General features: G+C 59.6%; 104 protein-coding genes (1 of these 104 running past the window's edge). 71 read left to right on the plus strand and 33 right to left on the minus strand.

What is annotated here, in order from left to right; translation table 11 throughout:
* Positions 1-174: 174 nt before the first annotated feature.
* The 14 genes from KGA85_RS25405 (at position 175) to KGA85_RS25470 (ending at position 15,652) form a co-directional block, all read left to right on the plus strand.
* Positions 175-1,797 carry a methyl-accepting chemotaxis protein gene (locus KGA85_RS25405; protein ID WP_223532487.1) on the plus strand — a complete coding sequence of 541 codons (1,623 nt, stop codon included), beginning with the start codon at positions 175-177 and terminating at the stop codon, positions 1,795-1,797.
* Positions 1,797-2,333, plus strand: a complete 537-nt coding sequence (locus tag KGA85_RS25410; protein WP_223532489.1) for a chemotaxis protein CheW — start codon at positions 1,797-1,799, stop codon at positions 2,331-2,333. Before KGA85_RS25405 ends, KGA85_RS25410 begins: the two co-directional genes overlap by 1 nt.
* A complete protein-coding gene (locus KGA85_RS25415; protein ID WP_223532491.1) occupies positions 2,330-3,601 on the plus strand; it encodes a CheR family methyltransferase in 1,272 nt (423 codons plus the stop codon). Before KGA85_RS25410 ends, KGA85_RS25415 begins: the two co-directional genes overlap by 4 nt.
* Positions 3,598-4,278, plus strand: a complete 681-nt coding sequence (locus KGA85_RS25420) for a chemotaxis protein CheW (protein WP_223543469.1) — start codon at positions 3,598-3,600, stop codon at positions 4,276-4,278. The genes KGA85_RS25415 and KGA85_RS25420 overlap by 4 nt, the downstream gene beginning before the upstream one ends.
* Complete coding sequence (locus KGA85_RS25425; RefSeq protein WP_223458765.1) at positions 4,275-6,554, plus strand: hybrid sensor histidine kinase/response regulator; 2,280 nt, start codon at positions 4,275-4,277, stop codon at positions 6,552-6,554. Before KGA85_RS25420 ends, KGA85_RS25425 begins: the two co-directional genes overlap by 4 nt.
* Complete coding sequence (locus tag KGA85_RS25430) at positions 6,551-7,561, plus strand: chemotaxis response regulator protein-glutamate methylesterase (RefSeq protein ID WP_223458767.1); 1,011 nt, start codon at positions 6,551-6,553, stop codon at positions 7,559-7,561. The genes KGA85_RS25425 and KGA85_RS25430 overlap by 4 nt, the downstream gene beginning before the upstream one ends.
* A 48-nt stretch (positions 7,562-7,609) precedes the next feature.
* Positions 7,610-8,611, plus strand: coding sequence for a PleD family two-component system response regulator (locus KGA85_RS25435; RefSeq protein WP_223458768.1), 1,002 nt, complete (start codon positions 7,610-7,612; stop codon positions 8,609-8,611).
* A gap of 174 nt (positions 8,612-8,785) precedes the next feature.
* Positions 8,786-9,881, plus strand: a protein-coding gene (prfB, locus tag KGA85_RS25440; RefSeq protein ID WP_223458770.1) for a peptide chain release factor 2 whose coding sequence is annotated in 2 segments (ribosomal slippage) — positions 8,786-8,857 and positions 8,859-9,881 — 1,095 coding nt in all. Because the reading frame shifts where the segments join, the coding sequence is not laid out codon by codon here.
* Between the two features lie 110 nt (positions 9,882-9,991).
* Positions 9,992-11,494 carry a lysine--tRNA ligase gene (gene lysS / locus KGA85_RS25445; protein WP_223458772.1) on the plus strand — a complete coding sequence of 501 codons (1,503 nt, stop codon included), beginning with the start codon at positions 9,992-9,994 and terminating at the stop codon, positions 11,492-11,494.
* A 98-nt stretch (positions 11,495-11,592) separates the two neighbouring features.
* Positions 11,593-12,309 carry a TetR/AcrR family transcriptional regulator gene (locus KGA85_RS25450; RefSeq protein WP_223532495.1) on the plus strand — a complete coding sequence of 239 codons (717 nt, stop codon included), beginning with the start codon at positions 11,593-11,595 and terminating at the stop codon, positions 12,307-12,309.
* Between the two features lie 156 nt (positions 12,310-12,465).
* Positions 12,466-13,020, plus strand: coding sequence for a hypothetical protein (locus KGA85_RS25455; RefSeq protein ID WP_223532497.1), 555 nt, complete (start codon positions 12,466-12,468; stop codon positions 13,018-13,020).
* 32 nt (positions 13,021-13,052) lie between these two features.
* Entirely contained in the window at positions 13,053-14,330 is a 1,278-nt protein-coding gene (locus tag KGA85_RS25460) for a flavohemoglobin expression-modulating QEGLA motif protein (protein ID WP_116265086.1), read from the plus strand.
* A gap of 81 nt (positions 14,331-14,411) precedes the next feature.
* On the plus strand, positions 14,412-15,326 hold the full coding sequence (locus KGA85_RS25465; RefSeq protein WP_223458778.1) for an alpha/beta hydrolase: 915 nt from the start codon (positions 14,412-14,414) through the stop codon (positions 15,324-15,326).
* A complete protein-coding gene (locus KGA85_RS25470) occupies positions 15,323-15,652 on the plus strand; it encodes a hypothetical protein (RefSeq protein WP_046041078.1) in 330 nt (109 codons plus the stop codon). The genes KGA85_RS25465 and KGA85_RS25470 overlap by 4 nt, the downstream gene beginning before the upstream one ends.
* Before the next feature lie 67 nt (positions 15,653-15,719).
* Here the strand turns inward: KGA85_RS25470 and KGA85_RS25475 are convergent, their stop codons facing one another.
* The gene (locus KGA85_RS25475) at positions 15,720-16,064 is read right to left on the minus strand and encodes a hypothetical protein (RefSeq protein ID WP_008051389.1); all 345 of its coding nucleotides are present in this window, start codon (positions 16,062-16,064) and stop codon (positions 15,720-15,722) included.
* 202 nt (positions 16,065-16,266) lie between these two features.
* Here KGA85_RS25475 and ppc point away from each other — a divergent pair, with 202 nt between their 5' ends.
* The 7 genes from ppc to KGA85_RS25510 all read left to right on the plus strand — a co-directional run bounded on the left by ppc (position 16,267) and on the right by KGA85_RS25510 (position 24,414).
* Positions 16,267-18,897, plus strand: coding sequence for a phosphoenolpyruvate carboxylase (ppc, locus tag KGA85_RS25480; protein ID WP_223458780.1), 2,631 nt, complete (start codon positions 16,267-16,269; stop codon positions 18,895-18,897).
* A gap of 288 nt (positions 18,898-19,185) precedes the next feature.
* Positions 19,186-19,833, plus strand: coding sequence for an adenylate kinase (gene adk, locus KGA85_RS25485; RefSeq protein WP_223458782.1), 648 nt, complete (start codon positions 19,186-19,188; stop codon positions 19,831-19,833).
* 94 nt (positions 19,834-19,927) lie between these two features.
* Positions 19,928-20,608, plus strand: coding sequence for a tRNA (adenosine(37)-N6)-threonylcarbamoyltransferase complex dimerization subunit type 1 TsaB (tsaB, locus tag KGA85_RS25490; RefSeq protein WP_223543470.1), 681 nt, complete (start codon positions 19,928-19,930; stop codon positions 20,606-20,608).
* A gap of 350 nt (positions 20,609-20,958) precedes the next feature.
* Complete coding sequence (locus KGA85_RS25495; RefSeq protein WP_223458785.1) at positions 20,959-22,164, plus strand: hypothetical protein; 1,206 nt, start codon at positions 20,959-20,961, stop codon at positions 22,162-22,164.
* 228 nt (positions 22,165-22,392) lie between these two features.
* Positions 22,393-22,698, plus strand: coding sequence for a hypothetical protein (locus tag KGA85_RS25500; protein WP_057716196.1), 306 nt, complete (start codon positions 22,393-22,395; stop codon positions 22,696-22,698).
* A complete protein-coding gene (locus tag KGA85_RS25505; RefSeq protein ID WP_223458787.1) occupies positions 22,698-23,558 on the plus strand; it encodes a DUF72 domain-containing protein in 861 nt (286 codons plus the stop codon). Before KGA85_RS25500 ends, KGA85_RS25505 begins: the two co-directional genes overlap by 1 nt.
* 34 nt (positions 23,559-23,592) lie before the next feature.
* A complete protein-coding gene (locus KGA85_RS25510; RefSeq protein ID WP_223458788.1) occupies positions 23,593-24,414 on the plus strand; it encodes an isocitrate lyase/phosphoenolpyruvate mutase family protein in 822 nt (273 codons plus the stop codon).
* Positions 24,415-24,436: 22 nt separating this feature from the next.
* Here the strand turns inward: KGA85_RS25510 and KGA85_RS25515 are convergent, their stop codons facing one another.
* Positions 24,437-25,057 carry an energy transducer TonB gene (locus KGA85_RS25515; protein WP_223458790.1) on the minus strand — a complete coding sequence of 207 codons (621 nt, stop codon included), beginning with the start codon at positions 25,055-25,057 and terminating at the stop codon, positions 24,437-24,439.
* Between the two features lie 93 nt (positions 25,058-25,150).
* On the opposite strand from KGA85_RS25515, the gene KGA85_RS25520 reads away from it, so the two are divergent.
* The gene (locus KGA85_RS25520) at positions 25,151-25,933 is read left to right on the plus strand and encodes a class I SAM-dependent methyltransferase (RefSeq protein ID WP_263289182.1); all 783 of its coding nucleotides are present in this window, start codon (positions 25,151-25,153) and stop codon (positions 25,931-25,933) included.
* A gap of 131 nt (positions 25,934-26,064) precedes the next feature.
* Here the strand turns inward: KGA85_RS25520 and KGA85_RS25525 are convergent, their stop codons facing one another.
* The gene (locus KGA85_RS25525; protein ID WP_223458792.1) at positions 26,065-26,703 is read right to left on the minus strand and encodes a TetR/AcrR family transcriptional regulator; all 639 of its coding nucleotides are present in this window, start codon (positions 26,701-26,703) and stop codon (positions 26,065-26,067) included.
* A gap of 93 nt (positions 26,704-26,796) precedes the next feature.
* Between KGA85_RS25525 and KGA85_RS25530 the strand changes: the two genes are divergently transcribed.
* The 4 genes from KGA85_RS25530 to KGA85_RS25545 all read left to right on the plus strand — a co-directional run bounded on the left by KGA85_RS25530 (position 26,797) and on the right by KGA85_RS25545 (position 33,470).
* Positions 26,797-27,897, plus strand: coding sequence for an efflux RND transporter periplasmic adaptor subunit (locus tag KGA85_RS25530; protein ID WP_223543471.1), 1,101 nt, complete (start codon positions 26,797-26,799; stop codon positions 27,895-27,897).
* 6 nt (positions 27,898-27,903) lie between these two features.
* Positions 27,904-30,969 carry an efflux RND transporter permease subunit gene (locus KGA85_RS25535; protein ID WP_223458796.1) on the plus strand — a complete coding sequence of 1,022 codons (3,066 nt, stop codon included), beginning with the start codon at positions 27,904-27,906 and terminating at the stop codon, positions 30,967-30,969.
* A gap of 729 nt (positions 30,970-31,698) precedes the next feature.
* A complete protein-coding gene (locus KGA85_RS25540) occupies positions 31,699-31,980 on the plus strand; it encodes a DUF6124 family protein (RefSeq protein WP_223458798.1) in 282 nt (93 codons plus the stop codon).
* A gap of 143 nt (positions 31,981-32,123) precedes the next feature.
* Positions 32,124-33,470: a Fic family protein gene (locus tag KGA85_RS25545; protein ID WP_223532501.1), complete on the plus strand. Its 1,347-nt coding sequence runs from the start codon at positions 32,124-32,126 to the stop codon at positions 33,468-33,470.
* Positions 33,471-33,515: 45 nt separating this feature from the next.
* Here the strand turns inward: KGA85_RS25545 and KGA85_RS25550 are convergent, their stop codons facing one another.
* The 4 genes from KGA85_RS25550 to plsB form a co-directional block, all read right to left on the minus strand.
* Positions 33,516-34,205, minus strand: a complete 690-nt coding sequence (locus KGA85_RS25550; protein ID WP_223532503.1) for a DUF4197 domain-containing protein — start codon at positions 34,203-34,205, stop codon at positions 33,516-33,518.
* 27 nt (positions 34,206-34,232) lie between these two features.
* Complete coding sequence (locus KGA85_RS25555) at positions 34,233-34,634, minus strand: YbaY family lipoprotein (protein WP_223458804.1); 402 nt, start codon at positions 34,632-34,634, stop codon at positions 34,233-34,235.
* 99 nt (positions 34,635-34,733) lie between these two features.
* Positions 34,734-35,126, minus strand: a complete 393-nt coding sequence (locus KGA85_RS25560; RefSeq protein WP_223458806.1) for a hypothetical protein — start codon at positions 35,124-35,126, stop codon at positions 34,734-34,736.
* Between the two features lie 175 nt (positions 35,127-35,301).
* Positions 35,302-37,785: a glycerol-3-phosphate 1-O-acyltransferase PlsB gene (plsB, locus tag KGA85_RS25565; RefSeq protein WP_223532505.1), complete on the minus strand. Its 2,484-nt coding sequence runs from the start codon at positions 37,783-37,785 to the stop codon at positions 35,302-35,304.
* Positions 37,786-38,021: 236 nt separating this feature from the next.
* Here plsB and KGA85_RS25570 point away from each other — a divergent pair, with 236 nt between their 5' ends.
* Positions 38,022-38,231 (plus strand): cold shock domain-containing protein, encoded by a 210-nt coding sequence (locus KGA85_RS25570; RefSeq protein WP_007954750.1) that lies wholly within the window; start codon positions 38,022-38,024, stop codon positions 38,229-38,231.
* A 147-nt stretch (positions 38,232-38,378) separates the two neighbouring features.
* On the opposite strand, the gene KGA85_RS25575 is transcribed toward KGA85_RS25570, so the two are convergent.
* From KGA85_RS25575 to KGA85_RS25590, 4 genes are all read right to left on the minus strand, one after another.
* Complete coding sequence (locus KGA85_RS25575; RefSeq protein ID WP_046041100.1) at positions 38,379-38,756, minus strand: hypothetical protein; 378 nt, start codon at positions 38,754-38,756, stop codon at positions 38,379-38,381.
* A 96-nt stretch (positions 38,757-38,852) separates the two neighbouring features.
* Positions 38,853-39,662 carry a putative RNA methyltransferase gene (locus tag KGA85_RS25580; protein ID WP_223458810.1) on the minus strand — a complete coding sequence of 270 codons (810 nt, stop codon included), beginning with the start codon at positions 39,660-39,662 and terminating at the stop codon, positions 38,853-38,855.
* Positions 39,662-40,813 (minus strand): succinyl-diaminopimelate desuccinylase, encoded by a 1,152-nt coding sequence (gene dapE, locus KGA85_RS25585; protein ID WP_223458812.1) that lies wholly within the window; start codon positions 40,811-40,813, stop codon positions 39,662-39,664. The genes KGA85_RS25580 and dapE overlap by 1 nt, the downstream gene beginning before the upstream one ends.
* 251 nt (positions 40,814-41,064) lie before the next feature.
* On the minus strand, positions 41,065-43,656 hold the full coding sequence (locus tag KGA85_RS25590) for a glycosyltransferase (protein ID WP_223458814.1): 2,592 nt from the start codon (positions 43,654-43,656) through the stop codon (positions 41,065-41,067).
* A 370-nt stretch (positions 43,657-44,026) separates the two neighbouring features.
* Here KGA85_RS25590 and tcdA point away from each other — a divergent pair, with 370 nt between their 5' ends.
* Positions 44,027-44,845: a tRNA cyclic N6-threonylcarbamoyladenosine(37) synthase TcdA gene (tcdA, locus tag KGA85_RS25595; RefSeq protein ID WP_223458816.1), complete on the plus strand. Its 819-nt coding sequence runs from the start codon at positions 44,027-44,029 to the stop codon at positions 44,843-44,845.
* A gap of 116 nt (positions 44,846-44,961) precedes the next feature.
* Here tcdA and KGA85_RS25600 read toward each other — a convergent pair whose 3' ends face one another.
* The 4 genes from KGA85_RS25600 to KGA85_RS25615 all read right to left on the minus strand — a co-directional run bounded on the left by KGA85_RS25600 (position 44,962) and on the right by KGA85_RS25615 (position 48,163).
* On the minus strand, positions 44,962-45,366 hold the full coding sequence (locus tag KGA85_RS25600) for a SufE family protein (protein ID WP_223458818.1): 405 nt from the start codon (positions 45,364-45,366) through the stop codon (positions 44,962-44,964).
* Positions 45,363-46,568 carry an aminotransferase class V-fold PLP-dependent enzyme gene (locus tag KGA85_RS25605; RefSeq protein WP_223532507.1) on the minus strand — a complete coding sequence of 402 codons (1,206 nt, stop codon included), beginning with the start codon at positions 46,566-46,568 and terminating at the stop codon, positions 45,363-45,365. Before KGA85_RS25605 ends, KGA85_RS25600 begins: the two co-directional genes overlap by 4 nt.
* Before the next feature lie 165 nt (positions 46,569-46,733).
* Positions 46,734-47,768, minus strand: a complete 1,035-nt coding sequence (gene dapD, locus KGA85_RS25610; RefSeq protein WP_223458821.1) for a 2,3,4,5-tetrahydropyridine-2,6-dicarboxylate N-succinyltransferase — start codon at positions 47,766-47,768, stop codon at positions 46,734-46,736.
* Positions 47,769-47,800: 32 nt separating this feature from the next.
* Positions 47,801-48,163, minus strand: a complete 363-nt coding sequence (locus tag KGA85_RS25615; protein WP_223458823.1) for an ArsC family reductase — start codon at positions 48,161-48,163, stop codon at positions 47,801-47,803.
* Between the two features lie 305 nt (positions 48,164-48,468).
* Between KGA85_RS25615 and KGA85_RS25620 the strand changes: the two genes are divergently transcribed.
* Positions 48,469-50,100, plus strand: coding sequence for a Na+/H+ antiporter (locus tag KGA85_RS25620; protein ID WP_223458825.1), 1,632 nt, complete (start codon positions 48,469-48,471; stop codon positions 50,098-50,100).
* 103 nt (positions 50,101-50,203) lie between these two features.
* On the opposite strand, the gene KGA85_RS25625 is transcribed toward KGA85_RS25620, so the two are convergent.
* From KGA85_RS25625 to map, 4 genes are all read right to left on the minus strand, one after another.
* Positions 50,204-51,244, minus strand: a complete 1,041-nt coding sequence (locus KGA85_RS25625) for a hypothetical protein (protein WP_223458827.1) — start codon at positions 51,242-51,244, stop codon at positions 50,204-50,206.
* A 120-nt stretch (positions 51,245-51,364) separates the two neighbouring features.
* Complete coding sequence (gene dapC / locus KGA85_RS25630) at positions 51,365-52,564, minus strand: succinyldiaminopimelate transaminase (protein ID WP_223458829.1); 1,200 nt, start codon at positions 52,562-52,564, stop codon at positions 51,365-51,367.
* 214 nt (positions 52,565-52,778) lie between these two features.
* Entirely contained in the window at positions 52,779-55,481 is a 2,703-nt protein-coding gene (locus tag KGA85_RS25635) for a [protein-PII] uridylyltransferase (RefSeq protein ID WP_223458831.1), read from the minus strand.
* A 41-nt stretch (positions 55,482-55,522) separates the two neighbouring features.
* Positions 55,523-56,305, minus strand: a complete 783-nt coding sequence (gene map, locus KGA85_RS25640; RefSeq protein WP_223458833.1) for a type I methionyl aminopeptidase — start codon at positions 56,303-56,305, stop codon at positions 55,523-55,525.
* A 371-nt stretch (positions 56,306-56,676) separates the two neighbouring features.
* On the opposite strand from map, the gene rpsB reads away from it, so the two are divergent.
* The 23 genes from rpsB to ispD all read left to right on the plus strand — a co-directional run bounded on the left by rpsB (position 56,677) and on the right by ispD (position 82,835).
* Entirely contained in the window at positions 56,677-57,414 is a 738-nt protein-coding gene (gene rpsB / locus KGA85_RS25645) for a 30S ribosomal protein S2 (protein ID WP_008052780.1), read from the plus strand.
* 189 nt (positions 57,415-57,603) lie between these two features.
* Positions 57,604-58,467 (plus strand): translation elongation factor Ts, encoded by an 864-nt coding sequence (gene tsf, locus KGA85_RS25650; RefSeq protein ID WP_223458835.1) that lies wholly within the window; start codon positions 57,604-57,606, stop codon positions 58,465-58,467.
* Positions 58,468-58,676: 209 nt separating this feature from the next.
* A complete protein-coding gene (gene pyrH, locus KGA85_RS25655) occupies positions 58,677-59,420 on the plus strand; it encodes a UMP kinase (RefSeq protein ID WP_003222124.1) in 744 nt (247 codons plus the stop codon).
* Positions 59,417-59,974 (plus strand): ribosome recycling factor, encoded by a 558-nt coding sequence (gene frr / locus KGA85_RS25660; protein ID WP_008000041.1) that lies wholly within the window; start codon positions 59,417-59,419, stop codon positions 59,972-59,974. Before pyrH ends, frr begins: the two co-directional genes overlap by 4 nt.
* 13 nt (positions 59,975-59,987) lie before the next feature.
* The gene (uppS, locus tag KGA85_RS25665) at positions 59,988-60,743 is read left to right on the plus strand and encodes a polyprenyl diphosphate synthase (RefSeq protein ID WP_223458837.1); all 756 of its coding nucleotides are present in this window, start codon (positions 59,988-59,990) and stop codon (positions 60,741-60,743) included.
* Positions 60,743-61,555, plus strand: a complete 813-nt coding sequence (locus KGA85_RS25670; RefSeq protein WP_223543472.1) for a phosphatidate cytidylyltransferase — start codon at positions 60,743-60,745, stop codon at positions 61,553-61,555. Before uppS ends, KGA85_RS25670 begins: the two co-directional genes overlap by 1 nt.
* Positions 61,552-62,742 (plus strand): 1-deoxy-D-xylulose-5-phosphate reductoisomerase, encoded by a 1,191-nt coding sequence (gene ispC / locus KGA85_RS25675; protein WP_223458841.1) that lies wholly within the window; start codon positions 61,552-61,554, stop codon positions 62,740-62,742. Before KGA85_RS25670 ends, ispC begins: the two co-directional genes overlap by 4 nt.
* A 53-nt stretch (positions 62,743-62,795) precedes the next feature.
* Positions 62,796-64,148, plus strand: a complete 1,353-nt coding sequence (rseP, locus tag KGA85_RS25680; RefSeq protein ID WP_223532511.1) for a sigma E protease regulator RseP — start codon at positions 62,796-62,798, stop codon at positions 64,146-64,148.
* Between the two features lie 74 nt (positions 64,149-64,222).
* On the plus strand, positions 64,223-66,613 hold the full coding sequence (bamA, locus tag KGA85_RS25685; RefSeq protein ID WP_223458845.1) for an outer membrane protein assembly factor BamA: 2,391 nt from the start codon (positions 64,223-64,225) through the stop codon (positions 66,611-66,613).
* A 45-nt stretch (positions 66,614-66,658) separates the two neighbouring features.
* Positions 66,659-67,162 carry an OmpH family outer membrane protein gene (locus tag KGA85_RS25690; protein ID WP_046041136.1) on the plus strand — a complete coding sequence of 168 codons (504 nt, stop codon included), beginning with the start codon at positions 66,659-66,661 and terminating at the stop codon, positions 67,160-67,162.
* A 3-nt stretch (positions 67,163-67,165) separates the two neighbouring features.
* Positions 67,166-68,221 carry a UDP-3-O-(3-hydroxymyristoyl)glucosamine N-acyltransferase gene (lpxD, locus tag KGA85_RS25695; RefSeq protein ID WP_223458846.1) on the plus strand — a complete coding sequence of 352 codons (1,056 nt, stop codon included), beginning with the start codon at positions 67,166-67,168 and terminating at the stop codon, positions 68,219-68,221.
* 108 nt (positions 68,222-68,329) lie between these two features.
* The gene (fabZ, locus tag KGA85_RS25700) at positions 68,330-68,770 is read left to right on the plus strand and encodes a 3-hydroxyacyl-ACP dehydratase FabZ (RefSeq protein WP_007978374.1); all 441 of its coding nucleotides are present in this window, start codon (positions 68,330-68,332) and stop codon (positions 68,768-68,770) included.
* A complete protein-coding gene (lpxA, locus tag KGA85_RS25705) occupies positions 68,767-69,543 on the plus strand; it encodes an acyl-ACP--UDP-N-acetylglucosamine O-acyltransferase (RefSeq protein WP_046041139.1) in 777 nt (258 codons plus the stop codon). Before fabZ ends, lpxA begins: the two co-directional genes overlap by 4 nt.
* 2 nt (positions 69,544-69,545) lie before the next feature.
* Positions 69,546-70,676: a lipid-A-disaccharide synthase gene (lpxB, locus tag KGA85_RS25710; RefSeq protein ID WP_223532513.1), complete on the plus strand. Its 1,131-nt coding sequence runs from the start codon at positions 69,546-69,548 to the stop codon at positions 70,674-70,676.
* Between the two features lie 11 nt (positions 70,677-70,687).
* Positions 70,688-71,314 (plus strand): ribonuclease HII, encoded by a 627-nt coding sequence (gene rnhB / locus KGA85_RS25715; protein ID WP_223458963.1) that lies wholly within the window; start codon positions 70,688-70,690, stop codon positions 71,312-71,314.
* Positions 71,315-71,391: 77 nt separating this feature from the next.
* Complete coding sequence (gene dnaE / locus KGA85_RS25720) at positions 71,392-74,913, plus strand: DNA polymerase III subunit alpha (protein WP_223458851.1); 3,522 nt, start codon at positions 71,392-71,394, stop codon at positions 74,911-74,913.
* A 139-nt stretch (positions 74,914-75,052) separates the two neighbouring features.
* A complete protein-coding gene (locus tag KGA85_RS25725; RefSeq protein ID WP_223458853.1) occupies positions 75,053-76,000 on the plus strand; it encodes an acetyl-CoA carboxylase carboxyltransferase subunit alpha in 948 nt (315 codons plus the stop codon).
* Positions 76,001-76,150: 150 nt separating this feature from the next.
* Positions 76,151-77,479, plus strand: coding sequence for a tRNA lysidine(34) synthetase TilS (gene tilS / locus KGA85_RS25730; protein WP_223458855.1), 1,329 nt, complete (start codon positions 76,151-76,153; stop codon positions 77,477-77,479).
* Between the two features lie 274 nt (positions 77,480-77,753).
* On the plus strand, positions 77,754-79,385 hold the full coding sequence (locus KGA85_RS25735; RefSeq protein WP_223458857.1) for a CTP synthase: 1,632 nt from the start codon (positions 77,754-77,756) through the stop codon (positions 79,383-79,385).
* A 5-nt stretch (positions 79,386-79,390) separates the two neighbouring features.
* Entirely contained in the window at positions 79,391-80,236 is an 846-nt protein-coding gene (kdsA, locus tag KGA85_RS25740) for a 3-deoxy-8-phosphooctulonate synthase (RefSeq protein ID WP_007949350.1), read from the plus strand.
* A 156-nt stretch (positions 80,237-80,392) separates the two neighbouring features.
* Positions 80,393-81,682 carry a phosphopyruvate hydratase gene (gene eno, locus KGA85_RS25745; protein ID WP_223458859.1) on the plus strand — a complete coding sequence of 430 codons (1,290 nt, stop codon included), beginning with the start codon at positions 80,393-80,395 and terminating at the stop codon, positions 81,680-81,682.
* A gap of 170 nt (positions 81,683-81,852) precedes the next feature.
* Positions 81,853-82,131, plus strand: coding sequence for a cell division protein FtsB (ftsB, locus tag KGA85_RS25750; RefSeq protein WP_007996937.1), 279 nt, complete (start codon positions 81,853-81,855; stop codon positions 82,129-82,131).
* Positions 82,128-82,835 (plus strand): 2-C-methyl-D-erythritol 4-phosphate cytidylyltransferase, encoded by a 708-nt coding sequence (ispD, locus tag KGA85_RS25755; RefSeq protein WP_223458861.1) that lies wholly within the window; start codon positions 82,128-82,130, stop codon positions 82,833-82,835. Before ftsB ends, ispD begins: the two co-directional genes overlap by 4 nt.
* 6 nt (positions 82,836-82,841) lie before the next feature.
* Here ispD and KGA85_RS25760 read toward each other — a convergent pair whose 3' ends face one another.
* Positions 82,842-83,738, minus strand: coding sequence for a LysR substrate-binding domain-containing protein (locus KGA85_RS25760; protein WP_223532515.1), 897 nt, complete (start codon positions 83,736-83,738; stop codon positions 82,842-82,844).
* Between the two features lie 107 nt (positions 83,739-83,845).
* On the opposite strand from KGA85_RS25760, the gene KGA85_RS25765 reads away from it, so the two are divergent.
* From KGA85_RS25765 to rpoS, 8 genes are all read left to right on the plus strand, one after another.
* A complete protein-coding gene (locus KGA85_RS25765) occupies positions 83,846-84,958 on the plus strand; it encodes an S-(hydroxymethyl)glutathione dehydrogenase/class III alcohol dehydrogenase (protein WP_008054058.1) in 1,113 nt (370 codons plus the stop codon).
* Positions 84,959-85,046: 88 nt separating this feature from the next.
* Complete coding sequence (gene fghA / locus KGA85_RS25770) at positions 85,047-85,892, plus strand: S-formylglutathione hydrolase (RefSeq protein ID WP_223458865.1); 846 nt, start codon at positions 85,047-85,049, stop codon at positions 85,890-85,892.
* A gap of 43 nt (positions 85,893-85,935) precedes the next feature.
* Entirely contained in the window at positions 85,936-86,409 is a 474-nt protein-coding gene (gene ispF / locus KGA85_RS25775) for a 2-C-methyl-D-erythritol 2,4-cyclodiphosphate synthase (RefSeq protein WP_223458867.1), read from the plus strand.
* Positions 86,406-87,464 carry a tRNA pseudouridine(13) synthase TruD gene (gene truD / locus KGA85_RS25780; protein ID WP_223458869.1) on the plus strand — a complete coding sequence of 353 codons (1,059 nt, stop codon included), beginning with the start codon at positions 86,406-86,408 and terminating at the stop codon, positions 87,462-87,464. Before ispF ends, truD begins: the two co-directional genes overlap by 4 nt.
* Positions 87,452-88,201 carry a 5'/3'-nucleotidase SurE gene (gene surE / locus KGA85_RS25785; RefSeq protein ID WP_150727669.1) on the plus strand — a complete coding sequence of 250 codons (750 nt, stop codon included), beginning with the start codon at positions 87,452-87,454 and terminating at the stop codon, positions 88,199-88,201. The genes truD and surE overlap by 13 nt, the downstream gene beginning before the upstream one ends.
* A gap of 41 nt (positions 88,202-88,242) precedes the next feature.
* Positions 88,243-88,878, plus strand: coding sequence for a protein-L-isoaspartate(D-aspartate) O-methyltransferase (locus KGA85_RS25790; protein WP_172435346.1), 636 nt, complete (start codon positions 88,243-88,245; stop codon positions 88,876-88,878).
* A gap of 212 nt (positions 88,879-89,090) precedes the next feature.
* Positions 89,091-89,948, plus strand: coding sequence for a peptidoglycan DD-metalloendopeptidase family protein (locus tag KGA85_RS25795; RefSeq protein ID WP_223458870.1), 858 nt, complete (start codon positions 89,091-89,093; stop codon positions 89,946-89,948).
* Positions 89,949-90,053: 105 nt separating this feature from the next.
* Complete coding sequence (rpoS, locus tag KGA85_RS25800; RefSeq protein ID WP_007990225.1) at positions 90,054-91,061, plus strand: RNA polymerase sigma factor RpoS; 1,008 nt, start codon at positions 90,054-90,056, stop codon at positions 91,059-91,061.
* A gap of 471 nt (positions 91,062-91,532) precedes the next feature.
* On the opposite strand, the gene fdxA is transcribed toward rpoS, so the two are convergent.
* Both fdxA and mutS read right to left on the minus strand, forming a co-directional pair.
* Positions 91,533-91,856, minus strand: a complete 324-nt coding sequence (gene fdxA, locus KGA85_RS25805; protein WP_007990223.1) for a ferredoxin FdxA — start codon at positions 91,854-91,856, stop codon at positions 91,533-91,535.
* Positions 91,857-91,998: 142 nt separating this feature from the next.
* Positions 91,999-94,578, minus strand: coding sequence for a DNA mismatch repair protein MutS (mutS, locus tag KGA85_RS25810; RefSeq protein WP_223458872.1), 2,580 nt, complete (start codon positions 94,576-94,578; stop codon positions 91,999-92,001).
* 208 nt (positions 94,579-94,786) lie between these two features.
* On the opposite strand from mutS, the gene KGA85_RS25815 reads away from it, so the two are divergent.
* The 5 genes from KGA85_RS25815 (at position 94,787) to recX (ending at position 98,273) form a co-directional block, all read left to right on the plus strand.
* Positions 94,787-95,521, plus strand: coding sequence for an XRE family transcriptional regulator (locus KGA85_RS25815; RefSeq protein WP_150757397.1), 735 nt, complete (start codon positions 94,787-94,789; stop codon positions 95,519-95,521).
* A 173-nt stretch (positions 95,522-95,694) separates the two neighbouring features.
* A complete protein-coding gene (locus tag KGA85_RS25820; protein WP_223458874.1) occupies positions 95,695-96,036 on the plus strand; it encodes a phage holin family protein in 342 nt (113 codons plus the stop codon).
* 118 nt (positions 96,037-96,154) lie between these two features.
* Positions 96,155-96,655: a CinA family protein gene (locus tag KGA85_RS25825; protein WP_223458875.1), complete on the plus strand. Its 501-nt coding sequence runs from the start codon at positions 96,155-96,157 to the stop codon at positions 96,653-96,655.
* Between the two features lie 83 nt (positions 96,656-96,738).
* The gene (gene recA / locus KGA85_RS25830) at positions 96,739-97,797 is read left to right on the plus strand and encodes a recombinase RecA (protein ID WP_223458877.1); all 1,059 of its coding nucleotides are present in this window, start codon (positions 96,739-96,741) and stop codon (positions 97,795-97,797) included.
* A gap of 8 nt (positions 97,798-97,805) precedes the next feature.
* The gene (gene recX / locus KGA85_RS25835) at positions 97,806-98,273 is read left to right on the plus strand and encodes a recombination regulator RecX (RefSeq protein ID WP_223458880.1); all 468 of its coding nucleotides are present in this window, start codon (positions 97,806-97,808) and stop codon (positions 98,271-98,273) included.
* Between the two features lie 44 nt (positions 98,274-98,317).
* On the opposite strand, the gene KGA85_RS25840 is transcribed toward recX, so the two are convergent.
* Positions 98,318-99,436 (minus strand): TIGR00730 family Rossman fold protein, encoded by a 1,119-nt coding sequence (locus KGA85_RS25840; protein ID WP_223458882.1) that lies wholly within the window; start codon positions 99,434-99,436, stop codon positions 98,318-98,320.
* 481 nt (positions 99,437-99,917) lie between these two features.
* Between KGA85_RS25840 and KGA85_RS25845 the strand changes: the two genes are divergently transcribed.
* Complete coding sequence (locus KGA85_RS25845; protein ID WP_057716151.1) at positions 99,918-100,112, plus strand: hypothetical protein; 195 nt, start codon at positions 99,918-99,920, stop codon at positions 100,110-100,112.
* On the opposite strand, the gene KGA85_RS25850 is transcribed toward KGA85_RS25845, so the two are convergent.
* A complete protein-coding gene (locus KGA85_RS25850) occupies positions 100,113-100,535 on the minus strand; it encodes a quorum-sensing-regulated virulence factor family protein (RefSeq protein WP_007990204.1) in 423 nt (140 codons plus the stop codon).
* A 188-nt stretch (positions 100,536-100,723) separates the two neighbouring features.
* Between KGA85_RS25850 and KGA85_RS25855 the strand changes: the two genes are divergently transcribed.
* The 3 genes from KGA85_RS25855 (at position 100,724) to KGA85_RS25865 (ending at position 102,790) form a co-directional block, all read left to right on the plus strand.
* On the plus strand, positions 100,724-101,482 hold the full coding sequence (locus KGA85_RS25855) for a tRNA-uridine aminocarboxypropyltransferase (RefSeq protein ID WP_223442813.1): 759 nt from the start codon (positions 100,724-100,726) through the stop codon (positions 101,480-101,482).
* Positions 101,483-101,700: 218 nt separating this feature from the next.
* Positions 101,701-102,351, plus strand: a complete 651-nt coding sequence (erdR, locus tag KGA85_RS25860; RefSeq protein WP_223458884.1) for a response regulator transcription factor ErdR — start codon at positions 101,701-101,703, stop codon at positions 102,349-102,351.
* Positions 102,352-102,427: 76 nt separating this feature from the next.
* A complete protein-coding gene (locus tag KGA85_RS25865) occupies positions 102,428-102,790 on the plus strand; it encodes a diacylglycerol kinase (protein ID WP_057716147.1) in 363 nt (120 codons plus the stop codon).
* Here KGA85_RS25865 and KGA85_RS25870 read toward each other — a convergent pair.
* Positions 102,787-103,713 (minus strand): LysR family transcriptional regulator, encoded by a 927-nt coding sequence (locus tag KGA85_RS25870; RefSeq protein ID WP_046041182.1) that lies wholly within the window; start codon positions 103,711-103,713, stop codon positions 102,787-102,789. The genes KGA85_RS25865 and KGA85_RS25870 overlap by 4 nt on opposite strands.
* 122 nt (positions 103,714-103,835) lie before the next feature.
* Between KGA85_RS25870 and fpr the strand changes: the two genes are divergently transcribed.
* Positions 103,836-104,615, plus strand: coding sequence for a ferredoxin-NADP reductase (gene fpr, locus KGA85_RS25875; protein ID WP_008054100.1), 780 nt, complete (start codon positions 103,836-103,838; stop codon positions 104,613-104,615).
* A gap of 181 nt (positions 104,616-104,796) precedes the next feature.
* On the opposite strand, the gene tsaA is transcribed toward fpr, so the two are convergent.
* The 6 genes from tsaA to rimO form a co-directional block, all read right to left on the minus strand.
* Positions 104,797-105,495 (minus strand): tRNA (N6-threonylcarbamoyladenosine(37)-N6)-methyltransferase TrmO, encoded by a 699-nt coding sequence (gene tsaA, locus KGA85_RS25880; protein WP_223458886.1) that lies wholly within the window; start codon positions 105,493-105,495, stop codon positions 104,797-104,799.
* Positions 105,496-105,660: 165 nt separating this feature from the next.
* Positions 105,661-106,431 carry an SDR family oxidoreductase gene (locus tag KGA85_RS25885; protein ID WP_223458887.1) on the minus strand — a complete coding sequence of 257 codons (771 nt, stop codon included), beginning with the start codon at positions 106,429-106,431 and terminating at the stop codon, positions 105,661-105,663.
* 135 nt (positions 106,432-106,566) lie between these two features.
* A complete protein-coding gene (locus KGA85_RS25890; RefSeq protein ID WP_046816549.1) occupies positions 106,567-107,037 on the minus strand; it encodes a DUF1456 family protein in 471 nt (156 codons plus the stop codon).
* 75 nt (positions 107,038-107,112) lie between these two features.
* The gene (locus KGA85_RS25895) at positions 107,113-107,823 is read right to left on the minus strand and encodes an rRNA pseudouridine synthase (protein WP_223458889.1); all 711 of its coding nucleotides are present in this window, start codon (positions 107,821-107,823) and stop codon (positions 107,113-107,115) included.
* A gap of 98 nt (positions 107,824-107,921) precedes the next feature.
* Positions 107,922-108,395 (minus strand): GNAT family N-acetyltransferase, encoded by a 474-nt coding sequence (locus tag KGA85_RS25900; protein ID WP_102702689.1) that lies wholly within the window; start codon positions 108,393-108,395, stop codon positions 107,922-107,924.
* Positions 108,396-108,506: 111 nt separating this feature from the next.
* Positions 108,507-109,844 (minus strand): 30S ribosomal protein S12 methylthiotransferase RimO, encoded by a 1,338-nt coding sequence (gene rimO / locus KGA85_RS25905; RefSeq protein WP_223458891.1) that lies wholly within the window; start codon positions 109,842-109,844, stop codon positions 108,507-108,509.
* A 291-nt stretch (positions 109,845-110,135) separates the two neighbouring features.
* Between rimO and KGA85_RS25910 the strand changes: the two genes are divergently transcribed.
* Positions 110,136-112,037, plus strand: a complete 1,902-nt coding sequence (locus KGA85_RS25910) for a potassium transporter Kup (protein WP_223458893.1) — start codon at positions 110,136-110,138, stop codon at positions 112,035-112,037.
* 255 nt (positions 112,038-112,292) lie between these two features.
* Here KGA85_RS25910 and KGA85_RS25915 read toward each other — a convergent pair whose 3' ends face one another.
* On the minus strand, positions 112,293-113,594 hold the full coding sequence (locus tag KGA85_RS25915) for a virulence factor family protein (protein ID WP_223458895.1): 1,302 nt from the start codon (positions 113,592-113,594) through the stop codon (positions 112,293-112,295).
* Positions 113,594-114,326 carry the 3' portion of a bifunctional lysylphosphatidylglycerol flippase/synthetase MprF gene (mprF, locus tag KGA85_RS25920; protein ID WP_223458897.1) on the minus strand. It continues 1,910 nt past the right edge of the window, so 733 of the gene's 2,643 nt are visible here — the last part of the coding sequence; the start codon falls outside the window, past its right edge; it ends in the stop codon at positions 113,594-113,596. The genes KGA85_RS25915 and mprF overlap by 1 nt, the downstream gene beginning before the upstream one ends.

Below are 114,326 nucleotides of genomic sequence, written 5' to 3' on the forward strand. Positions count from 1 at the left end.
CCTTTCTACCCAATCACCCCTGGCACCCATCCCCTTCATTAGCGGACAGTCCCCACCCAGAGCCCATCCCGCCTTTTTTCAACGGGATGAGAAGCGGTGCGCAACCGTCTTATAAATGAAACACCGCCCTCGGCTATACTCCCCGCATTTCGAATCAGGCCCCGAGGATTGACTGTGAAGAACTGGACGTTACGCCAACGCATTTTGGCGAGCTTTGCGGTAATTATCGCCATCATGTTGCTGATGGTGGTCGTGTCGTATTCCCGTTTACTGTCGATTGAGTCCAGTGAGAGCGTTGTGCGCTCGGACAGTGTTCCCGGGATTCACTACAGCTCCCTGATTCGCGGTGCCTGGGTCGATGATTACGTGCTGACCCAGCAACTGATCGGGCTGGGGGGCGGTCGAGGCATGACCCAGGCTGACAAGGATATGTACCAGGGTATTGAGGAACGGCTGCAACGCGCGATGGCCAGCTACCGGGGTACCATCTTCGAGAAAGATGATCGGGCAAGGTTCGAGGAGTTTGAAAAGCTGCACGATCAATATGACAAGCTGCTCGAAGAGGTGCTCGATGCCTACCAGCAAAAGGACTTCGAACAGGCCCGTCGCATCCTCGCCGAACAGATGACCCCGGCATGGGCTACCGGCCGCAAACAGCTGGATGAACTCATTGAGTTCAACAGGGAGGCGGCTGAGGCGGCCACTGACTCGATCATTTCATCGGTAGTGGTGGCGAAGCTGATCATGGGCATTTCGTTGCTGGTCGCAGTCATTAGTGCCGGGTTGTGTGGTCTTTTGTTGATGCGCGCGATCATGGCGCCGATGAACCGCATTGTGCAGATCCTCGAAATAATGCGTACCGGCGATCTCAGCAGTCGTCTGAACCTTGCGCGCAAGGACGAATTCGGCGCCGTGGAAACCGGCTTCAACGACATGATGACCGAGCTGACGTCCCTGGTGTCCCAGGCCCAGCGTTCCTCGGTGCAGGTCACCACCTCGGTGACCGAGATTGCTGCCACCTCCAAGCAACAGCAAGCGACCGCCACCGAAACCGCCGCCACCACCACCGAAATCGGCGCGACGTCCCGTGAAATTGCGGCCACTTCGCGGGATCTGGTGCGCACGATGATCGAAGTCTCCACCGCCGCCGATCAGGCCTCGGTACTTGCCGGATCCGGGCAGCAAGGGCTGGCGCGGATGGAAGAGACCATGCACTCGGTGATGGGCGCGGCTGATCTGGTCAACGCCAAACTGGCGATCCTCAATGAGAAGGCCGGCAACATCAATCAGGTGGTGGTGACCATCGTCAAGGTCGCCGACCAGACCAATCTCCTGTCCCTCAACGCCGCCATCGAGGCCGAAAAGGCCGGTGAGTACGGCCGCGGTTTTGCCGTGGTCGCCACCGAAGTGCGGCGCCTGGCGGATCAGACGGCCGTGGCCACCTACGACATCGAACAGATGGTGCGCGAGATCCAGTCGGCGGTGTCGGCCGGGGTCATGGGCATGGACAAGTTCTCCGAAGAAGTGCGCCGCGGCATGTCCGAGGTGCAGCAAATCGGCGAGCAGTTGTCGCAGATCATCCATCAGGTTCAGGCGTTGGCGCCGCGGGTACTGATGGTCAATGAGGGCATGCAGGCCCAGGCCACCGGTGCCGAGCAGATCAACCACGCACTGGTGCAGTTGGGCGATGCCAGCAGCCAGACCGTCGAGTCCTTGCGCCAGGCCAGTTTCGCCATCGATGAGCTGAGCCAGGTGGCCGTCGGGCTGCGCAGCGGCGTTTCGCGATTCAAAGTCTGATGAGCGAAATCACGGCCAAACGCTCTGCCGTGAAGCAGGCGCTGCATGCCTTGTTTCTGGTGTTTCGCATCGGCAACGAGCGCTATGCCTTGAAGGCTATCGAAGTGGCTGAAGTGCTGCCGCGCCTGCCCTTGAAGCCTATTCCCCATGCCCCCGCCTGGGTCGCCGGGGTGTTCGCCTATCGGGGAGCCGTGGTGCCGGTGATCGACTTGAGCGCGCTGACCTTTGGTACGCCTGCACAGGCCCGTACCAGCACACGACTGGTGCTGCTCAACTATCGCCCGGATGAAACCGCCGAGTCGCAGCTGCTCGGTCTGATTCTGGAACAGGCGACTGACACCTTGCGCTGCGATCCGGCGGATTTTCAGCCCTACGGCCTGGACAATCGCCAGACGCCTTACCTCGGGTCGGTCCGCAAGGACGAGCAGGGCTTGCTGCAATGGGTACGGGTCTGCGATCTGCTGGACGATCAGGTGCGTGCATTGTTGTTTCCCGCGCCGCCAATGGATCCGGCGCTGCTGCAGGAGCGGCCATGAACAGCGACCAGCGTTTTTTCGACTTCCTCAAGGAACGCATCGGGCTCGACGTGACCTCTGTAGGGCCTGCGATCATCGAGCGAGCGGTGCGCCAGCGCAGCATCGCTGCGCAAGCACCTTCGGCCGATGAGTATTGGCGCACCCTGCAGGGCTCGCGGGACGAGCAGCAGGCGTTGATCGAAGCGGTGATCGTTCCGGAAACCTGGTTCTTCCGCTATCCGGAATCCTTCGTCACCCTGGCGAAACTGGCGAGCAAGCGTCTGGCCGAGATCAACCACCTGCGCGCACTGCGGATTCTCAGCCTGCCGTGCTCCACCGGCGAAGAACCGTACTCGATCGCCATGGCGCTGCTCGATGCCGGGCTCAAACCGCACCAGTTCAAGGTCGACGGCCTGGACGTCAGCCCGTTGTCAGTGGAAAAAGCCCGGCGGGCGTTGTTCGGCAAAAATTCCTTTCGGGGTGACGACATTGCGTTTCGCGACCGTCATTTCATTGCCGAAGGCGAGAGCTATCGCCTCGATCAGCGCGTGCTTGAGCAAGTGCGCCTGCAGGTCGGTAATCTGCTGGATCCGGCCTTGCTGGCCGGTGAGCCGCCATTCGATTTCGTGTTTTGTCGCAACCTGCTGATCTATTTCGACCAGCCGACCCAGAAGCAAGTTTTCGAAGTACTCAAGTGCCTGACCCACGTTGACGGCGTGCTGTTTATCGGTCCGGCCGAAGGCAGTCTGCTGGGGCGTTTGGGGATGCGCTCGATCGGTATCGCACAGTCCTTCGCGTTCAGTCGGCAAGGGATGCCGGACCCTGAACCCTTGCCGGCATTCGTTCCAGCGCCATTGCCAGTGTCGCAACCGCTGCGCAATCCACCGCCTGCGCCAGTGCGCAGCCGTCCGTTTGCCCGGGTTGCGCCGCTGCAGGCTGCGCCTGCAATCTCAGGTGCCGATACTGCCGCGCTGCTGGCCAATATCGCCGTGCTGGCCGATGAAGGCAAAAGCGCCGATGCGCGAGCGGCGTGTGAAAGCTACTTGCGCAGCCATGAGCCGGTGGCCCAGGTCTTTTATTGGTTGGGACTGCTCAGCGATGTGGCCGGCAATACCCTTGAAGCCCAGGGTTTTTACCGCAAGGCGTTGTACCTCGAACCGCAACATCCTGATGCGTTGATGCACCTGGCCGGATTGCTGCAGGCCCAGGGCGACGTGATGGGAGCCAGACGATTGCAGGAGCGTGCCGCCCGCAGCGCACGCGCCGCCGACAGTGAGCGTAAACGATGATCGCCTCCGACACCTTTAGCGTCACCCGGGATGCCCAGGCCATCGACGACTGCTGGAACCGCATTGGTATTCACGGCGACAAGTCCTGCCCGCTGCTCAGCGAGCACATTCATTGCCGCAATTGTGCGGTGTATTCCGCGGCCGCCACACGCTTGCTGGATCGCTATGCGTTGCAGCAGGAAGATCGCGGGCCCGTGTCCGCCTCGGTCGAGAGCGAGGTGAAAACCCGCTCGCTGTTGATGTTCCGTCTGGGTGAAGAGTGGCTGGGGCTTGCGACCCGTAGCCTGGTAGAGGTGGCGCCGCTGCAAGCGATTCACTCTTTGCCGCATCAACGTTCCCGGAACTTGCTCGGTGTGGCGAATGTGCGCGGTGCGCTGGTCGCCTGCCTGTCGCTGGTGGAGCTGCTCGACCTCGACGGCACCAGCAACGTGGCACCCGGCGCGCGGGTCATGCCACGCATGTTGATCATCGTCGCCGATGGCGGGCCGGTGGTGGTGCCGGTGGACGAGGTCGACGGGATTCACGCCATCGATGAGCACATCCTCGATGCCGCGTCGCGCTCGGGTGCTCAGGCCAGCGCCAAATACACCCGTGGCGTGTTGCAATTCAAAGGTCGCAGCCTGCGTTGGCTGGATGAAGAACAGCTGCTGTCCGCCGTGACCCGGAGCCTCACATGACCCCCGAGCAAATGCGCGACGCCTCTCTGCTGGAACTGTTCAGCCTGGAGGCCGAGGCCCAGACCCTGGTCTTGAGCGCCGGCCTGCTGGCGCTTGAGCGCGATCCGACTCAGGCCGATCAACTTGAATCGTGCATGCGTGCGGCGCACTCGCTCAAGGGGGCGGCGCGAATCGTTGGCGTCGATGCCGGGGTCAGCGTTGCCCATGTGATGGAAGATTGCCTGGTCAGTGCCCAGGAAGGCCGCCTGTTGCTGCGCCCCGAGCACATCGATGCTTTGCTGCAAGGCACCGATTTGCTGATGCGCATCGCCACACCGAGCAACAACCCGGAGGCCGCGGACATCGAGGCCTACGTGGTATTGATGGCGCGGTTGCTGGACCCGGCGGCCTTCCTGGTTGCGGCTGCTGCACCGGTGATGGCCGAGCTACAACTCGAGGCACCCGTGCCCAAGGTCGAGCCGCCGGCGCCGGCCGTCGAACCGCCACCGGCGCCAGCCCCGAGCAAGACCAAACGCACCACCGAAAACGGCGAACGTGTGCTGCGCGTCACGGCCGAGCGCCTGAACAGCCTGCTCGATCTGTCGAGCAAATCCCTGGTGGAAACCCTGCGGCTCAAACCGCACCTGGCGACCATGCAGCGACTCAAACGCATGCAGAGCAATAGCCTGCGCGCACTGGAGAATCTCAACGTGCATCTCAAGGATCACGCCTTGAGCCTGGAGGCTCAGGAAACCCTTGAGGATGCGCGCCGCTTGCTCGCGCAATCCCAGCAACTGCTCATGGAAAAGAACGCCGAACTCGATGAGTTCGCCTGGCATGCCAGCCAGCGGGCGCAGGTGTTGTACGACACGGCGCTGGCCTGTCGCATGCGGCCGTTTGCCGATGTGCTGACCGGGCAGGTGCGGATGGTCCGGGATCTGGGGCGCGATCTGGGCAAACAGGTGCGGCTGGAAATTGAAGGCGAAAAAACCCAGGTCGATCGCGACGTACTGGAAAAGCTCGAAGCACCGCTGACTCACCTGTTGCGCAACGCGGTCGACCACGGCATCGAAACCCCGGAGCAGCGCCTGCTGGCGGGCAAGCCGGCTGAAGGTTTGATTCGCCTGCGCGCTTCGCATCAGGCCGGTTTGCTGGTGCTCGAATTGAGCGATGACGGCAACGGCGTGGACCTGGAAAAGGTCCGTCGCAGCATCGTTGAACGAAGTTTGTCGCCCGTGCAAACCGCCGCTCAGTTGAGCGAAGAGGAGTTGCTGACGTTCCTGTTCCTGCCCGGTTTCAGTCTGCGCGACACGGTCACCGAGGTGTCCGGTCGCGGCGTCGGCCTGGATGCGGTGCAGCACATGGTCCGGCAGTTGCGCGGCGCGGTGGTGCTGGAGCAGACGGCGGGCAAGGGCAGTCGTTTCCACCTTGAGGTACCGCTGACCCTGTCGGTGGTGCGTAGCCTCGTGGTGGACGTCGGCGACGAAGCCTATGCCTTCCCGCTGGCGCATATCGAGCGCATGTGCGACCTGGAGCTGGCGGATATCGTGCAGGTCGAAGGCCGCCAGCATTTCTGGCACGAAGGCCGGCATGTCGGCCTGGTGGCAGCCAGTCAGTTGCTGCAACGTCCGGCCAGCCAGAACAGCGGGCAAACCCTGAAAGTCGTGGTGATTCGCGAGCGCGATGCGATCTACGGGGTGGCGGTGGAACGGTTTATCGGTGAGCGGACATTGGTGGTGCTGCCGCTGGATGAACGTCTGGGCAAGGTGCAGGACATTTCCGCCGGGGCCCTGCTCGACGACGGTTCGGTGGTGCTGATCGTCGATGTCGAAGACATGCTGCGCTCGGTGGAGAAGCTGCTCAACACCGGGCGTCTGGAGCGCATTGCCCGTCACAGCAATCAGGTGGTCGAGGCGGCCCGCAAGCGAATTCTGGTGGTGGATGATTCCCTGACCGTGCGAGAGTTGCAGCGCAAGCTGTTGCTTAATCGCGGCTACGACGTGGCGGTTGCGGTAGACGGCATGGACGGCTGGAACGCGCTACGTTCGGAGGATTTCGATCTGCTGATCACCGACATTGATATGCCGCGCATGGATGGCATCGAACTGGTCACGCTGCTGCGCCGGGACAATCGCCTGCAATCGCTGCCGGTGATGGTGGTGTCCTACAAGGATCGTGAAGAGGACCGGCGCCGTGGACTGGATGCCGGGGCCGACTATTATCTAGCCAAGGCCAGTTTTCATGACGATGCCTTGCTCGATGCGGTGGTCGAGCTCATTGGGGGAGCGCGGGCATGAGGATCGCAATCGTCAACGACATGCCCATGGCAGTGGAGGCCCTGCGCCGCGCCCTGGCATTCGAGCCGGCCCACGAGGTGGTCTGGGTCGCCGGCAATGGCGCCGAAGCGGTGCGCCAGTGCGCGCTGGACACGCCGGACCTGATTCTGATGGACCTGATCATGCCGGTGATGGACGGCGTCGAGGCCACGCGGCGGATCATGGCCGAGACCCCGTGTGCCATCGTCATCGTCACCGTGGATCGCCAGCAGAATGTGCACCGGGTGTTTGAGGCCATGGGCCACGGTGCGCTGGACGTGGTCGACACCCCGGCCCTTGGCGCCGGCAATGCCCAGGAAGCGGCCGCGCCGTTGTTGCGCAAGATCTTGAACATCGTCTGGCTGATCGGCGACAAGGGCAACCGCCCGCGCCCGACGCCGGCACCGTTGCGCAGTTCGGGCTCACGCCAGAGCTTGATCGCCATTGGCTCATCCGCCGGTGGACCGGCAGCGCTGGAAGTCTTGCTCAAGGGACTGCCAAGTGATTTCTCTCCGGCCATCGTGCTGGTGCAGCACGTTGACCAGGTGTTTGCCGCCGGCATGGCCGAATGGCTCGGCAGCGCCAGCGGCCTCGACGTGCGCCTGGCCGAGGAAGGCGAACCGCCGCAAAGCGGCACGGTATTGCTGGCCGGCACCAATCACCATATTCGCTTGCTGAAAAACGGCACGCTGGCCTACACCGCCGAACCGGTCAACGAGATCTACCGGCCCTCCATCGATGTATTCTTCGAGAGCGTGGCCAGTTACTGGAACGGCGACGCCGTGGGGATTTTGCTCACCGGCATGGGGCGTGATGGCGCCCAGGGGCTTAAACTCATGCGCAAACAGGGCTACCTGACCATCGCACAAGACCAAAGCAGCAGTGCGGTGTACGGCATGCCGAAGGCGGCCGCGGCCATCGATGCTGCCGTGGAGATTCGCCCGCTGGACAAGATAGCACCACGATTGCTGGAGATTTTCGCCAAATGAGCACCTTTTCCCTCATTCCTGGCTCAGGTAGTACTCAGGTGACCGAACATGACTGAATTACAGCTCGACGACTTCAAGACCGACGAAAACGCCGCCATGGTGTTGCTGGTGGACGATCAGGCCATGATCGGCGAAGCCGTGCGCCGCGGCCTGTCGAACGAAGAGAATATCGATTTCCACTTCTGCGCCGACCCGCACCAGGCCATCGCCCACGCGGTACGCATCAAGCCGACAGTGATCCTGCAGGATCTGGTCATGCCCGGCCTTGACGGCCTGAGCCTGGTGCGTGAATACCGCAATCACCCGGCGACCAAGGACATTCCGATCATCGTCCTGTCGACCAAGGAAGACCCGTTGATCAAGAGCGCGGCCTTTGCGGCCGGGGCCAACGATTATCTGGTCAAGCTGCCGGACAACATCGAACTGGTCGCGCGCATCCGCTATCACTCGCGCTCCTACATGACCCTGCTGCAACGGGACGCGGCGTACCGCGCGTTGCGGGTCAGCCAGCAGCAACTGCTCGACACCAACCTGGTGCTGCAACGCCTGATGAACTCCGATGGCTTGACGGGGTTGTCGAACCGTCGGCACTTCGACGAATACATGGAACTGGAGTGGCGTCGTTCGTTGCGTGAGCAAAGCCAGTTGTCGTTGCTGATGATCGACGTCGACTACTTCAAGGCCTACAACGACAGTTTCGGCCACCTGGAAGGCGATGAAGCCCTGCGCAAGGTCGCCACGGCGATCAAGGACGCCAGTGCCCGGCCTTCGGACCTGCCGGCCCGCTACGGCGGCGAAGAGTTCGCGTTGGTGCTGCCCAACACCTCCCAGGGCGGGGCACGGCTGGTGGCCGAGAAGCTGCGCCAGACCGTGGCAGCCCTGAAGATCCCGCATAACTCGCCAACCGAAGGTTCGAGCCTGACCATCAGCATCGGCCTGTCGACCATCACGCCGAAAGCGGGCAGCAACTGCCGCGACCTGATCCTGGCGGCGGACAAGGGGCTGTATTCGGCGAAGAACAATGGGCGCAATCAGGTGGGCGTCGAGTAACGCTCGACCTGATGGTGATGAACCTATGGTGGGTGGTGACTGCTTGATTTGCAGTTGGCAGGTGGCCGCTGACTGAAACCATTCGCCGGTAAACCCGCCATGCGGGCTGCCGGGGCCGCTTGATTACGGTATACTCGCCGGCTTTCAAAAGTTCGCCAACGAGTGCTGCCCGTCATGGAAATCAACCCGATCCTGAACACCATCAAGGACCTGTCCGAGCGCTCCGAAACTATTCGGGGGTATCTTTGACTACGATCAAAAGCATGAGCGTCTGACCGAAGTCAATCGCGAGCTTGAAGATCCGAGTGTCTGGAACAAACCTGAATACGCCCAGGAGCTGGGCCGCGAGCGCGCTGCGCTGGCGCAGATCGTCGATACCCTGGACGAATTGAACACTGGTCTGGCCGATTGCCGCGACCTGCTGGACATGGCCGTTGAAGAGAACGACGAAGGCGCAGTGGGCGATGTCGTCGCCGAGCTGGCCCGTCTTGAGGAAAGTCTGGCCAAGCTGGAATTCCGGCGCATGTTCAGCCATGAAATGGACCCGAACAACGCCTACCTGGACATCCAGGCCGGTTCCGGCGGCACCGAAGCCCAGGACTGGGCCAACATTCTGCTGCGCATGTACCTGCGCTGGGCCGACAAACGCGGTTTCGACGCGACCATCATGGAGCTGTCGGCCGGTGAAGTCGCCGGGATCAAGGGCGCCACCGTGCACATCAAGGGCGAATACGCCTTTGGCTGGCTGCGTACCGAGATCGGCGTGCACCGTCTGGTGCGCAAGAGCCCGTTCGACTCCGGCAACCGTCGCCACACCTCGTTCTCCGCGGTGTTCGTCTCGCCAGAGATCGATGACAAGGTGGAAATCGAAATCAACCCGGCAGACTTGCGGATCGATACCTATCGCTCCTCGGGTGCCGGTGGTCAGCACGTAAACACCACCGACTCGGCCGTACGTATCACCCACGTACCGACCAACACCGTGGTCAGCTGCCAGAACGAACGTTCCCAGCACGCGAACAAAGACACCGCCATGAAAATGCTGCGGGCCAAGTTGTACGAGCAGGAAATACAGAAGCGCAACGCGGCGTCCCAGGCGCTGGAAGACACCAAGTCCGATATCGGCTGGGGTCATCAGATCCGTTCGTACGTGCTTGATGCCTCGCGGATCAAGGATCTGCGCACCAACATCGAACGCAGCGACTGTGACAAGGTGCTCGATGGCGACATCGACGAATACCTGGAAGCGAGCCTGAAGTCCGGGCTGTAAGCAATGCAATACAGGATCGGCTGACTCAGCGCGATCCTTGTAGGAGCGGGCTTGCCCGCGATCCCCAGCCGCAGGCTGGGGACAACGAACCTGATGGAATTTTTAAAGACATGAGCGACCTAGAACTCGACCCGCAAGCCCTGCAACAGGAAGAAAACTCCCTGATCGCCCTGCGCAAGGAAAAGCTTGCTGCCGAGCGCGCCAAGGGCAATGCCTTCCCGAACGACTTCCGCCGCGAAAACTACTGCGAACAACTGCAGAAACAGTACGCGGACAAGACCAAGGAAGAGCTGGCAGAGGCTGCGATCCCGGTCAAGGTTGCCGGTCGCATCATGCTCAACCGTGGCTCGTTCATGGTGATCCAGGACATGACCGGTCGCATCCAGGTCTACGTCAACCGCAAGACCCTGTCCGAAGAAACCCTGGCCGCGGTGAAAACCTGGGACATGGGCGACATCATTGCCGCCGAAGGCACCCTGGCCCGTTCCGGCAAGGGCGACCTGTACGTTGAAATGACCAACGTGCGCCTGCTGACCAAATCCCTGCGCCCGCTGCCGGACAAGCACCACGGCCTGACCGACACCGAACAGCGCTACCGCCAGCGCTACGTTGACCTGATCGTCAACGAAGACGTGCGCCAGACTTTCCGCGTGCGTTCGCAAGTCATCGCGCACATCCGCAGCTTCCTGATGAAGCGTGACTTCCTGGAAGTGGAAACGCCGATGCTGCAGACCATTCCTGGCGGCGCGGCAGCCAAGCCGTTCGAAACCCACCACAATGCGCTGGACATGGGCATGTTCCTGCGTATCGCGCCGGAGCTGTACCTCAAGCGCCTTGTTGTTGGCGGCTTCGAGAAAGTGTTCGAGATCAACCGCAACTTCCGTAACGAAGGCGTTTCGACTCGTCACAACCCTGAATTCACCATGTTGGAGTTCTACCAGGCCTACGCCGACTACGAAGACAACATGGACCTGACCGAAGAGCTGTTCCGCGAACTGGCGCAGCTGGTTCTGGGCAGCACCGACGTGCCATACGGCGACAAGGTGTTCCACTTCGGCGAGCCGTTCGTGCGTCTGTCGGTGTTCGACTCGATCCTCAAGTACAACCCTGAGCTGACCGCTGATGACCTGAGCGACATCGACAAGGCTCGTGCCATCGCGAAGAAGGCCGGCGCCAAGGTGCTGGGCTTCGAAGGCCTGGGCAAGCTGCAGGTGATGATTTTCGAAGAGCTGGTCGAGCACAAGCTGGAGCAGCCGCACTTCATTACCCAGTACCCGTTCGAAGTGTCGCCGCTGGCCCGTCGTAATGACGACAACCCGAATGTCACCGACCGTTTCGAGCTGTTCATCGGTGGTCGTGAAATCGCCAACGCCTACTCCGAGTTGAACGACGCGGAAGACCAGGCCGAGCGCTTCATGGCCCAGGTGGCCGACAAGGACGCCGGCGACGACGAAGCCATGCACTACGACGCCGACTTCGTTCGTGCGCTGGAGTACGGCATGCCGCCAACGGCGGGTGAAGGCATCGGTATCGACCGTCTGGTGATGCTGCTGACCAACTCTCCGTCGATCCGCGACGTGATCCTGTTCCCGCACATGCGGCCGCAAGCGTAAGTGTTTCAAATAAAAAGCCGCCTTTGAGGCGGCTTTTTATTGCCTGTCTGGTACAAACGTATCAACTTGTTACTTTCATCTGAGAGGAAATACCAGTCGTGATTCGTGCAATAGCTCAAGAAGGTGCAGCGGGTATCGCCACTGCGGTCGCTGAAAGTGTTCAGTACCAGGGCCGCAAGGCCAGCCGACAGGGCAGCGAACAGCGACGACAGGAAATCCTGGATGCCGCCATGCGCATTGTCGTGCGTGACGGTGTACGGGCCGTACGGCACCGTGCGGTGGCCGCCGAGGCACAAGTGCCGTTGTCGGCGACCACTTACTATTTCAAGGATATCGATGACCTGCTCACCGATACCTTCGCCCAATACGTGGAACGCAGTGCGGCGTACATGGGCAAACTGTGGGTGAACAACGAGGGCCTGCTGCGCGACATGATCGACAGGGGCGATGGCAGCCCGCAGGCGCGCTCGAAGCTGGCGGACGATATTGCGCGGCTGATGACCGACTACGTTCACCGGCAACTGGTCAATCGTCGTGAGCATCTGATGGCCGAGCAGGCGTTCCGTCAGGAGGCATTGCTCAACCCGCGCCTGGCCGAACTGGTGCGCTCGCATCAGCAAATCCTGTTGCAGGGCTCTTGCCAGCTGTTCCAGGTGTTGGGCTCGCGCGAGCCGCATCAGGATGCCAAGGTGTTGACGGCGATTATCGGCCGGATGGAATATCAGGGCCTGCTCAACGTAGACGAGCCTGCCGCCGAAGAGGAAATGCTCGGCATCCTGACGCGCTACATGCACCTGGTGCTGGCGTCGGTGTAGCTCGGTTGGTGCATTACCTGTGGGAGCGGGCTTGCTCGCGAAAGCGGTGTATCAGTCGACTTGAATGCTGAATGTTGAACCGCCTTCGTCGGAACGCCGCCCGGAGCAAGCCCGCTCCCACAGGGTGAAGCCGTGTGATCTTCAAGGGAGTGTTGAATGAAAGCCTGGCGTGTCGTTGTGATCGCCTTGTCGTTCCTGCTGCTCAGTGGCTGTCTGGTGACCTTCCAGGAACCGCTGCCTGCAAGCGAACCCGCGCCCAAGGGATTGCTCGGCAAATGGACCAGCACCAATGCCTGGGGCGAGCCGCTCAACCTCGAACTGACCCGCATCGGCGACAATCGCTATCAGGCCGTCAGCTATTACCGGGCCAGGCCCAAGGCGCGGGAGACCTATCCCTTCACGGTGTCGCGCCATGGCAACCGCTGGTATCTGTCGGCGAAGGTGCCGGCGCAGTTCGGCGGGCATTTCACCTTGGCCGGTTTTGAACTGACCGACAAACATGAGTTGGTGGTCTACAACCTCGATCTCGAACAGATCAATCAAGCCATCAAGCAGAAAGCCCTGAGCGGTGAAAGCTTCCAGACCCACGACGGCGATGGCGTATTGATCGACAGCCAGATGGATCAGGTCGCTGCCTACCTCGACGACCCGGCCAATTCCGATGTGTTCGTCGAAGCCGTACGCTACCAGCGTCAGGCCAAAGCCAAATAAGCAGCACAAACAGGTTTCTACAGGAGTTTCGGGTGGACGATTACCAACAGTCGATACGCATTTTGTCCGATCGCATCGTGCTGGCGCAGACGCCGATCCGCGTCCTCGATGCGGTCAAGTGGGACGACAACATTCGTAAGGGTTTCCTCAAAGCCAAGGGCAAGGAAATGCCGGCGGTGGACCGCGACTACTACCTCAACCGGCCGCTGGCCTTCGACTCCAGCAAAGTGAAGCTGGAGTTCCAGAACATCGAGCGCGACATCACCCGCCAGCTCGGCCAGTTCAACCCGGTCGGCCAGATCATGCGCCGCATGTGCAAGGAATACCGCATGGTGGTGCGCATGCTCGAAGCGCGCGGCACCGAGGATTTCGGCCTGATTTCCCAGGAGTTGTACGGCGCCGCGTCCGACGCGTTCCACGCTGGCGACCCGACGCTGTCCGACCTGGGCATGATGTTGTCCGAATACCTGAACAACATCGACGGTCGTGGCGACCTCAAGGATGAGCCGAAGACATTGACCGCCAAGGATGCCGTCAACCTGCTGCAACACCGCTTGAACAAGGTGTTCGGCGAGGCCGAGGAAACCATCCGGGTGTTCGAGTCCGACGGCATCGTCGCCGATGCGGCGGCCGGCGCCGATTACATCAAGATCCGCGCCGACGCGATGTTCAACGACCGCGACGTGCGGGCACTGGAAGTTCATGAAGGGCTGGTGCATGTCGGCACCACCCTCAACGGCCTGAACCAGCCGATCTGCACCTTCCTCTCCAAGGGGCCGCCCTCGTCGACGGTGACCCAGGAAGGCCTGGCGATCCTGATGGAAATCATCACCTTCGCCTCGTACCCGAGCCGCCTGCGCAAACTCACCAACCGCACCCGCGCCATTCACATGGTGGAGGAGGGCGCCGACTTCCTGCAGGTGTTCGAGTTTTTCCGTGAGCAAGGCTTCGAAATGCCCGAGAGCTACAGCAACGCCAGTCGCGTTTTCCGCGGCTCGGTGCCGACAGGTCTGCCATTTACCAAAGACTTGTCCTACCTCAAGGGCTTCATCATGATTTACAACTACATTCAACTGGCCGTGCGTAAAGGCAAGCTGGAGCAGATACCGCTGTTGTTCTGCGGCAAAACTACCCTGGAAGACATGCGTACCTTGCGCCAGTTGGTGGACGAAGGCCTGGTGGTGCCGCCCAAGTACCTGCCGGAACAGTTCCGCGACATGAACGCGCTGTCGGCGTGGATGTGCTTCTCCAACTTCCTCAACCACCTGAGCCTGGACCGGATCGAGGCGGATTACTCCAACATCCTTTAAGGCTGGTGAGATCCAAATGTGGGAGCGGGCTTGCTCCCACATTGAACCGTGTTCCACCCCTTTTCTGCGAGGTTTCAACGGATGAGAATCCTCGGCATCCTCTGCCTTCTCCTGGCCTTGAACGGTTGCAGTTCGCTGTTGTTCTACCCTGAACCCGGCCAGTTGTTCACCCCTGAAAAAGCCGGGCTCGAATACCGTACCGTCACCCTGATCACCGCCGATGGCCTCAAGCTGAATGCATGGTGGCTGCCGGCGAAGAAGGGTGTGGAGGTCAAAGGCACGGTGCTGCACCTGCACGGCAACGGCGGAAACCTGCCCATGCACCTCGGCGGGAGCTTTTGGTTGCCGAAAAATGGTTACCAGGTGTTGCTTGTGGACTATCGCGGTTATGGCTTGTCCGAAGGCGAGCCGAGCCTGCCGGCGATCTACCAGGACATCGATGCGGCGTTCGCCTGGCTGGACAAGGCGCCGGAGGTTCAGGGCAAGCCGCTGATCCTGCTCGGCCAGAGCCTCGGTGGTTCGATGGCCGTGCATTACCTGGTGCAGCACCCGGAACGCCAGAAACAACTCAAGGCCATCGTGCTCGATGGCGTCCCCGCCAGTTACCGCAGCGTCGGCCAGTTTGCCCTCAGCAACTCCTGGCTGACCTGGCCGTTCCAGGTGCCGTTGTCGTGGCTGGTGCCGGACGGCGACAGCGCGATCAACGCCATCGCACAACTCAAGGACGTGCCGAAACTGATCTACCACAGCATCGACGATCCGATCGTGCCTCTTTCCAACGGCATCCGACTGTATCAAGCTGCGCCGCCGCCGCGGGTGCTGCAACTGACCCGTGGCGGTCATGTGCAGACGTTCGCCGACCCGGTCTGGCGCAAGGTCATGCTGCGTTATCTCGATGATCCACAACATTTCAACGGCCTGCGCCGGTTGGGTGAGATTCCCAATTACCCGGCGCCCCCGAATTCAGAAGATGAACCACCAGAGAGTCCGCAATGAGTGAAGAACGTAACGCCATCCCGCTGATCATCACCGGTATCTGCAGCATCCTCGGCACCGTCGGTGCCCTGTGGTGGTACGGCTACCTGCACTTCGCCAAGCCCGAGGATGCGTTGCTGCTCAACGAATTCACCATGCTCAAGACCGTGCCGGGTGAAGACTACAAAGTCTCACTGGAACCGGCAGCCCAAGTGGCGCAGTGCATCGATGGCGTGCTGGTGCTGTTCGACATGGAACAGAAAGGCCTGACCGGCGTGTTGGTCGACAGCAAGAAAAAAGCCGTGCGCTGCATGGGGCAGGAGACGCCGCAGAAGCTGGAGCAGTAACCCGGTTCTAACTAACAACACAGATCCAATGTGGGAGCAAGCCCGCTCCCACAGGTTCTGTGGAAAATCAGTGTTTCTGTTTGTCGTCAGGCACCGACAAATCGTGCAAATGCCGACGGGACAGCGCCAGAAAGCGCGGGGTCGGCCCGATGTCTTCGTACAGCGGATCGCCTTCTTCATCGGTGGCGACCACGGTCGTGCCTTTGACGTACGGGAAGCTTCTTTCCAGCTCTTCCAGTGCGGCGCCGATCAGATCGCCGAGCAGTTCTTCGGGATGCCGCTTGGGGTACATCTCGACGAGCGCGGCCAGCCGTGCGGCAGACTCCACGTCCAGATGAATCGAGTAGCCGGTGTCGGTCAGGCGACCCTTGGCGTTTTCTTCCCAGTGGTGGGCAAGCTCGCGGATTTTCATATTGACCTCAATGCGCTCCCGCTCGTGGCAGGCAGAGTGAGTGTCCGGCACTGGCCGGTGACAACCGTTGTACGGCTTACCGTTCAGACTAGCCTCAACAGGCAGGGTTTACAGTCCCTTCGTCGTCTTGCTTGTAAGAACCTGTCTGGGGCGGCACTCTCTAGGTTCTTAGCCGCCCGGATTTTTTGCTGGAGACCTGCTGATGACCGATATTGATGCACGCTTGCGCGAGGACGTTCACCTGTTGGGTGAGCTGTTGGGCAACACCATTCGTGAGCAATATGGCGACGGTTTTCTCGACAAGATCGAGCAGATCCGCAAGGGCGCCAAGGCTGACCGGCGTGGCTCCATGGACGCCGAACTCAGTGCCAGCCTCAACCAGTTGAGCGAAGACGAGTTGCTGCCGGTGGCGCGGGCGTTCAACCAGTTTCTCAACTTGGCCAACATCGCCGAGCAGTACCAGTTGATTCACCGCCGCGAGGAATCCCAAGAGGCGCCGTTCGAAGCCCGGGTACTGCCGGAGTTGCTCGCGCGCCTGCGCGCCGAAGGGCATGGCGCCGAAGCGCTGGCCCGGCAACTGGGCCGGCTGGAGATCGAGCTGGTATTGACCGCGCACCCGACCGAAGTTGCACGCCGCACACTGATCCAGAAGTACGACGCCATCGCCGCGCAACTGGCGGCTCAGGATCACCGCGACTTGACCAGTGCCGAGCGCGAGCAGATCAAGACCACCTTGCAGCGCCTGATCGCCGAAGCCTGGCATACCGAAGAAATTCGCCGCACGCGTCCGACACCGGTGGACGAAGCCAAGTGGGGTTTCGCGGTGATCGAGCATTCGCTGTGGCAGGCCATTCCCAATTATCTGCGCAAGGCCGATCAGGCCCTGCACGCCGCCACTGGCCTGCGCTTGCCACTGGAGGCGGCTCCGATTCGCTTTGCCTCGTGGATGGGCGGCGACCGGGACGGCAATCCGAACGTGACGGCGGCGGTTACCCGAGAGGTTTTACTGTTGGCGCGCTGGATGGCGGCCGATTTGTACCTGCGCGATGTCGATCGCCTGGCCGCTGAACTGTCGATGCAGCAGGCCAGCAATGAGTTGAAGGCCAAGGCAGGAGACAGTGCCGAACCTTACAGGGCAGTGCTCAAACAGCTGCGCGAACGCCTGCGGGCAACGCGTAACTGGGCACACGCCGCCTTGTCGACGCCAACGCCGGCTCCGACCGATGTGCTGCAAGACAACCGCGAACTGCTCGATCCACTGGAGCTTTGCTACCGCTCCTTGCACGAGTGCGGCATGGGCGTGATCGCCGACGGGCCGTTGCTCGATTGCCTGCGTCGGGCAGTGACTTTCGGTCTGTTCCTGGTTCGTCTGGATGTACGCCAGGACTCGTCGCGGCACACTGCGGCGATGACCGAAATCACCGACTACCTCGGCCTGGGTCGCTACGAGGACTGGAGCGAGGAAGAGCGCATCGCCTTCCTGATGCGCGAATTGAGCAACCGTCGCCCCTTGTTGCCGACGTACTTCAAGCCTTCCGCCGACACCGCCGAGGTGCTGGCGACCTGCCGGGAAATCGCCGCTGCGCCGTCGGCATCCCTCGGTTCCTATGTGATTTCCATGGCCGGAGCGGCTTCCGATGTGCTGGCCGTGCAATTGCTGCTCAAAGAGTCCGGCGTGTTGCGGCCGATGCGCGTGGTGCCGCTGTTCGAAACCCTGGCCGACCTCGACAACGCGGGTCCGGTGATCGAGAAGCTGCTGCTGTTGCCGGGCTATCGCGCGCGCCTGCAAGGGCCGCAGGAAGTGATGATCGGCTACTCCGACTCGGCCAAGGACGCCGGCACCACCGCAGCGGCCTGGGCGCAGTACCGGGCGCAAGAGCGACTGGTGGATATCTGTCGCGAGCAACAAGTCGAGTTGCTGTTGTTCCACGGTCGCGGCGGCACCGTGGGGCGCGGCGGCGGCCCGGCCCATGCGGCGATCCTGTCGCAGCCACCGGGTTCGGTGGCGGGGCGTTTCCGCACCACCGAACAGGGCGAAATGATTCGATTCAAGTTCGGCCTGCCGGACATCGCCGAGCAAAACCTCAATCTGTACCTGGCCGCCGTGCTGGAGGCGACCTTGCTGCCTCCGCCGCCACCTACGCCCGAGTGGCGCCATTTGATGGACGAACTGGCCGCAGACGGTGTCAGTGCCTACCGTGCCGTGGTTCGAGAGAATCCGCAGTTCGTGGAGTATTTCCGCCAGTCGACGCCGGAGCAGGAACTCGGTCGTTTGCCGCTGGGCAGTCGTCCGGCCAAGCGCCGGGCCGGGGGGATCGAAAGCCTGCGGGCGATTCCGTGGATCTTCGGCTGGACCCAGACGCGCCTGATGCTGCCGGCCTGGCTGGGTTGGGAAGCGGCCCTGAGCAAGGCTCTGGAGCGCGGCGAAGGCGAACTGCTGGGGCAAATGCGCGAGCAGTGGCCGTTCTTCCGCACCCGCATCGACATGCTGGAAATGGTCCTGGCCAAGGCCGATGCCGACATTGCACAGTCCTACGATGAGCGTCTGGTGGAGCCGAATCTGTTGCCATTGGGTGCGCACTTACGCGACCTATTGTCGCAGGCGTGCGCCATCGTTCTCGGCCTGACCGGGCAGTCGCAGCTGCTGGCACATAGCCCAGCGACCCTTGAGTTCATCCGCTTGCGCAACACCTACCTCGACCCGCTTCATCTATTGCAGGCCGAGTTGCTGGCCCGTTCAAGAGTGCAGGACGTGGCGCAGGGCAGCCCGGTAGAACAGGCCTTGCTGGTGTCTGTGGCGGGGATTGCCGCCGGTTTGCGTAACACCGGCTAAGGTTTTTGCCGTGGGGTCAGGCATCCGGCAGGTGAGCCGGATGCCGCCGTTTGACGGGTGCAAAAGTGCTGTCAGGCGACAGTTAATGATGGGGTTGCGACTTGGGAAACTGTGCGCAATGGTCGCAAGAGGCAGCGGTTTCTCCGACTTTCGGCGTCTTGTGTGGGCGCAGCCTGCTGTGTATCTTGAGCAGCCTTTGACCGTTTGGGCGGTCACGACCCTATTTTTGAGATTGGCCCCACGAGGCGAATCTGACGTTATCCATATAAAAAATTGAGGAGCACATCGATGCGCGTCATTCTGCTGGGAGCTCCCGGGGCCGGTAAAGGTACTCAGGCTAAGTTCATCACCGAAAAATTCGGCATTCCGCAAATCTCCACCGGCGACATGTTGCGTGCAGCGGTCAAGGCCGGCACCGAGCTGGGCATCAAGGCCAAGAGCATCATGGATGCCGGCGGCCTGGTGTCCGATGACCTGATCATCGCACTGGTCAAGGACCGCATCGCCCAGTCCGACTGCGCCAACGGTTTCCTGTTCGACGGCTTCCCGCGCACCATTCCCCAGGCTGAAGCCCTGGTGACTGCCGGCGTCGAGCTGGATGCAGTGGTTGAAATCGCCGTTGAAGACGAAGAAATCGTCCAGCGTATCGCCGGTCGCCGTGTTCACGAGGCCAGCGGCCGCGTGTACCACATCGTCTACAACCCGCCGAAAATCGCTGGCAAAGACGACGTCACCGGTGAAGAGCTGGTGCAGCGCAAGGACGACACCGAAGAAACCGTGCGTCATCGCCTGTCGGTCTACCACTCCCAGACCAAGCCGCTGGTGGACTTCTACCAGAAGCTGTCGGCTGCCAATGGCAAGCCACAGTACAGCCACATCGAAGGCGTCGGTTCGGTTGAAGCGATCACCTCCAAGGTGCTTGCAGCCCTGAGCTGAAAAACCTGACCCGCTGTATCATCCACGGCCCGCTTGCGGGCCGTAGTTGTTTATACTGACGCACTTTTTTCTGATCTCTCTTGTGGATACATCGATGAGCACCTTGCTGGCCCTGGACACCGCGACTGAAGCTTGCTCCGTTGCCTTGCTGCATGACGGCAAGGTCACGAGTCATTACGAGGTGATCCCGCGCCTGCACGCGCAAAAGCTGTTGCCGATGATCAAGCAATTGCTGGCCGATGCAGGCACCACGCTGCAAGCGGTCGATGCCATCGCGTTCGGCCGTGGCCCGGGCGCCTTCACCGGTGTGCGCATTGCCATCGGCGTGGTGCAAGGCCTGGCGTTTGCCCTGGATCGCCCGGTGCTGCCGGTGTCGAACCTGGCCGTGCTGGCGCAACGTGCGCTGCGCGAACACGGTACCACTCAGGTCGCCGCGGCCATCGACGCACGGATGGACGAAGTGTATTGGGGTTGCTACCGCGAAACGGCCGGGGAGATGCGCCTGGTGGGGGCCGAAGCGGTACTGCCGCCGGAGTCCGCTGCATTGCCGGCCGATGCCGGCGGCGAATGGTTCGGCGCAGGCACCGGTTGGGGTTATGCCGAGCGTATCGCCGTCAGCCTGAGCGGGCAGGACGCGGGCATGTTGCCCCACGCGCAAGACTTGCTGACTTTGGCGCGGTTTGCCTGGGAACGCGGCGAGGGGATCGTGGCCGATGAGGCGCAGCCGGTTTATCTGCGCGATAAAGTGGCGACTCCCAAGGCACCGAAAACATGATCGAGATATTTTGAATCTTAAAATTCTCGCTTGGTATTTGTTCATGGCTCGATATGTATTCATGCCGGTAGCTGCGCCGGCATAGGCTATTGCGACGTTATCAAACGTTGTCTCCAGTGGTTAGTAATCTTAATCGGTTTACTCTTCCGCTCCCCGCACACATGGGAATTTTCATTTTTGCAACTGTCATGTTTGACAGTTTCATATGGTTAGTTTAATCGCGCTTAATTCAGGTTCATCAGCCTTGAGTGGCTTCATTCCTGGATGAATGAGTTACGCTTCATTCCTTTGAAATGAAATCGCTGTGGATACCAATCGTATTCGTCTGGGCTGTAATCAGGAGCGAATAAATGAAAACTGAAAAAACTCTAGCCGAACAGCGTGTGGGATTGCCACTGGACCGAAGCTTCGGCGAAGCAGGGCAGATCAGACCGAATCTTTTGAGAGGTGATGCCCGAGCAGCGCAATTGTCAGCGGATGGCTCGCTCTACTTCGCGACTTGGCAAAATGAAAACTCTTTGTTTCGAGCAACACCTGAGGGGGCTTTAGACCCGTCCTTTGGAAATGGAACGGGTCGCGTCAAGTGGCATTTTGTCCACGGTGAAGAGTCCAGACCTTCCTGCCTTTTGGTGCAAGCGGATCACAAAATACTTGTGATCGGTGATACGAGAAGGACTGACAGCACAGCCCGTGCCGCGCTGACCCGCTTCCATAGCTCAGGCAGTCCTGATCTTGTGTTTGGTACAGTTTTGGTCCCTGTATTCGAGGGGCGCTATGTAGTGATGGAGTTGGTGAGTGGTTGTTTGCAAGCGGACGGTAAAATACTGATTGCGTTCGGGTACGGAACGGCTGAAGGTTTTGGTTCTCTGTTAATACGTTTGAAGGCGGAGAATGGGGAGCTAGATGACAGCTTTGGCAATGGTGGTTATGTAGACGTCAAAAGTAACGGTCCCGCTATCGAACTTAGAAGTGTTCTGGTCCGGGATGACGGGAAAATAATTGTCGGGGGGACGGCTGACGATCAACTGGTAATTGGTTGTTATACCTCTGATGGAGAGATTGACAGCAGTTTTGCCCACGAAGGGTTTGCCTACTACAAGAGCCCCGAAGGGGCGCTGAAAATGAGGCAGCTAGTCGCTCAACCCGACGGGAAACTTGTATGTGCAGGCCAAGTCATCTTGAACAGCGGCGGCTCTAAAGGCATGGTAATGCGGTTCGAATCCAACGGAAATTCTGACTCTGGTTTCAACGAAGGGCTACCTGTTTTCACCGATGCAGGTCGCAACACCATTTGGTATTCATTGGCCGTTCAATCGGACGGTAAAATCGTGATGACGGGAAATAACTTGGTATCGGGGCCATTGGTTGTAATAGGCAGGCTTTTACCCAATGGTTCATCTGATCCCGGTTTCGGTGAGAATGGCTGGGGCTCGGTTGGTGTTGGTGGGCTTTCTTGGGATGTAAGGATTCAAGCCGACAAACGAGTTATTGTTGCCGGGGAAAATCTTAATGACTCTGGATACCGTACACCGTCGATTTATGCACTTTCGGTGTAAAAGACATGGCGCCCTGAATGCCCCTTGAACAAAGCAGTTGGTCGATTGATCGACTGCTCGGGTAGCCCCCTGTAGGAGCTGAATGTCCGTCGTAGAATTCACCAATCGTCGTTTACTAACCGCAGCTTTTAAACCTTTTGCCTTTTATGTGTTCTTGTTATCACTCGGCGGTTTGCGAAGTGGAAAGTGCGCCACTAAACTGCCATCACTGATTCTGAGTATGCACCTATGCGTATAGACGGCGTTTCCTCTCAGTCCTATCCCATCAAGCGCAAACCTCGCAAAGGCCGCGTGGTGGAAGACGACGCCATTGATATCGAAGGCGAGCTGGAATTCCCGACTGAAGAGCAACTGGCTGCCCGCGCTGCCAAAGCCTCTGCGCAAAAACTGAGCAATCTCCCCGCCCGTCAGCAAGACATGATTTACCACCGTGCCATGAGCAAAAGCGTGGCGACAGCCTTGGCCAGCTACCTGAGCACCGCCGGTTTCGTCGATTGGGAAGCCGATGTGCTGGGTCTTGACCTGTACATCTGATGTTGCTGCCTTATTACCTCGGTTGTCCGTCCTGGAGCGAAAACGCCTGGCGTGACTACCTGTATCCGCCGGACGCCAGGCCCGCCGACTTTCTTGATCTCTATTCCCAGGTTTTCAATGCCGTGGAAGGCAACACGACCTTCTATGCGAGCCCGGCTGCCAGCACCGTGCAGCGTTGGGCCGAGACCATGCCCGAACACTTTCGCTTCACCGCCAAGTTTCCCGGCGAGATCAGCCACGGTGGTGACCTGCGCGAGCAACTGACCGCCGCCGAGACCTTCACTCAGTTACTCAGTCCTCTGGGTGAGCGGGTGTCACCATTGTGGTTACAGTTGTCGAAAAGCTTCACGCCCCAACGTTTGCCCGAGTTGGCCGGGTTTATCGATGCCCTGCAGCGGCCGCTGGCCGTGGAAGTGCGGCACGACGAGTTTTTCGCCAAGGGTGACAGCGAGCGAATGCTCAACCGTCTGCTGCTGGATCGCGGTGTCGAACGCATCTGTCTCGATCCCCGTGCGCTGTTCAGTTGCACCTCGACCGAGCCCTCGGTGCTCCACGCCCAATCGAAGAAACCCCGTGTGCCACCGCGTCCCGCGGCATTCACGCAATTCCCGCAGGTGCGTTTTATCGGCCACCCGACGCTTGAGGCCAACGATACGTTCCTGGAGCCGTGGGTCGAGAAAATCGCGTTATGGATCGAAGAAGGTCGCACGCCGTACATCTTCCTGCACACGGCCGACAACCTGCTGGCCGCGAAACTGGCGCAGCGTTTTCACGCCCGGCTAATGCAGCGTTTGCCTGGCTTGCCGGCGCTGCCTGAGCTATACAGAGAACCCGTCGCCGAGCAACTTGGCCTGCTCTGAGGCGGATTCTTTCCCCTCTTCAGGAGCCAGCCCAATGGATACGCAAACCCTTCGAGCCCAGGCGTTCACAGCCCTTCACGAACGCCCCGGGGCTTTTGTGATTCCCAATCCGTGGGATGCAGGTTCAGCGAAAATGCTCGCCAGCCTCGGCTTCGAGGCACTGGCGACCACCAGTGCCGGTTATGCCTTTTCCCAGGGCCGTGCCGATGGCGGATTGACCCTCGACGACACCCTGTTGAACGTTAAGGCGATTGTCGCCGCCACCGACCTGCCGGTTGCCGTGGACCTGGAAAACGGCTTTGCCGACAACCCGGCCGACTGCGCCAAAAGTATCTTGCGCGCAGCAGAGGCCGGAGCTGTCGGTGGTTCGATCGAAGATGCCACCGGCCGCGAAGAAGGCCCGATCTATTGTTTCGAACACGCCGTGGCGCGCATAGAAGCTGCTGTGGCTGCCGCTCGCAGTCTGCCGTTCCACTTTACGTTGACTGCCCGGGCGGAAAACTTCCTGCACGGCAATCCCGATCTGGCCGACACCATCCGCCGCTTGCAGGCATTCGCCGAGGCCGGTGCCGACGTGCTCTACGCACCGGGCTTGCGCAGCGCCGAGGATGTGCTGGCGGTGGTGCGCGCCGTGGCGCCCAAACCGGTAAATGTGTTGATGTCGGGCGGCTTGAAGCTGACAGTCGCGCAGTTGGGTGAGATGGGCGTCAAACGCATCAGCGTCGGCTCGGCGCTGGCATTGGCGGCCTATGGTGAATTCTTTCGCGCCGCCGAAGAAATCCAGACGTCAGGCACGTTCGGTTTCACTTCCCGGTCGATGCCGTACCAGAAGGCCAATCAGTTTTTCAAAGGCTGAGGGAAGAGGGCGCGGCTGAGGATCAGGCGGCGATGCGCAGGTTCTGCAAGATGATCGGGCGCGCCCAGCCATTGTCGAAATCGAGTTGTTTCTGCTGTTCCACCCGTTCTTCCGGCGAGAACGGCGGGAACGGCTTGTCGAGCAGGTCGAGTTCGAATTCGGCGATGGGCAGGTGCAGCGGACGCGGTTGCGAGGCAGGGCCTGCTTCGTATACCGGCTGACCGGCCTTCAGCACGATCGGGCGAACCCAGCCGCTTTCGAAGTCCTGCTGTTTTTGCTGGGCGACGATTTCATCCGCCGGGAATGGTGGGCGTGGTTTGTCGGCCAGGTCCATTTCGAATTCGGCAATCGGCAGGAACAGTGGCTCGGGCGGGCGGATTACATTGTCTTTCACCTCGCATGCGCGCTGGGACACGATGTGCTCCAGCAGCTCGCTGCCGACGGTCGGTTCGACCGGACTTTCGAGATCGACCGGTGGGAAATTCAGCGATTGCGGTAGCACTTCCCCTGACTGTTCGGCCAGCGCTCGGGCAAAGAAATCCTGCCAGATGTGGCTGACGCCGCTCAGTGCCTGGGTGTTTCGCAGGTTGTAGTCGCCGTAGGGCGAGATAAAACCTGTGATTGTGGGTTGAATGTCTGACATTTCTCTCGGTCGACGCTCAGCTCTGGCAAAATGCTCGATAGTTTTGTTATCGGCAGTTTTTGCCGATCATTAATTTTTTGAGCGTGTTTTCCGATGATTGATCAACCTGCGGCCTGCCGCATCCATGTCCAGGCCCTCGACGCGGCTTTCGAGCCACAAGCCGAGCAATGGGCCGAGCGCCTGGGCTTGCCAATGCAAGTGGCGAACGGCGAGTTTGCCTTGCAGGTGGGTGACCAGGGCTTGCAGCTGCAACAGCTGGGGCCGGATGCGCCGGGGCCGGTGCGGGTGGACTTCGTCGAAGGCGGTGCGGCCCATCGCCGGTTGTACGGCGGTGGCAGCGGGCAGATGATCGCCAAGGCTGTTGGCGTCGCCCAAGGCGTACGCCCGCGGGTGCTGGATGCCACGGCGGGGCTGGGCAAGGACGCGTTCGTGCTGGCCAGCCTCGGTTGCGAGATGAGCCTGATCGAGCGTCAGCCGCTGATTGGTGCCTTGCTGGAAGATGGCCTGGCCCGAGGCGCGGAAGATTTCGACGTGGCGCCGATCGTGGCGCGCATGCGCTTGCTCAAGGGCAATTCGATCGAGGTCATGCGCAACTGGGAAGGCGAGCCGCCGCAGGTGATCTACCTTGACCCGATGTTCCCGCACCGCGAGAAAACCGCGCTGGTGAAGAAAGAGATGCGCCTGTTCCGGCCGCTGGTGGGCGATGACCCGGATGCGCCGGCACTGCTCGAAGCCGCCTTGGCCCTGGCCAGCCACCGGGTGGTGGTCAAGCGTCCGCGCAAGGCGCCGTGCATCGAAGGGCCGAAGCCGAGTCATGCGCTGGATGGCAAGTCCAGTCGGTATGACATTTATCCGAAGAAGGCGCTCAAGCATTAAGACCGGGTCGCCTGCTTCGCGAGCAAGCCCGCTCCCACATTTGACCGCGTACTGTCTGACGGAACCGGGTCACCTGTGGGAGCGGGCTTGCTCGCGAATACGCCCGCCCAATCGCCACAAACTCATCTGCCTCACTCCGGCCGATAAGCCCGCATAAACAACCCCACCACTTCCCGCACATGGCTCTCCGCCGCCTCGCCCACCGGCGGCTCGCCGCAGCCATACAGCAAGCGAAAGTTCCCCGCGCCCTTGAGCAGGCAGAAGAAGTGTTCGGCCGCGTTGTGCGGCTTGTCGATGCGCAGCACACCACTTTCATCGATCTTGCTCAGCAAGCGCTCCATGCCATGCAGCATGCGCTCCGGCCCGGCTTCGAAGAATATCTGCGACAGCTTAGGGTCCTGGCTGCCCAAGGTCATCATCAAGCGGTGCAGGTTCACCGATTCATCACTGTTGATCAGCTGATGAAAACCGCGTGCAATGTTCAGCAGCACGGTTTCCACGGCCACACCTTCCGGCAACTCGAAGAACAGTGGTGGCAACTGCTCCTCGCACTTGGCCATCACCGCAGAGGAGAACAGCGTCTCCTTGTCGTTGAAGTGGCTGTAGACCGTCAGCTTCGACACACCGGCCTCGGCCGCGACGGCATCCATGCTGGTATTGGCATAACCCTTACTCAGAAACAGCGCTTTGGCCGCATCGAGAATCGCCTGACGCTTGACCAGGTCCTTGGGTCTGCCTGGGCCATTGGGTGCTGAAAGATTGTTTGGCATATTCGTTTTTATTACTGGACTGGTGAGTTTGCTATTAATAACATACTGCTCAGTATAATTATTCAAAGCACCATTAGCGAAAGGTCCTTCACCATGTTCCGCTATGCCTTGCCCCTCGCGTTGCCAGTCACCCTGGCTTTTTTATTGTCTGCGTGTGGTCACGAAGAGGCACCGCAGGTCAGTGTGCGCCCGGCCATGGTGGTCCAGCCAGAGCCTTCGGCGCAGGCCATGGAAAGCTATCCCGGTGAAGTTCGCGCGCGGTATGAGCCGGATCTGGCGTTCCGTATCGGCGGCAAAGTCAGCCGACGACTGGTCGAGGAGGGGCAGCGGGTCAAGGCCGATCAACCCTTGGCGGAGCTCGACCCCCAGGACATGCGCCTGCAACTGGAGGCCACCCGGGCCCAGGTCGCAGCCGCTGAAGCCAATCTGAACTTGGTGCGTTCCGAGCGTGATCGCTACAAGATCCTGATGGAGCGTCAACTGGTCAGTCGTTCGCAATACGACAACGCCGAAAATCTCTACCGCTCCGGTGAGGCGCGCCTCAAGCAAATCAAAGCCGAATTCAACGTTTCCAATAACCAGGCCAGCTACGCCGTGTTGCGTGCGCCGCAGGACGGCGTCGTGGCCAAGCGTCTGGTGGAAGTCGGGCAAGTCGTGGCCGCCGGGCAAACGGTGTTCACACTGGCAACCGATGGCGAGCGTGAAGTCTTGATCAGCCTGCCGGAGCAGAACTTCGGCCGCTTCAAGGTCGGTGAGCCGGTGTCGGTGGAACTCTGGACCCAGCCCGACCAGCGTCTCGCCGGGCGCATCCGGGAATTGTCGCCAGCAGCGGATCCCAAGTCGCGCACCTTCGCGGCGCGTATCGCTTTCAACGCCGGCAACGTTCCTGCCGAGCTGGGCCAGAGCGCCCGAGTGTTCGTGCAGGCCGCCGACGTGGTCCCTCTATCCGTTCCGCTGTCTGCGCTGACTGCAGAAAACGGCGTGACCTATGTCTGGGTCGTCAGCGCCAACAACACCTTGAAGAGAACTCCGGTGCGAATCGGTGCCTTTGGCGAAAAAACCGTACCGGTACTTGAAGGGCTTAACGCCAGCGACTGGGTGGTGGCCGCCGGTGTCCATGTGCTTCTCGAAGGGCAGCAGGTGCGCCCGGTGGATCGCTCCAATCGCGTGGTCAATCTGGCGGACAAGGAGTAAGCCCCGATGCGCTTCAACGTTTCCGAATGGGCGCTGCGTAATCGCCAGATCGTCCTGTTCCTGATGCTGTTGCTGGCCATCGTCGGCGCACTTTCCTACACCAAGCTCGGTCAGAGCGAGGACCCGCCGTTCACCTTCAAGGCCATGGTGATTCGCACCAACTGGCCGGGAGCGACCGCCGAGGAAGTCTCGCGCCAAGTCACCGAACGCATCGAAAAGAAACTGATGGAAACCGGCGAGTACGAGCGCATCGTGTCGTTCTCTCGCCCTGGCGAATCCCAGGTGACCTTCATCGCCCGCGACTCCATGCACTCGGTAGAGATCCCGGAGCTCTGGTATCAGGTGCGCAAGAAGATCAGCGACATCCGTCATACCTTACCGCCGGGGATTCAGGGGCCGTTCTTCAACGATGAATTCGGCACCACTTTCGGCAATATCTACGCCCTGACCGGCAAGGGTTTCGATTACGCCGTGCTCAAGGATTACGCCGACCGCATCCAGATCCAGCTGCAACGGGTCAAGGATGTGGGCAAGGTCGAGCTGCTGGGGTTGCAGGACGAGAAAATCTGGATCGAACTCTCCAACGTCAAGCTCGCCACCCTCGGCTTGCCGCTGGCGGCCGTCCAGCAAGCCCTTGAAGAACAGAACGCAGTGTCCACGGCGGGTTTCTTCGAAACCAGCAGTGAACGATTGCAGCTACGGGTGACGGGGAATTTCCAGACGGTCGACGAGATCAAGAGTTTCCCGATCCGCGTCGGTGATCGCACCTTCCGCATCTCCGACGTGGCCGACGTGCGCCGTGGTTTCAACGATCCACCGGCGCCGCGCATGCGCTTCATGGCGCAGGACGCCATCGGCCTGGCGGTGGCAATGAAGGACGGCGGTGACATTCTGGTACTGGGCAAGGCGCTGGAAATCGAGTTCGCCCGCATCCAGAAAAACCTCCCGGCCGGCATGGAGCTGCGCAAAGTTTCCGACCAACCGGCGGCGGTGAAAACCGGTGTTGGCGAGTTCGTGCAAGTGTTGGTCGAGGCGCTGGCCATTGTGTTGCTGGTGAGCTTCTTCTCCCTCGGCGTGCGCACCGGCATGGTGGTGGCCCTGGCGATTCCGCTGGTGCTGGCGATGACGTTCGCCTGCATGTATTACCTCGGCATCGGCCTGCACAAGATCTCCCTCGGCGCGCTGGTACTGGCCCTGGGTTTGCTGGTGGATGACGCAATCATCGCCGTGGAAATGATGGCGATCAAAATGGAGCAGGGCTTCGACCGGGTCAAAGCGGCGAGTTATGCCTGGACCAGTACCGCGTTCCCGATGCTCACCGGTACGCTGATCACCGCGGCCGGCTTCCTGCCGATTGCCACGGCGCAATCGGGCACGGGTGAATACACCCGTTCGATCTTCGAGGTGGTCACCATCGCGCTGTTGGCGTCGTGGGTGGCCGCGGTGGTCTTCGTGCCGTACCTCGGGGAAAAGCTCCTGCCGGACCTGGCGAAGATTCATGCAGCCAAACACGGTGCCGGCCAACCCGATCCGTATGGCACGCCGTTCTATCAGCGCGTCCGGCGTCTGGTGGAGTGGTGCGTGCGCTGGCGCAAAACCGTGATCCTGGCGACCGTGCTGTTGTTCATTGCCTCCATCGTGCTGTTCCGTTTTGTGCCGCAGCAGTTCTTCCCGGCATCGGGTCGCCTGGAATTGATGGTCGACCTGAAACTGGCCGAAGGCGCTTCGCTGAGCAACACCGCCGACGAGGTCAAGCGCCTCGAAGCGCTGCTCAAAGACAAGGCCGGAATCGACAATTACGTGGCCTACGTCGGCACCGGTTCACCGCGTTTCTACCTGCCGCTCGATCAGCAACTGCCGGCGGCGAGCTTCGCCCAATTTGTCGTCCTGGCGAAAACCATCGAAGAACGGGAAACCCTGCGCATCTGGTTGATCTCAACCCTCAACGAGCAATTCCCGGCTCTGCGCTCTCGGGTCACGCGTTTGGAAAACGGCCCGCCAGTTGGCTATCCGGTGCAGTTCCGCGTGACAGGGGAGAACATCGAGGAAGTGCGGGCGCTGGCGCGTAAAGTCGCGGCCAAGGTTCGCGAGAACCCGCATGTGGTCAACGTCCACCTGGATTGGGAAGAGCCGAGCAAGGTGGTGTACCTGAACATCGATCAGGACCGTGCGCGGGCGCTGGGTGTGAGCACGGCGAACCTGTCGAGGTTCCTGCAAAGCTCCCTGACCGGTTCCAGTGTCAGCCAGTACCGTGAAGACAACGAGTTGATCGAGATCCTGTTGCGCGGCACCTTGCATGAGCGCACCGAGCTGTCATTGCTGCCGAGCCTGGCGGTACCGACCGATAACGGTCGCAGTGTCGCGCTGTCGCAGATCGCGACCCTGGAGTACGGCTTCGAGGAGGGCATCATCTGGCACCGCAACCGCCTGCCCAACGTGACGGTTCGCGCCGACATCTATGGCAAAGAGCAACCGGCGACGCTGGTGCAGCAAATCATGCCGACCCTCGATCCGATTCGCGCCGAACTGCCCGACGGCTACTTGCTGGATGTCGGCGGCACGGTGGAAGACTCGGCGCGCGGACAGAACTCGGTGAAGGCCGGCGTGCCCTTGTTCATTGTGGTGGTGTTGACCTTGCTGATGCTGCAGCTGCGAAGTTTTTCGCGCACGGCGATGGTGTTCCTGACGGCGCCGCTGGGGTTGATCGGGGTGACGCTGTTTCTGTTGGTGTTCCGTCAGCCGTTCGGTTTTGTGGCCATGCTGGGGACCATCGCCTTGTCCGGGATGATCATGCGTAACTCGGTGATTCTGGTGGATCAGATCGAGCAGGATATTGCGGCGGGGCTCAAGCCCTGGCAGGCGATCATCGAGGCGACGGTGCGGCGGTTCCGGCCGATTGTGCTGACGGCGCTGGCGGCGGTGTTGGCGATGATTCCGTTGTCGCGCAGTGTGTTTTTCGGGCCGATGGCGGTGGCGATCATGGGGGGGTTGATTGTGGCTACGGCGTTGACGCTGCTGTTTTTGCCGGCGTTGTATGCGGCTTGGTTCCGGGTCAAGAAGGAGACCGTTTGACCGAGTGCATATCCATTTCTTCGGTAACGGCGGCTGGCGGTTTCGCCCTTACGGCGACTCACTTTTTTACAAGCGCCTAAAAAAGTAAGCAAAAAACGCTCGCCCCTTACGTACGGCCCCTCGCCTGGGCTCGGGGTTCCTTCGCTCCGGCATTCATCCGGGGGCATCGCCTCCGGTCGGCTTCGCTCGACCTCCTCTCGATGTGTTCGGCTGCGCCGAACAGCGCTGCGCGCCTACCCCCCGGATGAACGCCTCCACTCAGCCTCCCGAGGGGGCGGGTGGATCAAGATCAAAAGCTGCAGGCGAGCTAACGCTCGGCCTGATGAGTGGTGAAAAGCAGTGGGTGTACGCCGATCTGCTTTTGCTCTTCTGTGGGAGCGGGCTTGCTCGCGAAGGCGGCCTGTCAGCCGACCCATTTCTACCGAATGTACTCGGTCAAATTGTGGGAGCTGCGGTGCGGCGATCCGACTTGCCTGCGATGGCGGCCTGCCAGCCAACCAATCCCTCACAGATGTACTCGACTCAATTGTGGGAGCGAGCTTGCTCGCGATGGCTGCCCAACAGTCAACAATGTTTTTCGCCCAAGCCAACCATTCAGACCATTCCCACAAGACTTTCAGCTTGCCCGTCGGAAGCACGATCTCTAGCCTTTACCCGTCGCTGCCAATTCAGCAACCGGGACTGCAAGCCCGCGAATAGTCGTTAGGCGCCTACTTTGGGAGCTTCGCAATGATCAATGACAGTCCTGATTACTCTGCCTCCGAATCCGAAAAGCAAACGAGAACTTCATACCGCCCCTGCCCAATTTTCACCATCCGCCCAGGCGTCAATTCCGAAACCCTCCTTGTCCATGCCTATGAAACCCTTGCTTCAGCGAATGTGATGGCAACTGAATTGTCGTCCATCTTGAGCGGGCCAACCTGCAATCTGGCACTCGGCATTCAGCAGATGATTGTTCTGGCGCAGCTATCAGTGAATCGCGTCCTCGATCAGCTGGATCCGCAGCAATAGCAAAAGGAAAAAGCCCGCTGAACCTGTACCAACCAGCGGGCCTTCATTGTTCCTGCATTGATCTCGGACCCGTCTGATATTGAGGCTAAAAAGCTCAGGTGTTGTACTCAGAGCCCGGTTTCACGCATGTTTGAGACAGCGCCATGAAAAATCCACCCACATTGAGGGGGCGGTCCGATCCGGTGTTTGATCGGCTGTTGCGATCGCCCCACAAGGAGCGCCTTTCACAATACCTCGCCTTGCTCAAGCCCCTGGACGATCAGGGGCGTTACCTGCCGTTCGATTCATTGCGCTACCGCTGGGCGCCAGGGCTGGATTCGAACCTGTGCTGGGCCTTGGTCAAGAAAGCGCGGACTGCACAGTACTCGAGCCTTTTGCCATTGGGTAAACCGGCGTGCTGGCTGAAATTCATGCTGACGCCGCAGGCGCAAAAAGCCATTTCCGTAGTGGATCGTCAGGCGACAACCGCAGTGCTGGAATACATGACCGGCCAGATTGGCGAGCGTGCTCATTTTAGCTATTTGCTCAATGATCTGATCGAAGACGAGGCCATCAGCAGCAGCCAGCTCGAAGGTGCGGCCACCACGACGCGGGTGGCCAAGGACATGCTTAAGCGCCATCGCTCGCCGCGCACGCCGGATGAGCGAATGGTCATCGGTAACTTCAAGATGATGAACTTCGCCTGGGAGCAGCGTTACGAGCCACTGAGCGTTGAGCTGATTGCAGCCATGCATCGAGTTGGCGTCGAGGGGATCGACGATTCGCAGTACTCGCCTGGAGCGTTCAGGATCAACGATGACGTCGTCGTCCAGGATGGCGAGGGCAACACCGTGCATTTGCCACCGCCTGCAACAGGGCTCGTGTCACGTTTGCAGGTGCTGACGAAGTGGATCAACCAACCCCACAACAACCCTCATCAAGCGGACTACCTTCATCCATTGATCAAAGCCATCGCGCTGCATTTTGTCCTGGGTTACGAGCATCCTTTTCGCGACGGCAACGGTCGGGTAGTGCGCGCGTTGTTTTACTGGTTCATGTTCAAAAATGACTACTCGGCGTTTCGCTACATCGCAATCAGTGTTTTGTTGCGCAATGCGCCGTTGAAGTACGGGCGGTCGTATTTGAATACCGAGGCGGATGACCTGGATCTGACGTATTTCATCGATTTCCAGTGTTCGGTGGTGTTGCGGGCTGTAGCCAGTTTTACCGGGACGTATCGGAAAAGTCTGGACGATGCGCAGCAATTTGATTGCTGGTTGCGTGAAAGTGGTTTTCTCGACCAGCTCACCGAGAAACAGCGGGCGTTGTTTCAAGTGGCCAGGAGCGGAATGGCCAAGGAGTTCACGGCGGTCAATGTGAAGGAGAATCTGGGTTGTTCTTACAACACAGCGTCAGCCACGCTAAATGGGCTGGTCGCGTTGAAGCTGTTCGAGAAACGCAAGATGGGACGGGAGTGGGTGTTCTTTCTAAGACCCGTATCAGCGGCCTGAACCTTTGTGGGAGCAAGCCTGCTCCCACAGGTTTTGTGTTGCGGCTCAGAGCGTACCAAACACCTTCTTCGCCAAACTGGTCGCCGCAGCCGCCGGGTTCTGACGGATGGTTTCTTCCTGTTTGCCGATCATTTCGAACAAGCCATTCAACGCCTGCTCGGTGACGTAGTTTTCGACGTTGGCATTTTTCGCATCCACTACGCCCATTGTCGCGGCTTGCCCGGCGAACGAGTTGTACTGCTGGGCCAGGCCAACCTTGTCGGTGGCTTGCTTGACGATGGGCAGGAACTTGGCGCGGATCTGTTCGCGGCTGGTCTTGCTCAGGTATTGGGTGGCCGAGTCGTTGCCGCCGCTGAGGATGCCCTTGGCATCTTCCACGGTCATTTTCTTCACGGCATCGACGAGGATGGGCTGGGCCTGGGTCACGGCGTTTTCCGCCGCTTTGTTCATGCTGGCTTCCAGCTCATCGACCTGGTCACCCATGCCGAACTGTTTCATCTTGCTCGCGACCTTGCCCAGCTTGCCCGGTAATTCGATTTTCACGTCGGGGTTGTTGCTGAAGCCACCCGGGGTGCCGAGTTGTTTGACGGCTAGTTGCGCGCCTTGGGTCAGCGCGTCCTTGAGCCCGCCAGTGGCGTCTTTCTGCGACAGGTCGCTGAGGGACAGCGCCAGGGCGTTGGCACAGATCATCAAGCCTGCGCACAGGCCTGCGAAGCGAAGGGTAGGACGGAACATGGCAACTTCCTTTTTCGAAAAAGACACTTAGTAGCGGGCTGGGTCGACGCGGACCTTGAGCGGTTGTGGATCGGTGCCGTCCAGGCGCACGGCATGATTCTCGGTGGTGATGAACATCAGTTTGCCGTCGACTTCAATGCGCGCGCTCACCGAGTAACGGTGGTTGGGCTCTACCTTCAGCGGGTCGTAGCTGAGATGAAAGGCCAGGGGCACCTGGCCTTTGACCTGGCCGCGCTGTTCGTCGATGACCTTCGCCGGGGCATCGGCGAGTGAGATGTCCTGCAGGCTGACGCTCAGGATTGCTGTCGGCGGCAGGGCTATGCGTTGCAGGTAGAAGACTTCTCCGTCGAGGCTGGCCTTGGAGCCGGGGGGCGTCGCCTGGCAGGCGCTCAAGAGTGTGGCTACAGCCAGCAGAGTCAGTTTTTTCATCAAAAATCTCCGTGTCGAACGCGCCAGAAGTAGACTGGCGCGATGTGCAATTTAACGGAATTCCATACCTGAGTCTTTTGAGATTCAGCCGACTGCGGTTTATACGATAAAGAAGGGTACTGGAAAGATAACTTCCTGATGTGTTTCGTTGTTACTCAGGTCAACAGAGAAGATATGGTTAGTATTGATCATCAGTATTGCGTCAGGATCATTTTTGCTGTTCCAGAACCCTCCGTCCTCTGGCTGATTTGGTCCAGGCCTCCAGACTCGCATCACTACACGATAAGCTCTTTCAGCGTCGCCGGCTTCTTGGTTGATATGGAAAACACTACCCAAGTCACTGTCGTCAATGCGCTCAAGGATAACGGTGGAAATCAGTTTTTCTTCCGAATTGCTAAGGATTTCATACGTGTATTCTTCCACTGCGAAATCCCGCATGGATGTGTAAGGAATATATTTAAGATTGTATTGAATATCGATTGTTTTGGTCATCGTAACTTCCTTGTTTGATGAGATAAGTGTGGTCGAGATTAACAGTGTTTGCTTTGTTGCGTAGTGTTCAAGTTGTATTTTGATGTTTTTTAGGGGGGGCGTTTGCGCTGTGTTAGATACTCATTAGCAGTAAGGAAGAACATCCATGTTCTTTCCATTATAGGTCAGATAAGTATCAAGCCAGTTCCGCCGCATCTTCACTGCGATGCAACGCCACCTGCCGAATCGACAAACGAATCTCCGCCGGCAACACCCGTTTGGCCGCGCCTTCGGCCAGTTCACCGAGCAGTTCGTGATAGCTCAGCTTGCCCGCTTCATCGCGCTTGAGCACGTCAAGGTCGAGCATCGTCTGGATGAAGTGGCGGAACAGGCTCTTGTCGAAGAATTCCGGGGCGTTCAGGCCATGCAGGATCGACAGGCGCTGGGCCATGACCGTGCACAGGTCTTCCAGCTCTTCGGCGCTGATGCTGTTCTGGCCGCTGTTGAGCAGCAGGGACACGGTCATGTAGAAGCGCTGCAAGGTCTGGGCGATGCTTTTCGACAGCAAGGTCAGCAGCACGAAATGCCGCGAGCTTGGCGCCGGACGCAGGTACACGTCGTTCTCGAAGCGCAGCAGGCCTTGCTCGACGAAGGCTTCCAGCCATTGATCGATCACCGCATCCAGTTCGTCCAGCGACCAGCGAATGAACAGCTCCGCTTGCAGGTAGGGATACAACGCGCGGGTGTAGCGCAGGATCTGTTCGCGGCTCATGCGCGAGGCGCTCTGGAAGAAGCTCGCCAGCAACGCCGGCAGTGCGAAGATGTGCAGCACGTTGTTGCGGTAGTAAGTCATCAGGACCGCATTCTGCTCGTCCAGATACAGGATCTTGCCCAACGCATCGCTCTGCTCCGAGAGCAGGTCCATGTCCTTCACGTGCTCGATCAACGCCCGGCCATCGCCTTCCGGCAAGGTAGTGTGCGGCGAATAGGGGACCTTGCGCAGCAGTGCCAGGTACAGATCCAGCACCCGCGCCATGGCCCGGTCATCCAGCGCCAGTCGGGTGGTCGACAGCAGCGCCAGTGCCACCAGGTTGACCGGGTTGATCGCCGCCGCTTCGTTCAGATGCCGGGCGACTTTTTCGCCGAGGCGGTTGGTGGTTTCGTTGAGCCAGGCGGGTCTGAACTGCGGGCCGAGTTCCTGTTGGCGCCAGTCCGGCTGTTCGCCGTCGAGGAACTCCGCCAGCTTGATTGGCTCGCCGAAGTTCACCGCCACCTGGCCGAAGCGCTGTTTGAGCGCGCCGATGACTTTGAAAATATCGAAAATCGACTCTTTCTTCTTGGCCGCGCCGCGCAGTTCGCCGAGGTAGGTCCGGCCTTCCAGCACGCGCTCGTAGCCGATGTATACCGGCACGAACACGATCGGCATGCGCGACGAACGCAGGAAGCTGCGCAGGGTGATTGCCAGCATCCCGGTCTTCGGTTGCAGCATGCGCCCGGTGCGCGAGCGGCCACCCTCGACGAAATACTCCACCGGGAAGCCCTTGGTGAACAGGGTGTGCAGGTATTCGTTGAACACCGAGGTGTAGAGCGGATTGCCCTTGAACGTGCGGCGCATGAAGAACGCGCCGCCGCGCCGCAGCAGGCCGCCGATCACCGGCATGTTGAGGTTGATGCCCGCGGCAACGTGCGGCGGGGTCAGGCCGTTGCGGAACAGCAGATAGGACAGCAGCAGGTAGTCGATGTGGCTGCGGTGGCATGGCACGTAGATCACTTCGTGACCCTGGGCGACCTTCTGCACGCCTTCGATGTGGTTGACCTTGATCCCGTCGTAAATCTTGTTCCAGAACCAGCTCAGCACCACTTCCATAAAACGGATCGCAGTGTAGGTGTAGTCCGAGGCGATTTCGTTGCCGTAGCGCAGCGCTTGAGCTTTGGCTTTCTCCGGCGAGATGTTCTCGCGCTCGGCTTCGTCGAGGATCGCTTGTTTGACCTGTGGCTGGTTGAGCAGGCCTTTGACCAGGTTGCGGCGGTGGGAAATGTCCGGGCCGATCACTGCAGCCTTCAGGTTGCGAAAGTGCACCCGCAGGATGCGCTGGGCCATGCGCACGGTGCGCTCGTGGCCCTTGTTGTGTTCGATCAGTTCGCGCAGGTGAATCGGCGCGGAGAACTGCACGCGGGTCTTGCGCCCCAAGACGATGATGCTCAGCAAGCGACGCAGGCGCCCGGTAACGGCCCAGCTGTCGGCGAACAGGAGTTTCCATGGGCTGTTTTCGCTGTCCGGCGACTGGCCCCAGAACACGCTGACCGGAATGATCTGCGCATCTTCGGCGGCGTTCTGGCTCAGGGCGCTGACCAGGCGGGTCAGTGTCGGCGGGGCGCCGCGCTTGTCCTGGCGGCCGAGCCAGTCTGGATCCGGCGTCAGGTAGAAGAACGCGGCAGGTTCCAGCAGGTTACCCACCGACACCGGCAGCACCGGGCGTGGCAGGCCGGCCTTGCTGCACTCGGTGTCGACCACAGCGAGGTCGGTCAGCGAAGGGTTTTGCAGGACGTAGAACACCGGACGACTGCGGTCGAGGTTAAGGGTGAACGACGACTGGTTGATCGTCTCGGAGCGAACCCAGAGGTACAACAGTCGGCGCAGGGTGCCAAACACAAGACGGCGGAACGGGGAGCGGGTCATACGGCTTCTGCGTGAGTGAATAAAACCGAGCGTTTGCTCGGGAGGCCGATAGTGTGCAGGATTCGCTGAAAATCGGCAAAAAAGCACCTAAGTAAACTTGAGTTGAGAGTTTCGCTGCCTGTCATATACTCGGCCGTCTGCTGTCGGTGCCCTTGTAGGGACGTCGCACGCAGACAGACGTTCCCGAGGCTTTCCTGCGAAAAGCCCGATCAATAATAAAAAGGGAGTATGAACAAATGGCAACACGCGAAACCGGCAACGTGAAGTGGTTCAACGACGCCAAGGGCTACGGCTTCATTCAGCGCGAGGACGGGGTGGACGTGTTCGTGCACTACCGCGCGATTCGCGGTGAAGGCCACCGATCACTGACCGAAGGCCAGCAGGTTGAATATGCGGTGGTAGAAGGGCAGAAGGGGTTGCAGGCTGAGGATGTGGTGGGGTTGTAATTCCACACTTCAGCTCACACAAAAACCACTGTAGGAGCGAGCTTGCTCGCGAAGAACTCAAGGACGCCGCGCTTTTGCTGAATTGACGCGTTATCGTTGACGACCATCGCGAGCAAGCTCGCTCCTACAGGGGCGGTGTTCAGGCTTTTATGCAGTTTTCCAGGTGATCTCTTCTTCACCGTCGGCGCTGATGCGAATCCAGCGATCGGCAGTCTCTTCACCCTCTTCCTCGACCCAGGTGCCCGGCGCGCAACGCACTTCCACGTTCAGCGCGGCAAACGCGGCGCGGGCGCAGGCGATGTCGTCGTCCCACGGGGTCTGATCGCTTTCCAGGTACAGGCTGTTCCACTTGCCGACCGCTTTTGGCAGCCAGGTCACTGGCACGTTGCCGGCCTTGCACTTATAGGTCTGGCCCTTCTGGACCCAATCCGTGCACGGGCCCAATGCCGCGCCGAGCCAGGCGGAAATGGCCTTGTGGTCGACGTCGGCGTCTTTCAGGTAAATCTCGATATCGGGTTGGCGCATGGATGTCCTCACTGCGGGTCTGAAAAATCCATTCGCGGATTTAGCCGGTCTCGGGCCGTTGCCCGAGACCAAAAAATTGAAGTTGCTCTCTAACTACTACTGCAGAACGAAATAATCGTAGCGCATCGACACGGTGACCTCGAACGGTTCCGCCTGTTCGATAACTGCTGCCCGGCGCTCGGCACTGGCGCGCCAGCCGTGGGGTGTCATCGCCAACAGGTTCGCCCGGTCCTGACCGCTTTCCAGCGTCAGCTTGAATTCCAGGGTTTCACTGTGGGCCAGCACCATGCCATCTGGTACCAAGGCCAGGTGCTTGTCGTCGGTATATTCACGGACTTCGTCGTACAGCCGCTCACGCAGTTCCATCAGGTGGCCGCTGGTCGGTCCGACTTTCATCAGGCCGCCGCCAACACTGAGCAGGCGCTTGGCTTCCTCCCAGTCCAGCGGGCTGAAGACACTGGCCAGGAACTGGCAACTGCCGGAAGCCAACGGCACCCGCGCCATGCTGGCGATCAACCAGGTGAGCTGCGGGTTGCGTTTGCAGGCGCGTTTGACCGCTTCGCGGGAGATGTCCAGGGCATAACCTTCGGCACCCGGCAAAGCCTCGGCGATTTGCGCGGTGTAGTAACCCTCGCCACAACCGATGTCCAGCCAGTGCTGTGGTGCGTAGCCGGCCGCCAACTCCGCCAGACGCTTGGCCACCGGGGCGTAGTGCCCGGCGTTCAGGAAGTCGCGGCGGGCTTCGACCATTGCCTGGTTATCCCCAGGGTCGCGGCTGTTCTTGTGCTGCACCGGCAACAGGTTCAAATAACCCTGGCGCGCGCGGTCGAAACGATGCCCGGCGGGGCAGGCCACGCCGTTGTCCACCGCATTGAGCGGCTCACTGCAGATCGGGCACGCAAGCATCAGGCGAGCAACTTGATCAGGGTCTGGTAGTAGATCTCGGTCAGTACGTCGAGATCGGCTGCCAGCACGCGTTCGTTGACCTGGTGGATGGTCGCGTTGACCGGGCCCAGCTCAACCACTTGGGTGCCCATGGTCGCGATGAAGCGGCCGTCGGAGGTACCACCGCTGGTGGACGCCTTGGTTTCACGACCGGTGATGTCCTTGATGCTCGCCGACACCGCGTCGAGCAGTGCGCCCGGTTCGGTGAGGAACGGCAGGCCGGACAGCGCCCAGTCGATGTGCCAGTCCAGGCCATGCTTGTCGAGGATGTCCGCCACGCGCTTTTGCAGGCCTTCGACTGTCGACTCGGTGGAGAAGCGGAAGTTGAACACCGCCACCAGGTCACCCGGGATCACGTTGGTCGCACCGGTGCCGGAGTTGACGTTGGAGATCTGGAAACTGGTCGGCGGGAAGAAATCGTTGCCGTGGTCCCAGTGTTCGGCGGCAAGTTCGGCCAGGGCCGGGGCCGCGAGGTGGATCGGGTTCTTGGCCAGGTGCGGGTAGGCCACGTGGCCTTGCACACCGCGTACGGTCAGCTTGGCGCCAAGGGAGCCGCGACGACCGTTCTTGACCACGTCACCCACCAGGGTGGTGCTCGACGGTTCGCCGACGATGCACCAGTCCAGACGTTCCTTGCGCGCGGCCAGACGTTCAACCACGGCCTTGGTGCCGTGGTGCGCCGGGCCTTCTTCGTCGCTGGTGATCAGGAAGGCGACTTTGCCCTTGTGATTCGGATAGTCGGCGACAAAACGCTCGGACGCCACGGTCATGGCAGCCAGGCTGCCTTTCATGTCAGCGGCGCCACGGCCGCAGAGCATGCCGTGTTCGTCGATCAGCGCGTTGAACGGTTCGATCTGCCAGGCCGCCACCGGGCCGGTCGGGACCACGTCGGTGTGGCCGGCGAAGCACAGCACCGGACCGTCGTCCTGGCCGTGGGTGGCCCAGAAGTTATCTACATCCTCGATGCGCATCGGTTCCAGGGTGAAACCGGCATCGCCCAGGCGCTGCATCATCTGCTTCTGGCAATCGGCGTCGATCGGCGTCACGGACGGACGGCGGATCAGGTCGATGGCGAGTTGGAGGGTCGGCGAAAGGTCGGCGTGGGCCGTCATGGAAAACTCCGGAAATCATGAATATGGGCGCGGACTGAATGTAGGAGCGAGCCTGCTCGCGAATGCGGTATGTCAGTAACCATAAACATTGAATGTTACACCGCTATCGTCGGAACGCCGCCCGGAGCCGGCTCGCTCCTACAGGTATTGGGTTCGATCGGCAAACCGCGACACGCCAAGCCCCGCAAAATGGCGCTTATCTTAAAGCAAAACGGCGACCATTGGCCGCCGTTTAGTGCATCCGCGCAGATTTAGACGACAGGTGCCGTTTCAGGCTCGGCGGTCGGTTTCGGCAGCGACGACAGGAACGCCATGATCAGCGCCGCCAAGTATGGCAACGACTGCACCAGCAACATGGTCACCCAGAAACGCATGTCGTTGCTCGGCATGCCGTTCACCAGGAAGATCCCCAAGGCAGCGCCCCACAACAGCAGCATGATGAACATCTCTTCCCGGGCTTCCGAAATCGCCACCCAGAAACCGTGGTTGTCGGCATTCTTCGGCGTACGGAAGAACGGAATGCTGCTGGTGAAGAAGCCGTACAGCACCGCTTTGGCGATGGTGTGGGACAGCGCCAGGCCGGCCAGCGCCGCGCAGAAGGCATCCTTCAGGTTCACTCCAACCGCACGACGGTAGAGGAAGATGATCTTGGCGACCTTGAACACGAACAGCGCCAATGGCGGGATTGCGAAGATCAGCAGCGGCGGATCGACCCGTTGCGGCACGATGATCATCGCCGCCGACCACAACAGCGCGCCGACGGTGAAGAAGATGTTCATGCCGTCCGCCACCCACGGCAACCAGCCCGCGAGGAAGTGGTAGCGCTGGCCACGGGTCAGCTCGGTGTCCTTGCCGCGCAGCAGGCTGGCGGTGTGGCGCTTGATGATCTGGATCGCTCCGTAGGCCCAGCGGAAACGCTGTTTCTTGAAGTCGATGAAGGTATCGGGCATCAGGCCTTTGCCGTAGCTGGTGTGGTAATACGCCGCCGACAGGCCTTTCTCGAATACCCGCAGGCCAAGCTCGGCGTCTTCACAGATGCACCAGTCGGCCCAGCCCAGCTCTTCGAGCACCGAGCGACGGGTCATGGTCATGGTGCCGTGCTGGATGATCGCGTCACGGTCGTTGCGGGTGACCATGCCGATGTGGAAGAAGCCTTTGTATTCCGCATAGCAGAGCTTCTTGAAGGTGCTTTCGTTCTGGTCGCGGTAATCCTGCGGCGACTGCACCACGGCGATTTTCGGGTCGGCGAAGTGCGGCACCATGTGCTTGAGCCAGTTGCGGTCGACGCAGTAGTCCGAGTCAATCACGGCAATGACTTCCGCATCCTTGGCGGTGTGCGGGATCAGGTAGTTCAGCGCGCCACCCTTGAAGCCAGCCAGCGGTGCCACGTGGAAGAACTTGAAGCGTGGGCCGAGGGTTTCGCAGTAATCGCGCACCGGTTCCCAGACCGCCGGGTCCTTGGTGTTGTTGTCGATGATCAGGACTTCGAAGTCCGGATAGTCGAGGTTGGCCAGGGCGTTGAGGGTCTGTTTGACCATCTCCGGCGGCTCGTTGTAGCAGGGCACGTGAATCGACACTTTCGGGCGGTAGCTGGAGTCGCCTTCCACCGGCAGGAACTCGCGCCGGCGCTTGTGCACCCACACTGCTTCGGCCAGTTCATGGGCTTCGGTCAGCAGCACGATAAACACCCCGAGCGCACCGAGTGCGAGCAAAAAGCCCACGGTCAGGCTGAACCATGTGCTGTATTGCTGGCTGTAGTCGTAACCAATCCACACCAGCACCGAACCACACAGGAAGGCGATGAAAGTCAGGAAGGTACGGCCACGCTGGCGCAGGGCCGAGCCGTCGATCATCAGCAGGGTCAGCGACAACAGCGCCAATACCACCGAACCGATGGCCAATACGCGCCATTGCGGAATCGCCACCACCGGGCCTTCGAAGTTGAACTTCTGCTGGCGCGCGGCGTTGAACACGCCCCAGTAGGCGCCGACGGAACCTTCGTCGCTGGCTTTCCACGGCTGGTCAAACGCTTCGATCACGAAGTAGTTGAAGCCCTGGCGGTTGAGCTTGTTGACCAGGGTTCGCAGGTAGATCGCCTGGTCCGCCGGTGAGGCATCGGCGCCACCGCGCATGCGGCCGTTGCTCGGCCAGCCCACTTCGGACAGCAGCAGCGGCTTTTTCGGGAACATTTTTTTCAGGTCGCGGGCACGGTCCAGAACGAACTGCTGTGCCTTGTCCACCGGGATAAATTCCCAATACGGGAGGACGTGCGCGGCGATCAGGTCGACGTGCTTGGCCAGTTCCGGGTGCTCTTCCCAGACGTGCCACTGTTCGGACGTGGTGACCGGTACTTTGACGGCGGCACGCACACGGTCGAGCAACACGCTCAGTTCGGCGGCGGTGATTTCCTTGCGGAAGATCGCTTCGTTGCCGACCACCACACGAACCACGCTGCGCGAGGAGTTGGCGATTTCAATGGCGCGGGTGATTTCCCGTTCGTTGCGTTCCTGGTCCGGGCTGATCCAGATCCCCAGGGTCACCCGCAAGCCGAACTCTTCCGCCAGTTTCGGGATGTTTTGCAGGGTGCCATCGACCGAGTAGATGCGGATGTTGTCCGTCAGCTTGCTCATGATCTCCAGGTCGCGGCGCATTTGATCGTCGGTCGGGTACTGGTCTTTCTGCGGGAACTGGCCCTGCTGGAATGGCGAGTACGAGAAGCCTGAGATCTGTTCAGGCCAGTTGGGGGCGGTGACCGGGCGGTTGATCAGCGCCCAGAAGCCGGTAAACAAGGCAGCGATGGCGAGCACCACGACCAGGTTGAGTCCAAATTTACGCGATGACATAGCTATTTCGGGTTCCAAAGACTGTGGAACGAAGGAACGGTTGGCGGTCGCCAAGGGGCGCGCATCCTACACCGGGCATTCTCCGGTCGTACAGCAGACAGGGAATTGCCGGACATTGGGCAGTTAACTTTCACATAAGTTCTTACACTTGCAGCTTGAAGCTTAAAACTTGTCGCTGCGCTGTGTCCTGCCTTGCAAGCGCGTTCCTCTTTTGACGAGTGGCTGTGGTCGTCAAGCAAGGCGCCGCGACGAGTCATAGCCCGCTATGGCGAGGAGCGGCAACGCAGCATGACGGCAACAGACGCCGTCAAAAAGGAACAGTGCTTGTGAGGCAGGACACCCTCTATAATGCGCGCCGGTTTTTGGGGTAATGGTCATGAGTACAGAAGATCCGCGGTTTGCTGGCATCGCCCGTTTGTATGGCATCGAAGGCCTTGAGCGCCTGCGCGCGGCCCATGTGGCGATCGTCGGCGTCGGTGGTGTCGGTTCCTGGGCGGCGGAAGCCATGGCCCGTTGCGGCGTGGGCGAGATTTCGCTGTTCGACCTGGACGACGTCTGCGTCAGCAACGCCAACCGTCAGTTGCACGCGCTGGACAGCACTGTGGGCAAGCCCAAGGTCGAGGTGATGGCCGAGCGTCTGCGCGGGATCAACCCGGACTGCACGGTGCACGCGGTGTCTGACTTCGTTACTCGCGACACCATGGCCGAGTACATCACGCCGAACATCGACTGCGTGATCGACTGCATCGACAGCGTCAACGCCAAGGCCGCGCTGATCGCCTGGTGCAAGCGCCGCAAGATCCAGATCATCACCACCGGCGGCGCGGGCGGGCAGATTGACCCGACGTTGATCCAGGTCTGCGACCTGAATCGCACGTTCAACGATCCATTGGCGTCGAAAGTGCGCTCCACGCTGCGCCGCGACTACGGCTTCTCACGCACCGTGACCCGCCATTACAGCGTGCCGTGCGTGTTTTCCACCGAGCAACTGCGCTACCCGAAACCGGACGGCAGCATTTGCCTGCAGAAGAGTTTTGTCGGGGATGGAGTGAAGCTCGACTGTGCCGGCGGGTTTGGCGCGGTGATGATGGTGACGGCGACGTTCGGCATGGTCGCGGCGACCAAGGCTGTGGACAAGATTGTGGCGGGTGTGCGGCGGCCGGCGGATCGGGTCAAACCGCAAGTTTAAAGTGCTGCTGATGGCCTCTTCGCGAGCAAGCCCGCTCCCACATTTTATCTACAGTGAATACAGTTTTTGTGTACGACCGAAATCCAATGTGGGAGCGGGCTTGCTCGCGAAGGCGATTAACCAGCCAACTCATTCATCCGCTGAAGCACCGCATTCAAGCCATTACTGCGAGACTCGGACAACTGCCGCCCCAACCCCAACTGATTGAACCAGTCCGGCAAATCCACCTGCTGCAACTCAGCCGCCGACAATCCGTTGACCCGCGCCAGCAGCAATGCCACCAACCCGCGAATCAAGCGCGCATCGCTGTTGGCGCTGAATTGCCAATGGCCATCGCGCAACTCACCCACCAGCCACACCTGGCTTTCACAGCCATGCACCCGGTTTGCATCACACATCTGCGCATCACTCAAGGCCGGCAGGCACTCACCCCATTGCATCAGCAGGCGTGCGCGTTGTTCCCAGCCGGCCGCTTTCTGAAAGGTGTCCAGTGCCGTCACGGCATCAGCAGGCAGGTTCATCGCAATAGCTCCAGCGCCTGATCCAGGGCTTCAAAGAACCGCTCCAGGTCTTCGGAATCGTTGTACAGCGCCAACGACACCCGAATCGCCCCGGCCAGTTCGAAGCGTTTGAGCAGCGGCATCGCACAGTGATGGCCGGCACGCACCGCGATCCCTTGTTCGGTCAGCAAATGCGCGAGATCGGAGTTATGCACACCCTCGACAGTAAAACTGGCCAGCGCCACTTGTGGCTTGCCCAGCAGGCGAATACCGTTGCGCGCCTCAAGGCCCTTGAGCAGGCAGGCATGCAACGCGGCTTCATGAGCGGACACGGCGTCCTGATCGAGCCCGGCGAGGTAATCCAGGGTCGCTCCCAGACCAATCACACTGGCAATCGGTGGCGTCCCTGCCTCGAAACCCAGCGGTGCCGGGCGAAAGCGTGCGTCGTGGTAGTTGGCATCCAGCACCATTTCACCACCGAACTGCCAGGGACGCAGTTGTTGCAGCGCTGCATTGCGCCCGAACAGCACGCCCAAGCCATCGGGACCGTAGAGCTTGTGGCTGGAAAACACATAAAAATCGCAGCCCAGCGCTTGCACGTCGTGGCGGCCATGGACCACGCCTTGGGCACCGTCGATCACGGTCAGGGCGTTGTGCGTCTTGGCCAGTGCCAGCAATTCAGGCAGCGGCTGCCACGCGCCAATCACGTTGGACAGTTGACTGACGGCCAACAGACGCGTGCGTGGGCCGATCAAACCGGCGGCGGCTTCAAGGTCGATCACGCCGTCGGCATCCAGCGGCAGGATCACCAGTTTCAGCTCGCGACGGTGTGCCAGTTGCTGCCATGGCAGCAAATTGGCGTGATGCTCCAGGGCGCTGATGACAATCTCGTCGTCCGGATTGAAAAGATGTTCCAGGCCATAGGCCAGGAGATTCAGCGCGGACGTCGCGCCATGGGTAAAGATGATCTGCCCGCAATCGCCAGCATTGAGCCATTGCGCGACTTTGCGGCGGCTGTCCTCGAACGCCTGGGTGGCGTGGGCGCCGGGCAAATGCTGCGCCCGATGCACGTTGGCCGCGCCGTTGGCGTAGTAGTGCGCCAGGGCATCCAGTAGGGCTTGGGGTTTTTGCGTGGTGGCGGCGTTGTCCAGATAGGTCTGGTCTTGCCGTTGCAGGGCGGCGATGGCCGGAAAATCGGCACGCCAGGGAGAGAGAATCATCATGCTATCGGGCCCTGGTGAGTGTACGCCGTACCCATGTAGGAGCGAGCCTGCTCGCGATGGACGCATGGACGACGCGTGCTGTCTGTTGCCGCGTGTAATCGTTGACGTCCATCGCGAGCAATCGAGCGTCGACCGGCTGCTCCTACACAGGTGATCGTGTAGCGCTTAGTTGTGAGCGTGCAGCGCTTCGTTCAGTTCAATGGCCGATTTGTGGGTTTTGCATTCCACGGCACCGGTCTCCGAATTGCGACGGAACAGCAGGTCAGTCTGGCCAGCCAGTTCACGGGCCTTGACCACTTTGACCAGTTGATTGTTCTCGTCCAGCAGCGCGACTTTGGTGCCGGCGGTCACGTACAGGCCCGACTCGACGGTGTTGCGGTCGCCCAACGGGATACCGATACCGGCGTTGGCGCCGATCAGGCAGCCTTCGCCGACCTTGATCACGATGTTGCCGCCGCCCGACAGGGTGCCCATGGTCGAGCAGCCGCCGCCCAGGTCCGAACCCTTGCCGACGAATACGCCAGCGGATACGCGGCCTTCGATCATGCCCGGGCCTTCGGTGCCGGCGTTGAAGTTGATGAAACCTTCGTGCATCACGGTGGTGCCTTCGCCCACGTAAGCGCCCAGGCGCAGACGCGCAGCGTCAGCGATACGCACGCCGGCCGGAACCACGTAGTCGGTCATTTTCGGGAACTTGTCCACCGAGAACACTTCCAGCAGCTCGCCGCGCAGGCGGGCTTCGAGTTGCAGTTCGGCCAGCTCGCTCAGGTCGACCGCGCCCTGGCTGGTCCAGGCCACGTTTGGCAGCAGCGGGAAGATGCCGGCCAGGTTCAGGCCGTGTGGCTTGACCAGGCGATGGCTCAGCAGGTGCAACTTGAGGTAGGCCTCAGGGGTGGACGACAGCTGGGCGTCTTCAGCCAGCAAGGTGGCAACCAGCGGCTTGTGGCTCTCGGCCAGGCGGGTCAGCAGGGCAGCCTGGGCAGCGTCGACGCTTTTCAGCGCTTCAGCCAGTTGCGAGGCCTGTGCGGTGCTGAACGCGATGGCCTGATTGCCTTCGGTGTAGCCCAGGATCGGTGCGATAGCGGCGAGGACTTCAGCCGATGGCTTGAGTACCGGGGCGGCGTAGAACACTTCCAGCCATGCGCCTTGACGGTTTTGAGTGCCGACGCCGAAGGCCAGGCTGAACAAGGTAGTGGACATGTGTATACCTCTAACAAAATTGAACGGGCTGCTTACTTGAGCGCGGCCACGTAGATATCTGGCTTGAAGCCAATCAGGGTTCGGTCACCGAGATCGAGCACCGGGCGCTTGATCATCGAAGGTTGTGCGAGCATCAGTTCGATGGCTTTCGACTGGTCGAGATCGGCTTTGCGTTCGTCGTCGAGCTTGCGAAAGGTCGTGCCTGCACGGTTCAACACCACTTCCCAGCCGTGCTCGTTGCACCATTGGGTCAGGTGTTCACGGTCGATACCGACCGCTTTGTAATCATGAAAGTCATAGCTGACAGCGTGTTCATCGAGCCAGGTGCGCGCCTTTTTCATGGTGTCGCAGGCTTTGATGCCGAAAAGGTGCAACGTTTTGCTTGAAACGGTCAAGGAATTGCCCCCTTTGCAGGTGCTGGAATTGAAAGGTGACGGATTATGCCATGGCCGGACGGTTTCGCGGCGGCTGTGGTTGTCATGTCCGCGCAAAACCTGTGGGAGCGAGCCTGCTCGCGATCGCGGTGGCTCATAGACAGCGATGTCGGCTGTGATGCCGCCATCGCGAGCAGGCTCGCTCCCACAGGGATTGCGGTGTTTCAAGGCGTTCGGTGCAGTGCGACATAGGTGCAAGGGCCACCGGTAGTCTAAGCGGCTAATATGGCACTTCGATGCTGTCGACTGGCCTGGAACCACGCTTTATGCAAACCGCTTACACCGTCCTGATCCTGTTGATGCTGGTCGGCGTTTCGCGCCTGATCGGACGGGTGATTCCGCTGCCGTTGCCGTTGGTGCAGATTGCCGCTGGGGCCTTGCTTGCCTGGCCGACGCTCGGCCTCCATGTAGCCCTCGATCCCGAACTGTTCCTGTTTCTGTTCCTGCCGCCGTTACTGTTCTCCGACGGCTGGCGCATGCCCAAGCGCGAATTCTGGCACCTGCGCGGCCCGATCCTGACGCTGGCAGTGGGGTTGGTGCTGTTCACGGTGGTCGGCGCCGGCTATTTCATTCATTGGCTGCTGCCCGGTGTACCGTTGCCGGTGGCGTTTGCCCTGGCGGCCGTGCTGTCGCCGACGGATGCGGTGGCAGTGTCGGCCATTTCCCGCAATCGACTGCCGACCCCGTTGATGCACATCTTGCAGGGCGAGGCGCTGATGAACGACGCCTCAGGCCTGGTGACGTTCAAGTTTGCCCTGGTGGCGGCGGTGACCGGCGTGTTCTCGCTGGCCAATGCCAGCCTGACGTTTGTGCTGGTCGCGGTGGGTGGCCTGGCCGTCGGGGTGGTCTTGAGCTGGCTGGTCGGCCGTCTGCGGGCGTGGATGATCGCGCGGGGCTGGGATGATCCGGCGACGCACGTGGTGTTCATGTTGCTGCTGCCGTTTGCGGCCTACGTGCTGGCCGAGCGTATGGAAGTGTCGGGCATCCTCTCGGCGGTGGCGGCGGGGATGATGCAGAGCTGGCTCGATCTGCTGCCGCGCCAGACCAATACACGCTTGCTCAATCGAAGTGTCTGGTCGCTGCTGGAGTTCGCGTTCAACGGTTTGATCTTCCTGCTGTTGGGTTTGCAGTTGCCGGACATCATCAAGGCGGTGGCCAGTCACGAAACTTCGCTTTGGCCGACGTTGCTGTATCGCGGGCTGGACGTGGTGGCGATTTTCCTGGTGCTGCTGGTTTTGCGGTTCGTCTGGGTGCAGAGCATCTGGCGGCTGTCCATCCTGCTGCGGCGCTGGCGCGGCAAGGCTGAGATAACCCGAGTGCCCAGCGCGCGTTCCTGCTGGTTGCTGACCGTCGGCGGCGTGCGCGGCGCGGTGACGCTGGCGGGTGTGATGTCGGTGCCGATGTTGATGGGCTCCGATGCATTTCCCGAACGCGACTTGCTGATCTTTATTGCCGCCGGGGTGATTCTGCTGTCGTTGATTGCGGCCTGCATCGCGCTGCCACTTTTGTTGCGTGGCATCGAAGCCAGCCCGGACGACAAGCGGCGTAATGAAGTGCGCGACGCCTGGCGCAAGACCGCTGAGGCGGCCATTCATGCGCTTGAGACAGAAGAGGTCAACCCACAGGACGCCGCCCAGTCCGCGCTGGCCGCTGAACTCAAGGCGCGGATCATGTCCGAGTATCGCCACCAGTTGGAGGTGTTCAACGATTCCGCTGAAGCTCAGGCCCTGGCCTTTCAGATGGACCTGCTGGAACGGCGTTTGCGCTTGAAGGCGCTGCGGGCGCAGCGCCTGGAGTTGTATAGCCTCAGTCGTCATCACCAGATTGGTGATGACGTGTTGCGTGAGGTGTTGGGGGAACTGGATCTGAGTGAGGCCAAGCTTGGAGCGGTGAAATAATAATGAGCGTGTTTTCATTGTTGCATTGCGGCGTACATGGAAGATGTATTGAAAGTAACAGTTATCAAGAATCGATTTTTTTGGGGGGGCTTCGGAGTGTTTTTTAATTGGATTTGCCAATGAATGGTGCCTTTATTGTGTTGAATAGTTCAATCAGTGCGTGTGGTATGTATGTTGTCCTTTGAGGATAAATCTTGCGAATTGCATTCATGTCATTCTTGCTCAGTGTGAAGTTTCCTGGGTGGCTCCAGTTGTTTAGGGTGAGTGTGCTATCAATTTTGTAGTGCATGACTGACAATGGGTCGTAATCACCATAAATATGATCTGTATAGCGAGGTAATGGCAGGACTTGTAAGTCAACGTTATCACGCTCCCAGTCGCTTTTTTCTTTATACCAGGCGTAGACTTTTTCCAGATCCCAAGGAATGTCCGCATCGGGATGTTGATGTTCATGGCGGAGGCCGAGTGCGTGACCAAATTCATGTAATACAAAGCGTTCAAATTCATCATGTTCTAAAGCTACTCCGATTTTCATAGTGGGTTCTTCAGGGGGGCAGGTCAGTGCATCTGTGCCGAGAAAGGAGTAGGAATCGCCGGTTTGGTTTGGCTCGATTTTTATACGAATGTCCCCCGCAGTACCTGAAATGAATTCAAATTTTAAATTGGCATGCGCTAACCATTTGTTCGCGATGTTTTTTACAATGTCGATGGTTTTCTGGTTTTCGTCGTACATGGCTATTTTCAGGGTGCGCCCAGGCTCCCAGAAGGCAGTATGTATGGCGACGCTTCTCTTGGTGCGTCCGGAAGTGTTGGACTTGACATTATCGCTGCGTTCATTGATTGCGGCCTCATAGGAGGCAACTGGATCAATGCTTCTAAGGATACTGCAAACTTCATTTTTCATAGGGGGACGTCCATGTCTTTTATCGGTTGTGGTTTGTTGATAAAGAGATTTGTTGGTTTTATTTATTTGCGCATTGTTGGAGTGGTAAAGACTTTTGATATGTTTTTCGTATGAGTCGCCGATCATACTGGCTGAGAGTTGCTGCTCTTCTCTGCGTTCCAATTGTCGGTGGTAGGTTAGCTTTGCGTGATTTTGAGTGTGGTATTGCCGCTCTCTTTCTCGAAGTTTTAATCTGGTCAATAGACTGGTTTCGAGTTGGAGACTATTTAAATTAGAGCCACGCTGTAAAGTTACTGCTTGTTAGATGTTGTTGCTGGTGGGCGGCCTGTACTGCGTTGCACAGTACAGGCCTTGTTAGTGTCAGTTGCGGCGGGTTATGAAGTCGCGAATACGTTCTGCCGCTTCAAGGCATTCGGATAATGGCGCAACCAGTGCCATGCGTACTCGGCCTGCACCTGGATTCAAACCATCAACATCGCGGGACAGGTAAGAGCCCGGTACCACGGTCACGTGCTCCTGCTCGAACAGGTCGCGACAGAACGCTGCGTCGTCACCGGCCACATTCGGCCACAGGTAGAAGCTGCCATCCGGCCGCTGTACGTCCATGACCGGGCTGAGGATTTCCAGTACCGCATCAAATTTCTCGCGATACAGCGCTCGGTTGGCGCGTACGTGCACTTCGTCATTCCACGCAGCAACGCTGGCCAGTTGGGTTTGAACCGGCATCGCGCAGCCGTGGTAGGTACGGTAGAGCAGGAAGCCCTTGAGGATGTCGGCGTCACCGGCGACAAAACCTGAACGCAGGCCTGGCAGGTTCGAACGCTTGGACAGGCTGTGGAACACCACGCAACGCTTGAAGTCCTTGCGACCCAGTTCCGCGCAGGCGCTGAGCAGGCCTGGTGGCGGAGTTTGTTCGTCGAAGTACAGCTCGCTGTAGCACTCATCGGCGGCAATCACGAAGTCGTATTCGTCGGCCAGGGCGATCAGCTTTTTCAGGGTTTGCACCGGAATCAAGGCGCCGGTCGGGTTGCCTGGCGAGCACAGGAACAGGATCTGGCAGCGTTTCCAGATGTCCGGCGACACGGCATCGAAATCCGGGTTGAAGCCGTTTTCGTCCAGGCATGGCAGGTAATGCGGCTTGGCCCCGGCGAGGAAAGCCGCGCCTTCGTAGATCTGGTAGAACGGGTTCGGGCTGACCACCAGCGCGTCATCGCCACGGTTGACCACGGTCTGGGTGAAGGCGAACAGCGCTTCACGGGTGCCGTTGACCGGCAGCACGTTGCGCGCCGGGTCGATCCAGCCTTTGGGTACATCGAAGCGACGCTCGCACCATGCAGCGATGGCTTCACGCAGCTCCGGGATACCGAGGGTGGTCGGGTACACCGCCATTTTTTCCAGATTGCTGGCCAGGGCCTCGGCGACAAAACTTGGCGAACGGTGTTTCGGCTCGCCGATGGACAGCGCGATCGGACGCTTGTCCGGGTTGGGCGTCACGCTGCCGAGCAGGGCGCGGAGTTTCTCGAACGGGTAGGGCTGGAGCTGGGACAGAGCGTTGTTCATCGGGGGCCTCTTTCAATGTGGAAGCTAACTAATGTGGTGAGGGGGCTTGTCGGAACGCCGAACCGCCCCGTTCGGCTGCGAAGCAGTCGTAAAACCATCATGTGCGCTGTATCTGATACATCGCGTTAGCTGGTTTTGGGGCCGCTTCGCGACCCAACGGGGGCAAGCCCCCTCACCACAGAAGGTTCATTTCCACAGGGGGAAATGTGTTGATTCAGATGCTGATGCGCGACAGTTTGATATCGGGTTCCTGGTTGACACTCAGTTGTTCGACGATCGCATCCTGCAGGCGGCTGCACAGCAGCGGGTCCGACAACGGCTGGTTGTTGGCGTCGGTGATGAAGAACACGTCTTCCACGCGCTCGCCGAGGGTGGCGATCTTGGCGTTCTGCAACGACAGGTCGAACTCCAGGAAGATCGTGCCAATCCGCGCCAGCAGGCCCGGGCGGTCGGGGGCCGTGAGCTCCAGCACCGTCACCGGGCGCTGGGCGTCGTTGTGGATCGTCACTTGTGGCGCAAAGGCGAAATGCTTGAGCTGACGCGGCACCCGGCGCTGGATGATGGTCGGGTAGTCGTCCGGGTTGCGCAGGGCTTCGGTCAGACCCTCGCGGATCTGTTTGACCCGCGCCGGATTATCGCCAATCGAGTCGCCGTCGGTGTCGAGCACGATATAGGTGTCGAGGGTGAACTGGCTGCTGGAGGTGATGACCCGGGCGTCGTGAATGTTCAGGTTGAGCTGGTCCATTGCGGCTACGGTCACGGCAAAGAAGTCGTGCTGGTCCGGGGCATAGATGAAAATCTGCGTGCCACCTTCGAACTCGCGCTGGGTGGTTTCCTTGATCAGCACCAGTGGCCCGCCGTCGGCCGGTTGCTGGAGGATCGCGTCACTGTGCCAGGCGACATCGCCGGCGGTGTGGCGCAGGAAATAGTCATCACCCAACTGCGCCCATAACTGCTCCACATCGTCCGGGTCGGTGCCGCCGCGCACCAGGATATCCAGGGCGGCGCTCTGGGTCTGGCGGATCTGCTCTTCGCGATCCACCCGGTTTTCCAGGCCGCGACGCAGGGCGCGCTTGGTCTCGGTGTAGAGCTGGCGCAGCAGGCTGGCGCGCCAGGAATTCCACAGGGTCGGGTTGGTGGCGTTGATGTCGGAGACGGTCAGCACATAGAGGTAGTCGAGGCGGGTTTCGTCACCGACGATCTGGGCGAAATCGTGGATCACCTGCGGGTCGGACAAATCCTTGCGCTGGGCGGTGGTCGACATCATCAGGTGGTTTTGCACCAGCCACACGATCAGGCGGCTGTCCCACGTGGGCAGTTGATGACGCTGGCAAAAGGCCTCGGCATCCACGGCGCCGATGTCCGAGTGATCGCCATGCCGGCCTTTGCCGATGTCGTGGTACAGGCCGGCCATGTAGATCAGCTCGGGCTTGGGCAGCTTGCCCATGACTTTGCTGGCCAGCGGGAATTTTTCCGACACCTGGGTGTACTGCAACTTACGCAGATGTTTGATCAGGTTCAGGGTGTGGGCATCGACCGTATAGATGTGGAACAGGTCGTGTTGCATCTGCCCGACGATAAAACCGAATTCGGGCAGATAGCGCCCCAGGATGCCGTAACGGTTCATTCGCCGCAGGTTGCGGTGGATGCCGATCTTGCATTTGAACAATTCGATAAACAGGCTGGTATTGCGAATGTCGTTGCGGAAGTCGTCGTCGATCAGGTGGCGGTGTTCCCGCAGCAGGCGAATGGTGTCGGCGCGCACGCCTTTGATTTCCGGCTGCTGGGCCATCAGCACGAAGATTTCGAGCATGGCGAACGGGGTGCGGCGGAAGACGTTGTTGTTGCGTGCCTCGATATAACCGTCATGCAGCTGGAAGCGCGAGTTGATCGGCTGCGGTGGGGCTTCGTCTTCCGGTGCGAGGATCACTTCCTCGAAGTGCTGGATGATCAGGTCGCTGAGCTGGGCGATGCTCATCACCACCCGATAATACTGCTGCATGAAATTTTCGATGGCTTGCTTGGCATCGTCGCCTTTGAAGCCCAGCAGCCCGGCAATGGTGCGCTGGTGATCGAACAGCAGGCGGTCTTCGGAGCGGCCGGCCAGCATGTGCAGGGCATAGCGAACCTTCCACAGGAACTCCTGGGAAGAGGCGAGCAGGGCATTTTCGCTCTCGACCAGGAATCCTTCGCCAGCCAGTGCCCGCAGGTTCAGGGTGCCGTACTCGCGACGGGCCACCCACAGAATCGTCTGGATATCCCGCAGGCCGCCGGGTGAGCCTTTGACGTTGGGTTCCAGGTTGTATTCGGTGTCGTTGTACTTGTGGTGACGGGCCTTTTGTTCGGCACGCTTGGCCAGGAAGAAGTCCTTGCTCGGCCACATGTGCGCGGTGCTGGTTACGTCCAGCATGCGCTGGCGCAAATGCTCGGGGCCGGCAATGGTGCGGCTTTCCATCAGGTTGGTGACGACTGTCAGGTCGGCACGGGCCTCGACGGCGCACTCCTCGACTGAGCGAACACTCTGACCGACCTCCAGGCCGATGTCCCACAACAGCGTCAGAAAACGCTCGATGGAATCGCGGAAAACTTCGTGGTCGGCGCTGTCCAGCAGGATCAGCAAGTCGATATCGGAATAAGGGTGCAGTTCGCCACGGCCGTAGCCGCCGACCGCGACCAGCGCGATGTCGGCGTCCTCGCTCCAGCTGAACTGCTCCCAAGCCTTTTGCAGGATGTTATCGACGAACCAGGCGCGATCCTCGATCAGCCGGCGAATGTCCCGGCCGCTGCGAAATCGAGCGTCGAGCACCTCGCGGGCCTGGCGGATCGCCTTCTTGAAGGCCGCGATCGGGCTTGCCTTCAGGGCCAGTTCAGCCTGGAACTGGCCTCGGTCGAAGAGTTCGGGATCCACCTGCGGCATCGATTGGCTTTCCTTTCTATGGGCGAGGTTCGGTGGCGGGATCAGGCCGAAACGCGAGGGATGGTGTCATCACTGCGCAGGGTGAAGATCTCGTAACCGGTTTCGGTCACCAGCAGGGTGTGTTCCCACTGTGCCGAGAGCTTGCGGTCCTTGGTGATCGCGGTCCAGCCGTCGCCCAGTACCTTGGTGTCGGCACGGCCCTGGTTGATCATCGGCTCGATGGTGAAGGTCATGCCGGCCTTGAGTTCCATGCCGGTGCCAGCGCGGCCGTAGTGCAGGACCTGCGGCTCTTCGTGGAATACCTTGCCGATACCATGGCCGCAGAATTCGCGAACCACCGAGAAGCCGTTCTTTTCCGCGTGCTTCTGGATGATTTCGCCGATGTCGCCCAGGCGGCAGCCGGGTTTGACGATCTCGATCGCCTTGTACATGCATTCCTGGGTCACCTGGGACAGGCGCTCGGCCCAGACCGGCACGTTGCCGACGTGGAACATGCGGCTGGTGTCGCCGTGGTAACCGTCCTTGATGACGGTGACGTCGATGTTCAGGGTGTCGCCATCCTTCAGCGGCTTATCGTTCGGGATGCCGTGACAGACCACATGGTTGATCGACGTGCAGATCGACTTCGGATAGCCCTTGTAGTTGAGCGGGGCAGGGATGGCTTTCTGCTCATTGACGATGTAGTCGTGGCAGATCTGGTTCAGTTGATCGGTGGTAACGCCCGGCTTGACATGTTCGGCAATCATTTCCAGCACATCGGCGGCCAGTTTGCCGGCGATACGCATTTTGGCGATATCCTCGGGGGTTTTGAGGGTGACGGTCATACAGGCTCTCTCTGCGCCAGGCGGCGCTTTCTAAACGGAAAGGGCGTTGCGCAATCGAACTTCGCGGCCCTGAAAAATGCGATTCTACCAGACGATCAGCGCAAATCTGCGTCTGTGTGCATCGCTTCTCTCTATAGAATGGTGCATTCTTGGCGGATTCCAAGGGATGGAGCAAAGCGCTCGCCAGGATTTCAGAATCCGGGTTCCGTTTTGCCCTGCCTTGTGATATAAAATGCGCCGCTTTCCGGGGATGTCCCGTAAAGCCTAAATCCACACACGTGTCGACACGATGACCTGGGTGCCTTCAGCTGATGCTGCTGGTTGGTCATTGGGATACGTGGAGGCCAAACCCGACTTATTAAGGAACTATCATGTCCCAAGTCAACATGCGCGATATGCTGAAGGCCGGTGTGCACTTCGGTCACCAGACCCGTTACTGGAACCCGAAAATGGGTAAGTACATTTTCGGCGCGCGTAACAAGATCCACATCATCAACCTTGAAAAAACCCTGCCAATGTTCAACGAAGCTCTGACTTTCGTAGAGCGCCTGGCCCAGGGCAAAAACAAGATTCTGTTCGTCGGCACCAAGCGTTCCGCTGGCAAGATCGTTGCTGAAGAAGCAGCACGTTGCGGTTCGCCGTACGTCGATCACCGCTGGTTGGGCGGCATGCTGACCAACTTCAAAACCATCCGTGCTTCCATCAAGCGTCTGCGTGACCTTGAAGTTCAAGCCGAAGACGGTACTTTCGCCAAGCTGACCAAGAAAGAAGCGCTGATGCGCACTCGTGACCTGGAAAAGCTGGATCGTTCCCTGGGTGGTATCAAGGACATGGGCGGTCTGCCAGACGCTCTGTTCGTTATCGACGTTGATCACGAGCGCATCGCGATCACCGAAGCCAACAAGCTGGGTATCCCGGTTATCGGCGTAGTCGATACCAACAGCAGCCCGGAAGGCGTTGACTACATCATCCCAGGCAACGATGACGCAATCCGCGCTATCCAGCTGTACATGGGTTCGATGGCTGACGCTGTAATCCGCGGTCGCAACAACGTTGCCGGCGGCACCGTAGAGTTCGCAGCTGAAGAAACTCAGGCTGCAGCTGAGTAATTGACGCCTTGGCGTTGACTCAGTAAGCAAAAAGGGGGCTTGGCCCCCTTTTTGCCACCTCGAAAACCATTTGTTGGCGCCCACCGCTCTATCTGTAACGTGCGGCAGCTAACAAGGGTGGTTGGGGAAGAATTGATCGCCCGTTCGATCGGGTGGAATGGTTGAAAACCTATCCAAGAGGATTTTGAAATGGCAGAGATTACTGCAGCGTTGGTCAAAGAACTGCGCGAGCGTACTGGCGAAGGCATGATGGACTGCAAAAAGGCCTTGACCAAGGCTGGCGGCGACATCGAGAAAGCCATTGATGACATGCGTGCTTCGGGCGCCATCAAGGCTGCCAAGAAAGCCGGCAACGTTGCCGCTGAAGGCGCTATCGCCATCAAGGCTGACGACAAGGCAGCCGTGCTGCTGGAAGTCAACTCGCAGACCGACTTCCTGGCCCTGCAAGACGACTTCAAGAACTTCGTTGCTGCCAGCGTAGAAAAAGCCTTTGACGAAAAACTGACCGACGCAGCTCCGCTGATCGCCGCTCAGGAATCGGCTCGTGAAGCGCTGGTTGCCAAAGTAGGCGAGAACGTCAACATTCGTCGTCTGGTACGCGTAGAGGGTGACGTTGTCGGCACCTACCTGCACGGTAACAAGATCGGTGTTGCTGTTGTTCTCAAGGGCGGCGATGTTCAGCTGGCCAAAGAGATCGCCATGCACGTGGCGGCAAGCAACCCTGAGTTCCTGCTGCCATCGCAGGTTTCGCCAGAAGCCATCGAGCGTGAGAAGGGTGTTTTCCTGACCCTGAACGAAGACAAGATGAAAGGCAAGCCAGCGGAAATCGTCGAGAAGATGATCTCCGGCCGTATCACCAAGTTCCTGGCCGAAGCCAGCCTGGTCGAGCAAGCTTTCGTCATGAATCCGGAAGTCACCGTAGGTGCCCTGGCCAAGAAAGCCGGCGCTGAAATCGTTTCCTTCACTTACTTCAAGGTAGGCGAAGGCATCGAGAAGCCAGTGGACAACTTCGCAGAAGAAGTTGCTGCCCAGCTGGCTGCCGCCAAGCAATAAGACGGTTTTTGACTGTCGCCCAGAAGAGGCTGCCCGCTTACGCGCGCAGCCTCTTTTCAGATGGGGCACCAATTTTTAATTGGTTTCCTTTTGGAACTGGCTTACAAAGCCATGTTCCGATGGCGCTGAAGCAGCGCCAAGCTAGAGTGAGCGCCAGCTGTAAACAGCTCGCAAAGAATTTTTAAAATACGCCGCAGGAGAGATTCGCAATGGCTCAGCAGGGCAGTGGTTATCAGGCTCGCTATAAACGCATTCTACTCAAGCTTAGCGGCGAGGCCCTGATGGGCTCGGAAGAGTTCGGGATCGACCCGAAAGTTCTGGATCGCATGGCATTGGAAGTTGGCCAGCTGGTCGGCATCGGTGTTCAGGTCGGTCTGGTTATCGGTGGTGGCAACCTGTTCCGCGGTGAAGCACTGAGCAAGGCTGGCATGGACCGGGTCACCGGCGACCACATGGGCATGCTGGCCACTGTGATGAACGCCCTGGCCATGCGCGACGCCCTTGAGCGCGCCAACATTTCGGCCATCGTGATGTCCGCTATTTCCATGGTTGGCGTGACCGATCACTACGATCGTCGCAAGGCCATGCGTCACTTGAACTCCAAGGACGTGGTGATTTTCGCGGCCGGTACCGGTAACCCGTTCTTTACGACGGATTCGGCTGCCTGCCTGCGTGCAATCGAAATCGATGCCGATGTCGTGCTCAAGGCGACCAAGGTCGATGGCGTCTACACCGCTGACCCGTTCAAAGACCCGCATGCCGAGAAGTTCGATCATCTGACCTACGATGAAGTGCTGGATCGCAAGCTGGGTGTGATGGATCTGACGGCTATTTGCCTGTGCCGCGACCACAAGATGCCGCTACGCGTATTTAACATGAACAAGCCCGGCGCTCTGCTGAACATCGTACATGGCGGCGCTGAAGGAACCCTGATCGAGGAAGGCCAACAATGATCAACGAAATCAAGAAAGACGCTCAAGAGCGCATGCAGAAGTCCGTGGAGTCGCTGGCGCACAACTTCGGCCGCATTCGTACCGGCCAGGCGCACCCGAGCATCCTGGAAGGCGTGATGGTGCCGTACTACGGCTCTGACACCCCGATCAAGCAAGTGGCCAACATCACCGTCAAAGACGCCCGTACCCTGCAAGTCGTTGCTTTCGAGCGCAACATGCTGGGCGCCGTCGACAAGGCGATCGGTAGCGCGGGTCTGAACCTGAACCCGACCAACCTCGGCGAGCTGCTGTTGATCTCCATGCCTGCCCTGACCGAAGAAACCCGCAAGGGCTTCACCAAGCAGGCTCGTGACGTCGCTGAAGATGCCCGTGTTGCCGTACGCAACATCCGTCGTGATGCCAACAGCCAGCTCAAGGATCTGGTCAAGGAAAAAGAGATCAGCGAAGACGAAGAGCGTCGTGCGACTGGCGAGATCGACGATCTGACCAAGAAGTTCGTGGCTAAAATCGACGCGGATCTGGCGCAGAAAGAAAAAGACCTGATGGCCGTATAAGGGTCGCGTTTTCATGGATAAGACAAAGCAGACTGCACCTTCCGCGGTGCCGCGCCATGTCGCGATCATCATGGATGGTAACAATCGTTGGGCGAAAAAGCGCTTTATGCCGGGTGTCGCCGGGCATAAAGCGGGCGTGGATGCGGTGCGTGCGGTTATTGAGGTTTGTTCCGAGGCCAAAGTCGAAGTGCTGACCTTGTTCGCCTTTTCCAGCGAGAACTGGCAACGTCCGGCCGATGAGGTCAGCGCTTTGATGGATCTGTTCTTCAGGGCGCTACGTCGTGAGGCCAAGCGCCTCAACGATAACAACATCAGCCTGCGCATCATTGGTGACCGCTCGCGTTTTCATCCCGAGCTGCAGGCCGCCATGCGTGAAGCGGAAGCCATGACGGTTGGCGCCAATCGTTTTGTGCTGCAGATCGCCGCCAATTACGGCGGTCAGTGGGATATCGCGCAAGCTGCGCAACGACTGGCGCGAGAAGTTCAGGCCGGACACTTGCGTCCGGAAGACATCACACCTGATCTGCTGCAGACCTGTCTGGTCACAGGCGACCTGCCGTTGCCAGACCTGTGTATCCGTACCGGTGGTGAGCGCCGCATCAGCAACTTCCTGCTCTGGCAGCTGGCCTATGCCGAGTTGTATTTCTCCGACCTGTTCTGGCCGGACTTCAAACACGATGCCATGCGCAATGCGCTGGCCGATTTCGCTTCCCGCCAGCGCCGCTTCGGTAAAACGAGCGAGCAGGTCGAGGCTGGAGCCCGGGTTTAATGCTTAAACAACGCATCATCACCGCACTGATCCTGCTGCCGATTGCCCTGTGCGGGTTTTTCCTGCTTGAAGGTTCCGGTTTTGCACTGTTCATCGGGCTGGTCGTAACCCTTGGTGCCTGGGAGTGGGCGCGTCTGGCGGGTTTCGCCGGTCAGGTGTTCCGCGTCGGCTATGCCGCCGCGGTCGCTTTGGCGCTGTTCCTCATGCACATCCTGCCCGGCCTCGCGCCTTGGGTGTTGGGCGCTTCGGTGCTGTGGTGGGCGGTGGCGACGTATCTGGTGCTGACCTACCCGCGTTCGAGCGAGCATTGGTCCAATGCGGCGACCAAATTGGTGATCGGTCTGTTGATTCTCCTGCCGGCCTGGCAAGGTCTGGTCGAAATCAAAAAGCATGAAACCGGCAACGGCAACCTGCTGATTTTGGCCGTGATGGTGCTGGTCTGGGGTGCCGATATTGGCGCCTACTTCTCCGGTCGTGCTTTCGGCAAGCGCAAGCTCGCACCGCAGGTCAGTCCGGGCAAAAGCTGGGAAGGCGTTTACGGTGGTCTGGCGCTGAGCCTGGTGATTACCACAATCGTTGCTCTGGTACGCGACTGGACGGTGGCTGAGCTACTCAAGGGGCTGATCGGCGCTGCGCTTATCGTGTTTGTCTCGGTGGTGGGTGATCTCACTGAAAGCATGTTCAAGCGTCAATCCGGGATCAAGGACAGCAGCAACCTGCTTCCGGGTCACGGCGGCGTGCTGGATCGTATCGACAGCCTGACGGCGGCGATTCCGGTGTTTGCCGTGCTGCTGTGGATGGCGGCGCCATGAGTCGCGCGCAACAGATTACCGTTCTGGGTGCGACCGGCTCGATTGGCCTGAGTACGCTCGACGTCATTGCTCGCCATCCTGACCGTTATCAGGTCTTTGCCTTGACTGGCTTCACTCGCTTGAGTGAATTGCTGGCGTTATGCGTGCGACATGTCCCGCGATTTGCTGTGGTGCCTGAGGTTGCTGCTGCCCGCACCTTGCAGGATGAATTGCGCGCGGCGGGGCTTTCGACCCGTGTTCTGGTGGGGGAGGAAGGTTTGTGTCAGGTCGCTTCCGATCCGGAAGTCGATACGGTCATGGCGGCCATCGTCGGTGCGGCGGGATTGCGCCCGACACTGGCAGCGGTCGAGGCTGGCAAGAAGATCCTCCTGGCCAATAAAGAAGCGCTGGTCATGTCCGGTGCGTTGTTTATGCAGGCGGTGCGCAACAGCGGTTCGGTGTTACTGCCGATCGATAGCGAGCACAACGCGATTTTTCAGTGCATGCCGCTCGATTATGCCCGTGGCCTTGAGGCGGTCGGTGTACGTCGGATTTTGCTGACGGCCTCCGGTGGTCCGTTTCGACAGACGCCAATGGCTGAACTGGCACATGTTTCTCCCGATCAGGCGTGTGCTCACCCGAACTGGTCAATGGGGCGAAAAATCTCCGTTGACTCGGCCAGCATGATGAACAAGGGGCTTGAGTTGATCGAAGCCTGCTGGCTGTTCGATGCCAGGCCATCCCAGGTCGAGGTGGTGATTCACCCGCAAAGTGTGATCCATTCGCTGGTCGACTATGTCGATGGTTCTGTCTTGGCGCAGTTGGGGAATCCGGACATGCGCACGCCCATCGCCAATGCCCTGGCCTGGCCTGAGCGGATTGATTCGGGTGTGGCACCGCTGGATCTGTTCGCCATTGCGCGCCTGGATTTCCAAGCGCCCGATGAAGAGCGTTTCCCGTGCCTGCGTCTGGCTCGTCAGGCAGCCGAAGCGGGTAATAGCGCGCCGGCCATGCTCAATGCGGCGAACGAAGTGGCAGTGGCGGCATTTCTCGACGAACGGGTTCGTTACCCGGAAATCGCGAGTATCATCGAGGAAGTACTGAATCTGGAGCCCGTAGTGGCAGTGGATGACCTCGATGCAGTGTTCACGGCAGACGCGAAGGCGCGATTGCTGGCTGGACAATGGTTGAGTCGTCACGGGCGGTAAATGCTGCGGATAGTCGAGCCAGGCAGCAGCGGATAGGAATGCGGAGAAAGTAGATGAGCGCGCTCTATATGATTGTCGGCACCCTGGTCGCTCTGGGTGTGCTGGTTACCTTCCACGAGTTCGGCCATTTTTGGGTCGCGCGTCGCTGTGGGGTCAAAGTGCTGCGCTTCTCCGTAGGCTTCGGCATGCCTTTGCTGCGCTGGCACGACAAGCAAGGTACCGAATTTGTCGTCGCGGCGATCCCGTTGGGTGGCTACGTCAAAATGCTCGACGAGCGCGAGGGGGAAGTGCCACTCGATCAGCTCGACCAGGCATTCAATCGCAAATCCGTTCGTCAGCGCGTTGCCATCGTAGCGGCAGGGCCGATAGCCAACTTCCTGCTGGCATTGGTGTTCTTCTGGGTATTGGCAATGCTCGGCAGTGAGCAGGTGCGTCCGGTCATCGGGGCTGTCGAGTCTGGCAGTATCGCGGCCAGGGCGGGATTGAGCCCCGGCCAGGAAATCGTGGCCATTGATGGCGAGGCGACTTCCGGCTGGGCAGCGGTGAATCTGCAACTGGTTCGTCGCTTGGGCGAAAGCGGTTCGTTGCAGATATTGGTTCGCGAGCAAGGCTCCACAGCCGATTCTCCTCGTGAACTTGCGCTGGATAAATGGCTCAAAGGGGCTGACGAGCCTGACCCTATCCATTCGTTGGGGATTCGTCCGTGGCGTCCGGCATTGCCGCCTGTCCTGGCCGAGCTCGATCCAAAGGGCCCGGCTCAGGCTGCCGGCCTGAAGACCGGTGACCGGTTGCTGGCGCTCGATGGTCGTACGCTGGATGAATGGCAGCAGGTCGTCGATACCGTCCGTATGCATCCTGATACCAAAATCATGCTGCGGGTTGAGCGCGACGGTGCTCAAATCGACGTCCCGGTGACGCTGGCCGCTCGCGGCGAGCGCAAGTCACCCAGCGGATACCTGGGGGCGGGGGTGAAGGCTGTCGATTGGCCGCCGGAGATGATCCGCGAGGTCAGTTACGGGCCGTTGGCAGCGATTGGCGAGGGGGCTCGACGCACCTGGACCATGAGCGTGCTGACCCTCGATTCGCTGAAGAAAATGTTGTTCGGTGAGCTCTCGGTAAAAAACTTGAGTGGACCGATAACCATTGCTAAAGTGGCGGGCGCTTCGGCCCAGTCGGGTGTTGCTGATTTCCTGAATTTCCTTGCTTATCTGAGTATTAGCCTGGGCGTTCTGAATTTGTTGCCCATTCCGGTACTGGATGGGGGGCATTTATTGTTTTATCTGATCGAGTGGGCGCGTGGTCGTCCCTTGTCGGATCGGGTGCAAGGTTGGGGGATACAGATCGGTATCAGTTTGGTGATCGGGGTGATGTTGCTTGCACTGGTCAATGATCTGGGTCGACTGTAACGCTTCGCTGAATTGCGAATCTGCCGCATTTTGCGGCAGTTTGTTTATTGCCAGTTGGAATAAGAAAGGACTTCATGAAACGTCTGCTGCTAACTGCGGTTCTCACCGTATTGATGATCGCCGAAGTTCACGCCGAGTCCTTCACTATCTCTGATATTCGCGTCAATGGCCTCCAGCGGGTCTCCGCGGGTAGCGTCTTTGGTGCTTTGCCGTTGAACGTCGGTGAACAGGCGGATGATCGTCGCCTGGTGGAATCCACTCGTGCGTTGTTCAAAACCGGTTTCTTTCAAGATATCCAGCTGGGCCGTGATGGCAACGTCCTGGTCATCACTGTAGTCGAGCGCCCGTCGGTCGCCAGTATCGAGATCGAAGGCAACAAGGCGATCTCTACCGAAGACCTGATGAAAGGCCTCAAGCAATCCGGTCTGGCCGAAGGCGAGATCTTCCAGCGTGCCACCCTTGAAGGTGTGCGTAACGAACTGCAGCGCCAGTACGTCGCCCAGGGTCGCTACTCGGCTACCGTCGATACCGAAGTGGTGCCACAGCCGCGTAACCGCGTCGGCCTGAAGGTCAACATCAACGAAGGCACCGTTGCCGCTATCCAGCACATCAACGTGGTGGGTAACACGGTTTTCCCTGATGAAGATCTGATCGACCTGTTCGAACTCAAGACCACCAACTGGTTGTCGTTCTTCAAGAACGACGACAAGTACGCCCGTGAAAAACTGTCCGGTGACCTGGAACGTCTGCGTTCCTACTACCTGGACCGTGGCTACATCAACATGGATATCGCTTCGACCCAGGTTTCCATTACCCCGGACAAGAAGCACGTCTACATCACCGTCAACGTCAACGAAGGCGAGAAGTACACCGTTCGTGACGTCAAGCTCAGCGGTGACCTGAAAGTCCCTGAAGACCAGGTCAAGTCCCTGCTGCTGGTGCAAAAAGGCCAGGTGTTCTCGCGCAAGCTGATGACCACCACCTCCGAACTGATCACCCGTCGCCTGGGTAACGAAGGTTATACCTTCGCCAACGTCAACGGCGTGCCTCAACCGCACGATGAAGATCACACCGTAGACATCCTGTTTGCAGTCGATCCGGGCAAGCGTGCTTACGTGAACCGCATCAACTTCCGTGGCAACACCAAGTCCGAAGACGAAGTGCTGCGTCGTGAAATGCGTCAGATGGAAGGCGGCTGGGCTTCGACCTACCTGATCGACCAGTCCAAGACCCGTCTGGAACGACTGGGCTTCTTCAAGGAAGTCAACGTCGAGACCCCGGCCGTGCCGGGTGTCGATGACCAGGTGGACGTCAACTACAGCGTTGAAGAACAAGCCTCCGGTTCGATTACCGCCAGTGTCGGTTTCGCCCAGAGTGCCGGTCTGATCCTCGGTGGTTCGATCACTCAGAACAACTTCCTGGGTACCGGTAACAAGGTCAGCGTCGGCTTGACCAAAAGCCAATACCAGACGCGTTACAACTTTGGTTTTGTCGACCCCTACTGGACGGCTGATGGCGTGAGCCTGGGTTACAACGCCTTCTACCGCACCACCGACTACAACGACCTCGACGTCGATGTAGCGAGCTATGCCGTGGACAGCATGGGTGCTGGCGTGAGCGTCGGCTACCCGATCAGCGAGACTTCGCGTCTGACCTTCGGCCTGACTGCGCAACAGGACAAGATCAAGACCGGTCAATACACCGTCGACGAAATTTTCGACTTCGTTAACCGTGAAGGCGATCAGTACTTGAACTTCAAGGCTTCGGCCGGCTGGTCCGAATCCACCCTGAACAAAGGCGTATTGGCGACTCGTGGTCATTCTCAAAGCTTGACGGCGGAAGTCACCGTACCGGGTAGCGACCTGTCGTTCTTCAAGCTCGATTACCGTGGCCAGTTGTTCCAGCCACTGAGCGAAAACTACACCATGCGCCTGCACACCGAATTGGGTTATGGCGACGGTTATGGTTCGACCGATGGCTTGCCATTCTATGAAAACTACTATGCTGGTGGTTTCAACTCGGTTCGTGGCTTCAAGGACAGTACATTGGGGCCGCGTAGTACTCCGAGCCGCGGCGCACTCAGTACTGGCAACCCGGGTACTCTTGCTGACCCGGATCAGGATCCACTGCCGTTCGGTGGTAACGTCCTGATTCAAGGTGGTGCAGAGATTCTGTTCCCGCTGCCGTTCGTCAAGGATCAACGATCCCTGCGTACCTCGGTATTCTGGGATGTGGGTAACGTATTCGACTCCAAGTGCGAGCAGACGACCAATACCAACCCTGCGTCGAAGTCCAATACGCAGTGTAACGATGTCAGTCTGAGCAACCTGGCCAGTTCCGTCGGTGTGGGCGTGACATGGGTCACCGCGCTGGGTCCTCTGAGCTTTGCGTTGGCCATGCCAGTAAAAGAACCGGATAACGCTGAAACCCAGGTGTTCCAATTCTCTCTTGGCCAGACGTTCTAAGCGTCTGTCCCAAAATAACGACAATGGATTTTGTAGGAGTGCATCGTGCGTAAGTTGACTCAATTGGTTCTCCTGGCGACCGTACTGGTAGCAGGTCCGGCGTTCGCCGACATGAAAATTGCTGTTCTGAACTATCAGATGGCTTTGCTGGAGTCCGACGCGGCCAAGAAATACGCCGTGGATGCCGAGAAGAAGTTCGGTCCTCAGCTGACCAAGCTCAAGGCGCTGGAAACCAGCGCCAAGGGCATTCAGGACCGCCTGATGGCCGGTGGCGACAAAATGCAGCAGGGCGAGCGCGAGCGTCTGGAGCTTGAATTCAAGCAAAAGGCCCGTGACTTCCAGTTCCAGTCCAAGGAGCTGAATGAAGCCAAGGCCGTTGCCGATCGTGAAATGCTGAAGCAGCTCAAGCCGAAACTGGACAGCGCTGTGGAAGAAGTCATCAAGAAAGGTGCTTTTGACCTGGTCTTCGAGCGTGGCGCAGTGATTGATGTCAAGCCTCAGTACGACATCACTCGCCAGGTTATCGAGCGCATGAATCAGCTGAAGTAACCCATGACCGTGACCATTAAGCTCGGCCAGCTGGCCGAGTTCCTCGGTGCCACGCTACGTGGCGACCCCGAGAAAGCAATTACTGGGCTAGCCACCTTGCAGGAGGCTGGCCCAGCTCAGTTGAGCTTTCTTGCAAACCCCCAATACCGTAAGTACCTGGCAGGCAGTCAGGCTGCAGCCCTGTTGCTCAAAGCCGCTGACGCCGAAGGTCATTGCGGGGATGTGCTGGTGGTGCCGGATCCATACGCAGCCTACGCGCGTATTTCTCACCTGTTCGATCCCAAGCCCAAGGCGGCAGCCGGGATTCATCCGACGGCGGTGATCGCGGCGGATGCGGTTGTCGATCCAGCGGCGAGTATCGGCGCTTTTGTGGTGATCGAAAGCGGTGCGCAGGTTGCCGCCGGTACGACTGTCGGCGCGCATTGCTTCATTGGCGCTCGCAGCGTGGTGGGTGAGGGTGGCTGGCTCGCACCGCGTGTGACCTTGTATCACGACGTTCGCGTCGGCAAGCGGGTCGTCATTCAGTCCGGTGCGGTGCTTGGCGGCGAAGGCTTCGGCTTTGCCAATGAAAAAGGTATCTGGCAGAAAATCGCCCAGATCGGTGGTGTGCTGATCGGCGATGATGTTGAAATCGGCGTGAACACAGCTATAGATCGCGGTGCGTTGGCCGATACCATCATCGGTAACGGCGTGAAGCTCGATAACCAGATTCAGATTGCCCACAACGTTCAGGTAGGCGATCACACCGCCATGGCAGCGTGCGTCGGGATCTCCGGCAGCACCAAAATCGGCAAGCATTGCATGCTCGCCGGTGGCGTAGGCCTGGTGGGGCACATCGATATTTGTGACAACGTTTTCATTACCGGGATGACCATGGTGACCCACTCGATTACCGAGCCAGGGGCCTATTCTTCCGGTACGGCCATGCAACCGGCTGCCGAGTGGCGCAAAAGCGCGGCACGTATTCGTCAGCTCGATGACATCGCGCGACGTCTGCGCCAGCTGGAAAAGCAAGTAGGGGAAGTGACCCCTGACGGTAATGCTTCATCAGATGGCTGATACCATTTCCATATCAAGTGTGCACAGCCGCTAGACTGCCTCCTTGATTTGCTAGAGGGGTGCGCGTCAGTCGCGCGCTCCCAATCTTTACATAGGCTTCCCCCCGAAATGATGGACATCAACGAGATTCGCGAATACCTGCCTCACCGTTACCCGTTCCTGCTGGTGGACCGGGTAGTGGAGCTGGATGTTGAAGGCAAGCGCATTCGTGCCTACAAGAATGTCAGCATCAACGAACCGTTCTTCAACGGTCACTTCCCTGCGCATCCAATCATGCCGGGCGTATTGATCATCGAGGCAATGGCTCAGGCTGCCGGGATCCTTGGTTTCAAAATGCTCGACGTGAAACCGGCCGACGGCACCCTCTATTACTTCGTCGGTTCCGACAAGCTGCGCTTCCGCCAGCCGGTATTGCCGGGCGATCAGCTGATCCTTGAAGCCAAGTTCATCAGCTGCAAGCGTCAGATCTGGAAATTCGAATGCCAGGCTTCGGTCGATGGCAAGCCTGTCTGCTCGGCTGAAATCATCTGTGCGGAACGCAAACTATGAGTTTGATTGACCCTCGTGCAATCATCGATCCGACAGCCGTTCTGGCTGACGGCGTCGAGGTCGGCCCGTGGTCGATCGTCGGCGCAGGTGTGGAAATCGGCGAGGGGACAGTCATCGGGCCACACGTGATTCTCAAGGGCCCGACCCGAATTGGTAAGCACAATCGCATCTACCAGTTTTCCTCGGTGGGTGAAGACACGCCTGACCTGAAGTACAAGGGCGAGGAAACCCGCCTGGTGATTGGTGATCACAACGTCATCCGTGAAGGCGTGACGATTCACCGTGGCACCATCCAGGACCGTTCGGAAACGACCCTGGGCGATCACAACCTGATCATGGCGTATGCCCATATCGGCCACGACAGCGTTATCGGCAACCACTGCATCCTGGTCAACAACACCGCACTGGCGGGCCATGTGCATGTGGAAGACTGGGCAATCCTTTCCGGTTTTACCCTGGTTCACCAGTATTGCCACATTGGTGCCCACAGCTTCTCAGGCATGGGTACGGCGATCGGCAAGGATGTTCCTGCGTATGTCACGGTGTTCGGTAACCCCGCCGAAGCCCGTAGCATGAACTTCGAGGGCATGCGCCGTCGGGGTTTCAGCGAAGATGCGATCCACGCGCTGCGTCGTGCCTACAAGGTTGTGTACCGCCAGGGCCTGACCGTGGAACAGGCGCTCGTCGAACTGGCCGAGCCTTCTGCGCAGTTCCCGGAAGTAGCGGTGTTCCGCGACTCCATCCAGTCTTCGACCCGCGGCATCACCCGCTAATCATGGCCAATCTGCGTATTGCGCTGGTAGCGGGTGAGGCTTCCGGTGACATTCTGGGTGCGGGTCTCATGCGCGCGCTCAAGGCTCGTCACCCTGCTGTCGAGTTCATCGGTGTTGGTGGTCCGTTGATGCAGGCTGAAGGCCTGACCTCGTATTTCCCGATGGAACGTCTGTCCGTCATGGGTCTGGTGGAAGTGCTGGGCCGGCTGCGCGAGCTGCTGGCACGACGCAAGAAGCTGGTCGCCGACCTGATCGATGCGAAACCCGATGTATTCATCGGTATCGATGCGCCGGACTTCAACCTCAATATCGAACTCAAGCTGCGCCAGGCCGGGATCAAGACCGTGCATTACGTCAGCCCGTCGGTCTGGGCCTGGCGGCAGAAACGCGTGTTGAAGATTCGCGAAGGCTGCGACCTGATGCTCACGCTGTTTCCGTTCGAAGCCAAATTCTACGAAGAAAAGGGCGTGCCGGTGCGGTTCGTCGGCCATACCCTGGCCGATGCCATTCCACTCCAGGCCGATCGCGCTGCTGCGCGGGCCGAACTCGGTTTGCCCGACGGGCCGCTGGTGGCGTTGATGCCCGGCAGCCGTGGCGGTGAAGTCGGCCGGCTCGGCGCGTTGTTTCTCGACACAGCGCAGCGCCTGCGGGCATTGCGTCCGGGTGTGCGGTTTGTCATGCCTTGCGCCAGTGCGCAACGTCGCGCACAGCTCGAAGAACTGTTGGCCGGTCGCGATTTGCCGCTGACCCTGCTCGATGGGCAGTCTCACTTAGCCCTGGCAGCGTGCGATGCGGTGTTGATTGCCTCCGGTACCGCGACGCTTGAAGCGCTGCTGTACAAGCGACCGATGGTGGTCGCCTATCGCCTGGCGCCGCTGACGTTCTGGATTCTCAAACGCATGGTGAAAAGCCCCTACATTTCGTTACCGAACTTGTTGGCCCAGCGCCTGTTGGTGCCCGAATTGTTGCAGGACGATGCAACGGTCGAAGCGCTGGCCCAGACGTTGTCACCGTTGATCGAGGGCGGGGAAGAGCAGACCCGTGGCTTTGACGAAATTCACCGGACCCTGCGTCTGGATGCCTCCAACCAGGCTGCGGACGCAGTGCTGAACCTGATCGGCCAAGACAAATGAGTAAAACGAACATGCAGATGGGCCTGGATTTCACCTTGGTCGCTGAAATCGAAGACCTGGTTGCCGGCGTCGATGAAGTCGGTCGCGGTCCGCTCTGTGGCGCGGTGGTGACGGCGGCGGTGATCCTTGATCCGAACCGCCCGATCCTCGGCCTGAACGACTCGAAGAAACTCACCGAAGCCCGTCGCGAAAAACTCTACGACGAAATCTGCGAAAAAGCCCTGAGCTGGTGCATCGCTCGCGCCGAAGTCGAAGAAATCGACGAACTGAATATCCTGCACGCCACCATGCTGGCCATGCAGCGTGCGGTCGCCGGGCTGCATGTCCAGCCGAAGCTGGCGATGATCGACGGCAACCGTTGCCCGAAACTGCCAATGCGCTCAGAGGCCGTGGTCAAGGGCGATAGCAAGGTCCCCGCCATCGCCGCCGCATCGATTCTGGCCAAAGTGAGCCGTGATCGCGAAATGGCCGCCTTCGAATTGATCTACCCGGGCTACGGTATCGGCGGTCACAAAGGCTACCCGACCCCCGTTCATCTGGAAGCACTGGCACGGCTTGGGCCGACCCCGATTCACCGGCGCTCGTTTGCCCCGGTGCGGCTGGCGTATGAGGCGCGGGAAGGTCTCATCGAGAGTTAGTCGCGAGGCTGATTTTTTTTACCAAGGCCCGGTACAATCCGGGCCTTGTTGTCTTCATGTTTACAGACAGGATCACTATGCCGGCTTCATTCGTTCACCTACGCCTGCACACTGAATATTCCCTGGTCGACGGTCTGGTGCGGATCAAACCGCTGGTCAAGACCCTGGTCGGCATGAGCATGCCTGCCGTAGCGGTCACCGACCAGAACAACATGTGTTCCCTGGTCAAATTCTATAAAAACGCCATGGGTGCCGGGATCAAGCCGATCTGCGGCGCCGACCTGTGGCTGTCGAACAAGGATCCGGACAACCCGCTGAGCCGGATCAGCCTGCTGGTGATGAACGCCGAAGGCTATCGCAACCTTACCGAACTGATTTCCCGCGGCTTCATCGACGGTCAGCGCAATGGCGCGATCATCATCGAGCGCGAATGGGTTGCTGAAGCCAACTCGGGCTTGATCATGCTGTCGGCGGCCAAAGACGGCGAGATCGGCCAGGCCATGCTCAGCGGCAACCCCGCCGAGGCCGAAACCCTGGCCCGGGAATGGATGGAAGTGTTTCCGGATCGTTTCTACCTGGAAATCCAGCGCACCAACCGCCCCAACGATGAAGAGCAACTGCACGGTGCCGTGGCGCTGGCCGAGAAGCTCGGTGCGCCGCTGGTGGCGACCAATGATGTGCGTTTCATCAAGCAGGAAGATTTCGCCGCCCACGAAACCCGCGTCTGCATCGGTGAGGGCCGCGCCCTCGACGATCCGCGGCGTTCGAAGAATTACAGTGATCAGCAGTACCTCAAAAGCGCCGAGGAAATGGCCGAGCTGTTCAGCGACATTCCCGAAGCGCTGGAAAACACCGTCGAGATCGCCAAGCGCTGTAACATCGAAGTGAAGCTGGGCACGCACTTCCTGCCCAACTTCCCGATTCCCGATGGCATGACCATCGACGAGTACTTCCGCAAGGTGTCCTTCGACGGCCTGGAAGAGCGCCTTAGTGTTCTGCTGCCCAAAGACACCACCGAAGACTACGAGGCCAAGCGTCAGGTCTATGTCGATCGGTTGAATTTCGAGCTGGATATCATTATCCAGATGGGGTTCCCCGGTTACTTCCTGATCGTGATGGACTTTATCCAGTGGGCCAAGAGCAACGGCGTACCGGTGGGCCCTGGCCGTGGATCGGGTGCCGGATCGCTGGTGGCCTATGTACAGAAGATCACCGACCTCGACCCGCTGGAATATGACCTGCTGTTCGAACGATTCCTTAACCCGGAACGGGTATCCATGCCCGACTTCGACGTCGACTTCTGCATGGACGGTCGTGACCGGGTTATCGACTATGTGGCCGAGAAGTACGGCCGCAACGCGGTAAGCCAGATCATCACCTTCGGTTCCATGGCCGCCAAGGCCGTGGTCCGCGACGTGGCGCGGGTGCAGGGCAAGTCCTATGGCCTGGCGGATCGTCTGTCGAAGATGATTCCGTTCGAAGTCGGCATGACCCTGGAAAAGGCCTACGAGCAGGAAGAGATCCTGCGCGACTTCATCAAGGTCGATGAAGAGGCCGCGGAAATCTGGGAGATGGCCCGCAAGCTCGAAGGCGTTGTGCGTAACGTCGGCAAGCACGCCGGTGGTGTGGTGATCGCACCGACCAAGCTGACCGACTTCTCGCCGATCTATTGCGACGAGGCCGGTGACGGTCTGGTAACCCAGTTCGACAAGGATGACGTCGAGGCGGCTGGCCTGGTGAAGTTCGACTTCCTTGGCCTGCGGACCCTGACGATCATCGACTGGGCGCTGAAAACCATCAACCGCGACCGCGCCAAGGTCAACGAACCGCCGCTGGATATCGCGTTTATCCCGTTGGACGACAAACCGACTTACACACTGCTGCAAAAAGCCGAAACCACGGCGGTGTTCCAGCTCGAATCCCGGGGCATGAAGGAGCTGATCAAAAAGCTCAAGCCCGACTGCCTGGAAGACTTGATCGCACTGGTGGCACTGTTCCGTCCGGGTCCGCTGCAATCGGGCATGGTGGACGACTTCATCAACCGTAAGCACGGCCGCGCCGAGCTGGCGTATCCGCACTCGGACTTTCAGTACGAAGGCCTCAAACCGGTGCTGGCACCGACTTACGGCATCATCCTGTATCAGGAACAGGTGATGCAGATTGCCCAGGTCATGGCCGGTTACACCCTCGGTGGTGCGGACATGCTGCGTCGAGCCATGGGTAAGAAAAAACCCGAGGAAATGGCCAAGCAGCGCGGCGGCTTCATTGAAGGTTGCGCCACCAACAACATCGACGCGGACCTCGCCGGTAACATTTTTGACCTGGTGGAAAAGTTCGCCGGTTACGGCTTCAACAAATCCCACTCCGCCGCCTATGGCCTGGTGTCGTACCAGACCGCATGGCTGAAGGCGCACTACCCGGCGCCGTTCATGGCCGCGGTGCTCTCGGCGGATATGCACAACACCGACAAGGTCGTGACCTTGATCGAAGAAGTGCGGACCATGAAGCTGCGTCTCGACGCGCCGGACGTGAACACCTCCGAATTCAAGTTCACGGTGAACGACGAAGGCCGGATCATTTACGGCCTCGGTGCCATCAAGGGCGTGGGCGAAGGCCCGGTCGAGGCGATCACCGAAGCGCGCCTGGCCGGTCCGTTCAAGGATCTGTTCGATTTCTGCGCACGGGTCGACCTCAAGCGTATCAACAAGCGCACTCTCGACGGTTTGATCCGCAGCGGTGCCCTGGATCGCCTCGGGCCGTATTTCCACGATGAGCAGAAAGCCTACCAGGCCAATATCGACCGCAATCGCGCGGTGCTGTTGACCGCCATGGAAGAGGCGATCAAGGCGGCCGAACAGACCGCGCGCACCCAGGACAGCGGTCACTCCGACCTGTTTGGCGGTCTGTTTGTCGAAGAGGACGCTGACGTCTACGCCAATCACCGCAAGGCCAAGGAGCTGACCCTCAAGGAGCGCCTGAAAGGGGAGAAAGATACCCTTGGCCTGTACCTGACCGGTCACCCGATTGACGAATACGAAGGTGAAATCCGTCGCTTCGCTCGCCAGCGCATTATCGACCTGAAACCGGCGCGCGATACCCAGACCGTTGCCGGGATGATCATCGCCTTGCGGGTGATGAAGAACAAAAAGGGCGACAAGATGGGCTTCATCACCCTCGACGACCGCTCCGGACGGATCGAGGCCTCGCTGTTTTCCGAGGCGTTCCATTCCGCGCAGTCGCTGTTGCAGACCGACGCGATGGTGGTGGTCGAAGGCGAAGTCAGCAATGACGACTTCTCCGGTGGCCTGAAATTGCGGGTCAAGCGGGTGATGAGCATGGAGGATGCGCGCACCAATCTGGCCGAGAGCCTGCGCCTGAAGTTGCATGCCAAGGACCTCAAGGGCGATCAGCTACGCTGGCTGGGTGAACTGTTGAAGCGTCACCGCGGTGCTTGCCCGATCACCATGGACTACACCAGTCCCGATGCGAAGGCCTTGTTGCAGTTCGGCGAAGGCTGGCGAATCGATCCGGCGGATGCGTTGATTCAAGCCTTGCGTGACCAGTTCGGGCGAGACAACGTCTTCCTCCAATACCGTTGACCGGCAGGTGATATCAGAACGCCTGCCCGCAACCTGAATTTTTAATCTCGACCTCAACGCGCCTGTCCCTTAAGGTAGGGCGCGAATAGACAACCGGCCGGCCCAAGATCCCTTGGGACTCGACCCAAGACGGACGCCTATGAACCCGAATTTTCTAGATTTCGAACAGCCGATCGCCGACCTGCAAGCCAAGATCGAAGAGTTGCGCTTGGTCGGTAATGACAATTCGCTGAATATCGGCGATGAGATCTCCCGCCTGCAGGACAAGAGCAAAACGCTGACCGAAGACATCTTCGGCAAGCTGACCAGCTGGCAGATCGCACGTCTGGCGCGTCACCCGAAACGTCCGTATACCCTGGACTACATCGAACACATCTTCACCGAGTTCGACGAACTGCACGGTGACCGTCACTTCTCCGACGACGCTGCGATCGTTGGCGGTATTGCCCGTCTGGATGACCAGCCGGTGATGATCATCGGTCACCAGAAAGGCCGTGAAGTGCGCGAGAAGGTTCGCCGCAACTTCGGCATGCCGCGTCCGGAAGGCTACCGCAAGGCTTGCCGCCTGATGGAAATGGCCGAACGTTTCAAAATGCCGATCCTGACCTTCATCGACACCCCGGGCGCTTACCCTGGCATCGACGCTGAAGAGCGCAACCAGAGTGAAGCGATTGCCTGGAACCTGCGTGTCATGGCCCGCCTGAAAACCCCAATCATCGCCACCGTGATCGGTGAGGGTGGTTCCGGTGGTGCACTGGCTATCGGTGTCTGCGATCAGTTGAACATGCTGCAATACTCCACCTACGCGGTGATTTCGCCGGAAGGTTGCGCTTCGATTCTGTGGAAAACCGCCGAGAAAGCACCGGATGCCGCAGAAGCGATGGGCATCACCGCCGAGCGCCTCAAGGGCCTGGGCATCGTGGACAAGGTGATTGGTGAGCCATTGGGTGGCGCGCACCGTAACCCGGCCGCTGCCGCTGCATCGATCCGAGCCGAGCTCAGCTCGCAACTGGCGATGCTGAAGAAGTTCGATAACGATGCGCTGCTGACCCGTCGTTATGAGCGTCTGATGAGCTACGGTCTGTAATCAGATCTCGCTGTACCCATGTGTGGGAGCGAGCCTGCTCGCGAAAGCGGTATGACAGCCAACGAATGTGTTGAATGTTGAACCGTCTTCGCGAGCAGGTCGGAACGCCGAACCGTCGCTCCCACATTTGATTTGTGCAGGGTGATGGATATGAGTCGGTCCAATATTGATCTGCCCGCCAGAGTCTTGTTGAATCTTGCCTTGTGGCGCAATGCTTCCGCTTGGCGCATCGCCTTCTCCGGCGGCCTGGACTCCACTGTTCTGCTGCACCTTCTGGCAACACTCTCCAAAACCGAATCCCTGCCGGCGCTGAGCGCCATCCATGTTCATCACGGTCTTCAAGCTGTGGCCGATGCGTGGCCGGAATATTGTCGTGCTGTGTGCACTGCGCTGGGCGTGCCGCTGCAAGTGGTTCGCGTGCAGGTGCAACCGGGTGCCAGCCTTGAACGTGCAGCCCGGGATGCGCGGTATCAGGCCTTCACTGAAGCCGTTCAGGCCAACGAAGTGCTGCTGACGGCCCAGCACCGCGACGATCAGGCGGAAACCCTGTTGTTTCGCTTGTTACGCGGAGCGGGCGTGCGCGGATTGTCCGGGATGCCGCGTCAGCGCCCGTTGGGCAAGGGGCACTTGCTGCGACCATTACTTGATGTCACGCGGGCTGAACTGGAGGCTTATGCCAGTGCACATGGGTTGAGCTGGATCGAAGATCCCTCGAACCAGGATCGGCAGTACTCGCGCAATTACCTTAGGCATCAAGTCTTGCCCGTGCTGATCCAGCGCTGGCCACAAGCGGTGGCGACCATGGTCCGTAGCGCGGCGCATTTGACTGAAGCGCAGGGGCTGCTCGAAGAACTGGCGGACATGGATTTGCGTGAGGCCAGCTCTGCCAGTGAGTTTGCCTGGTTGGGCTTGCGATCCCTTGAACTGGCGCCCCTTGCGCGACTGTCTGATGCCCGGCAGCGCAATGCCTTGAGTCATTGGCTCGAACCGCTGACCCGCCTGCCGGACACTGACCATTGGTCGGGTTGGGAGGATTTGCGCGACGCCACCGGCGATGCCTGCCCGGTGTGGCGGCTGGCCGATGGCGAACTGCATCGGGCGGGCGGTCGGATCTGGTGGCTGTCCGGCCGCTGGCTGCGCCCTTTGCCCGGCGCCGGGGTGTGGCTGGATCCGGCGTCACCACTGGCTATCCCGGGCAACGGTGTGCTTTCGCTCACCGGGCAAATCCCCGATGGCCCGCTGCATATCCGCTATCGTGAAGGGGGAGAGGTCATGGCTTTGCCAGGCCGCGGCCATCGGGACCTGAAACGTTTGCTCAATGAAAGTGCTGTACCGTCCTTCGTACGCGGCAGATTGCCGCTGCTCTACAAAGACGGGCAACTGCTGGCGGTAGCGAACCTTAAGGGGCTCGATGGTGGTGCGCTCGGCGACTGGCATTTGCATTGGCAGCCACTGAACGAAGATCAAGGTTTGAGCTGAAAGGGGCTTTCCGGTAGACTACGCTCCCTTCTTGATACAACTTCTGTGGATTCGCCTGAATTGCAGGAGTTGCCGATTACCAAGCAGTCTTTGCTGGGCGATTCCAAAAAATGTGTAGCGAGCAACGAACCGGTGTTTCATTTTCCGGTCTGTCCCAACGCGGCGGTTTTTTCGAAAGGTGCACTGTGATTAATGCAGGTGATCGGGGGCTTCGGCCTTCCTTCGCTTTCCCCGGCGGCTCGGACCGCTTTAACGCAGACTTCTAGGGTTTTTCATGACGCGCTACATATTCGTCACGGGCGGTGTTGTTTCTTCATTGGGGAAAGGCATTGCATCGGCATCATTGGCGGCCATCCTGGAGGCGCGGGGACTTAAGGTCACCATGCTGAAGCTGGACCCGTACATCAACGTCGACCCGGGCACCATGAGCCCGTTCCAGCACGGTGAAGTGTTCGTCACCCACGACGGCGCCGAGACTGACCTGGACCTGGGCCACTACGAGCGGTTCATCCGCACGACCATGACCCAGAACAACAACTTCACCACCGGCCGTGTCTACGAACACGTCCTGCGCAAGGAGCGCCGTGGTGACTACCTGGGTGCAACCATCCAGGTGATCCCGCACATCACCGACGAAATCAAGCGCCGCATCATCAAGGGTGCCGGCGACGCTGACGTGGCAATGGTCGAGATCGGTGGCACTGTGGGTGACATCGAGTCGCAACCGTTCCTCGAAGCCATCCGCCAACTGCGTTTCGAAGTCGGCGCCAAGCGCGCGATGCTGATGCACCTGACACTGGTGCCGTACATCGCCACTGCCGGCGAAACCAAGACCAAGCCAACCCAGCACTCGGTGAAGGAACTGCGTTCCATCGGCCTGCAACCAGACGTGCTGGTCTGCCGCTCCGATCACCCGATCGATATTTCCTCGCGTCGCAAGATCGCGCAGTTCACCAACGTTGAAGAGCGTGCGGTGATCGGCCTGGAAGACGCCGATACCATCTACAAGATCCCGGGCATCCTGCACTCCCAGGGCCTGGACGATTTCGTCGTCGAGCGTTTCGGCCTGCAATGCGGCGGTGCCGATCTGTCCGAGTGGGAAGCCGTGGTCGACGCCAAGCTCAACCCTGAGCACGAAGTCACCATCGCCATGGTCGGCAAGTACATGGAGTTGCTGGACGCCTACAAGTCGTTGATCGAAGCGATGAGTCACGCCGGCATCAGCAACCGTACCAAGGTCAACCTGCGCTACATCGATTCCGAAGACATCGAGAACCAGGGCACAGCGCTGCTCGAAGGCGTCGACGCGATCCTGGTGCCTGGCGGCTTCGGTCTGCGTGGCGTTGAAGGCAAGATCACTGCCGTTCAATACGCTCGCGAAAACAAGGTTCCGTACCTGGGTATCTGCCTGGGCATGCAAGTGGCCGTTATCGAGTTCGCACGTAACGTGATGGGCTGGAAAGACGCCAACTCCACCGAGTTCGATCGTGCAAGCGGTCACCCGGTTGTGGGCCTGATCACCGAGTGGGAAGATGCCACCGGCGCTGTCGAAACCCGTACCGAAACCTCCGATCTGGGCGGCACCATGCGCCTGGGCGCGCAGGATTGCCTGCTGGAGCCGGGTTCCCTGGTCCACGGTTGCTACGGCAAGGACGTGATTGTCGAGCGTCATCGTCATCGCTATGAAGTGAACAACAACCTGCTGCCGCAAATCATGGAAGCCGGTTTGAAAATCTCCGGTCGTTCCGGTGATGGCGCACTGGTTGAAGTGGTTGAAGCTCCGGATCACCCATGGTTCGTCGCTTGCCAGTTCCACCCTGAGTTCACCTCGACGCCGCGTGACGGTCATCCGCTGTTCAGCGGTTTCGTCAAGGCAGCGTTGGTTCAACACCAGAAGAAGGCGTAACCCCGATGGCACAGAAGATCATCCGCGTCGGCGACATCGAGATTGCCAACGACAAACCCATGGTGCTGTTCGGCGGCATGAACGTGCTGGAAAGTCGTGACATGGCCATGCAGGTTTGCGAAGAGTATGTGAAGGTCACCGAAAAGCTCGGTATCCCTTACGTGTTCAAGGCCAGTTTCGACAAGGCCAACCGGTCTTCTGTGACCTCCTATCGTGGTCCTGGCCTGGAAGAAGGCATGCGTATCTTCCAGGACATCAAGCAAGCCTTTGGCGTGCCGATCATCACCGACGTCCACGAGCCTGATCAGGCCGCGGTTGTCGCTGAAGTCTGCGACATCATCCAGTTGCCGGCCTTCCTGTCGCGCCAGACCGACCTCGTGGTCGCGATGGCCAAGACCGGTGCAGTGATCAACATCAAGAAAGCCCAGTTCCTCGCACCTCATGAAATGAAACACATCCTGAGCAAATGCGTGGAAGCGGGTAACGATCAGTTGATCCTCTGCGAGCGTGGTTCGAGCTTCGGCTACAACAACCTGGTCGTCGACATGCTCGGCTTCGGCATCATGAAGCAGTTCGAATATCCGGTGTTCTTCGACGTGACCCACGCGCTGCAAATGCCTGGTGGTCGCTCCGATTCCGCCGGCGGTCGTCGCGCCCAGGTCACCGACCTGGCGAAGGCCGGCATGAGCCAGTCCCTGGCCGGCCTGTTCCTGGAAGCCCACCCGGATCCGGACAACGCCAAATGCGACGGTCCTTGCGCCTTGCGCCTGGACAAACTGGAGCCATTCCTGGCCCAGCTCAAGGCTTTGGACGAACTGGTGAAGAGTTTTCCGACGGTAGAAACCGCGTAATCCTCAATTCTCCGGTAAAGTACCGCACGATTTAACGCTCAGGCCCTCGGGCCTGAGCCTTGTCGTCTGCAAGACTGCCCGCTGCACCTCACTTGCCGACGATCAAAGATTTCCTACAGCTGCGTCGTTTTCGTCAACTTTGGAGTGTTTACAACAATGGCTAAAATCGTCGACATCAAAGGTCGTGAAGTTCTCGACTCCCGTGGCAATCCCACCGTGGAAGCGGACGTGCTTCTCGACAACGGCATCATCGGCAGTGCCTGCGCGCCGTCCGGTGCTTCCACTGGCTCGCGTGAAGCGCTCGAGCTGCGTGATGGCGACAAGAGCCGTTACCTGGGCAAGGGCGTTCTGAAGGCCGTAGGCAACATCAACGGTCCGATCCGTGACCTGTTGAAAGGCATGGACCCAAGCGACCAGAAAGCGCTCGATCTGGCAATGATCAAGCTCGACGGTACTGAAAACAAAGGTTCCCTGGGCGCCAACGCGATCCTCGCCGTTTCCCTGGCCGCAGCCAAGGCAGCAGCGCAGGACCAGGACCTGCCGCTGTACGCTCACATCGCCAACCTGAACGGCACCCCGGGTGTCTACTCGATGCCGGTTCCGATGATGAACATCATCAACGGCGGCGAGCACGCCGATAACAACGTCGACATCCAGGAATTCATGGTTCAGCCGGTTGGCGCCAAGTCTTTCTCGGAAGGCCTGCGCATGGGCACCGAGATTTTCCACCACCTCAAAGCTGTGCTGAAAGCCCGTGGCCTGAGCACTGCCGTCGGTGACGAAGGTGGTTTCGCGCCGAACCTGGCTTCCAACGAAGATGCTTTGAAAGTGATCTCCGAAGCCGTGGCCAACGCCGGTTACAAGCTGGGCACCGACGTGACCCTGGCCCTGGACTGCGCAGCCAGCGAATTCTACGAAGACGGCAAGTACAACCTGTCCGGCGAAGGCCAGGTGTTCAGCGCCGAAGGTTTCGCTGATTACCTGAAAGGTCTGACCGAGCGTTATCCGATCATCTCCATCGAAGATGGCCTGGACGAGTCCGACTGGGCTGGCTGGAAAATCCTCACCGACAAGATCGGCGAGAAGACCCAGCTGGTAGGCGACGACCTGTTCGTCACCAACACCAAGATCCTGAAAGAAGGCATCGACAAGAAGATCGCCAACTCGATCCTGATCAAGTTCAACCAGATCGGCACCCTGACCGAAACCCTGGAAGCCATCCAGATGGCCAAGGCTGCCGGTTACACTGCCGTGATCTCGCACCGCTCCGGCGAAACCGAAGATTCGACCATTGCCGACCTGGCCGTGGGCACCTCGGCTGGCCAGATCAAGACCGGCTCCCTGTGCCGTTCCGACCGCGTTTCCAAGTACAACCAACTGCTGCGTATCGAAGAGCAGTTGAACGGCAAAGCCAAGTACAACGGTCGCAGCGAGTTCCGCGGCTGATTGTTAAATGGTAAATAGTCAGCGGATTGTGTCGGAAAAATCGCTACGGCGACGTTTTTGCCACTAATCTGATGCCTTATATGCACAAGCCTGGTTCTTCCAGGCTTCGTGCTATCAGAAGCTTCACGTTTTGGCATGGCTGTCTTTTTTCACTGGATACCTGATATTCGATGCGCAGTCCCAATTGGTTGTTCCTCGTCTTGCTCCTGCTGCTGGCTGGCCTGCAGTACCGCCTGTGGGTGGGTAATGGCAGCCTGGCGCAAGTGGCCGAGTTGACTCAGCAGATTGCCGATCAGCAAGCTGAGAACCAGGCGTTGCTGGAGCGCAACCGGGTGATGGACGCCGAAGTCAGTGAGTTGAAAAAGGGCATGGAGACCGTTGAAGAACGGGCTCGTCATGAGTTGGGCATGGTCAAGGACGGTGAAACCCTTTACCAGCTGGCGCAATGAACCAGACGTTACCGGCCTTCTGGGCCGTGATTCCTGCCGCGGGCGTCGGTGCCCGTATGGCCGCGGACCGTCCCAAGCAATACCTGCAACTGGGCGGGCGCACTATTCTCGAACACAGCCTTGGCTGTTTCCTTGATCATCCATGCCTGAAAGGCCTGGTGGTCAGTGTTGCTGTTGACGACCCTTATTGGCCGAACCTGGCATGTGCCAGTGATCCGCGTATTGCCCGGGTCGAGGGCGGCGCCGAACGTTCCGGGTCGGTGCTCAATGCGTTGCTGCACTTGCATGCGCAGGGCGCCGGTGATGAGGATTGGGTACTGGTTCACGATGCCGCACGGCCGAACCTCAGTCGTGACGATCTGGACAAGCTGCTGGCTGAACTGGCTGATGATCCTGTCGGCGGGCTGCTGGCGGTTCCGGCACGGGATACGCTCAAGCGGGTCGACAAGCACGGTCGTGTGGTCGAAACCGTGGATCGCAGCGTGATCTGGCAGGCCTACACGCCGCAGATGTTCCGCCTTGGGGCGTTGCATCGCGCACTGGCTGACAGTCTGGTGGCCGATGCCGTTATTACCGACGAAGCTTCGGCGATGGAGTGGGCCGGTTCGGCGCCACGCCTGATCGAAGGGCGGTCCGACAACCTCAAGGTTACGCGTCCCGAAGATCTTGAATGGTTGAGGCAGCGTTGGGCCAATCGTCACTAAAAGATCTTAAATCCTGTACTCCGGCCGTTTAGCCAACCCCTCCTTCAAAAAATCCACCAACTTGCGCACCTTCGGCGACAGATGCCGCTGCTGCGGATACAGCGCCCAAACGGCGGTATTCGGTGGTTGATGTGCTTCCAGCAACGAAATCAACGCGCCGCTGTTCAAATGCTCCAGCACGTAATAGTCCGGCAACTGACACAACCCCACGCCTTGTAGCGCGGCATCCAGTACGGCTTGCCCACTGTTGCAGCGCCAGTTTCCCTGCACCCTTTGCGAAAACTCCCTCCCATTTTGTTCCAGTTGCCAGAGGTCCGAACTGCCGATGAGGCAGTTGTGGCGGCTCAGCTCCGACAGGCTGTGCGGGCGGCCGTAGCGTTCAAGGTAGGAGGGCGATGCACAGAGAAACATACGCCGTGGCGCGAGGCGGGTGGCGACCAGCCGTGAATCCTGCAAACGCCCGAGGCGAATCGCCAGGTCGAGGCCTTCGTGCACCAGGTCAAGCTGGCGATTGCTCAGTTCGATGTCGATCCGCAGTTGCGGATACAGCCCCATGAAGCGGGTCACCAGCGGCACGATGAAGCGCTCGCCGTAAGCCACGGCGCAGGTCATGCGCAGCATGCCCTTGGGTTCGCTGGTCAGGTCGCCCACCGCGCGCAACGCCTCTTCGCGGCCATCCTGCAAACGCTGGCAATGTTGCAGGAAGGTTTGCCCGGCCTCGGTCAGCGTGACCCGGCGGGTACTGCGGTAGAGCAGGCGAGTTTGCAGGCGTTCTTCGAGGCGTACGATTTGTCGACTGATATGGGAGGAAGAAACCCCCAGGCGTTGCGCAGCAGCGGTGAACTGGCTGCATTCGGCAACGGCGACAAACTCGTCGATCCCTTCCCAGCGATTTTCGGACATCAATGATTATCCCCGTGCGGCAATAATATTTTGCATTTGCATCGATTATTCATCGTTGAGCCATGTATTACACTCACTGTCTCGTTTTAATTCACTGGAGAGTCATCATGATCAAGTCGCGCGCCGCCGTTGCCTTCGAGGCCAAAAAGCCCCTCGAAATCGTTGAAGTCGATGTCGCCATGCCCAAGGCCGGCGAAGTCTTGCTGCGCGTGGTGGCCTCCGGTGTTTGCCATACCGATGCCTACACACTGTCTGGCGCCGATCCGGAAGGCATCTTCCCGTCGATCCTCGGCCATGAAGGTGGTGCGATTGTCGAGGCCATTGGCGAAGGCGTGACCTCCGTTGCAGTCGGCGATCATGTGATCCCGCTGTACACCCCGGAATGCCGGCAGTGCAAATTCTGCCTGTCGGGTAAAACCAACCTCTGCCAGGCGATTCGTGCGACCCAGGGCAAAGGCTTGATGCCGGACGGCACTTCGCGGTTTTCCTACAAGGGCCAGCCGATTTTCCACTACATGGGTACTTCCACTTTTTCGGAGTACACCGTGCTGCCGGAAATCTCCGTGGCCAAGATCGCTAAAGAAGCACCACTGGAAAAAGTCTGCCTGCTGGGCTGCGGCGTCACCACCGGCATCGGTGCAGTGCTCAACACCGCCAAGGTGAAACCAGGTGATACCGTGGCCATTTTCGGCCTCGGCGGCATTGGTCTTTCGGCGGTGATTGGCGCTGTCAAAGCCAAGGCTGCCCGCATTATCGCCATCGACATCAACCCGGCGAAATTCGAAATCGCCAAACAGCTGGGCGCAACCGACTGCGTGAACCCGAAAGACTTCGATCGTCCGATCCAGGAAGTCATCGTCGACATGACCGATGGCGGCGTGGACTTTTCCTTTGAGTGCATCGGCAACGTGCAACTGATGCGCGCTGCGCTGGAGTGCTGCCACAAGGGCTGGGGCGAGTCGGTCATCATCGGTGTTGCCGGTGCCGGTCAGGAAATCTCGACCCGTCCGTTCCAGTTGGTCACCGGCCGCGTCTGGCGCGGTTCGGCGTTCGGCGGCGTGCGCGGCCGTACCGAATTGCCTAGCTATGTGGAAATGGCTGAGACCGGAGAGATTCCGCTGGATACCTTCATCACCCACACCATGGGCCTGGAAGATATCAACAAGGCGTTTGACCTGATGCATGAAGGAAAAAGCATCCGCTCCGTCATCCATTTCTGAGAAGCAGCTGCAAGCCACAAGCTTCAAGCGGCAAGCTGATTGAGTTGGCCTGGCGCTTGAGGTTTTGGTTTTCAGTGAGGAGTTTGCAATGAGTTTGGAAAACATCTCCTGCCAGAAAAGTTTTGGCGGTTGGCACAAACGCTATCGCCATCGCTCCGACGTGCTCGGTTGCGACATGGTGTTCGCCGTCTACCTGCCGCCGCAAGCGGAGCAGGGCGGCAAGCTGCCGGTGTTGTACTGGTTGTCCGGCCTGACCTGCACTGACGAGAACTTCATGCAAAAGGCCGGCGCCATGCGCATGGCCGCCGAGTTGGGGCTGATTATCGTCGCACCGGACACCAGCCCTCGCGGTCCTGAAGTTCCGGGCGATCCGGAGGGCGCCTGGGACTTCGGCCTCGGCGCCGGGTTTTATTTGAATGCCACCCAGGAACCTTGGTCGCGCCACTATCGGATGCATGACTATGTCGTGCAGGAATTGCCGACTTTGGTCGAAGCCCATTTCCCTGCGTCGGACAAGCGCGGCATCAGTGGTCACTCCATGGGTGGCCACGGCGCGCTGGTTTGCGCATTGCGCAATCCGGGACGCTATCTGTCGGTATCGGCGTTCTCGCCAATCAATAATCCGATGGATTGCCCGTGGGGGCAGAAAGCCTTTTCCCGCTATCTGGGAGAGGATCGTTCGAAATGGCGCGAATGGGATGCCAGCGCATTGATTGCCGAGGCCGATGAAAAGCTGCCGCTGCTGGTCGACCAGGGTGATCGCGACGATTTCCTTGCCACCCAGCTCAAGCCGGAAGCCTTGCAGCAGGCGGCCAAACTGGCTGGTCACCCGCTGACGTTGCGCCTGCAACCGGGCTACGATCACAGCTATTTCTTCATCGCCAGTTTCATTGACGACCACTTGCGACATCACGCGCATGCTCTGGTTGGCTAATGCAGGTAGAATCACGCCCTGACAAAAATCGGGGCGTTTTTTTATGCGTATTGGCCACGGCTATGATGTGCACCGTTTCGCTGAAGGCGATTTCATCACTCTGGGCGGCGTGCGCATTGCACACAGCTTCGGGCTGCTCGCTCACTCTGACGGTGACGTCCTCTTGCACGCCTTGAGCGATGCCTTGCTCGGCGCCGCGGCGCTGGGAGACATCGGCAAGCATTTCCCGGATACCGACCCGCAATTCAAGGGCGCCGACAGCCGCGCGCTGTTGCGTCACGTCGTTGCACTGGTCCATGCCAAAGGCTGGAAAGTTGGCAACGTCGATAACACCATCGTCGCCCAGGCGCCGAAAATGGCCCCGCATATCGAACCGATGCGCGCGCTGATTGCCGCGGATCTTCAAGTAGAGTTGGATCAAGTGAACGTGAAAGCTACCACCACCGAAAAGCTCGGCTTTGTCGGTCGCGAAGAAGGCATTGCCGTGCACTCCGTTGCCTTGTTGCTGCGCGCATGAACGAACTGCAGTTGCTCGGCCCGCGGGCTTACGGTGAGGCCCTCGGCACGGCGGTCCTGAAAGCGATCGCGGAAGATTTCCAGGTCGACGAAGTCCTCGACATTCCCCTCAGTGGCGAAGGTGAACACCTGTGGATCTGGGTGGAAAAGCGCGGCCTGAATACCGAAGAAGCGGCGCGACGGATTGCCAAGGCTGCCGGCGTGCCATTGCGCACCGTCAGTTATGCCGGGCTCAAGGACCGTCAGGCGTTGACTCGCCAGTGGTTCAGCGTGCAACTGCCGGGCAAGGCCGACCCTGATCTGTCGGCCGCGCAAAATGATACGCTGAAGATCCTCAAGACCGCCCGCCACAAGCGCAAACTGCAACGCGGTGCGCACTCGGCCAACGGTTTTACGTTGCGCCTGACGCAATTTACCGGCGACAAGCCTGCGCTTGAAGAGCGTCTGCAACTGATCGCCAAGCAAGGCATCCCCAATTATTTCGGCGCCCAGCGCTTCGGCCATGACGGCGGCAACGTCGTCGATGCTCGCGCCTGGGCCGCGCGCAAGGCCTTGCCGGAGCAGCGCAATGTGCGCTCGCGCCTGCTTTCCACGGCGCGCAGCTTTCTGTTCAATCAGGTGCTGGCCGCGCGTGTCGCCGATGGCACCTGGCAGCGTGCCCAGGTGGGCGATCTGCTGGCGTTCACTGACAGCCGCAGCTTTTTCCCGGCAGGCGAAGCCGAGTGCAGCGACCCGCGTCTGGCGATTCTCGATCTGCACCCGACCGGTCCGCAGTGGGGCGAAGGTGACTCGCCGGCCACGGGCGTTGTCCATGAACTGGAGCAGGCCATCGCCGCACGCGAAGCGGATTTGCGTGACTGGTTGATCAACGCCGGTATGAGCCACGAACGTCGCATCCTGCGGCTGCCCATTGGCGGGTTGACGTGGCATTATCCCGAGCCTGACATTCTGCAACTGGAATTCATCCTGCCGGCCGGATGCTTCGCCACCGTATTGGTGCGTGAGCTTGTTGATCTGGTGCCGGTGGGGCAGACGGACAGCCCATGCGTATTCTGATTTCTAACGACGATGGAGTAACCGCACCCGGTCTCGCCGCGCTTTATGCTGCGCTGGCGGATTACACCGAATGCGTGGTTATCGCCCCGGACCAGGACAAAAGCGGCGCCAGCAGTTCGCTGACGCTCGACCGTCCGTTGCACCCGCAAACCCTGGCCAACGGCTTTATCAGCCTCAACGGCACGCCAACCGATTGTGTGCACCTGGGCCTCAACGGCCTGCTGGAACGGGAAGCGGACATGGTGGTTTCCGGGATCAACCTGGGCGCGAACCTGGGGGACGATGTCCTGTATTCCGGCACGGTGGCGGCGGCCCTTGAGGGGCGTTTCCTGAAACACCCTTCGTTTGCCTTTTCGCTGGTCTCACGACAAGTAGATAACCTTCCCACAGCTGCCTATTTCGCGCGCAAACTGGTCGAAGCCCATGCTGACCTGGATTTGCCACCGCGTACGGTACTGAACGTGAATATTCCCAATTTGCCGCTGGACCGCATCCGCGGTATCCAGTTGACCCGCCTGGGCCATCGCGCCCGAGCCGCAGCACCGATGAAAGTGGTGGATCCGCGGGGCAAGTCCGGTTACTGGATCGCGGCGGCCGGGGATGCCGAAGACGGCGGCCCGGGTACCGATTTCCATGCAGTGATGCAGGGTTATGTTTCGATCACGCCGCTGCAACTGGATCGTACCTTCAATGATGCCTTCAGAAGTCTGGATGGCTGGCTGGAGGGATTGCGCTGATGGGTCGCGAACAAGACGATATGCTGCGTCGCGGCATCGGCATGACCTCCCAGCGAACCCGGGAGCGGCTGATCCAGCGCCTGTACGAAGAAGGTATCTCCAACGCCAGGGTGCTGGAGGTCATTCGCCGGACCCCGCGCCACCTGTTCGTCGACGAAGCGCTGGCACACCGTGCCTATGAAGACACCGCGCTGCCGATTGGTAACAACCAGACCATCTCCCAGCCTTATATGGTGGCGCGCATGAGCGAGCTGCTGCTGGAGGCCGGTCCCCTCGACAAGGTGCTGGAGATCGGCACCGGGTCGGGTTATCAGACGGCGGTGCTGTCGCAACTGGTCGAGCGTGTGTTCTCGGTCGAGCGCATCAAGGTTCTGCAGGATCGGGCAAAGGAACGCCTGGTCGAACTGAACCTGCGCAACGTGGTGTTCCGCTGGGGCGATGGCTGGGAGGGCTGGCCGGCACTGGCGCCGTACAACGGGATTATCGTCACTGCAGTGGCGACCGATGTGCCCCAGGCACTGCTTGACCAGTTGGCACCGGGAGGTCGGATGGTGATCCCGGTCGGGGCCGGCGAAGTCCAGCAATTGATGCTGATCATCCGCGAGGAACAAGGTTTTTCCAGGCATGTTCTGGGGGCTGTGCGCTTCGTGCCATTGCTCAATGGGCCGCTGGCCTGAGCATTTGTTACGGCACGCTGAATTCTCCTCGATTGCCTTTGTCTTACAGCGGCATCGCTCGGTTGAACGGGATTCATCGTCAGGCAGCAAACGTGTGCGCGACACCGATTCGCCACATTAAAGGTAAAGCGTGCACCGCCCGTTATACTTGCGACACTTTATTGCCGGACTCCGGTATTTCACATTTTCAGCCACCACAGAGGGAGCGGCGGGTGAGTCTCACAGTCATTGCGCAGCGTATGAGTAAAACGAGCTTTCAGCGCCTGGTGACTGGCCTTGTCTTGAGCACCTTGCTGGTCGGTTGTTCCAGCAACAAATCCAGCGATGTTCGTGTCCTGGACCGCAACAATGCTGCGGCCCAGCGTCCAGCCGTGACCACCGGACAATACGTCGTTCGGCCCAAGGACACCCTGTTCTCCATCGCCTTCCGTTACGGCTGGGACTACAAGGCCCTGGCTGCGCGTAACAACATTGCTCCGCCTTACACCATCCATCCGGGTCAGACGATTCGCTTTGATGGTCGTACCGATTCAACGTCAACGGCGGTGGTCAGTTCGTCCAGTTCAACACCTTCGTCGTCGAGTAAAACCACGGTCATCCGTCGTCCGGTAAACGGTGCGACCACCAGTACAACGACGGTTTTACCGTCCGTCGCCAACAAGCCAGCACCCGCTCCGTTGCCCCCTCCCGGGCCAGCTCCGACGGGCTGGGGGTGGCCATCTAATGGCATTCTGATCGGGAAATTCTCTTCAAACGGTAGTTTGAATAAAGGAATTGATATCGCCGGAGATTTGGGACAGCCTGTTTTAGCTGCGTCTGATGGGACGGTGGTGTATGCCGGGAGTGGCTTAAGGGGCTACGGCGAATTAGTGATCATCAAACACAGCGAAACTTACGTCAGTGCCTACGGACATAACCGCAGGCTGTTGGTTCGGGAGGGGCAGCAGGTCAAGGTCGGACAGACAATTGCCGAAATGGGGTCAACGGGTACAGACCGGGTGAAACTGCATTTTGAGATTCGCCGCCAGGGTAAACCTGTAGATCCGCTGCAATTCCTGCCACGTCGTTGATCGCTTACCAGCCTGTTCCGTCGCGTAGAGGGGACAGGCTCCAGCGTTGCCAGGGATGAAGGCGCCGCTTGAGCTTGAGGTCGAACTCACCAAAGGACTATAACAATGGCTCTCAGTAAAGAAGTGCCGGAGTTTGACATCGACGATGAGGTTCTCCTGATGGAGAGCAGCATCGATACGGATTCGATGTCGAATGATGAAGGGGCGGCTCCACCTTCCGTTCGTGCCAAATCCAAACACTCCGCATCGTTGAAACAACACAAGTACATTGACTACACGCGGGCACTTGATGCCACGCAGCTGTATCTCAATGAAATTGGTTTCTCTCCCCTGCTGTCACCTGAAGAAGAAGTTCATTTTGCGCGCCTGTCGCAAAGTGGCGATCCGGCCGGGCGCAAACGCATGATTGAAAGTAACCTGCGGCTGGTGGTGAAAATCGCCCGACGCTACGTCAATCGTGGGCTGTCGCTGCTGGACCTGATCGAAGAGGGCAACCTCGGCTTGATCCGGGCGGTGGAGAAGTTCGATCCGGAACGCGGTTTCCGCTTCTCGACCTACGCGACCTGGTGGATTCGCCAGACCATCGAACGCGCAATCATGAATCAGACCCGGACCATCCGGCTGCCGATCCATGTGGTCAAGGAGCTGAATGTGTACCTGCGGGCCGCGCGGGAGCTGACGCAAAAACTCGACCATGAACCCTCACCCGAAGAAATCGCCAACCTGCTGGAAAAACCGGTGGGAGAGGTCAAGCGTATGCTCGGCCTTAACGAACGGGTTTCTTCGGTCGACGTCTCGCTGGGTCCGGATTCGGATAAAACCCTGCTGGATACCCTGACTGACGACCGTCCAACCGATCCATGCGAATTGTTGCAGGACGACGACCTGTCCCAGAGCATCGATCAATGGCTCTCGGAACTGACCGACAAGCAACGCGAAGTGGTTGTACGCCGCTTCGGCCTGCGCGGTCATGAAAGCAGCACCCTTGAGGACGTAGGCCTGGAAATCGGCCTGACCCGGGAACGAGTCAGGCAGATTCAGGTGGAAGGCTTGAAGCGGCTGCGCGAGATCCTGGAAAAAAATGGTCTGTCGAGCGAGTCGCTGTTCCAATAAGGCGCTCACTGCGATGGCATGAAAAACCCCGACTGGCTCGGGGTTTTTTATTGTCTGGCCAGGAGACCGAATCCCCTCGGGATTTTGGTTTCGTGCTGTAAGCCTTGGCTTACTCTTGCGTAAGTGTTCGTTATTTTTACACTCTGGCAGTCGTCCATGCAGAACGCTGATTGCCTATATCTTTTTGATTTATATAACTATTTTTTATTATTAATGACGTGTGACAGCTGGATTTCGCGCCAAAGGGCGATTGATCCAGGCGGGGAAAGGTCTAGTATTCAGGTTGTGTCGATGGACAGACACGTCCTTCAAGGATGAGGGAAATGGATATCGCAGGACGCGATTCATCAGGACGATGAAAAGGAACACAGGGAATAGGGAAAAAATGTGGGCGGGTCAAACCGCCCCTTTTTTTGCCTGCAGAAAAGCAAAAAGGCCCTTGTGGGGCCTTTTTCGGAAACGCGGGGGTAATCAGCGTTCGAGGTGTTCGATCTTGTCTTTCTTGCCATCCCACTCGGCAGAATCTGGCAGCGGATCCTTGCGTTCGGTGATGTTCGGCCAGATATCGGCCAACTCTGCGTTCAGCTCGATGAAGTTCTCCATGCCGGCCGGAACCTCATCTTCGGAGAAGATAGCCACGGCAGGGCATTCAGGTTCGCACAGCGCGCAATCGATGCACTCATCCGGGTGAATCACCAGGAAATTCGGGCCTTCGTAAAAGCAGTCCACCGGACAGACTTCTACGCAGTCGGTGTACTTGCACTTGATGCAGTTGTCGGTGACGACGAAGGTCATTTCTAATTTTCTCCTCAGGCGCGGCTTGCTGCGCCCCTTCTCGTAGGGGTCGCCAGGTTCGGGAGCGATAGTCTGCTGGCCAGGCTATTAGCCAGCAGCATCCCAAACCGCGCGAGATTCTAACAGCTTGCAAGCCGCTGCGTTAGATCCGTGTCTTTAGTGTATAGAGCATTTCGAGAGCACGACGTGGCGTCATGTTGTCCAGGTCGAGCTTGGCCAGGTCATCCAGCACTGGATGCGGCAGGCTGGCAAACAGGTCGCTTTGCTGCGGTGCGGCCGGTTTGCCTTTGGCAGGTGCCGGTGTTTCATGGGGCAGGGCGGTGTCTTCCAGGCGGCTCAAATGCTCGCGAGCACGGGTGATGACCTCGCTCGGTACGCCTGCCAGCTGCGCAACGGCCAGGCCATAACTCTGACTGGCCGGCCCGGGCAGCACGTGGTGCAGGAACACGATGCGTTCGTTGTGCTCGGTGGCATTGAGGTGCACGTTGGCCACCAGCGGCTGGGCTTCCGGCAGGACGGTCAGTTCAAAGTAGTGGGTGGCGAACAGCGTGTAGGCACGCAGATGCGCCAGGCGCTCGGCTGCCGCCCATGCCAGGGACAGACCGTCGAAGGTGCTGGTGCCGCGCCCGACTTCGTCCATCAGCACCAGGCTGCGCTCGGTGGCGTTGTGCAGGATGTTCGCGGTTTCGCTCATTTCCACCATGAAGGTCGAACGCCCGCCGGCCAGGTCATCGCTGGAGCCGATCCGGGTGAAGATGCGGTCGACCAGCGACAGTTCGCAACTGGCTGCCGGCACGAAGCTGCCGATGTGCGCCAGGAGCACGATCAAGGCGGTCTGACGCATGTAGGTGGATTTACCGCCCATGTTCGGACCGGTGATCACCAGCATGCGGGTGTTGTCGTCCAGGCTCAGGTCGTTGGCCACGAACGGCGTGGTCAGCACTTGCTCGACCACCGGGTGACGACCCTGGCTGATGCGCATGCACGGTTCACTGACGAAGCGCGGGCAGTTCAGGTCGAGGTTCAGTGCACGTTCGGCCAGGTTGCTCAAAACGTCCAGTTCGGCCAGGGCGCCGGCGGTGTCCTGCAGTGGTGGCAACTGGGCGATCAGGTCTTCGAGCAGCGCTTCGTACAGCATCTTCTCGCGGGCCAGGGCGCGGCTCTTGGCTGACAGTGCCTTGTCTTCGAACGCCTTGAGTTCCGGCGTAATGAAACGCTCGGCGCCTTTGAGCGTCTGGCGGCGAATATAGTCGGCCGGTGCCGATTCCGCCTGCTTGCTTGGCAGCTCGATGAAGTAACCGTGGATGCGGTTGTAACCGACCTTCAGGTGCGACAGGCCGGTGCGGGCCTTTTCCCGTGCCTCGAGGTCGATCAGGAATTGCCCGGCGTTTTCGCTCAGCGACTGCAGTTCGTCGAGTTCGCTGTCGTAGCCGGTTTTCAGCACGCCGCCGTCACGAATGACTGCGGGCGGGTTGTCGATGATGGCTTTTTCCAGGAGTGCCGCCAGTTCCGGGTAGGTGCTGGTGATGGTGGCGAGTTGCTGGAGGTGCGGAGCTTCGAGCTCCGTCATTGCCACTTGTAGTTCGGGCAGTGCGCCGAGGGCGTCACGCAAACGGGCGAGGTCGCGGGGGCGGGCATTGCGCAGGCCGATCCGCGCAAGAATCCGCTCGATGTCACCGATTTCCTTGAGCTGCGGTTGCAGCCTTTCGAAGCGGTAACCGTCGAGCAGGCAGGTGATCGAAGTCTGACGCGCCAGCAGCACCGTCAAATCGCGTAACGGGCGATTCAGCCAGCGGGTCAGCAGGCGGCTGCCCATGGCGGTCTGGCAGCGGTCCACCACCGATTGCAGGGTGTTGTCGCGGCCGCCGGCCAGGTTGGTGTCGAGCTCCAGGTTACGACGGCTGGCGCCATCGAGCACCACGGTGTCGTCCAGGCGCTCATGACGCAGGCTGCGCAAATGAGGCAGGGCGGTGCGCTGGGTTTCTTTGGCGTAGGCCAGCAGGCAACCGGCGGCGCCGATGGCCAGGGTCAGGTTTTCGCAGCCAAAGCCTTTGAGATCCTGGGTCGAGAATTGCTGGCAAAGGCTTTTGAGCGCCGAATCGCGCTCGAAATCCCACGGCGCACGGCGACGCACACCACGGCGTTTTTCCGCCGGCAAATCCTTGGGCCAGTCATCCGGAATCAGCAGTTCCACCGGGTTGACCCGCTCCAGTTCCGCCAGCAGATTTTCCCAACCCTTGATTTCCAGCACGCTGAAGTTGCCACTGGTGATGTCCAGCACCGCCAGGCCGAAAAGGCGCTCATCACCCAGGACGGCGGCGATCAGGTTGTCCCGACGCTCGTCGAGCAGCGCCTCGTCACTCACCGTCCCCGGCGTGATGATGCGCACCACCTGCCGCTCCACCGGCCCTTTGCTGGTGGCCGGGTCGCCAACCTGCTCGCAGATCACCACCGATTCGCCAAGCTTCACCAGTTTTGCCAGGTAACCCTCGGCGGCGTGGTAAGGAATCCCGCACATCGGAATCGCCTGCCCGGCCGACTGCCCACGGGCGGTCAGGGTGATATCCAGCAACTTGGCGGCCTTCTTCGCGTCTTCATAGAAGATCTCGTAGAAGTCGCCCATGCGGTAGAACATCAGCTGGTCCGGGTGCTGGTTTTTCAGGCGCCAGTACTGCTGCATCATCGGGGTGTGGGAGGACAGGTCGGAGACGGCTTTATTCATCGGATTGTCAGGAAGCTCGTTGAAAGAGGTGGGGCAAAAGCAGGGCAACGGCCGGGCTTTTCCGCGATGGGCGCAAGGTTACCATGGGCGGTCTACCCGACGCAGGCATCGCGGTCGGGTGACAGCTTTCAGCATTTGAAATCTGGATATGCATGGGTTATGCAAATCGGCATTGTCTTCTTCGAGAAGAGCAAGCACTATGCGCGTTATGCAAAAACGCAACGTATCTACCGTATTAAGAGCATTGCTCGATCAGCACGGGATCTCCCCCACGGAGCTTCACCGTCGAACCGGCGTGCCTCAATCCACGCTCTCGCGCATTCTCAGCGGGAAAATCGTCGATCCTTCGGATAGGCACATTTCGAAAATTGCCGACTATTTTTCCGTGAGCACCGACCAGTTGCGTGGCCGCGCGGACGTCGCGTCTGCTGCAAATGCCGGGCGCGCTCCAGTGCATTCGGAACTCAAGGATATAAGTCTGTGGGACGACGATACCCCTGTCGATGACGACGAGGTGTCGGTTCCCTTTCTTCGCGAGGTTGAATTGGCCGCGGGATCAGGAAGATTCGTCATCGAAGAAAGCGAGCGCTCTAGCCTGCGCTTCGGCAAACGAAGCCTGCGCCATAACGGCGTGCAGTTCGACCAGGCCAAATGCGTGACAGTGCGGGGCAACAGCATGTTGCCGGTACTGCGCGACGGCGCTACGGTCGGGGTCAATGCCGGCAAGTGCGGTATTGGCGATATCGTTGACGGCGACCTTTATGCAATCAATCACAACGGCCAATTGCGGGTGAAGCAGCTGTATCGCCTGCCGACCGGGATTCGCCTGCGCAGCTTTAACCGAGACGAGCATCCGGACGAAGATTACACCTTTCAGGAAATCCAGGAGGAGCCGATTGTTATCCTCGGTCATGTCTTCTGGTGGGGCATGTACGCTCGCTAACACCCGTCCGTTCAGATAGAACCCGCTTCCCGAGCGGGTTTTTTTCGCGCGCTGAAAGCATTGGATATTCTTTGTGTATGCGTTCGTGCATTGACTGAGTATGCGTTAGTGCATAGTCTTGTTGCCTATCTATTCAAGAACGCGGTGTGACCGTTCACTCAAGGAGGCATGAAATGACCGCTGAGCAATATGCGTTGCTGGACATGCCTCTGTGGCTGGTCATCAGCCTGCCAGTACTCGGTGGCGTTACCGGTGAAATGTGGCGTGCCGATAAAGAGGGCGTTCGTGGCTGGCCCCTTGTCCGGCGCCTGAGCCTGCGGTCTGGCTCCAGCATGATCTGCGGCACCTCGGTCATCATGCTGCTGCACGCCGCCAATGTTTCCATTTGGGCTGCTTGTGCGGGTGGTTGTTTAGCGGCGATGGCCGGGACAGAAGTAGTTCTAGGGTTGTATGAGCGTTGGGTGGCCAAACGTATGGGGGGCGGTCATGCCCCGTCCGGTGACGTCGAAGATTGATTCCCCGACAGGCCTTTTCCAGAGCCTCTGGTTCTTTACATTTTGATCGGTCCCGTCGCTTGCAAGTGCGGTCTGCTCGTGTACGGTTAACCTCATCCCGCCCGATCAGGAGATGACCGTGAACGAAATCACCCAGCTCGCCGCCGAACTCGGCAGACGCCTGCAGGTTCTCAATGCCCACGTCACCACGGCGGAGTCCTGCACCGGCGGTGGCATCGCCGAGGCAATCACCCGTATCCCCGGGAGTTCGGCCTGGTTCGAGGCCGGTTATGTCACCTACTCCAACCGGCAGAAAACCCTGCAACTGGATGTCCCGGTGGAGTTGTTCACCACCGTGGGCGCGGTCAGCCGCGAGGTGGCCGAGGCCATGGTCCGGGGGGCACAGAAGAAAAATAGCGCGTATTTCTCCGTGGCGGTCAGTGGTATCGCCGGTCCGGATGGTGGAACGGCGAACAAGCCGGTTGGCACGGTGTGGCTGGCCTGGGGCGTTGGAGACCAGGTGTTCTGTGAGAGGCAGCACTTCCCGGGTAATCGCGACGACGTCCGCCGACAAACGGTGAAGGCCGCGCTAGAGGGGCTGCTGCGGTATGCCGCGGCAGAAATCTCAAATCGGGGGTAGGCGATCCGCAAACGCTGTGGAATAATACTGGCTACTTATACAGGTGTTGGCCGTCAGGCCTTATTGATTACGTGAGGACTTTAATGGACGACAACAAGAAGAAAGCCTTGGCTGCGGCCCTGGGTCAGATCGAACGTCAATTCGGCAAGGGTGCCGTAATGCGTATGGGCGATCAGGACCGTCAGGCGATCCCGGCCATCTCCACTGGCTCTCTGGGTCTGGACATCGCTCTCGGCATCGGCGGCCTGCCAAAAGGCCGTATTGTTGAAATCTACGGTCCTGAATCTTCCGGTAAAACCACGCTGACCTTGTCCGTGATCGCCCAGGCTCAAAAAGCCGGCGCGACCTGCGCATTCGTCGACGCCGAGCACGCCCTCGACCCTGAGTACGCCGGCAAGCTGGGCGTCAACGTCGACGACCTGCTGGTTTCCCAGCCGGACACCGGCGAACAGGCCCTGGAAATCACCGACATGCTGGTGCGTTCCAACGCAGTTGACGTGATCATCGTCGACTCCGTGGCCGCCCTGGTGCCAAAGGCTGAAATCGAAGGCGAAATGGGTGACATGCACGTGGGCCTGCAAGCCCGTCTGATGTCCCAGGCGCTGCGTAAAATCACCGGTAACATCAAGAACGCCAACTGCCTGGTGATCTTCATCAACCAGATCCGTATGAAAATCGGCGTGATGTTCGGTAGCCCGGAAACCACCACCGGTGGTAACGCACTGAAGTTCTACGCATCGGTTCGTCTGGACATCCGTCGTACCGGCGCGGTGAAAGAAGGTGATGAGGTCGTCGGTAGCGAAACCCGCGTCAAGGTTGTGAAGAACAAGGTAGCTTCGCCGTTCCGCCAGGCCGAGTTCCAGATTCTTTACGGCAAGGGCATCTACCTCAACGGTGAGATGATCGACCTGGGTGTTCTGCACGGTTTCGTTGAGAAGTCCGGCGCCTGGTATGCCTATAACGGCACCAAGATCGGTCAGGGTAAAGCCAACTCGGCCAAGTTCCTGGCGGATAACCCGGAAATCGCTGCAACGCTGGAGAAGCAACTGCGTGACAAACTGTTGTCCCCGGCATCGGTAGCTGACGCCAAAGCTTCTGCGGTCAAAGAGACCGAAGTCGACCTGGCTGACGCTGATATCTGATCGAAGCGATGACCGCCGTACTCGATACACTCGTCGCGGTGCGGCGAACCGCAATGGACCTGCTCGCACGACGCGAACACGGTCGTGTCGAGCTGGCGCGTAAACTGCGTCAGCGCGGCGCCCTCCCCGAAATGATCGAAACAGCACTCGACCGGTTGACGGAAGAGGGGTTGTTGTCCGAAACCCGTTATCTCGAAAGTTTCGTTTCCTACCGCGCCCGTTCCGGTTATGGCCCTTTACGCATTCGTGAAGAGTTGAGCCAGCGCGGCCTGCAGCGCACCGATATTGAACTCGCCCTGCGTGAGAGCGGTATCGACTGGCAGGAGCAACTGGCCGACACCTGGCGGCGCAAGTTCTCCGGGCAATTGCCGGCGGACGTCCGGGAGCGAGCCAAACAAGGCAGGTTCCTGGCGTATCGGGGATACTCCATGGAAATGATCAACCGCCTGTTCAGCGGTCGAGGGATGGACGATTGAACTGAAACGGCCCGCTATTTCGATAGCGGGCCGTTTTTTATGCCTCAGGAAACCTTTGACGGCTCCCGCGTGCGTTGTTGTACCTGGGGTTTTGATTGTGCCCAGTTTTCCGGCAGGTTGATGTAGTCCACAAGTTCGCGCAGACGACCATGATTGCGAGCGTTGAAGTTGAAGACCAGCCGCGCCAGATGGCTGAACTCGGCTTCGTCATGTTCCTCACCACTGTAAGCGCGCTGATGGAAATGATCGCTCAGACACAGGTCGGCGAAAGCCTCCTGCATGTGTTCGAGTGCTTGGTCGCTGAGTGTGTGATTCATGCGAATCAGGAACTGATGCTTGAGCCAGCGACTGGAGTGGAAGTTACTGTAGAACTGGTTGATGTGCTCTACCGCTTCTTCGACGTTGTAGACCAGTTTCACCAGCTTCATGTCAGTGGGCAGGATGTAGTGGTTTTCCTCCAGTTGCTGGTGAATGAAGTCCAGTGCACCTTGCCAGAATTTGCCGCCCGGCGCGTCGAGCAGCACCACGGGCACCAATGGGCTCTTGCCGGTCTGGATCAGCGTCAGCACTTCCAGCGCCTCATCCAGCGTACCGAAGCCACCCGGGCACAGCACAAGGGCGTCGGCTTCCTTGACGAAGAACAGTTTGCGGGTGAAGAAGAAATGGAACGGCAGCAGATTGGTCGTGCCGTCGACAGTGGGGTTGGCATGCTGTTCGAAGGGCAGGGTGATGTTGAAACCCAGGCTGTGTGTCAGGCCGGCGCCCTCATGCGCGGCGGCCATGATGCCGCCACCGGCGCCAGTGATCACCATCATGTCCGAGCGCGCCAGCGCAGCACCGAGCTCCCGGGCCATGCTGAAGAGCGGATGTTCCATGGGGGTACGGGCCGAGCCAAAAACAGTGACCTTGCGCCGCCCCTTGAATTGTTCGAGTACGCGGAAAGCCTGTTCCAGTTCGCGCAGGGCTTGCAGGGTGATTTTGGCATTCCAGCGGTTGTGGTCTTCCTGGGCCATGCGCAGCACGGTCAGGATCATATCGCGGTAGATCGGGGTGTTCGGGCTGTTGGGTGAAATCAGCTTGAGCTGTTCTTCGACCTTGCTGATGAGGTCATGGCCGCTTTCTTCAAAATGACGGCTCAGGAGGTCATTCGGTTGGTAAGGCATTCAACTTCTCCTTCTGCACAGAACCCTCGGCCCGACAACGTACGTCGGTGCCACGACACTTCATGTGTCGCTGTCTGCCCAGGCCCATGCCTGGGCGATCTACTTGACCCGAAAGACATCGGATCATCCAAACAGGCTCTGTTTTCCCTTGGATGAAAGAAACGTTCGCACAACACGACAAGCGACGGCCAGCCCCTTTCCAGCCCTGAAAAAGTGAACGTGGATACCCTGAAATCTAGACCTTCACAGTGAATTGCGCTGTCTTGATCATTGCGCCACAAAGTCTTTCCTGGCAACCGCTTATTGACGATTTGCAAGGTGCTTTCACCGCTCGTCTGAACGTACGTCGCATGTGCGGCACTCTGATTTACTAAGTTACAGGTGTCACACGACAACTTTGCGTCAACGGCAGGGCGCACGGTACAAGCGGATTAAGGATTTATCGCTCAAACATGAGTGAAGTGCAGGGAGGCGGGAAACCATGGCCAGAGTCGTTCTGGAGATCGATACGCAACTGTATCGATTGCTGAAGTCATCAGCCGAGACCCATCATTTGAGTCTCGAAGAGGAGTGCTGCCGACGTTTGCGCGGTGGCGAACGCCGTTCACATTACTTGCAGGCGCTGCTGGCGGAATTGCGCGCCGAAGATGAACAACGACGCGCCAATTCCCGATGATTACTTTTTCTTCTTGGCCGGTTGCAGGCAATCCGATTCCTGGAAGCTTGCGGAGCCGACCGGGCGGTTGGTCTTCACCTCGGTGAAGTCGTAACGCATGATTGCGCCCTTGGCCATCAGCTTGCGAAACCCTTCGTTTCGGCAGACAGAAGCTCCCAACTGGAAGTACACGGCTTTCGGGTCTGCACGCATCTTGTCGGCGTGGCTGCTCTGCACGCTCAGATGGTTGATCAACTGTTTGCCTTCAACGGTGTAGCCTTGATCGAGGATGTCTTCGTTGATCGCTCGTGGAGTGCCGACGCTGCTCTGGGTGGCGACGTTTTGCAGCATTTTGTTCAGTTCCGTGTCTTTCAAGGACGCAGCCTGGGCGTTGAAGGACGACGCCAGCAAAATGGCCGCGGTAGGAACGATAAGGCGCAGCATGAAACTCTCCTGGTTCAGTGATGGGGGTTGGACCCGTCACGTGACTGTGCGTTCAGTGGCGGCGAATTATAGGGGAGGCGGGCTGGACGGTACAGGCTTGCGCCGGGCGCTCTGGTAAACTGCTGGCACTTTTTACCCTGTCGAGTGTTTTTCGTGTCGATTTCCCTTCTCTGTGGGCGTTGCCCATTATGAGTCATACCCCCGCGCGCTTTGCCTTGAATGCCGTAGCCCGCTTGCGCGATCAGCGCGAGGAGGAAGGCATCAAGCCGATTCAGGCCCGCGGCTGGCGCGCGCCGCGCTGCCGTGACTGCCGGGTGATCGAGAGCCACTGCCTGTGTGCTTGGCGTCCGCAGGTCGCTACCCGCTCCGGCGTGTGCCTGATCATGACCAACAAGGAAGTGTTCAAGCCGAGCAACACCGGTTGGCTGATCGCCGACGTGGTGCCTGACAACCATGCCTTCATCTGGTCCCGTACCGAGATCGATCCGAAGTTGCTGGCACTGTTGTCCGACCCGCAATGGCAGCCTTACCTGGTGTTTCCGGGTGAGTACGTCGAGCCCGAGCGCGTGACAAACAGCGTGGACGTCGATGGCACGAAGCGCCCGTTGTTCATTCTGTTGGATGCGACCTGGACTGAAGCGCGGAAGATCTTTCGCAAGAGCCCCTATTTCGACCGATTGCCGATCCTCAGTCTGCTGCCAGAGAAACTCTCCCGCTACCGGTTGCGCCGCTCGACCCGCAGCGAACATCTGTGCACGGCGGAAGTGGCGGCGCTGTGCCTCGACCTTGCAGGCGATGTTGCCGCAGCATCGGCGCTGGATGCCTACTTTGATGTGTTCAGCCAGCATTACCTCGACGCCAAACACCAGTTGGACATGAACGTTTCGACCCCGGCGCACGCCGAGTTGATGCCCTATGTCCGGTCGGTCACCCCATTGATGGACTGATTGTCGCGCATACTGCAATAAAGTGTACTGGCCATGCTGCTTGACCACCCCGGCTTCGCTGGGCATGCTTGGCGCCGATTAGGGTGCGGCCGAAATTTGCAACGCGGTTTCTTGCGTTGAGCGTGCCTTGTCAGTGCAGCTCCGTGGCTGTGTCTTGACTTGCTTTGGCGAGGTCCGAATGCATCGGGCGTCCCATGAAAAACAGGATCATTTGAAAAATGGCCACATACGAAATCCTGATTGCCGATGACCACCCACTTTTTCGTAGTGCCTTGCATCAAGCGCTGACCCTGGGCCTTGGCCCGAATGTCCGTCTGGTGGAAGTGGCGAGCATCGCCGAACTGGAAGTGCGTCTGACGGAAAAATCCGATTGGGATCTGGTACTGCTGGACCTGAACATGCCGGGGGCCTACGGTTTTTCCGGGCTGGTCCTGCTGCGCGGCCAGTACCCGCAGATTCCAGTGGTCATGGTCTCGGCCCAGGAAGAGCCGACCATCATGGTCAAGTCTCGTGAATTCGGCGCCAGTGGCTTCATTCCCAAATCCAGCGACTTGAGTGTGATCCAGAAAGCCGTGCGTGCGGTACTCGATGGCGACGTGTTCTGGCCGCCACAAGCGTTCGAAGCGGTCAGCGTCTCGGATGAGGCCAAGGCGGCCAGCGAAGGCCTTGCCAGTCTGACGCCGCAACAATTTCGCGTGCTGACCATGGTCTGCGAAGGCTTGCTGAACAAGCAGATCGCCTACGAGCTGAGTGTTTCCGAGGCGACTATCAAGGCGCACGTGACCGCGATTTTCCGTAAACTGAATGTGCGGACCCGGACCCAGGCCGCGCTGCTCTTGCAACAACTTGAGTCAATTTCCAGCCATTAAAGGGCTGGCGGCTTCACGCTTTTTTGACTTTGATTGAACTAGCTTTCCCACTTCTTTTTTGTCAGTTGCCCACTCTATGTCACCTTTCAAAGGCCAGACCGGCCTGAAACGAATCCTCAATGCCTCCGGTTATTCGCTGGACGGCCTGCGCGCAGCCTTCACCGGTGAAGCCGCCTTTCGGCAACTGGTATTGCTCAACGTCATCCTGATTCCTTTGTCGTTCTTCCTGAATGTCAGCCGGGTCGAACAGGCGTTGTTGATCGCGGTATGCCTGTTGGCGTTGATCGTCGAGTTGCTCAACTCGGCAGTGGAAGCGGCCATCGACCGCATTTCCCTTGAGCGGCACCCGCTGTCCAAGAATGCCAAGGACATGGGCAGTGCCGCCCAGGCCGTGGCATTGAGCATGATTGCCCTGGTGTGGGCGGTGATTCTGCTCTAGGCGATCGTCGGCAGCACGATCTCGTCGCTGCGCTGGACCCCGGCGGTGAAGGCGCGGCACAGATCGAGGAACTCGCGCATCGCCGAGGTCTGATATTTCTGTTTATGCCAGATGAAATAAAACTGTCGCGCCAGATCCAGATCCGGCGTCTCGACAGGCACCAGGCTGCCGCGGCGGAATGCGTCGCGCAAAGCCAGCCTGGAAATGCAGCCAATCCCCAAACCTGATTCCACTGCGCGTTTGATCGCTTCGGTGTGTTCAAGCTCGAGGCGGATGTTTAACGAAGTGCGGTGATGGCGCATGGCTTGATCGAAGGTCAACCGCGTGCCTGAGCCCTGTTCGCGCAAGATCCAGGCTTCGTGGCTCAACTCATCCATGGTGGCCGTGCCGCGCTTGGCCAACGGATGCTGGGGGGCGCAAAACACCACCAGTTCGTCCTCGACCCAGCTTTGCACTTCGATGTCCGGGTGACTGCAGTCGCCTTCGATTAGACCCAGATCAATTTCATAGTGGGCCACTTGCTGCACGATATTGGCAGTGTTCTGCACATGTAGCTTCACCTGGCTTTCCGGGTGGCGCTGCATGAAGCTGCCGATCAACAACGTGGCCAGGTAATTGCCGATGGTCAGGGTCGCGCCCACGGCCAGCGAGCCGAAACCGGACTTGCCGTTGAGCAGGTCTTCGATTTCCTTGGCCTGGTCCAGCAGCGCCACCGCTTGCGGCAACAGTTGTTTACCGAGGGCGTTCAGGCTCAACCGTTTGCCGGCACGGTCGAACAACTGGCAGCTGCACTGGCGCTCCAGTTCGGTGATCGAGGTGCTCGCCGCCGATTGCGAGAGGTTGAGCAGGCCCGCAGCACGGGATACGCTTTCCTGCTGGGCGACGGCGACGAATACTTGAAGTTGACGGAGAGTAAATCGCATATCGATATAACCGATAACCCTTATCTTAATAATCCATTTAACAGATATTGTCTCTGCCTTTAGAATGCGATGCAATTGCGCATATCACTGGCGCAGGCAAAATCTCCAGGAGTCCCACGTACATGAGCAACATGAACCACGAGCGTGTCCTCAGTGTTCATCACTGGAACGACACTCTGTTCAGCTTCAAGTGCACCCGTGATCCGGGCCTGCGCTTCGAGAACGGTCAGTTCGTGATGATCGGCCTGCAACAGCCCAACGGCCGCCCGCTTATGCGCGCTTACTCGATTGCCAGCCCGAACTGGGAAGAGCATCTCGAGTTCTTCAGCATCAAGGTGCCTGATGGTCCGCTGACTTCGCAGTTGCAGCATCTGAAGGAAGGCGACGAGATCATCATCAGCAAGAAGCCTACCGGCACGCTGGTACTGGATGACTTGAAGCCTGGCAAACATTTGTACCTGCTCAGCACCGGTACCGGTCTGGCGCCGTTCATGAGCGTCATCCAGGACCCGGAAACCTACGAGCGTTTCGAAAAAGTGATCCTGTGCCACGGCGTGCGTTACGTCAACGAAGTCGCTTACCGCGAGTTCATCACCGAGCACCTGCCGCAGAACGAGTTCTTCGGCGACGCGCTGCGTGACAAGTTGATCTACTACCCGACCGTGACCCGTGAGCCGTTCGAGAACGAAGGTCGCCTGACCGACCTGATGCGCAGCGGCAAGCTGTTCAGCGACATCGGTCTGCCACCGATCAACCCGCAGGACGACCGCGCCATGCTGTGCGGCAGCCCGAGCATGCTCGACGAGACCAGCGAAGTGCTGAACAGCTTCGGCCTGAAGGTTTCGCCGCGGATGCGCGAACCGGGTGATTACCTGATCGAGCGTGCATTCGTCGAGAAGTGACCGCAGGTCACGTGTAGGAGCGAGCTTGCTCGCGATGGTCGTCAACGATAACGCGTGTTTACCGGTTAAACGCGGTGTATTCGAGTTCATCGCTGGCAAGCCAGCTCCTACAGTTGCTGCGTAGCACAAAGAAAGCCCGCGTGACCTGAGAAGGTGACGCGGGCTTTCTTGTTTCCGGGGTTCAGGTTTTCGCGGGAATGACTTCCAGCACGCGGATCAGCTCCGGTGTCGGATAGTGCCAACGCACATCGACATCCCAGAATTGCGCGCCGTACTCCCGCTCGGGTGCAGGCGTTTGATAGGCCGGGCGCGGATCTTGCGCCAGGCATTGCTCGATCAACTCGACCAAAGGCTCTGCAAGGCGCTGGGCATGCTCGTGAGCCTGTTGCAGCGCTATGTCCACCCACTGCACGGGGATCAGCTGCGGCGCGGCGCTGGCGATGCTGTTGACGGCGGTATCGATGATGTCGGCGTAGGGCACGTATGGTTTGATATCGAGAATCGGCGTGCCATCCAGCAGATCGATGCCCGAGATCCACAACCGGCCGGCTTCGACCTTGTCCAGTTTCACCACAGACTGCCCGATGCCATTGGGGCGGTGGGTGGCGCGGGTGGCGAACACACCCATGGATTTGTTGCCGCCGAGACGAGGAGGGCGGACCTTCAGGCGAGGCTTTTCCTCCAGGGCCTGGTGGAACAGGAACAGCAGCCACACGTGGCTGACCTGCTCCAGGCCCTGCACCGCATCCCCTTGATCGAACGGTGCCACCAGTTCCAGCACCCCACGGGCGGCCGGGGCCAGTTGCGGTTGGCGCGGAATGGCGAACTTCTCCTTGAAGCAGGAGCGCACGAAGCCGATGGGGGAAACGCTGTAGGTCATGGTTTGGGGTCGAGGCGGGAAGAGGGTGGGCATGATAACCCGACCAGCCCAAGTCAGGTGGTGACTGCCCCGGCCTCTTCGCGGGCAAGCCCGCTCCCACAGATTTTGTGGTCTACCACAATTCCTGTGGGAGCGTGGCTTGCCCGCGATGGCCGCACCGCCGATCTAGAGACTGAATCCGCCATCCAAAGGAATAATATTTCCGGTCATATAGGCTCCGGCAGTGCTCGCCAGACTGATCGCCAGCGCCGCCATCTCTTCCTCGCGCCCCCAACGCTTCATCGGGATCAACGCCGTATCCTGCGCCAGCGCCTGTTCATCATTGCCAATGTGCTGGGTCATCTTGCTCGGAAAGCGCCCCGGGGCGATCACGTTGACGTTGATGTGCTGGCTCACCAGTTCGCGCGCCAGAATTCTCGACAGTTGGTGCAACGCAGCCTTGCTCGGCCCGTAGGCATACGCCTGCTCGCCGAAGGAGGAAATCCCGGCCACCGATCCGATGTTGATGATCCGCGCCGGATTCTGCGCCGAGCCGGCCTTGCGTAGCAGGGGCAGGAACTGCTGAATACAGTTGAACACCGACGTCACATTGAGCTGCATGACTTTTTCCCAACCCTTGATCGGGTAGCTCTCCAGCGGTGCGCCCCAGGTGGTGCCGGCATTGTTTACCAGGATGTCCAGATGAGTGATCTGCTCGCCCAGGCGCGTGGCCAGTTGCAGGACGCCCTCTTCGGTGGCGAGGTTCGCCGCGATGGCGCGGCAGCGGCCAAGTGCACCGAGTTCGTCAGCGGTTTGCTGGCAGGCTTCGACGTCTCGGGCGCAGACGTACACGGTGGCGCCGGCCTCGACGTAGGCCTTGGCGATCATCTTGCCGATACCACGGGTGCCGCCGGTCACCAGGGCGGTGCGGCCTTGCAGGGAAAAGTAGGGATGCATGGCGAATCCTGAGAACTGAGGTCTTTACACCCTAGTCGTCAGCCGCCAGAAGCGGAGCCACTATTTTTGCGCGGAATGAGGGGCTATATGGCCCGGCCTTGAGCTGCATGCATGCAGCTCAAGGCCGGCGGGCCTTTATTGCGGGCGAACGCGCAGGGTCAGGCCCTTGAGGAAATTGCGCAGCAGCTGGTCGCCGCACGGGCGATAGTTGGTGTGGCCGAACTTGCGGAACAGTGCGCTCAACTCAGGCTTGGACACCGGGAACTCGGCGGCCTTGAGGATCGCGTGCATGTCGTCTTCTTTCAGCTCGAACGCCACCCGCAGCTTTTTCAGGATGATGTTGTTGGTCACCGGCACTTCGATCGGCTGCGGCGGACGGCTTTCGTCCTTGCCGCGCTTGAAGATCACCAGGCCGTCGAGGAAGTGCGCCATGACTTCGTCCGGGCAGCGTACGAAACCTTCCTCGTCTTCCTCTTTCTTGTCGAGGTAGGTCAGCAGGTCCGGCAGGGTCACGTCCATGCCGCCGAGCTTGATGATCTCGATGACTTTCTTGTCGCTGATGTCGAGCATGTAGCGCACGCTGCGCAGTACGTCGTTATGAATCATGTGTGCAGTCCTGATATTCAGCTGTGAGCGTCGCGGCCAGGCGCGGCGCCGAAATGTGTGGCGGCGAGAAAAGCCTTAGAACTTCTCTTTGCCGGACAGGTAGCGCCATTGCCCCAGCGGCACTTTGCCGATGGACACGCCGCCGATGCGGATGCGACGGATGGCGACGACCTTGAGGCCGACCGCCTGGCAGAGCAGGGCGATGATGCCCGGTTGCGGGTTCTTCATGGCAAAGCGCAGGCGGTTCTCGTTCTGCCAGCTGGCCTTGACCGCCGGTAGCTCCTTGCCCTTGTAGGTCAGGCCGTGGTTCAGGCGGTTCAGGCCGTGAGCCACCATCTCGCCTTCAACCTCGACCACATACTCCTGCTCGATCTTGCTGGAGTCGGCGGTGAGTTTGCGCAGGATTTTCCAGTCCTGGGTGAACACCAGCAGACCGCTGGCGTTGGCCTGCAGGTCGGTGCTGGCAGTCAGGCGCAGGAAGTGCCCGCGCAAAGGGCGCTTGCCGTAACGGTGCTCTTCGCTCAGCGTCTCGGCGCCAAGGGTGGCCATGGCGGTGTCTGCGTCCATGCCGGCTGGCACGTTCAGCAGCAGGGTCACCGGTTCCGGTGCAGTGGCCTTGGCTTCGGGATCAAGCTCGACTTTCTGGGTGTCGACCTTGAATTGCGGCTCGTCGATGACCACACCGTCGACGGTGACCCAGCCGCCCTCGATGAACAGCTCAGCCTCCCGACGGGAACAGCCGACGAGTTCGATGAGGCGTTTGGAGAGACGAATCGGGTCAGTCATGTCAGGGCCGTAACAAAAAGGGGGTGGGCATTGTACCTGCCTGGCGCCGGTTAATCCCGGTTCCATTTCAGTACATGGTTTTTTGGTTTTATGGTGTATCAGCCATTGCGCGTGAGTTTTTCAGCCTGACGCATACGCATGTGCAACAACGGATACGGCTGGCCCATGCCATCGACCTCCGAGCGACCAATGACCTCGAAGCCCTGCTTGAAGTAAAAGCCGAGGGCTTGCGGGTTCTGTTCGTTGACGTCCAGTTCATCGGCGTTCAGGTGTTCCAGGGCATAGCGCAACAGTTTCTTGCCCAGGCCCTGGCCGCGATGGTCCGGGTCGATGAAGAGCATTTCGATCTTGCCGGCCGCGACGCCGGCGAACCCGGTGATGCGCTGGCTCGAATCCTTGGTGCAGATCAGCATCACCGAGTCGAGGTAGCGGGTCAGCACCAGGTTTTTCAGCAGTTCGATATAGCTGTCTGGCAGAAAGTCGTGGGTGGCGCGTACCGAGGCCTCCCAGACCCGGGTCAATTCTTCGTAGTCGCCGAGTTTCGGCGTGTGGATGACCGAATGCTGACGCATGCCTGTCTGCCCCTAATGCGTGAGTGATGTGAATCCTTTCAACCTCAAACGATAGCCGTAAAAAAGCCCCGCATCTCGTCAAGAGAGCGGGGCTTTGCGTATTTTTTGCGTTTAGATCTGTTCAGCCCACAGGTCGTATTCGTCGGCGTCGGTCACTTTGCACCAGACCTTGTCGCCCGGCTTGAGGTTGCTGCCGTTGTCGATGAATACGTTGCCGTCGATTTCCGGGGCATCGAAGAAGCAGCGGCCCACTGCGCCTTGCTCGTCGACTTCATCGACCAGCACTTCGATCTCACGGCCGATGCGCATTTGCAGGCGCGCCGAGCTGATGGCTTGCTGGTGCGCCATGAAACGCTCCCAGCGGTCCTGCTTGACGTCGTCCGGGACGACTTCCAGGTCCAGGTCATTGGCCGGTGCGCCTTCTACCGGCGAGTACTGGAAGCAGCCGACGCGGTCGAGTTGGGCTTCGGTCAGCCAGTTCAGCAGGTACTGGAAGTCTTCTTCGGTTTCGCCCGGGAAGCCGACGATGAAGGTCGAACGGATGATCAGGTCCGGGCAGATTTCGCGCCAGTTCTTGATCCGCGCCAGGGTCTTGTCTTCAAAGGCCGGGCGTTTCATCGACTTCAGCACTTTCGGGCTGGCGTGCTGGAACGGGATGTCCAGGTACGGCAGGATCTTGCCAGCGGCCATCAACGGGATCAGCTCGTCAACGTGCGGGTACGGGTAAACGTAGTGCAGGCGAACCCAGACGCCGAGGGTGCTCAGGGCTTCGCAGAGTTCGGTCATGCGGGTTTTCACCGGCGCGCCGTTCCAGAAACCGGTGCGGTATTTCACGTCGACGCCGTAGGCGCTGGTGTCCTGGGAGATCACCAGCAGCTCCTTGACGCCGGACTTGACCAGGCGCTGTGCCTCGTCGAGCACGTCGCCCACCGGACGGCTGACCAGTTTGCCGCGCATCGACGGGATGATGCAGAAGCTGCAGCTGTGGTTGCAGCCTTCGGAAATCTTCAGGTACGCATAGTGGCGCGGGGTCAGCTTGATCCCTTGTGGCGGCACCAGGTCAATCAACGGGTTGTGATCCTGGCGCGGCGGCACGATTTCGTGCACGGCATTGACCACTTGCTCGTACTGCTGCGGACCGGTCACGGCCAGCACGCTCGGGTGTACGTTGCGAATGTTGCCTTCTTCGACGCCCATGCAGCCGGTCACGATGACCTTGCCGTTTTCCTTGATGGCTTCGCCGATCACTTCCAGGGACTCGGCCTTGGCCGAATCGATGAAGCCGCAAGTGTTGACTACCACGACGTCGGCGTCCTGGTAGGTGGACACCACGTCATAGCCTTCCATGCGCAGCTGGGTAAGGATGCGCTCGGAGTCGACCAGTGCTTTGGGGCAACCCAGGGATACGAAGCCAACCTTTGGATTGGCCGGCGCAGGAGTGGTGGACATGTCTAACCTCGGTATTTTGTGACGCCGCTTGCCGGGCAGGGCAAAACCGACGGACGGGCGCTTGAACTGCGCCTCTGATCAAAAAGTGCGCAATTCTAGCGATGAGTCGTTCACTTGACCAGCTTTATGCAGGGAAATACGACGAGTGCTGCGCTATGCTTCGCGCCGTTGGGCTTTACCAATTTTTTACAGTCAACAAAACGTCTGTAACGTGAAGTAAAACAGCGCATGCTGCACGACAAAGCATAGTGCTTCTTCAAAGAAGCCGGGTCTGGGAAGTAGGAGTGGTGGATGGGTCAGGCAAGTAGTCAGGCTGCAGGTGCCGAGCATTCGGCGGTGAAGCCGATCGGCATGCTGGTCGCGGCAGTCGGGGTGGTTTATGGCGATATCGGCACCAGTCCGTTGTACACCCTCAAGGAAGTGTTTTCCGGAGGCTACGGCGTACCGGTCAACCATGACGGGGTGCTGGGGATTCTGGCACTCATTTTCTGGTCGCTGATCTGGGTCGTGTCGATCAAGTACATGATGTTTGTACTGCGCGCCGACAACCAGGGCGAAGGCGGGATCATGGCCTTGACCGCACTGGCCCGGCGGGCGGCGGCGGGGCACGCGAAATTGCGCATGTTGCTGGTGGTCTGCGGACTGATCGGCGCGGCGTTGTTCTATGGCGACAGCATGATTACCCCGGCGATTTCCGTGCTGTCGGCGATTGAAGGCCTGGGGCTGGCCTTCGAAGGCATCGACCATTGGGTCGTGCCGCTGTCGCTGGTGGTGCTGGTCGCGCTGTTTCTGATCCAGCGTCACGGTACGGCGCGCATCGGCATTCTGTTCGGGCCGATCATGGTCACCTGGTTCCTTGTGCTGGGTGCATTGGGCGTCTATGGCATCAGCCAGCATCCAGAGGTCCTGGAAGCGATGAACCCGGTGTGGGGCGTGCGCTTCTTCATCGACCACCCGGGCATGGGCGTGACAATTCTCGGCGCTGTAGTACTGGCATTGACCGGTGCCGAAGCGCTGTACGCGGACATGGGCCACTTCGGTCGCAAGCCGATTGCTCGCGCTTGGTTTCTCCTGGTGCTGCCGGCGCTGGTGCTCAATTATTTTGGTCAAGGTGCCTTGTTGCTGGGTGACCCGGAAGCAGCCCGTAACCCGTTCTACCTGCTTGCACCCAGCTGGGCATTGATCCCGCTGGTCGGCTTGTCGACCCTGGCCACGGTGATTGCCTCGCAAGCGGTGATTTCCGGTGCGTTCTCCCTGACCCGTCAGGCGATCCAGCTCGGTTACATTCCGCGCATGCACATCCGGCACACCTCCAGTGCCGAACAGGGCCAGATCTACATCGGCGCGGTGAACTGGGCGCTGATGGTCGGCGTGGTGCTGTTGGTGCTGGGTTTCGAATCCTCCGGTGCCCTGGCCTCGGCCTACGGTGTGGCGGTGACCGGGACCATGCTGATGACCACCATCCTGGTGTCGGCCGTGATATTGCTGTTGTGGAAATGGCCACCGCTTCTCGCCGTTCCGGTGCTGCTCGGTTTCCTGCTGGTGGACGGCCTGTACTTTGCCGCCAACGTGCCGAAAATCGTCCAAGGCGGGGCTTTCCCGGTGATCGCCGGTATTGTGCTGTTTGTGTTGATGACTACCTGGAAGCGCGGCAAGCAGTTGCTTGTCGAGCGCATCGATGAGGGTGGATTGCCGCTGCCGATCTTCATCAGCAGCATTGCTGTACAACCGCCCCATCGAGTTCAGGGCACCGCCGTGTTCCTGACAGCGCGGGCGGATGCCGTGCCCCATGCGTTGTTGCACAACCTGCTGCATAATCAAGTGTTGCACGAGCAAGTGGTGTTGTTGACGGTGGTGTACGAAGACATCCCGCGGGTGCCACTACAACGGCGCTTCGAGGTCGACTCCTACGGCGAAGGTTTCTTCCGCGTAATCCTGCATTTCGGATTCACCGATGAGCCGGATGTACCGCAGGCGCTGAAACTGTGCCACCTCGATGAACTGGATTTCAGCCCGATGCGTACCACCTACTTCCTCAGTCGCGAGACGGTCATTGCCTCCAAGCTCGAAGGCATGGCCCGTTGGCGCGAAGGGTTGTTTGCCTTCATGTTGCAGAACGCCAACGGCAATTTGCGATTCTTCAATCTGCCGCTGAACCGGGTGATTGAGTTGGGGACACAGGTGGAGATGTAAGTCCCATCAAAACGCCCCCGTTGCCATCACGGCAGCGGGGGCTTTTTTGTGGGCGAGTACAAAACTGGAAGACTATGAAGATCCAGTGTGGGAGCGGGCTTGCTCGCGAAAACGGTGTGTCAGATACATCTATATCGCCTGACACGCCCCCTTCGCGAGCAAGCCCGCTCCCACAGGAGATGTGTGGTGAGTGCTGGAATGAAAAAAGCCCCCGCTACCGTGAAGTAGCGAGGGCTCTTGTTCAGCGGGTCCGGATCATTCCTGAGCGGTCGCTTCGGCTTCCTTCGCCTGCCGCTTCTCGATCACATCCACCAGGCGCTTGGCCAGCGCCGGGTAGTTCTCGTCGAAGTGGTGGCCGCCAGGCAGCTTGATGGCTTCGCCCACCGCCGTCTTGTCGGTGCAGCCACTCTCGTCGGTTTCTTCCGCGCCGTAGATACACACCACTTTGGCGGCTGGCAGCTTGGCCATTTCCGGGCCAGTGGCGGCTTCTTTGCCGGCGTTGCCGAGCCAGCCTTCGACTTCGATCTCGAAGCTGCCGGTACGGGCGAAGGCCAGCAGGATAATGGCGTCGACGCGCTGCTGCTCCGACTCGGCCAGACGGTTGTAGATCGCCGGCAGTACGTCGGCGCCGAACGAGTAACCGGTCAGGATGAAGCGCTTGGTGCCCCATTTCTGCCGGTAGTGTTGCATCAGTTCAGCCAGGTCCAGTGCGCTTTGCTCCGGGCTCTTGTGCTGCCAGTAGTAGCGCAGGGTGTCGATGCCGACCACCGGGTAGCCGATCTTGGCCATCTCGCCCGCCACGTCGCGGTCGAGGTCGCGCCAGCCGCCGTCACCGGACAGGAACAGGGTTACGGTGTCCCTGGCCTGGCCTGCTGGCACTTCGACCACCGGGATCTGCAGGCCGCCAGCGGCTTTGTCGCCACCGACGAGGATCTTGCGCAGTTCGTTGTTCAACACTTGCGGCAGGTTGATGTCGTAGTCGCTGATGCTGGTTTCGGCGTTCGGTTGATCACGCACGAAGCCGGCACTGGTGTCGTCCGGGTTGTCGTTCCACGCGACCAGCCAGTGGCCGTGGGCAGCGCTTTTCGGCAGCAGGTGAGTGCAGCCGCCCTTTTCCAGGGCCAGGTCGACCGAGATGGCCTGGGCCTTGTCATTCTTCTGCTCGGACAACCAGCGCCAGGCCAGCACGGCGCCAGGGCCGATGCCGCTGACCAGGGTCGCCGGGCCTTTGAGTTCTCGCAGGCCCGATTGCAGGGCGCGGCTTTGCAGCAGGCAGTCCTTGGGCAGGATCACCTGGACAATCTGCGCCGCGCCACTGCGGCTCAGGGTCATCAATTGCTTGTCGCTGAGCTTCTGGTCTTCGTTGACCGCCACCAGCACCTGGGCGCGTGGCGTGGTACCGGGGATGACGCGGGTCATCGCCGCACCATCGGCCGGGGTCAGCAATTCGAGGGTCGGTTCCGGTGCCGGGCGTTTCAGGTACCAGTAACCGCCACCGAGAATCAGGGCCACTATCACCAGCGTGCCCAATACATACCGCAAGGAGCGTTGAATCATCAGCGTTTCACCAATCCGGTCAAGCCGCCCGCGATCAGGGCAGCAGTGTCGGCCAGCGCAACCAGCGGATCGAGTCCGGCGGGCACGGCCATATAACGGGGTTCCCAATCAGGCTGGAACTTGTCTTTGAAGCGGCGCAAGCCCTGGAAGTTGTACAGCTGCTCACCACGGCGGAATACCATCGAGCCCAGACGCTGGGTCAATGGCGCGCCGCGACGGGGTTGCAACCCCGACAACGGCACCATGCCCAGGCTGAAGCGCGCGTATCCATGGTTTTTATAATGTTGAATCAGGCCGACCATCATGAACTCCATGGTCAGCTTCGGGGCGTCCGGGTGTGCACGCATCAGGTCGAGGCTGGCCAGGTCATGGCCGTAGGTCTCGAGCAGGTTGGCGAACGCTACCGGGCGTCCTTCGAAACGAATCACCGCGATGCGGAAGTGCTTGAGGTAGTCATCGCTGAAGCGGCCCAGCGAGAAGCCTTTCTCCCGGACGTTCTTGCCGGTCAGCCAGGCATCGGAAATCACCTTGAGCTCATCCATCGGCGCGTGGCCCGGCTCATGGATTTCCAGGGACAGGCCGTCACGAGTACCACGGTTCCAGGTGTAGCGCAGGTCCTTCATCTCTTTGCCCTTGGCTTCGAGATCAAAACGCTTGAGGTCGACCCGGGCTTCTTCGCCGAGCTTGATCGCGGTCAGGCCGATGTCCATGTAGTACGGCAGGTTCTCGGCG

Source organism: Pseudomonas sp. GL-B-12 (genome assembly GCF_019955895.1).
In the GTDB taxonomy this organism is placed as follows: domain Bacteria; phylum Pseudomonadota; class Gammaproteobacteria; order Pseudomonadales; family Pseudomonadaceae; genus Aquipseudomonas.

Bases quoted from the DNA above. Each gene is read 5' to 3' on its own strand.
- KGA85_RS25410 (WP_223532489.1), top strand. From the start codon at position 1,797: ATGAGCGAAATCACGGCCAAACGCTCTGCCGTGAAGCAGGCGCTGCAT.
- KGA85_RS25415 (WP_223532491.1), top strand. From the start codon at position 2,330: ATGAACAGCGACCAGCGTTTTTTCGACTTCCTCAAGGAACGCATCGGG.
- KGA85_RS25420 (WP_223543469.1), top strand. From the start codon at position 3,598: ATGATCGCCTCCGACACCTTTAGCGTCACCCGGGATGCCCAGGCCATC.
- KGA85_RS25425 (WP_223458765.1), top strand. From the start codon at position 4,275: ATGACCCCCGAGCAAATGCGCGACGCCTCTCTGCTGGAACTGTTCAGC.
- KGA85_RS25430 (WP_223458767.1), top strand. From the start codon at position 6,551: ATGAGGATCGCAATCGTCAACGACATGCCCATGGCAGTGGAGGCCCTG.
- KGA85_RS25435 (WP_223458768.1), top strand. From the start codon at position 7,610: ATGACTGAATTACAGCTCGACGACTTCAAGACCGACGAAAACGCCGCC.
- lysS (WP_223458772.1), top strand. From the start codon at position 9,992: ATGAGCGACCTAGAACTCGACCCGCAAGCCCTGCAACAGGAAGAAAAC.
- KGA85_RS25455 (WP_223532497.1), top strand. From the start codon at position 12,466: ATGAAAGCCTGGCGTGTCGTTGTGATCGCCTTGTCGTTCCTGCTGCTC.
- KGA85_RS25465 (WP_223458778.1), top strand. From the start codon at position 14,412: ATGAGAATCCTCGGCATCCTCTGCCTTCTCCTGGCCTTGAACGGTTGC.
- KGA85_RS25470 (WP_046041078.1), top strand. From the start codon at position 15,323: ATGAGTGAAGAACGTAACGCCATCCCGCTGATCATCACCGGTATCTGC.
- KGA85_RS25475 (WP_008051389.1), bottom strand. From the start codon at position 16,064: ATGAAAATCCGCGAGCTTGCCCACCACTGGGAAGAAAACGCCAAGGGT.
- ppc (WP_223458780.1), top strand. From the start codon at position 16,267: ATGACCGATATTGATGCACGCTTGCGCGAGGACGTTCACCTGTTGGGT.
- adk (WP_223458782.1), top strand. From the start codon at position 19,186: ATGCGCGTCATTCTGCTGGGAGCTCCCGGGGCCGGTAAAGGTACTCAG.
- tsaB (WP_223543470.1), top strand. From the start codon at position 19,928: ATGAGCACCTTGCTGGCCCTGGACACCGCGACTGAAGCTTGCTCCGTT.
- KGA85_RS25495 (WP_223458785.1), top strand. From the start codon at position 20,959: ATGAAAACTGAAAAAACTCTAGCCGAACAGCGTGTGGGATTGCCACTG.
- KGA85_RS25500 (WP_057716196.1), top strand. From the start codon at position 22,393: ATGCGTATAGACGGCGTTTCCTCTCAGTCCTATCCCATCAAGCGCAAA.
- KGA85_RS25505 (WP_223458787.1), top strand. From the start codon at position 22,698: ATGTTGCTGCCTTATTACCTCGGTTGTCCGTCCTGGAGCGAAAACGCC.
- KGA85_RS25510 (WP_223458788.1), top strand. From the start codon at position 23,593: ATGGATACGCAAACCCTTCGAGCCCAGGCGTTCACAGCCCTTCACGAA.
- KGA85_RS25515 (WP_223458790.1), bottom strand. From the start codon at position 25,057: ATGTCAGACATTCAACCCACAATCACAGGTTTTATCTCGCCCTACGGC.
- KGA85_RS25520 (WP_263289182.1), top strand. From the start codon at position 25,151: ATGATTGATCAACCTGCGGCCTGCCGCATCCATGTCCAGGCCCTCGAC.
- KGA85_RS25525 (WP_223458792.1), bottom strand. From the start codon at position 26,703: ATGCCAAACAATCTTTCAGCACCCAATGGCCCAGGCAGACCCAAGGAC.
- KGA85_RS25530 (WP_223543471.1), top strand. From the start codon at position 26,797: ATGTTCCGCTATGCCTTGCCCCTCGCGTTGCCAGTCACCCTGGCTTTT.
- KGA85_RS25535 (WP_223458796.1), top strand. From the start codon at position 27,904: ATGCGCTTCAACGTTTCCGAATGGGCGCTGCGTAATCGCCAGATCGTC.
- KGA85_RS25540 (WP_223458798.1), top strand. From the start codon at position 31,699: ATGATCAATGACAGTCCTGATTACTCTGCCTCCGAATCCGAAAAGCAA.
- KGA85_RS25545 (WP_223532501.1), top strand. From the start codon at position 32,124: ATGAAAAATCCACCCACATTGAGGGGGCGGTCCGATCCGGTGTTTGAT.
- KGA85_RS25550 (WP_223532503.1), bottom strand. From the start codon at position 34,205: ATGTTCCGTCCTACCCTTCGCTTCGCAGGCCTGTGCGCAGGCTTGATG.
- KGA85_RS25555 (WP_223458804.1), bottom strand. From the start codon at position 34,634: ATGAAAAAACTGACTCTGCTGGCTGTAGCCACACTCTTGAGCGCCTGC.
- KGA85_RS25560 (WP_223458806.1), bottom strand. From the start codon at position 35,126: ATGACCAAAACAATCGATATTCAATACAATCTTAAATATATTCCTTAC.
- plsB (WP_223532505.1), bottom strand. From the start codon at position 37,785: ATGACCCGCTCCCCGTTCCGCCGTCTTGTGTTTGGCACCCTGCGCCGA.
- KGA85_RS25570 (WP_007954750.1), top strand. From the start codon at position 38,022: ATGGCAACACGCGAAACCGGCAACGTGAAGTGGTTCAACGACGCCAAG.
- KGA85_RS25575 (WP_046041100.1), bottom strand. From the start codon at position 38,756: ATGCGCCAACCCGATATCGAGATTTACCTGAAAGACGCCGACGTCGAC.
- KGA85_RS25580 (WP_223458810.1), bottom strand. From the start codon at position 39,662: ATGCTTGCGTGCCCGATCTGCAGTGAGCCGCTCAATGCGGTGGACAAC.
- dapE (WP_223458812.1), bottom strand. From the start codon at position 40,813: ATGACGGCCCACGCCGACCTTTCGCCGACCCTCCAACTCGCCATCGAC.
- KGA85_RS25590 (WP_223458814.1), bottom strand. From the start codon at position 43,656: ATGTCATCGCGTAAATTTGGACTCAACCTGGTCGTGGTGCTCGCCATC.
- tcdA (WP_223458816.1), top strand. From the start codon at position 44,027: ATGGTCATGAGTACAGAAGATCCGCGGTTTGCTGGCATCGCCCGTTTG.
- KGA85_RS25600 (WP_223458818.1), bottom strand. From the start codon at position 45,366: ATGAACCTGCCTGCTGATGCCGTGACGGCACTGGACACCTTTCAGAAA.
- KGA85_RS25605 (WP_223532507.1), bottom strand. From the start codon at position 46,568: ATGATGATTCTCTCTCCCTGGCGTGCCGATTTTCCGGCCATCGCCGCC.
- dapD (WP_223458821.1), bottom strand. From the start codon at position 47,768: ATGTCCACTACCTTGTTCAGCCTGGCCTTCGGCGTCGGCACTCAAAAC.
- KGA85_RS25620 (WP_223458825.1), top strand. From the start codon at position 48,469: ATGCAAACCGCTTACACCGTCCTGATCCTGTTGATGCTGGTCGGCGTT.
- dapC (WP_223458829.1), bottom strand. From the start codon at position 52,564: ATGAACAACGCTCTGTCCCAGCTCCAGCCCTACCCGTTCGAGAAACTC.
- KGA85_RS25635 (WP_223458831.1), bottom strand. From the start codon at position 55,481: ATGCCGCAGGTGGATCCCGAACTCTTCGACCGAGGCCAGTTCCAGGCT.
- map (WP_223458833.1), bottom strand. From the start codon at position 56,305: ATGACCGTCACCCTCAAAACCCCCGAGGATATCGCCAAAATGCGTATC.
- rpsB (WP_008052780.1), top strand. From the start codon at position 56,677: ATGTCCCAAGTCAACATGCGCGATATGCTGAAGGCCGGTGTGCACTTC.
- tsf (WP_223458835.1), top strand. From the start codon at position 57,604: ATGGCAGAGATTACTGCAGCGTTGGTCAAAGAACTGCGCGAGCGTACT.
- pyrH (WP_003222124.1), top strand. From the start codon at position 58,677: ATGGCTCAGCAGGGCAGTGGTTATCAGGCTCGCTATAAACGCATTCTA.
- frr (WP_008000041.1), top strand. From the start codon at position 59,417: ATGATCAACGAAATCAAGAAAGACGCTCAAGAGCGCATGCAGAAGTCC.
- uppS (WP_223458837.1), top strand. From the start codon at position 59,988: ATGGATAAGACAAAGCAGACTGCACCTTCCGCGGTGCCGCGCCATGTC.
- KGA85_RS25670 (WP_223543472.1), top strand. From the start codon at position 60,743: ATGCTTAAACAACGCATCATCACCGCACTGATCCTGCTGCCGATTGCC.
- ispC (WP_223458841.1), top strand. From the start codon at position 61,552: ATGAGTCGCGCGCAACAGATTACCGTTCTGGGTGCGACCGGCTCGATT.
- rseP (WP_223532511.1), top strand. From the start codon at position 62,796: ATGAGCGCGCTCTATATGATTGTCGGCACCCTGGTCGCTCTGGGTGTG.
- bamA (WP_223458845.1), top strand. From the start codon at position 64,223: ATGAAACGTCTGCTGCTAACTGCGGTTCTCACCGTATTGATGATCGCC.
- lpxD (WP_223458846.1), top strand. From the start codon at position 67,166: ATGACCGTGACCATTAAGCTCGGCCAGCTGGCCGAGTTCCTCGGTGCC.
- fabZ (WP_007978374.1), top strand. From the start codon at position 68,330: ATGATGGACATCAACGAGATTCGCGAATACCTGCCTCACCGTTACCCG.
- lpxA (WP_046041139.1), top strand. From the start codon at position 68,767: ATGAGTTTGATTGACCCTCGTGCAATCATCGATCCGACAGCCGTTCTG.
- lpxB (WP_223532513.1), top strand. From the start codon at position 69,546: ATGGCCAATCTGCGTATTGCGCTGGTAGCGGGTGAGGCTTCCGGTGAC.
- rnhB (WP_223458963.1), top strand. From the start codon at position 70,688: ATGCAGATGGGCCTGGATTTCACCTTGGTCGCTGAAATCGAAGACCTG.
- dnaE (WP_223458851.1), top strand. From the start codon at position 71,392: ATGCCGGCTTCATTCGTTCACCTACGCCTGCACACTGAATATTCCCTG.
- KGA85_RS25725 (WP_223458853.1), top strand. From the start codon at position 75,053: ATGAACCCGAATTTTCTAGATTTCGAACAGCCGATCGCCGACCTGCAA.
- tilS (WP_223458855.1), top strand. From the start codon at position 76,151: ATGAGTCGGTCCAATATTGATCTGCCCGCCAGAGTCTTGTTGAATCTT.
- KGA85_RS25735 (WP_223458857.1), top strand. From the start codon at position 77,754: ATGACGCGCTACATATTCGTCACGGGCGGTGTTGTTTCTTCATTGGGG.
- kdsA (WP_007949350.1), top strand. From the start codon at position 79,391: ATGGCACAGAAGATCATCCGCGTCGGCGACATCGAGATTGCCAACGAC.
- eno (WP_223458859.1), top strand. From the start codon at position 80,393: ATGGCTAAAATCGTCGACATCAAAGGTCGTGAAGTTCTCGACTCCCGT.
- ftsB (WP_007996937.1), top strand. From the start codon at position 81,853: ATGCGCAGTCCCAATTGGTTGTTCCTCGTCTTGCTCCTGCTGCTGGCT.
- ispD (WP_223458861.1), top strand. From the start codon at position 82,128: ATGAACCAGACGTTACCGGCCTTCTGGGCCGTGATTCCTGCCGCGGGC.
- KGA85_RS25760 (WP_223532515.1), bottom strand. From the start codon at position 83,738: ATGTCCGAAAATCGCTGGGAAGGGATCGACGAGTTTGTCGCCGTTGCC.
- KGA85_RS25765 (WP_008054058.1), top strand. From the start codon at position 83,846: ATGATCAAGTCGCGCGCCGCCGTTGCCTTCGAGGCCAAAAAGCCCCTC.
- fghA (WP_223458865.1), top strand. From the start codon at position 85,047: ATGAGTTTGGAAAACATCTCCTGCCAGAAAAGTTTTGGCGGTTGGCAC.
- ispF (WP_223458867.1), top strand. From the start codon at position 85,936: ATGCGTATTGGCCACGGCTATGATGTGCACCGTTTCGCTGAAGGCGAT.
- truD (WP_223458869.1), top strand. From the start codon at position 86,406: ATGAACGAACTGCAGTTGCTCGGCCCGCGGGCTTACGGTGAGGCCCTC.
- surE (WP_150727669.1), top strand. From the start codon at position 87,452: ATGCGTATTCTGATTTCTAACGACGATGGAGTAACCGCACCCGGTCTC.
- KGA85_RS25790 (WP_172435346.1), top strand. From the start codon at position 88,243: ATGACCTCCCAGCGAACCCGGGAGCGGCTGATCCAGCGCCTGTACGAA.
- rpoS (WP_007990225.1), top strand. From the start codon at position 90,054: ATGGCTCTCAGTAAAGAAGTGCCGGAGTTTGACATCGACGATGAGGTT.
- fdxA (WP_007990223.1), bottom strand. From the start codon at position 91,856: ATGACCTTCGTCGTCACCGACAACTGCATCAAGTGCAAGTACACCGAC.
- mutS (WP_223458872.1), bottom strand. From the start codon at position 94,578: ATGAATAAAGCCGTCTCCGACCTGTCCTCCCACACCCCGATGATGCAG.
- KGA85_RS25815 (WP_150757397.1), top strand. From the start codon at position 94,787: ATGCAAAAACGCAACGTATCTACCGTATTAAGAGCATTGCTCGATCAG.
- KGA85_RS25820 (WP_223458874.1), top strand. From the start codon at position 95,695: ATGACCGCTGAGCAATATGCGTTGCTGGACATGCCTCTGTGGCTGGTC.
- recA (WP_223458877.1), top strand. From the start codon at position 96,739: ATGGACGACAACAAGAAGAAAGCCTTGGCTGCGGCCCTGGGTCAGATC.
- recX (WP_223458880.1), top strand. From the start codon at position 97,806: ATGACCGCCGTACTCGATACACTCGTCGCGGTGCGGCGAACCGCAATG.
- KGA85_RS25840 (WP_223458882.1), bottom strand. From the start codon at position 99,436: ATGCCTTACCAACCGAATGACCTCCTGAGCCGTCATTTTGAAGAAAGC.
- KGA85_RS25845 (WP_057716151.1), top strand. From the start codon at position 99,918: ATGGCCAGAGTCGTTCTGGAGATCGATACGCAACTGTATCGATTGCTG.
- KGA85_RS25850 (WP_007990204.1), bottom strand. From the start codon at position 100,535: ATGCTGCGCCTTATCGTTCCTACCGCGGCCATTTTGCTGGCGTCGTCC.
- KGA85_RS25855 (WP_223442813.1), top strand. From the start codon at position 100,724: ATGAGTCATACCCCCGCGCGCTTTGCCTTGAATGCCGTAGCCCGCTTG.
- erdR (WP_223458884.1), top strand. From the start codon at position 101,701: ATGGCCACATACGAAATCCTGATTGCCGATGACCACCCACTTTTTCGT.
- KGA85_RS25865 (WP_057716147.1), top strand. From the start codon at position 102,428: ATGTCACCTTTCAAAGGCCAGACCGGCCTGAAACGAATCCTCAATGCC.
- KGA85_RS25870 (WP_046041182.1), bottom strand. From the start codon at position 103,713: ATGCGATTTACTCTCCGTCAACTTCAAGTATTCGTCGCCGTCGCCCAG.
- fpr (WP_008054100.1), top strand. From the start codon at position 103,836: ATGAGCAACATGAACCACGAGCGTGTCCTCAGTGTTCATCACTGGAAC.
- tsaA (WP_223458886.1), bottom strand. From the start codon at position 105,495: ATGACCTACAGCGTTTCCCCCATCGGCTTCGTGCGCTCCTGCTTCAAG.
- KGA85_RS25885 (WP_223458887.1), bottom strand. From the start codon at position 106,431: ATGCATCCCTACTTTTCCCTGCAAGGCCGCACCGCCCTGGTGACCGGC.
- KGA85_RS25890 (WP_046816549.1), bottom strand. From the start codon at position 107,037: ATGATTCATAACGACGTACTGCGCAGCGTGCGCTACATGCTCGACATC.
- KGA85_RS25895 (WP_223458889.1), bottom strand. From the start codon at position 107,823: ATGACTGACCCGATTCGTCTCTCCAAACGCCTCATCGAACTCGTCGGC.
- KGA85_RS25900 (WP_102702689.1), bottom strand. From the start codon at position 108,395: ATGCGTCAGCATTCGGTCATCCACACGCCGAAACTCGGCGACTACGAA.
- rimO (WP_223458891.1), bottom strand. From the start codon at position 109,844: ATGTCCACCACTCCTGCGCCGGCCAATCCAAAGGTTGGCTTCGTATCC.
- KGA85_RS25910 (WP_223458893.1), top strand. From the start codon at position 110,136: ATGGGTCAGGCAAGTAGTCAGGCTGCAGGTGCCGAGCATTCGGCGGTG.
- KGA85_RS25915 (WP_223458895.1), bottom strand. From the start codon at position 113,594: ATGATTCAACGCTCCTTGCGGTATGTATTGGGCACGCTGGTGATAGTG.